Genomic DNA, 85,821 nt, shown 5'->3' with positions numbered 1-85,821 from the left:
AACGAAAGGTGTTTTTATTTGTCTCATTATTTTAGGTCAGTGCCCATATCGGCGAGGGCTTTTGATCGTTTAAAGTGTGTGCTGTTGGTAGCGAATGGCTGCGTTTAATAAAACTTCAGCCGCAACTTGCATGCCACGCTCATCAATATCAAACATCGGATGATGATGCGGTACATCATAGCCAGGGTGTGCGCCGGTATAGAAAAATGTTCCCGGCACATGTTGTAAATAGTAGGCGAAATCTTCGCCACCCATTGTCGGTGTCATTACAAACGCTTCGTCGACAAAGTCGAGCGTTTGAGCAATATCACGTATAAATAATGTTTCAGCCTCATGATTCACAACAGCTGGATACCCTTTAATAAAATCAATTGTATACTGGGCATCGGCTGTTGCCATTGTGCCATCAAGAACACGGTAAAACTCCGTTGTCATTTTATCGCGTACTTCCTCTGTGAATGTGCGAATGGTGCCGCTTAGTTTTGCGGTATCGGCAATCACATTTGAGGCGTTATCAGCAACGAATCCACCAATGCTTAAAACCGCTGAATCAATCGGTGAAATACGACGAGACACAAGCTGCTGTAAATTCATCACAAGCTGTGCACCGATAACGACCGCATCTTTTGTTTGGTCAGGATGTGCGCCGTGACCACCATGCCCTTGAATAATGATGTCAAAGCTATCGCACGCTGCCATCATCGGTCCAGGACGGTAGCCAACTTTGCCCACTTCGAAATTGGACGATAAATGCGTTCCAAAAATGACATCGACGCCATCTAAACAGCCGTCCTCAATCATTGCTTTTGCACCGCCTGGGTCAAGCTCCTCTGCATGTTGATGTATGAACACGTATGTGCCCGTTAATTCATCGCGCATCTCGTGTAAAATACGTGCAACGGTTAATAATGTCGCAGTATGTCCGTCGTGACCACATGCATGCATGACACCATCTACTGTCGATTTATACACGACATCTTTTTCGTCTTGAATGGGCAATGCATCAAAGTCGGCGCGCAGTGCTACTGTTTTTCCTGGATATTTGCCTTGAATTGTGGCGACCACACCGTTACCACCGACATTGGCACGGAATGGAATAGTTAAGCTAGCGTAAAACTGTTGAATATATTGTGCTGTTTTTGTTTCTTGAAACGATAATTCAGGGTGCATATGTAAGTGACGACGTATCGCCACCATGTCTTCGTAATAGGCGTTAATGCGCTCCGCAATATTCATACATTCTCCTCAAGTGGTTTTGCCGTATATTTCGTGACATATGGTTTAGACATAAATAAAATTTGTGTGTTCGCAATGCCAGTAGAACTTTCGCCACCGAATAATTGCGTATAGCTATCGGTTTGTTGCCAACGTTCATACGAAGCAGGACCCGCCCACTGTGTTAATAAAATATACGTTTCATGTTTAATTGGGCGTAAAAAGCGATAAGCGATTAATCCAGAAGCATCTTCAAATAAGGCTTGTTGTTTCATATAACGCTGCTCAAATAATAAACGACTTTCATCGCTTACTGGGACATTGTGAAGCGCAAAAAATCCTTTTTGCTCAAGCGTTCCGTTACTTTGAATCACTTCAAAATTGCGCGGCGTAGCGAACACGGACTTTTTATCACTTTCATGTAGTAAGAGTGTGTTGCCTTCGCCATGCATAATGAAAATTTCATGCTTTTTGTGCTTTTGTCGCACTGTTTCCATAAAGTCAGCAGTGCCCGATGTCATATACATCTTCATGCGGAATCCCTCCAATTTGTCAACTTGTCAAATACATTTACCCTTTCATTAAAGAATAAATGCAACAATGTTGTCAAAAAGATGGCGCCTGTGATGAACAATTTTATGACATTTCGAGCGGAAAACTATACAATATTATGGGGAACGTTTATATTGATGGAGGATATCATTATAAGCGGATTAACACTTTATTTTGGAAGGAAGCGTTCTAAAATGGGAACATTCAACGATACATTATTACGTGCTGCACGTGGTGAAGCAGTAGAGCATACACCAGTGTGGTATATGAGACAAGCAGGGCGCTCACAGCCTGAGTACCGTGAAATTAAACAAAAATATTCATTAGAAGAGATTACACAACAGCCAGAGCTATGCGCATATGTGACGCGTTTGCCGGTTGATAATTACAATGTCGATGCAGCGATTTTATACAAAGACATCGTTACGCCATTACCAGGCATCGGTATTGATGTGAAAATTCAAGCGGGTGTTGGTCCAGTGATTTCAAACCCAATCCGTACAGCTGCAGATGTTGAGCGATTAGGTGAGTTTGATGCACAAGAGCATACACCGTTCGTTTTAGAAACGATTAAGATGTTAACAGAAGAGCAATTAAACGTACCGTTAATCGGTTTCGGTGGCGCGCCATTTACATTAGCGAGCTATATGATTGAAGGCGGTCCGTCACGCAGCTATAACAAAACAAAATCATTTATGGTATCACAGCCACAAGTTTGGTTTATGTTAATGGATAAATTAGCAGACATGATTATCGCGGATATTACAGCACAAGTAAATGCAGGTGCAAAAGCGATTCAAATTTTCGATTCATGGGTTGGCGCATTAAACGTCGAAGATTACCGCGTATTTATTAAGCCGGTTATGACGCGCATTTTTGGCGAGCTACGTAAATTAAATGTACCACTTATTCAGTTTGGTGTCGGTGCATCACATTTAGCAAATGAATGGCATGATTTACCGATTGACGTTGTCGGCTTAGATTGGCGTTTACCGATTAAAGATGCTCTTGCACGTGGCATTACAAAGCCAGTACAAGGAAACCTAGACCCATCATTCTTATTAGCAGACTGGTCAGTAATTGAAAAACGTACGAAAGATATTATCGACCAAGGTGTACAAGCACAAGGTCACATTTTCAACTTAGGTCACGGTGTGTTCCCAGAAGTAGACCCAGATGTATTAAAACGTTTAACAGCATTTATTCATGAATATAGCGCTCAAGTACGCGCACAACAATAATAGAGGTGAAAAACATGAAACCAGTACGCGGTTTATTAGTAATGGCATATGGTACGCCATACAAAGAGGAAGACATTGAACGTTATTACACACATATTCGCCACGGACGCAGGCCATCACAAGAGCATTTAGATGACTTAACAGACCGTTACCGTGCAATCGGTGGAATTTCACCACTTGCGAAAATGACAGAAGCACAGGCGGAGAGCTTATGTGCACGTTTAAATGAAGTGCAAGACGAAGTGGAATACAAATTATTTATCGGTTTAAAACATATCGAGCCATTCGTAGAAGATGCAGTAGAAGCAATGGTGAACGAAGGTATTACAGAAGCGGTATCGATTGTATTAGCACCACACTTCTCAACATTCTCAATTAAATCGTACAACGGTCGCGCACAAGCACATATTGAAAAATTAGGTGCAGATTTAGCGCTAACTTCTGTTGAATCTTGGTATGCACAGCCGAAATTTATCGAGTTCTGGAAACAAGCAGTCAATGGTGAGCTTGCGAAAATGACAGAAGAGCAACGTCAAACAGCTTGCTTAGTCGTGTCAAACCACTCATTACCAGAGAAGATTAAATTAGCAGGTGACCCATATGAAGAACAATTAATCGAAACAGCTCGCTTAATTGAAGAAGCTTCGGATGCAACGAACGTTGAAGTTGGTTGGCAATCCGCTGGTCAAACGCCAGAACCTTGGTTAGGGCCAGATGTACAAGATTTAACACGTGAATTATTTGAACAAAAAGGCTATACATCATTTATTTATGCACCAGTTGGTTTCGTAACAGAGCACTTAGAAGTGTTATACGATAACGATATTGAGTGTAAAGTTGTTTGTGATGATATTGGCGCAGCATATTATCGTCCGACAATGCCAAATACACACCCACTATTTATTGATGCAATGGTGGATGCAATCCATGACAAATTAAACGCATAATCGTAATGACAGCATGCCAGTAAACGAGGAGTTACGCAGTTAGCTCCTTTGTTTCTGTGATTAGCTGAACACATTCGGCTGACGACAGAAGCAATAAAAATTACGAGCGTAAAAGAAAGTGATGATGAGATTGACGAATAAGCAGAGAAAGGTTGTCATTATTGGAGCAGGGATTACGGGCTTAACGACAGCATTTTATATGCAAAAACAAGCGCGTGACGAGAAGCTACCAATTGACGTGCTGTTAATAGATGCCTCATTACGTGCAGGTGGCAAAATTGAAACATTACGTCAGGATGGCTACATTATTGAACGTGGTCCTGAATCCTTTTATGACCAACATGGAGATATTGAACGTTTAGCACAGGACTTATATATTCGTTCGAAGTTGATTAATAATAATATTGGTACATCGTATATTGCATTAGATACAAAGCTATATGAAGTGCCGCGTCAGTTTTCGAAGGACCGAACAGCCCCTCATTTACCAACATTTGTATCGACGGAGTTATTATCTGTCGGTGGTAAAGTGCGCGCTTTAAAAGATATTGTAATGCCCCGCGGAGATCATCAATATGATGAGTCTGTGGCGAATTTTTTTAAACGACGCTTTGGTCAAGAAGTGCTTGAAAATGTTGTAGAACCTTTATTAGCGGGAACATTTGCTGGAGATATTGAACATTTAAGCATGAAGGCGATGTTCCCGGAGTTTTACGCATTAGAAGCCGAGTATCGTAGCTTATTGCGCGGTTTTTCAAAAGCCGGTGTCGCCTTTTTACCAAATGAAGTACGCCAGCATCGTGGTGTATACCAAACGTTTGAAAATGGCTTACAAACGCTTGTGGAGTCATTAGAAGAAAGTTTAGCCCCGCACACATTACGTAAAGGGCTACGTGTGTCAAATGTTGAGCAATTACCGGATGCAACTGCGCGCGTTCATTTTACAAATGGCGATAAAATTCATGCCGATGAAGTCATTGTTGCTACACCATTTGCGGTGACAAAAAATATATTATCAGCTGTAGAAAACTTACATTATGTCACACCTGTGAAAAGTGCCACAATCGCGACTGTCACAATGGCGTTTGATGCTGCGCAAATTACGAAGTATCAAGATGCACTTAATTTCTTTGTGTCACGCAACTCAAATTTTGCCATTACGTCATGTACATTTTCACATAATAAATGGGACCATGTTGCACCAGAAGGCAAAGCGTTATTGCGTATTTATTTAGGGCGTGTCGGTGATGAAACGATTGTAGAGTTATCCGATACAGAAATTGAGAAAATTGTATTGCGTGACTTAGAACAAGCAATCGGTGTGATCGGGCAGCCTGATTTTACGATTGTGTCGCGTTGGAAAGAAGCGATGCCGCAATATACAGTTGGGCATGATGAAGCGGTTGAAGAGTTACGTAAACGTATTAACCAGGCGATGCCAAGCGTATATATAACAGGCAGTTCATACGACGGGATGAGTTTGCCACGCTGTGTTGCGCAAGGCTATGATACAGCGAAGCGTTTAATTACGAAAATGACGCAGGCAGATTATACAGACGCATAAATCAAAACGTACGGCAAACGTGTCGTACGTTTTTACTATTGTCATAGTAAATTTGTCGAAAACCTCTTTAAGAAGTGTAATCTGCCATGAATCATCGTACACTAGAGCAAAGGGGATTTTTGCGAAGGGATGAGGGAGAGCATGAAAAAGCGATATGTATATAGCGGTCTGCTCATTGCATTATTAGTAAGTGGCTGTAGTGAGGAAACGTCACATTCATCACATACAGAAATGCAAGAGATGATAGAGCTTGAATATATGATGACAGAGCCACTGCAAGCGGGTGAACAAACGATAGCCATTCAATTAACGCAGCATGAAGAGGCAGTTAATGATGCTGACAGTGTGATTTTTGAAGTTTGGCAAGCAGGTCACAGTGACGCTGCGCAAAAAATAGAGGCAGTACATACAGAAAACGGCATATATGAAGCGGTATACACATTTGACGATAACACAGCGTACTACGTCATTGCGCATACGACTGCAAAGGGCATTCATTTAATGCCAAAAGAACAAATGATTATCGGAGAAGTAGATCGTATTCCAGCAGATGACTACCGAGGCTCAATGGATCATTCTTAAACGCTTGCAAGTTTGTAAAAAGAGGCGTAGAATAATGACCAGATTCAAAAAGTGGTCAGTTTTAAAGAAAACAACGGACAATAGGGAGGATTTGTATGGATCGCAAGCAAGAGATTTTGGAAGCGGCAGCAAAATCCTTTACGATGTTTGGTTACAAAGCAACGACAATGGAGCAAGTGTCGAAAATCGCGAATGTTGGTAAAGGAACTATTTATACATTTTTCAGTAATAAAGAAGAGCTATTAAAAGAAATTGTGTTAACATTAATTCGCGATATGACAAGACAAGCAGATGCAGTAATGGATCCGACAGTGTCTGTTATGGAAAATGCCCAAAAAGCGATGATGAAGCTACTGCAATTTAGAGAGCAACATTTACTATATGCCAAACTAATTGAAGAAGAAAAGGCGCTGCGTACGCCTGCTGTGAAGCAAATGTTATTAACGATTGAAGAAGAAATTATTGCCTATGTGACAAAACGCATTGAAAACGGCATTGCTAAAGGTGAAATTCGTCCGTGCGATGCGGAGATGGTGGCTTATTTATTATTAAAAGCATATTTTGCCTTTATTTTAGATTGGCAAGAATTACACGAAGAGCCGTTGCCAGAAGAAAAGATTTGGACATTATTTAAAGATACGATTTTTAGAGGGTTAGCTGTGAATGAATAACTTGTCTGTTGGCAAGTTTTCTTTTTTACGATAAATGACCAGATGACGATATTGGTCATTTATTATTTTGGTGAAAAATGACTGAAAAACAATTTTGGTCATAAATTCAGGAGGACGTTATGATTAAAGCAGAATGGCAGGAAATTATGAAAACGCCAAAAGGTATTGCTTCGATTTTGGCGATTATGATGATACCGATTTTATACACAGGCTTATTTTTATGGGCGTTTTGGGACCCCTATAATAATTTAGACGCGTTACCTGTAGCAATTGTCAATGAAGATGAAGCACATGAATTTGAAGGGGAGACGTTACAGCTTGGAGATGAGCTTGTCACGAACTTATTGGATAGTGGTACATTTCATTTTGAGGAGTTATCAAGAGCGCAAGCAGAGAAAGGCTTGGCAGATGGTGACTATTATTTAATTATTGAAATTCCACAGAACTTTTCACAGCATGCGACGACGTTACTAGATGACGAACCGGAAAAGCTGACGATTAATTATGTCGCAAATGAAGGGCAAAACTTTTTAGGTGGACAAATTGGTGAGACAGCCGTTAATAAAATTCGTGACGAAGTAAACGCACAAGTATCAAAAACATATGCAGAAATGTTGTTTACGGCAATTGATGAATTAACGACAGGCATTAGCGATGCATCAGAAGGTGCAATTACAATCCAAGACGGTGCAGTCGATGTTTCAGCAGGAGCGGATGAATTAAAAGGCTATTTAACAGAGCTAGCATCAAGTACGATTACCATTTCTGATGGTACAACGAGCCTACAAGACGGCGCTGAAAAAGCTGCAACCGGTGCAGTCAGCTTAGTCGACGGCTTAAAGGAACTGCAAAATGGTAGTACGCAGTTACAACAAGGGGCAACAGATGCTGCATCTGGTGCGACAACATTACAACAAGGGATTACGGATTATACAAATGGTGTGACAACTGTTGGGCAGGGTTACGCAACATTACAAGAGAAACAATTGCAGTTTGTCGAAGGTATGCAGCAACTTGCGACATCAACAAACGATTTACAACAAGGAACGAGCGATGTAGCAACAGGTGCAGCAGCATTACGTGAGGGAATTAGCGATCTAGCAAATGGTGCGACAAATATTTCGACTGGTGTAAGCAACATAGCAACTGGCGCAGCGGCATTACAAGGTGGCGCACAGCAACTTGCGTCCGGTACAACAGATGTAACGGCAGGCGCTGAACGTTTACAGGATGGTTTAGCGCAATTATCGATGCAGTTAGAAGGTTTACAGCAAGCTTTGCCGGCAGAACAATACGCGGTTCTTCAACAAACGGTCGCACAATTACAGGAGGGAAGCAGTGCTTTAGTAGAAGGTACAACATCGCTTGGAACAGGTGCAAATGAACTCGCGAACGGTGCAACGAATATAGCAGAAGGGGCGAACGACTTAGCAATCGGCAGTGAAGCATTAGCGGGTGGTGCAATGCAATTAGTAGAAGGTGCGACACAATTAACGAGTGGCACAGCAACCTTGCAACAAGGTACGAACGATTTACATGCAGGTGTGACAACATTAGCGGACGGTGCAACGCAATTAACAAATGGTTATACAGAAGCGTTTAATGGTGTAGAACAATTAGTCGCAAATGCACCGAGCTTACAAACTGGCGCAAGTAATTTAGCGACTGGGTTAACAACGCTTCAAACGAAAATGGGCGATATGACAGCGGGAATTGTGTCCGCTAAAGATGGTAGTGCGGAGCTTGCGAGTGGCTTAACCGATTTAGTAGGGGGTACAACGGAGCTTGCAGACGGTACAAAAACATTGGCGTCTAAATCAGATGAGTTAGCGACAGGTGGAGCCGATTTAGCAGCAGGTGCAACTGAATTAGCAGATGGTACAAAAACATATGCAACAGAGCTAGAGACAGCAACAGCGGAAACTGATGATATAACACCGACAGACGATACGTATGAGATGATGGCTTCTCCAGTAGAAGTATCCAAAACAGCTGTCAATGAAGTGCCGAACTATGGTACTGGATTTGCGCCGTACTTTATTTCACTCGGTTTAGCAGTAGGTGGTTTACTGATTGCACAAATTTATGATTATGTAACACCGTACCGCCGACCAACAAGTGGCACAGCATGGTTTTTCAGTAAAGTGAGCGTACTAGCATTAATTGGTTTAGCACAAGCTGCATTTGTGACGATAGTTGTGTTGATGATTGGTATAGAGGTTGAGCATCCGTGGTTATTACTCGCCATTGGTACGCTTGCAAGTATGACATATATTGCAATTGTCCAAGTGCTTGTCACATGGTTTGGCGATGTCGGTAAATTCTTTGCGCTCGTTATTTTAATTTTACAGCTTGTCTCAAGTGCAGGTACATTCCCGATTGAACTAATTCCTGATGCGTTACAAAATCTGTACGGACTATTCCCGATGACATACACAGTTGAAGCATTCCGTGCGGTTATTTCGACAGGGGATATGGCAATGATATTGCATAGCACCGTTATTATTGCGATTTTTGCCGTACCATGTATGTTATTAAGCTATCTGTACTTTTTTGTGAAATTCCGTCAACTACGTAAAGTGGAGACGGTTGCGGTAGTAGAAGAACATTCAAAACGAGACTAGGACAAAAAGAAATCTCCTTCAGCAACGACAACTGCTGAAGGAGATTTTTCTGCTGTGGGTGCTACTCCACATAGCGGACGCGTTTCGCAGGCATGGCTTGAGGCAAACACGATGTTTGTCACATCTGCCTTGCCACAGGACGTGGCGTTTTTGGCAGATGTTCCTCTTTTAAAAGCGCATGCTCCTGCGGTACCTCGTCGCAGAAAAACATTGCTTTTTCTGCTGAAGTCGCCGCTTGTGTCGGAACGCACCAGCGCATTTTTATCATCGCAATATACTCATTTTTATCAAAAATAGGGTTCTGTCTCAGTCTCGTTTTTAATTAAATAATTTATTCGAAAATGCATATACAACCGCTTGCGTACGATCTTGCACATCTAACTTACTTAAAATATTACTGACATGTGTTTTCACAGTTTTTAGTGCAATAAATAGCTCATCGGCAATTTCTTGATTTGTGCGCCCTTTACATAAAAGCTGTAACACCTCATATTCACGTTCCGTTAATTGGTCGTGTAATAAAGGGGTAGCACCTTGTCGCATTCGTTGCATTATCTTTTGGGTTACTTCAGGTTCAACGACGGATTGCCCGTTGACAGTTTGGCGAATCGCTTCTGCAATTTGTTTCGCATTGGATGTTTTTAAAATATAACTAATGACACCTGCTTCAAGTGCAGGGTATACTTTGTCATCGTCTAAAAAGCTCGTCACCATCATAATACGAGCAGTCGGCCAAGTTTGTAAAATTTCACTCGCCGCCTCTGCACCATTTAATTCGGGCATGACATAGTCCATTAATATACAATCTGGTCGGTGTGTGAGTGCGGCTGTTACAGCTTCGCGTCCGTTTGTTGCTTCTGCAATCACTTCCATATCTGGCTGCGCATTTAAATATGCACATACACCAATACGCACCATTTCATGATCGTCTGCTACGACGATTTTAATCATGTTTCATCACCTCAAGTGGAATTTGTACTTCTACAATTGTACCATCCCCTGGCACCGATACAATTTTACAAACACAGCCAATTTCAATGGCACGGTCGACCATATTTTGCAGTCCGTACGAAGTCGTTTTTTGCGCACGTTCCTCTGCTTTAAAACCAACACCATTATCTTGAATACGTAAAATAGCACGGTCGCTGCGCATAATAAATAACAGTTCAATTTCCGTTGCTTTCGCATGGCGCAATGTGTTCGAAATCGCCTCTTGTGCAATGCGGAATAAATGGTCTTCTTGCGCTTTACTTAACATAATTTCTTCTAGTTGGTAGCTAATTAGCACATTCACTTTTTGCTCTAATTCAATAATTAATTCGCGTAAGCCTTGTGCAAGTGTTTTATCGCGCAGTGCGACCGGACGTAAATGTAGCAGTAGTGCACGCATTTCCAGTTGCGCTTGTTGCACAATTTTTTCAATTTGCTCGACGGTTTTAGGCTGTGCGGTTTGCTGCTCACTCAGTGCTGATAACATCATGGAAGCGGCGAAAAGTTGCTGTGATACCGAATCATGTAGCTCGCGTGCAAGACGTTGGCGTTCCATAATAATTTTTTCTTGAATTTTTTCATCTTCTAGCTCAATGCGCTCATTTGTAATACGATGTAAGCTTTTGCGCTGTGTCGTTAATAATGCTTCTGCCTCAAGCAATGGCTTCCGAATGGATTTTGGTACACGCTTTGGCACGAGCGACTTTGTTGGATCTTGTAGCTTTTTAATATGACGTGCAGCCGAAGCATCACGCAGCTTTAATTGAATGGTCATCCAAAACGTGAGAAACAGAATAAAGCTAACGATAGCTATACCCATCATCAAGACGTATGAGGAATCCGTACGCCAACGTTCTTCAATTAATGGTAAAATGAACTGCCAATTTTGATGTTGTGTATCACCAAACAATAATATACCAATAAGTGCTAGTAAAAAAATCGTTAAAAAACTAATGATAATCAGTCGGTTGAAAAAGCCAATCATTGACGAATCACCTCGATTTCACCAGCAATGGATGAAAGGTGCAGCACGATAATTCTTTGTAAATGTAGACCTTCTTCGTACATCACAACTTCATTTAATGTACGACGTGGCTCGTCTAAAATCGTCGTTGAGCCAAGTAGTGTAGATGCTTGAATACGTAAACCGACCTCAAAAGGAACAGTCACTATGATTTTGCCGATACCATGGCGCACAGAAATAAATGATGTACCCGTCGGTAAAATCGTTTTCGTTGCATCAATATTGATAATACCAAAAGGACGTTGGACGATATAATCACGCCAAACATAATCTTCTTGTGGTGGCTGTGCAAGTGCTTGATGCGACGTATAATGCAGGCTCGTTAATTTTGTTTTTGCGTGTGCGCGGCTGTAAGTAAGTGCAGCATATACGCCAGCAATTAATAATAGAATCAATAAAATGCCGTGTAGAAAGGGCATTGTTAAAAGAGCGATTAGCAAGAAAAATAGAGCTGTATATAGCCATTGTTTACGTTGTGTGCGCTGCGCAAACATCCAACAAAGCAAGGCAAATAATAAAGTAGGATTGAAGCTATGCTGCGTCATCGCGCTATTAGCCGTTGTCAGCACAATCACAGCTGCAAACAGTATAAATAAAGGCTGCTGCCAAAAGTTTTGCATAAGAAAGCTCCTTTCGAAGAGGATGATAGAAAAAAGGTTGTCCGAGAATGACTTCTAGGACAACCGGTCTTGTGTTATTGTAGCATGTTTACTGTTTATCGAGTGTTGTTTCTGTTTGCTGGCGTCGGCTAATTTGTTCTAAGCGTTGTTCAAATGTTGTCACTGAATAATCAGCATCAATACGGTCGCTTAGCTGGTCAATATATTGCTCCATTTCAGCGAAGCTTTGGTCATTTGTTTCATGCGTTTTTAACACACCATCCATTTTATGATGTGCACGTACAACATTTTCTTTGCCCATTAATTGCAATTGACGCACTTTCATATCCTTTAGTTTATGCTTCATTTGTTCGTATTTTTGTTCAAGCGTAAAGTAATCATGCGTTACCTGTTCGAGTGATTGCTCCAACTGCATTTGGCGCTCTGTGTATGTGGCCACTTCTTGTTGTGCAAATGCCAATAAATCTTCTTCACCTGCGTATTGGACAAGCTCTAGCTGCTCACGACGTTTCATAAGCATTTTTTCATTTTCTTTTAACGCTTGTGCAAATTGTTCTTGTAATTGACGTTGGCGCTCTAAGCAAGAGGCTGTTTCTTTCGTCTGCACTTCAGCTTGTTTTAAATAATGATTTAATAAAGTAATTGGATTTTTGCGTTCTTTTTTATCGAGTATTTGTTGTACATCGGCTTCTATTGTATAGCGTAATCGTTTGAAAAAGTTCATTGGTCTATTCTCTCCATTTCAATTATAAAATTAGCGGTTCATTTTCGCCCATTCGCGTTCAAAATGATCAAACGGGTCATCTGTGCTTGTTGTTTTTTGGAATGTAGGCATGTCGCCATTTTTGTAAAAATAATAAACAACACCAGCAATCGCAAGGACAACTAAGCCAGGTACATTGCTTAATGCGGATAATACACCGACAGCGATTAGTGACCCCCAAATAATTTGCCCAGGTAAACTAGTTGATTTTGTGAAGTAGTGTAAGCCACCAGCAACAATTGCTGCAGAAATCAGTAACGCTACTAATGGTGGTCCAGCAATACCTAGTAGAACAACTGCTGCTACTGCCAATGCTGTAACTTTTAAAAATTTTGTCATATGTGATGCCCCTCTCTTGATTTGTTATATTCATCATACGTGGATAGAAGAGAAGCAGAAACGGGCGGAAACTGTAATTATATGTAGGTCTAGAGGCTGAGTGAGGCTAAGACTGTTTAGCAGTAGTACTAAAATAAAGAGAAAAGGTTCATCGCTAAAAAAGAAAAAGAGATACAGAGGAAACAATACGTAGCGTATTTTTGGATAAATAATGTAGAGTTTTTCGAAGTTGTACTAATACAGTTGGAGTGTGAATCTGTAGTAGTACAAGACAGAAAAAAGCACGTACCATGAGCAGTAGGTACGTGCTTTTTGTGTAAGGTATTTACGTATCGTTTCATTAGAAACAATGTGATACAAAATTTTTAAAGATTATAAAGTCATCGGACAGATAACAGTGCTAATACGCGTGGTAATTAGATGCAGTTGCATTTTTCACAAGTGTTGTGGTAGCACTCACTTTGTTCGTCGATTTTTTCACCGCACTCTGTACATACTTTTGCAGGTAAGTTTTTGAAGAATTCTACTACGTTTTCTAACATCTTGTTTGCCTCCTTTTAAGTACCAAACTGTACTATAAACTGTTTTTGTTGTTCTTAGTGTATTATAACAGTTTCGATTCGTCAACCGTAAAATCAAAAAAATATAAAAAAATTTCAGTTAATTTAAAAAAACGTCTTTTTAGTAGAGGGAAAAAGGAAAGTAGAGTAAGATTAAATTGTTTATAAAAGCCTTTAACAGAAAGGTTTTGACAAGCGTTAAAAAGAGCAATTGGTGAAGGGATGAATGCAACGTGTATTTTGTCGACAATAAAGGAATTACTGATCCACAAGTGAATTTAGCCATTGAAGAATATGTGTTACGCAATATGGACATTGAAAAAGATGATTTTTTATTGTTCTATATTAACGAACCATCTATTATTATTGGTAAAAATCAAAATACGATTGAAGAAATCAATACGGATTATGTGGAAGAGAACAATATTAAAGTCGTGCGTCGTCTGTCAGGTGGCGGCGCTGTTTATCATGATTTAAATAATTTAAATTTTAGCTTTTTAACAAAAGATGATGGCAATAGCTTCTCAAATTATAAAAAGTTTACACAGCCAGTTGTGGATGCGCTTGAAAAATTAGGGGTGCAGGCAGAGCTATCAGGACGTAATGATATTTTAGCTGAAGGTCGTAAAGTATCGGGGAACGCACAATATTCAACGCGTGGCCGTATGTTTAGCCATGGGACATTAATGTTTAACTTAGATATTGATGCAGTTGTCAATTCATTAAAAGTAAAACAAGACAAGATTGAGTCAAAAGGGATTAAATCTGTGCGCTCACGTGTGGCGAATATTTTAGATTTATTACCAGAAGACAAAAAAATAACAGTAGAAGAATTCCGTTTAGAAATTTTACGCTCAATTTTTGGCGGCGAAGAAAATATTCAATACTATGAATTAACGGAGGAAGACTGGACGAAGATTCATGAAATTTCAAAAGAGCGTTACCAAACGTGGGAATGGAATTATGGTAAGTCTCCTCGCTTTAACATTCAAAAAACGCATCGCTTCCCATCAGGTGGCATCGATGTTCGTTTAGAGGTTTCTAAAGGAATGGTTATTGAAGAAGCAACAATTTTCGGGGATTTCTTCGGTGTTGGCGATGTAGCAGAACTTGCGGAAGCATTAAAAGGTGTTAAATATAATCGTGAGGCCATGGCAGAAGCTTTACGTCCATACGATATTCCAACATATTTAGGTGGCATAACAGTCGACGACTTCTTAAAAGTGATTTATTAAGGACGATGCAAAGTGTTACGTGTATTTTACAAACACGTAACATTTTGCTTTTTTTGTTTTAGCAGCGTGCATTCAGTGGTACGAGACGACAAAAGGAGTGTGAAGAAACATGCAATGGAAACGGATTGCTTTATTAACTCTTTGTATCGTCAGTTTAGGGACGATGCCTACAAATGCCGCGACATTTAAAGATGTGAACACACAACATTGGTATTATTCGTCTGTCGAGCGATTAGTAAAGCATAATATACTTTCAGGATACGAAGACGGTACATTTAAACCACAACAGCCCGTTACACGCGCACAAGCTGCTACAATTATTGCCAATGCTTTACGTGTAAATAAAGAGGCTATCGTACCTCCTCGTTTTACAGATGTTGCAAAAACGAATACACATTATGAAGCGATCGCAGCTTTAACAAAATTAGGGGTTTTCCAAAATAGTGAGCAGTTTTTTCCGCAACAAAGTTTAACACGTAAGCAAATGGCTAAAATTTTAGTTGAAGCATTTAAGTTGAAAAGTAGCGGCATCGTTACGTATGCAGATGTGCCACCAAAAAGCTGGGCGTATGAATATATCGGTATTTTAGGTGCTTTAGGCATTACGACGAATCAAGGCGACTTTTATCCGAATCAAGCAGTGACCCGTGCACAATTAGCTGCATTTATAGAGCGAACAATTGACATGAAGCGTAAAGATAATGACAATGATATTTGGGATACGTGGAAAAATTGGTAGTAAATAGGTGTTGTTAAGGCGTTTAAGAGCAAGTTCTTAAGTGCCTTTTTTCTTGTCACACCGATTTATGGACCCTTTCTTTTCTCGAACGAGGCTCGTATAATGAGGACAGAACATCTTCAGAATGAAGCGAGCGCAATTTTTAACGCTAAAGTGAGATGATAGGATGGGACAGACAAAAGAAAAGTCGAAAAAAGAAGAGTCGAAAAAAGAAGAGTCTAAAGGCAAGGGAGGTAGTGTAGTGGGGAAGTTTGTTATCTACTTTTTATTCATCATCTGTGCCATTACGATTGGTGATCTTGTGCAAAAGCCATTTGCGGAGTTTATTCGTATGATTATTGGAGAAGGTCGTCAGCTACCGCAATCATTTGGTACAATTGTAACGGCATTAGTTGTCGCATTAATGTTAGTCGGTTTAGAAAAGCTAAAGAAATAATAGACGGGCGAAAAGAACCTTTTTTCATACATACGCGTCTATATGAGTGGTTGGCCATAGTTTTGGCTTATGAGAGCATCTGTAAAAGAAGGAGCACGTCTTCTTCTACAGATGCTTTTTTATGTGAATGTCCCTTAAATAGTTCATACATACAGTGAAACGACATCATAGTGTACAATAAAAAGAGAAAAAGGAGTGTGAAGGCATGGAACAGCATCGGATTTTCATTGTGGAAGATGATCATAAAATTGCCTCGCTATTAGCCGATACACTACGTAAGTATCAGTATCAAGTAGAGGTTGTACAAAATTTTGATTTATTAGTGGAAGAAGCGGTGGCATTTCAGCCCCATTTAATTTTATTAGATATTAATTTACCTGCATATGATGGCTATTACTGGTGTCGTCAATTGCGTCAGCAGACGACATGCCCTATTATTTTTATTTCTGCGCGTTCAGGTGAAATGGACCAAATTTTTGCGTTAGAAAATGGCGGTGACGACTTTATTACAAAGCCGTTCCACTATGAAATCGTACTAGCAAAAATTCGTAGCCATCTTCGTCGAACGTATGGTGAATATGCACCGAAGCAAGAGGAGCGTACAGTTCGTGCAGGGCAATTACAGCTTTTACTAGAGCGTATGGAATTGCATAAAGGCGAATTGATTGTGCCGCTGCAAAAGAAAGAATGTATTATTTTAAGCTTATTAATGAGTAATGCACAAAAGGTTGTATCGCGTGAGCAATTATTAGAGGAGCTATGGGATGACCAGTCGTTTGTGGATGAAAATACACTGAATGTCAATATGACGCGTGTGCGCAAAAAATTAACGGATTATGATGTGTTATCAAGCATTGAAACGGTTCGTGGTGCGGGGTATCGCTTCATCTTACATGAGGATGAACTATAATGGGCTTACGTTTATTTATACGTGAATATGGCAGCTTTATTATTTTACAGCTGATTATTACGATTTTTTTATTGGCGGTATATTGGTTAGAAGGCTTTCGTGATTTGGCGACAGCCTTTTATGCGTTAAGTATCGTACTTTTATTAACGATGTCATTTTTAGTCGTACGCTATATGTTACGCCAGTCGTATTATGATAAAGTGACGGCAACACCGGTCAAGATGGAAGATGCGCTACATAAGAGCGCACGTACACCTGAGTCGAAATCTGTTGAACAATATATGCACCACCTGTATCGCATTTATCAGTTTGAAGTACAGGCACTGCATGTGACGAAGGACCGTCATGACCAGTTTATGAATCAATGGGTACATCAAATGAAAACACCGATTTCGGTTATTGAGCTGCTGTTACAAGAGGAAGAGTTAGATGGGCAATCGATGAAAGAAGAAGTCGAGCGTTTAAAAAATGGCTTAGAAATGGTGTTAATGAATGCGCGTTTAGAAAAATTTGAAGAAGATTTGCATGTTGAGACGATCGATGTGAAACAGCTTGTTAGCCAAGTAGTCAATGAAAATAAACGTCTCTTTATTACAAAGCGCGTTTTCCCGCAGCTTGATATTGAAGATGGGGTAACCGTGACATCAGATTCAAAGTGGTTAAAATTTGTGATTGGTCAGTTTATTACGAATGCAGTGAAATACACATTTGAACCACAAAAAAAGGTGTACATTACTGTTGACCAGCAACAAGGAGATGTACTATTAATTGTACGAGATGAAGGGATTGGCATTCCAAAGTCTGATTTATCCCGTGTGACAAAAGCTTTTTTCACAGGCGAAAATGGGCGGAAAACAGGTGAATCAACAGGGATGGGCTTATATTTAGCACAGGAAGTAAGCACAAAACTTGGACATGAATTACTCATTACATCGGAAGTAGGCGTTGGGACGACGGTGACACTTCGATTTGGTCAATAAGGAGGAGAGTATGGAGGCGCTACAAATTGAGGAATGGTCTTTACTCATAGATGAACAGACGACGAAGCAAATTTATGAGGATTTACCCGCTACATCTTCGAAAATGCATCAAAATTTTCGACAAGTTATGCGTTATTATACCGCAGATATGCATATGTTTTTAGAACGATTAGGCGTAGATTATACGAAGCCCTTTTCATTGCAGGCATTACCGGTAGATCAAGGGGAAAAGGTGATGTATAGCGGTGTATTTTATGCATACGGAGCGGTGATGACAGGTGATTTTGAAGCGTGGGACGTGATGTTAGATATGTTTTGCTTATCGTTAACAGCACAGTTTGACAGCGTGCCATTACAAATGGGAGAGGCAGCTATTGAAATTAGTTTTGAAGCCGTACTCCCTTGGATTCTAAAGGAAAGTATGTGAACAGAGTGCCAATTTTAGAAGTGAAAGATGTCACAAAAGTGTATGAGGGCAAAGTGACGCATCGTGCCATTAGCCAGTTAAGCTTAGATGTGGAAAAAGGTGAGTTTTTAGCGATTATGGGACCTTCCGGCAGTGGTAAAACAACGCTGCTCAATATGATTTCAACGATTGATGCACCGACAGCAGGCGAAATTATGATTGAAGGTATTCGTCCAGCAACGCTAACGAAAATGGAGCTTGCGCATTTACGTCGACGCAAGCTCGGCTTCATCTTTCAAGATTTCCATTTATTACAAATGTTGACGTTGGAAGAAAACATTATTGTACCTTTAACATTGGACCATTATGATGTGGATGAAATGCAAAAACGTGTCACGGCTTTAGCGAATAGCTTAGGGCTAACGGATTTACTAACAAAGCGTCCAAATGAAATTTCAGGGGGACAGGCACAGCGAACAGCGATTGCGCGCGCGCTTATTCATCGTCCGTCGATTATATTAGCCGATGAACCTACTGGAAACTTGGATTCTCATATGTCGCGCGAAGTGCTAGAGTTACTAAGCAATATTAATCAAACACAGCAAGCGACGATTATTATGGTAACTCATGACCCAATTGCTGCGAGTTATTGTGACCGTGTGTTATTTATTAAAGACGGGCAGTTTTTTAATGAAATTTATAAGGATGAGCGTAGACAAACGTTTTTCCAACGAATTTTAAACGTCTTAAGCTTACTCGGAGGTGGCGTTGGTGACCTTTCGTCAATTCGCTTATCGTAACGTAATTCGTAATAGCCGAATTTATGCGGCATTTTTTATGGCGAGCTGCTTTTCTGTGCTCGTTTTCTTTATTTACTCGATGTTATTGTTTCATCCAAATATTGATGAAAGTGTACTAGGGGTCATGTCGCTCCTCGGTATGGTTGTCGCTGAAATCATTTTAGCATTGTTTAGTTTATTCTTTCTGTATTATTCAATGAACGCATTTTTAGAGGCACGAGCAAAGGAATTTGGTGTATTGTTCCATCTCGGGATGGATGAGCGCCAATTTGGACGTTTAATCTTTTTAGAAACGATGCTCATTGGCTTTACGTCTATTATTGTTGGCATTGCGTTCGGCTTTGCATTTACGCGCTTCTTCTTTATGATTGTGCGAGAAATTTTACATTTAGATGAGTTGCACATGTATGTTGCATGGGAACCGTTTTTACTGACGGTCGGGGTATTTACAAGTGCGTTTATGGTCATTGCTTATGCCAGTATTGTTACGCAAAAAGAGCGTAGGACGATTCATTTACTGCGCGGACATGATGAACATAAACAACGACCTGTAACAGTTCGTCGTGCGGTATTAGGCTTAAGCTTTATTATTTGTTCCTATATCGGCATGTTTATCGGAGTGAAACTAGAAAATTTAGCATTTATTATTATTGTGCCACTGTTTGGTATCGTCGGCACGTATTATTTATTTAGCGATACATTGCCATATCTACTCGAACGTTTTCGTTTACAGAAAAAATATTATTGGCGCAGTTATTCAGTGATTTCCTTATCTGAAACGATTCAAACGATTCGTGCCAATGTCAAAATGTTTTTTGTCATTACATTAGTATCGACGCTTACCTTTTTAACGATAGGTGTACTGGCCTCTGTATCGTCTTATACAACGCAGTATGAGCGCTTAAATCCGCTCGGCATGGTGTATAAAAGTACAATTGATAACCCGTATGAACAGCAACATATTGCCTCGCTACGGAATCAATTAGAGTTAGATCGCTTATCGTATAATTTATCGCGTTTTACAGTCATTCAACAAACCTCTTCTTACACAAAATATGAAGTGGAAGTATTCCGAGAGTCTGAAATTAACCATTTGCTGTTTTCGCTAGGGTATCCACTTGTTACGTTATCACAAGGGGAAGCGATGTTTATTCCATATTCAGAAGATGCTATTTCCGATTTGCAAAATTATACGGTGCGTACGGTGTTGAAGGAAAATAGTATCCCGCTAGTCATTGATAGTGTGTATCCAGAATTTATTTTTCCAGGCAATTTTGTAAGTAGTAACTCCATCATTATTAGTGACGAAGACTTTATAAAAATTGAACAACCGCTGATTGGCACAACATTTGAGCAATCTGCGTATCGCCTATACACATTTGATGTGCCTCAGTGGATGGAGCTCGAACATATTGGTGTTGCGATTGATGCGATGGTCGAGCAAGAATCAGCGAATTCGCTTGGGTATGATTTACCGTTTTATTTTGAGAATGCAGGGCTTAACTATTCATTTGTACTCGCTACGTACTCGTTGTTTACGTTGATTGTGTTATTGGTCGCTGCTGTCTTTTTACTCGCTGCCGGAAGCTTTGTGTATTTTAAAATGTACGCGGATTTAGAGCGTATTCAAAAGCATTTTGATGTGTTGCGCCGCATGGGCTTAACGGATGGTGAGCTCCATCGTTTAGTTGATCGACATTTAATGCCACAGTTTTTCCTACCGTGGCTCGTCGCACTTGTTCACAGCACGATCGTATTAATCAGTTTTAATGTGCTGTTAGAGCATCTTGTGAACATTACGATTGTCGATGAAGTAATTATCGGCTTTGTTGTACTGATTACCATTCAAATTTTTTACTATTATTTAATTCGCTGGCGTTATATCGCGCATATTAAAAGTAATTAACAAGAAAAGTTACGTAAAGTAGAAATATTTGTTGTTATCGATGGTTAATTATTTTATAATAGCAAATAAGAATGAATCGTCATTCATAAAAACAAAGGGGTGTTTGTTTTGACATTAGTGCAGACCGTTCACGAGCAAGCGAAAAAAACGCCAACAAAAACTGCGTATCACTTTCAAGGACAAGATGTAAGCTATGAAATTTTAGAACAATCCATTAGCCGTTTTGCACAAGGTTTAGTAGATGCAGGCATTGAAAAAGGGGACAATGTTGCATTATTACTAGGGAATACACCACATTTTATTATATCGCTATATGCGATTATGCGAATTGGTGCAACGGCAGTGCCGGTGAACCCAACGTATACGAAAGATGAAATTAGCTATATTTTAAAAGATGGCAATGTGAAAGGAATCATTGCACTTGATATGTTAGTACCACTTGTAGAAGTAGCGGCACAGCTATTTCCAGCGATTCGAACGTACATTATTTGTGAAACGACGACAGAGGCGAGTGCACAAGTGGCCACATTGTCAGCACAAGCACAGCAAAAAACGAAGCTATTTCAAGCAGTTTTAGCGGACGTAAAGCACGCTGCGCCGATTCAACAAGTAGATGAGCAAGATACAGCTGTTATTTTATATACATCTGGCACAACAGGGCATCCAAAAGGTGCGATGCTAACTCATCAAAACTTATACAGCAATGCGCGCGATGTAGGGCAATATTTAGCGATGACAGAAAACGATCGTGTCATTGCGACATTGCCAGTGTTCCATGTGTTCGCGTTAACCGTTGTTGTGAATGCACCATTAATGAAAGGTGCCACGGTTTTATTAGCACCACGTTTTAGCCCGGCAGAGATTTTTACATTAGCCAAACAACAGCGAGCAACCGTTTTTGCAGGTGTACCAACAATGTTTAACTTCTTATATCAATATGAATCAGGTGATGCGAAGGACTTCGAGCATTTACGTTTGGCGATTTCAGGGGGAGCTTCATTACCAGTCGCGTTATTACATGCATTTGAGGCACGCTTCAATGTGCGCATTTCTGAAGGGTATGGTTTATCAGAGGCGTCACCTGTTACGTGCTTTAACCCGTTAGATCGCGAACGAAAAGCAGGTTCTATCGGTACGACCATTCCAAATGTTGAAAATAAAGTGGTCGATGAATACGGTGATGAGCTACCGGTTGGAGAAGTCGGGGAACTTATTGTACGCGGACCGAATATTATGAAAGGTTATTACAATATGCCCGAAGAAACAGCGCGTGCCATTCGTGATGGCTGGTTATATACAGGTGACTTAGCGCGTATGGATGAAGAGGGTTATTTTTATATTGTAGACCGTAAGAAAGATTTAATTATTGTTGGAGGCTTTAATGTGTATCCACGTGAAGTCGAGGAAGTGCTTTATACACATCCTAATATTGTCGAAGCGGCCGTTGTCGGCTTCCCAGACGAAAACTTTGGGGAAGCGGTGCATGCATTTATTGTCTTAAAAGAACAAACAACTTCTACTGAGGATATACGCGCATTTTGTGAGGAACGTTTAGTGAAATACAAAGTGCCAACGACGATTGAGCTGATTGATGAATTACCGAAAAACTCTACCGGTAAAATCTTGCGTCGTTCCTTTAAAGAGCGCATCCAAAAATAATGGAAAAAACGTCATCCAACAACAAATGGATGGCGTTTTTATATGTGTATTTTTAGAAGGGGCGGCGCGGTAATAATCGTTTTTGTGCACAGGTTGGGCAAAGTGTAGGCAGTACTTGCTTCATTATTTTTTCGAGTGGATGCTCGTGAACTTTTCGAGTGGGACGTTGACGAAATGAACGTCCACAGCGAATACATGTAACGATACGGAATGATCTACGCACATGTAACACCTCCTTTTGTTGTAGTATCGCAAAAATGGATATGTTTTTATAGTTACGTGCTTGTATTCAGTGGTACAATTATTACGAAAATCGAAGTAATTAGGAGTGGACATATGAAACGACCAATCGAAATTGCAGACCTATACACATTACAATCTATTACAAATCCAGTATTTGCACCAGATGAACAGCAAGCGGTATTTATTCGTACGCAAATGAATGCGACTGAAAATGATTACGAGGCGCATTTATTCCATATTGATTTACAATCTCATGAAGTGACGCAGTGGACATATGGCTTTAGTAAAGTGTCATCCCCCCAGTGGAGTCCAGATGGTAACTATGTGGCATTTTTAGCGAAGCGTGGCGACTCGCAACAAGTCCATCTTTTACATGCACGTGGTGGCGAAGCGCAGCCGGTAACAACTGTTCCAAATGGTGTAACAAGCTTTTTATGGTCACCTTGTGGGCAAGCACTTTACGTGACAGCAACAGCGCTTGATGATGTACCAATAACAGAAAAGCCAGAAGAAAAAAAGACAAAACATATTGCACCGTATAAAGTTGACGGCATGAAATACAAAATGGACGGTGTCGGTGGTGACGGTTTACGTGCCCAAAATCGTACACAACATATTGCGCGTGTCACGTTACAAGGTGAAGTGACAGTAATAGCGGACGGAAAATATCCATATCAATTACAGGCAATTAACGGTGCAGGGACAAAACTTGTGTATAGCGTGAATCGTGCAGAGGTGAAGGATTGGAATTTTGCATCACCGATATATATATTAGATTTACAAACAAAGGAAGAGCGAGCGATTGAAACGCGTGATGGCTATTTTGGGGGCGCAGCATTTTCAGTTGACGACGCGTATATTGCATATGTGGGGAGCGACCAGACATATAAAAATGCAACACATGCGAATGTATTCGTCTATGAGCTAGCGACGCAGCAAACGACAAACATTACAGAGTTTATCGACGCACCTGTTGGCGATTATGTAGTGGCAGACCATCAGCAAGGTGTGCATGCACCTGCTGTTGTTTGGACAGAAACAAATGCATTATACTTCCAACTATCTGTAATGGGCGATGTTCGTTTATATTACGCTACACTTGATGGCGCTATTTATCCAGCATCACCGGAAGATGAGCATATTTACGATTATGCTGTCAAGAAATCGGGCAATGAAGCGTTAATTGCTGTGACAAATCGTATTTTCCCAGGTGAACTATTTATGTATGACATTACGATGGGGACGCGTGTCCAATTAACACATTTTAATGATGCATGGCTAGAGCAGGTAGCACTTGTAGATGCAGAGCCAATCGTGTATCATTCAATAGATGGGCAATATGATGTGCATGGATGGCTAATGAAGCCCGTTCATTATGAAAAAGGTAGAAAGTACCCATTAATTGTTGAAATTCATGGTGGTCCACATACGATGTATGGCAACTCATTTTTCCATGAAATGCAGCTACTAGCAGCGCAAGGATACGGCGTGTTATATACAAACCCGCGCGGTAGTCATGGCTATAGCCAAGCGTTTGTTGATGCGTGTCGCGGTGATTACGGTGGCGGTGACTACGAGGATATTATGGCAGGGCTTGATGCGGTACTTGCACAGTATGATTGGATTGATGAAGGACGTCTAGGTGTTACAGGTGGTAGCTATGGTGGCTTTATGACAAACTGGATTGTTGGACACACAGACCGCTTTAAAGCAGCGGTGACACAGCGTTCGATTTCAAATTGGATTAGCTTTTATGGTGTGTCAGACATTGGTTATTACTTTACAGATTGGCAAATTGGTGCCGACATGACGGACATTGACAAACTGTGGCATCATTCGCCATTAAAATATGCACAAAATGTTACGACGCCACTGCTTATTTTACACAGTGAAAAAGATTTCCGTTGTCCAATTGAACAGGCGGAGCAATTATATATTACGTTAAAGGCACAAGGGAAAGAAACGGCGTTCGTACGTTTCCCAGATAGTAGCCATGGCTTATCACGAGATGGGATTCCTTCATTACGTGAAGCGAGATTAGCAGAAATCATTGAATGGTTTAACAAATATTTATAAAAAGTTAGGAAAAACTGTTCGTGACAGTTACGGTGAAAAAACGTAAAATGAACGGATGAAACTATAAATAGAAAGTAACGAGGAAACATATGGATATCGTGATGGCGCTAGTCGATTTTATTTTGCACATTGACGAACATCTCGTCGACATTATTCAAGATTTCGGTGCATGGGCATACGGTATTGTTTTTGGTATTGTATTTGTAGAGACGGGGCTTGTTATTTTTCCGTTTTTACCAGGAGATTCTTTATTATTTGCCAGTGGTGCATTAGCGGCACAAGGAGCATTCGTACTTCCGATTTTACTCATTGGTTACTTTGTCGCAGCGGTTATCGGTGACACGGTAAACTATCATATTGGTAAAAAGGTCGGAACATCGATTCCACCGAATAGCTTTTTAGGGCGTGTTGTTAGTCAAGAACGTATGGACGCAGCGCAAGCATTCTTTAATAAGCATGGCGGTAAAACGATTGTCATTGCCCGCTTTATGCCGTTTATTCGAACATTTATCCCGTTCGTTGCTGGTGCAAGTCGTATGAATTACGGCTATTTCTTACTCTACAATGTAGTGGGAGCCTTTGCATGGGTGTTTAGCTGTACGTTGCTAGGCTACTTCTTCGGCAATATTCCAGTAATTAAAGATAATTTCTCAACAGTACTGATTTTAATTATTATTATTTCTGTGTTGCCAGCAGTTGTAGGATTTGCAAAACAACGACTAGTAAAAAACTAATGAAAAGAGTTGTTTGTGCCGAGCATAGACAGCTCTTTTTGTGATTACATTACACTACTAATCCGTAAGAGAGGAAGGAGGTTTTTATGGAGGTTTTTGTTGGGCGCCAACCGATTTTTGATGCACAGGAGCACATAGTTGGTTATGAGCTACTTTATCGTAATAAGCAAGTGCGAACGCATAGTGCCGCGAACGATGATGATGCGACAATGCAAGTATTGACAAACGCATTGCTGTCAATTGGCATGGATGAAGTGGCGAAAGGGAAATTATGCTTTGTGAATTTTACTGAAAATTTATTGATGGGACCGTTGCTTGACCATTTAGAGGCGAAGCAAATTGGCATTGAAATATTGGAAGATGTGCCGATTACCGAGCGATTAGTAAAGCGTTTAGCGGTGTTAAAGAGACGTGGTTTTAAAATCGCGATGGATGACTTCGTACTATATGAAAATCAATTATATAAAGAGTTGTTCCAATATATTGATTATGTGAAGGTCGATTTCTTAAGTGCAACGCCTAACGAACGTTTTGAGATTGAAACGTTAATTCAAACAACGTATCCACATGTATTACTTGTTGCGGAACGTGTAGAAACGCGTGGTCAATTTAATGAAGCGTGTCAGGCAGGTTATCAATTGTTTCAAGGTTTTTTCTTTGAGCAACCGCAGTTAGTGAAATCATATGAAATTCCAATAAATACACTACAATATTTACAAGTGTTAGCGATGTTAAAAAATCAAGATTTAGATATGAATGAATTAGCGACACAAATTGAACGTGATGTAGCGCTTTCTTATAAATTAATGCAGTTTATTCGCGTAGTTGACCCACGTTTACGTCGTAAAGTTAGCTCGATTAAGCAAGCGGTTGTCATGTTAGGGATTACCGAATTGCGTAAGTGGATGTATTTGCTCGCGATTCGAGAAATGAAAAATGCGAACGAGTCGGGCGCATTTAAGCAATTAATGATTATGTCTTTATTCCGCGCACGTGTATGTGAGCAGCTTGCACGTCGCAAACATTTTAAAAATCCATCTGAATATTTTTTAGTCGGTATGTTTTCATTAATTGATTCGCTGCTACAACGACCATTACAGCATATTTTAGGGCAGATGCCGCTCAATGATGAGATTATTGATACATTAATTGGCAAGGATACGAAATACGCCCCGTATTTAAAATTCAGCATCGCGCTTGGAAAAATGCGTTGGGATGATGTGGAAACGTATTGCGCATCATTACACATTCAACCGAGCTTTGCACAACAAATATACGACGAATCAATGGCGTGGGCGGAAAGTGCCGTCTATCATTCAATGAAGCCAGACATGAAAAGCTAGTGGCAAAAAGCTCACTAGCTTTTTTTCATGGCGTCCTTCATCGTGATGAAGTTCCATTCAGCAGACGCGTTTGATATAATTTTGTCGATAATGACTGAAAAATGAAGTGAGGAAAAAATATGGGGAAAACAACGTACGAATTTAAAGATACGTTTCTGGAATATGTGTATGTCATTGCTGGAGCAATCGTCATTGCATTAGGATTTAATTTATTTTTATTACCGAACCAAGTCGCTTCAGGTGGCGTAAGTGGTATTAGTACGATTTTAAATGGCTTGTTTGGCTGGAATGCAGGGCTTGTGCAATATGCATTTAACATTCCATTATTTATTGCAGGCGTTGTAATTTTAGGGAAAAACTTCGGGTTGAAATCATTGGTTGGTACATTAACGCTGCCACTCGTTGTTATTTTAACGCAAAATATTGAAGCGGTAACGATGAACCCGTTACTTGGTGCCATTTTTGGTGGTATCGTTATCGGGGCAGGTATTGGTCTTGTATTCAAAGGGAAAGCATCAACGGGCGGTACAGATTTATTGGCACAAATTATTACGAAGTATACAGGGTTAACATTAGGAACGAGTGTACTTTTAATTGATGGCATTATTGCAGTAAGTGCGGCTGTTGTATTTGATATTGAAAAAGGTTTATATGCGATTATTGGGTTGTATGTGACGACGAAAACGATTGATATTATTCAGCTTGGATTTAGCGGATCGAAAATGGTCTATATCATTTCAGAAAAAGAAGACCAAATTCGTGAAACGATTTATGCGGAAATTGACCGTGGTGTGACAAAAGTGCCTGCGATTGGCGGGTACACACAAAAAGAGCGCTCGATGCTAATGGTAGTCGTGTATCAAACAGAGTTCACACGTTTGAAACAAGTTGTACAAACCATTGACCCAAAAGCATTTGTCATTGTTTCTGACGCATATGAAGTACTAGGCGAGGGTTTTAAGAAAGCATAAGCTTGGTATATAATGTAGATAGTATGTGACGATGAGGGAGAGAATGGGATGAAAAAACGTTTATTAGCAGCATTATTTAGTTCAGCACTATTATTAGCGGCGTGTAGCGGCGATGACGAAGCAACGCAAAGTACAGATGGCGTAGTAGATGGTGAGAACGTTGTGAAATCATCATGTGCGACATGCCACGGTGGAAACTTAGAAGGTAAAGGGAATACACCTGCATTAAACGATGTTGGTGCTCGTTTATCAGAAGCGGAAATTTTAGACATCATTGAAAATGGGAAAAATGGTATGCCACCTGGTTTAATTAAAGGTGAACAAGCAGAAGCAGCTGCAGCATGGTTAGCCGAGCAAAAATAAAATATTGATACCATCCTAGCTGGAGAGAAGGATGGTAGGCGAAGCACACGTAACGAGTTTGTTATGTGTGCTTTTATTTTTGCATATAGTTTAGATGACTCGCTCAAACCCCTGTTTACCAAATGAGCTGTGTGTGTAATACCTTTTCATATCATATCATGCTAAAATAATGAAAGATTGCGAGAATTGAGGTGTCAGTATGCAAGTTACAACAAGAGATGTGATGGAAGAGTTTAACTTAACACTTGTTGGTGGTGAAGAAGGAATTGGGCGCGCCATTACAACAAGTGATATTTCGCGTCCAGGGCTCGAGATGGCAGGGTATTTTACACACTATCCAGCTAATCGTGTGCAGCTATTAGGGATGACGGAATTATCGTTTTTTGAAATGTTACCAGATGGTGTAAAGGTGGAACGTATGCGTAAATTATGTTCACCGACGACGCCAGCTGTTATTATTTCACGCGATAATATTGTACCGCAGGAATTAATTGATGCCTCAAATGAGTATCAAGTACCGGTGTTATCGACATCGATGACGACGACACGTTTTTCAAGTCGTTTAACGAACTATTTAGAAAGTCGCTTAGCGCCGATGACAGCAGTCCATGGTGTACTTGTCGATGTGTACGGTATTGGTGTGCTATTAACAGGGAAAAGCGGAGTTGGTAAAAGTGAGACGGCACTGGAGCTTGTAAAAAAGGGTCACCGTTTAGTAGCAGATGACTGTGTGGAAATTCGCCAAGAAGCAGAAAATTTACTTATTGGGAATCCGCCACCACTGCTTGAACATTTACTTGAAATTCGTGGTATCGGTATTATCGATGTGATGACATTATTCGGAGCAAGTGCGGTGCGTAATAATAAGCGAATTTCACTTGTGATTGACCTTGAAATTTGGGACCCCAATAAAATGTATGACCGTCTTGGCTTAGATGAGCAAAAGATGAAAATTATTGATACGGAGCTCACGAAGCTTGTTATTCCGGTGCAACCTGGGCGAAACTTAGCCGTTATTATTGAAGTAGCTGCAATGAATTACCGCCTAAAACGTATGGGGGTTAATGCAGCAGAAGAGTTTTCACGTCGTTTAGACGCAATGATTGCAGATGAAGATTTTGAAGGATAAGAAAGGACGGTAATGATGGATTTTTTACTAGGGCTTGACCCGATTGCCTTTCAATTAGGGCCGTTTACAGTACGTTGGTACGGACTACTAATTGTGTCAGGTATTATTTTAGCGTATTTATTTGCGCAACGAGAAGCGGTAAAGCGTGGCTTACCGGAAGATTTTTTAGCCGATTTACTTATTTGGGCTGTACCGATTGCAATTATTAGCGCGCGTATATATTATGTAGCGATGAAGTGGGATTATTACGGAGAGAACCCCGCGAAAATTATTGAAATTTGGAACGGCGGTATTGCCATTCACGGTGCGTTAATTGGTGCATTTATTACGGCCTATATTTTCTGCCGTATAAAGGGTGTGAGCTTCTTAAAAGTAGCAGATATTACCGCACCAAGTATTTTAATTGGTCAAATTATCGGACGTTGGGGCAATTTTATGAACCAAGAAGCGTTTGGTGGGCCAGTATCCCGTGAGTTTTTAGAAGGTTTATTTATTCCAAATTGGATTATTGACCATATGTATGTTGAGTTAAACGGTGTGATGACATACGTACATCCGACATTTTTATATGAATCACTTTGGAATGTGATCGGTTTAATTATTTTAGTCTTACTGCGTAATGTAAACTTACGCCGTGGTGAAATTTTCTTCGGTTATTTAATTTGGTACTCAATTGGTCGATTCTTTATCGAAGGTTTACGTACCGACAGCTTATATTTAATTGGCGATTTACGCTCAGCACAGGTCGTATCAATCATTGCGATTGTTTTTGGGATTGCAGGTATCATTTATGGTCGTATGAAAAAAGACGGCGCACGTTACGCAGATTAGGAGCTGACAATGATGGTCAAAGCATTGCTATTTGATTTTGATGGTACGCTACTGAATACGAATACATTAATCATTGAAACATTTCGTCATGTGCTCGAAGAATATGCACCAGGGAAATATACGGACGAAGATTATGTACGCTTTATCGGGCCATCGCTTGAACAGACGTTTTTGGCAGAATGTCCAGATTGTACGGCGGAGATGGTACACAAGTATCGTATGTGGAATCAAGCGCATCATGATACGCTGGTGTCGGAATATCCAAATGTGAAAGAAACATTAGAAGCGCTTCATGCACAAGGGATTAAGCTAGCGATTGTAACGACGAAAATTCGTACAACGATGGAACGTGGTTTGCAGTTGATGGGTGTCGCTCATTTATTTGATGTGACGATTACGCTTGACGATGTAGACCATCCAAAGCCACATGCAGAACCGATTGAAAAGGCACTTGCACAGTTAGGCGTTTGTCGTGAAGAAGCGCTCATGATTGGTGATAATTCGCATGATATTGAAGGTGGCAAAAATGCTGGCGTGAAAACGGCTGGTGTTGCATGGTCGATTAAAGGGGAAGCATTTTTACGCAGCTTACATCCTGATTATATACTGCACGACATGTTGGATTTACTCGACATCGTAAAGGAGTGAAAACATGCGGAAAACAGAGCGTTATCGTGTAAGAGAAGGCGCAAATTCCTTGTGGCATGTGTATGACACCGTATCCTTTTGGAAGATTATGAAGTGCTTTATTTTTATTCAAATTGGTCGCATTACGCCGTGGATGCGTGTGAAAAATTGGTTGTACCGAACGTTTTTGAAGATGGAGATTGGCGAACGTGTATCACTAGCGTTAATGGTCATGCCTGATTCCATGTTTCCAGAACGTATTTCCGTTGGCGATAATTCGATTATTGGTTTTAACACAACAATTTTAGCCCATGAGTATTTAATTGATGAATATCGTTTAGGGGATGTCAAAATTGGCAAAAATGTGATGGTCGGTGCTAACACAACAATTTTACCAGGTGTCACAATTGGCGATGGAGCTATTGTGTCCGCGATGACATTGGTCCATAAAGACGTACCAGCAGGAAGTATGGTCGGTGGTAATCCGATGCAAATTATTTATACAGCAGAACAAATGGCGGCACGGAAAGCGCAGGATATGCCGGTGTGGAGTGAACGACGTCATTAAAAAAGCGTGTGTACGAGTTTTTCGTACACACGCTTTTTATATAAGAAGAGCGCATTTTCTTTGTTACGCGATGAAGTTGCTCATCCTTGTGTATCAACGAAAATAAGGTAGGTTTATCGTGCAATTTCATATATAATTGACAGAATAATCATTTTTAAAAGATAAGTCTTAAAAATGAATGTATTGTTAATTTTTCGTGAAGGCGTTGACGTTACGCTGATTTTTCGATACAATACTTTCATATTCTACTACTCTAACACTCTAGTGTACTAAAGTGAAAATAGGAAGTGACGAACTGATATGTCGATGATTCAAATGTTTGAGAAACCACTAGGCATGCGCGATACATTCCCTGCCATTTATGAAAAATTAGAAAACGTGCGTCAAACAGGGCGCCAATATTTACGTACAAACGGATATGATTTTATTAAGACACCGACAGTTGAGTATTACGATACGGTCGGAAAAGCATCTGCGATTTATGATGCATCTTTATTTAAATTAGTCGATAGCCAAGGCAATACCCTTGTGCTACGTCCAGATATGACAACGCCGATTGTGCGTGTCGCAACATCAAAACTATTAAAAGAAAAAATTCCATTGCGCTTAGCGTATTTTGCAAATGTATTCCGTGCGCAAGAAACGGAGGGCGGTCGTCCAGCAGAGTTTGACCAAATGGGCGTAGAGTTAATTGGTGATGCTAGTGTGTATGCGGACGTAGAAGTTATTTCATTAGCAGCGGGCTTAATGAAGGAATTTGGCATTACATCGTATCAATTAACAATTGGACATGCAGGAATTTTACAGTCCATTTTAACGAGCTATACAGATACAAATGAACAAGCGGAAGAGTTACGTGTACTGCTTGTCCAAAAAAACTTCGTTGGTTTTGAGGAAGCTGTATTAGCATTTGGTTTACCGACAATGAAAACACAATCGCTCTTACAATTTATCGAGGAAGCATCGAATTTAACGTCATTGGCACAAATTGAAAAATACGTGACGAAAAACGATGCACTTGTGTATATGAAAGAATTAGAAGAACTATTGAAAATTGCGGGATTAGCAGAAGAGTTTGCGTTTGATTTTACACTAGCTAGCCATATGAATTACTACACAGGCATGCTATTTGAAGTGTTCGCTACAGGTTCAGGTTTCCCAATTGGTAATGGTGGTCGTTATGACGGTTTATTGCATAATTTCGGACAACCCGTAGGTGCAACAGGCTTCGGTTTACGTGTAGACCGTTTGCTGGAAGTGTTACCAAAACAAACAATTACACAGCAAACAGCCGTTGTGTTATTTGAAAAAGGCTGTTACGAGCAAGCGGTAGTACGTGCAGCAACGTTACGTGAGCAAGGCAAGCATGTCACAATGCAAGCGCGCGAAGCTGTAGTGAATGAAGCGATGTTTATTGAGCCATTTGGCGAAGTCATTACAATTACAGCGGGAGGAACGAAGCAATGAGTGAATTAACGATTGCGATGCCAAAAGGGCGCATTTTTGAAGAAGCATACGAGCTACTAATTCAAGCAGGCTTCAATTTGCCTGCAGAGATGGAAATGTCTCGTAAGTTAATGATTGAAATTCCAGAAGAAAATATTCGTTTTATTTTAGCAAAGCCAATGGATGTACCAGTGTATGTCGAGCATGGGGTAGCGGACATTGGCATTGCGGGCAAAGATGTATTGCTTGAGCAAGGACGTACAGTGCACGAGTTATTAGATTTGAAAATTAGCGAATGCTATATTGCTTCAGCTGGTTTACCGAACACAACGATGGACGAAATTGCGCCGCGCATTGCGACGAAATATCCTGAAATCGCAACGAAATACTATAAAGGCATTGGCGAACAAGTCGAAATTATTGAGTTAAACGGTTCGATTGAGCTAGCACCGATGATTGGATTAGCAGACCGCATTGTAGATATTGTATCAACAGGTCGTACGTTAAAGGAAAATGGGCTTGTTGAATATGAGCATATTACAGACGTATCATCACGCTTAATTGCGAATCCTGTAAGCTATCGTTTAAAAGGCGCACGTATTACAGATTTAGTACGTCGCTTAAAGAAAATTGTGAATGAGCAGGTGAAGGATGCATGAACATCGTCAATCTAAGTGAAGCTGTTTCATTGAAGCGTCCATTAGAAAGCGGCAATGAACAGCAATTACAAACGGTACGTGACGTGCTACAACAAGTACGTACACGCGGTGATGAAGCGGTAAAAGAATATACCGAAAAATGGGACGGCATTGTGCTAGACGATTTACGTGTTACGCCAGAAGAAATTGCAGAGGCAGTTGCGAGTTTTGACCCACAGCTATACCGTGATTTAGAAGAGGCAGCGGCAAATATTCGTTTTTACCATGAAGCACAGCGCAGAGAAGGGTATACATTGCCACTTCAAGATGGTTCGTATTTAGGACAGCGTATTACACCACTTGATGCAGTAGGTTTATACGTACCAGGTGGCACAGCTGCTTATCCTTCATCAGTACTGATGAATGTGATTCCAGCGCAAGTGGCAGGTGTTGAACGTATTGTGTTTGTATCGCCAGTAAGTAAAGATGGTAAACAACCAGCAGCTGTACTTGTCGCGGCACATATTTTAGGGGTGACGGAGATTTATAAAATCGGTGGTGCGCAAGCGATTGCGGCACTTGCTTACGGTACAGAAACGATTGCACCGGTAGATAAAATTACAGGACCAGGCAATATTTTCGTGGCACTTGCAAAGCGTGAAGTATTTGGCGAAGTCGATATTGATATGATTGCTGGACCTTCTGAAATTTGCGTCTTAGCAGATGAAACAGCGTATGCAGATGAAATTGCCGCAGACTTATTATCACAAGCAGAGCACGATACATTAGCGTGTGCGGTACTGATTACAACAAGTGACGATTTAGCAGATGCGGTTGCATCGGAAGTCGAAAAGCAGCTACAAAAGTTACCGCGCGAAGCAATTGCACGTAAAGCGATTGAAACGTTCGGTACAATTTACGTAGCGGAGTCGATGGATGAAGCGATTAAAGCGGTGAATACATTAGCGCCTGAGCATTTAGAAATTATGACAGCCAATGCAGAAGCAGATTCACAAAAGATTCGTCATGCAGGTGCAATTTTCTTAGGACGTTATAGTTCAGAGCCTGTAGGAGATTATTTTGCTGGGACGAATCACGTACTTCCAACAAATTCAACAGCTCGCTTTGCAAGTGGTCTAAACGTAGACGACTTTGTAAAGAAGACGAGTATTGTATATTATACGAAAGAAACATGGGCACAAAATGCACCGAAAATTGCGCGTTTAGCCCGTTTAGAAGGATTAGAAGGACATGCTCGTGCAGTAGAAGCGCGCGGCTGGAAAAAGGGAGAGTAAAATTCAATGACAGAACGTATTGCAACAATCGAACGTAAAACGAATGAAACACAAATTGCTGTGTCGTTAAATTTAGATGGCTCAGGTCAAGCGAATATTCAAACAGGTGTTGGGTTTATGGACCATATGCTTGATTTATTTGTGAAACACGGTTTATTTGATGGGACGATTACAGCGAATGGTGATACATGGATTGATGACCACCACACGACAGAGGATGTCGGTATTGTGTTAGGTCAAGCATTCCGTCAAGCGCTTGGTGATAAAAAGGGCATTAAACGTTATGGCAATGCGTTCGTGCCAATGGATGAATCGTTAGCACAAGTTGTCGTTGATTTATCAGACCGTCCTGCTTTTGTGTATCGTGTAGAGCCACCGTTAAATGAAAAGGTCGGCACATTTGATACAGAGCTTGTGTATGAGTTTTTCTGGAAGTTTGCATTAGAGGCGCGTATTAATTTACATATTATTGTGCCGTATGGTCAAAATACACATCACATTATTGAAGCCATTTTTAAAGCGGTAGCGCGTGCACTAGACGCAGCGATTCAAATTGACCCGCGTGTGAAAGGTGTGCCGTCAACGAAGGGGCTGTTAGGCTAATGAAAATCGGTGTTATTGATTATGGAATGGGAAATTTATTTAGTGTCGAGCAAGCATTAAAACGTTTAGGTGTTGAAGTGCTTGTCACAGCTGACCAACAGCAACTAGCAGCAGCAGACGCTGTTGTATTGCCAGGTGTTGGTGCATTTCCTGATGCGATGAAGCGTTTAGAGGAAACGAAGCTAGTCGATTTTATTTACGCACAAAAAGAAGCGAATAAGCCATTATTAGGCATTTGTTTAGGGATGCAATTATTGTTTGAGCATAGTGTTGAAGTTGCACCAACAAAAGGCTTGGGCATTTTCACAGGAACCATTGAACGCTTTAACGGCGTGTCACGTATTCCGCATATGGGTTGGAATGATGTGGCGTTACAAAATGAGCCACAGTGGTTACAAAACGCTACGTTACCGGAAGCGCGCCATGTGTATTTTGTACATTCATTTTATGCGACAAATATTGACGAGCAGCAATTAGTCGCGTATGCCGATTATGAAGGTGTGCGTGTGCCAGGTATCGTGTCAAATGGAAGCTTTACAGGGATGCAATTCCACCCTGAAAAATCAGGGGAGTTAGGCGTTGCTTTATTACAGTCTTGGCTTGAAGGAGTGAAACGTACATGTTAACAAAACGCATTATTCCATGCCTGGATGTAAAAGAAGGGCGCGTTGTCAAAGGCATTCAATTTGTCGAGCTACGCGACGCAGGGGACCCAGTAGAACTTGCGAAGTTTTACGATACACAAGGGGCAGATGAGCTTGTGTTTTTAGATATTTCAGCGTCGCATGAAGGACGCGAGACGATGGTCGATGTTGTACGTCAAACAGCAGCAAGCTTAGCCATTCCATTTACAGTTGGTGGTGGTATCCGCACACTTGACGATATGAAGCGTATTTTACGTGCAGGCGCCGATAAAGTATCGGTCAATACATCAGCACTTGAGCGTCCAGAGCTGATTAAAGAAGGCTCGGATTATTTTGGCGCACAGTGCATTGTCGTTGCGATTGATGCGCGTTATTCAGAAGAAGACGGCACGTGGATGGTATACACGCACGGCGGTCGCAACAAAACAACGTGGACAGCTGTCGAGTGGGCAAAAGAAGCGGTACGTTTAGGGGCGGGCGAGATTTTATTAACGAGCATGAACCAAGACGGAGAAAAATCAGGCTTTGATGTGAAGCTGACAAAAGCGGTGCGTGATGCTGTCACAGTACCGGTAATTGCCAGTGGCGGTGCAGGCAATGCTGAACATTTCCGCGAAGTTTTACAAGACGTCGATACAGACGCCGCATTAGCAGCAAGTATATTCCACTACAAAGAAACGAGCGTAGCTGAAGTGAAAAGCTATCTACGTGACAAAGGAGTTTGTGTACGATGATTGAAGGATTAAAATTTAACGAACAAGGGCTCATTACAGCAGTTGTACAAGATGCCCAATCGAAAGAAGTATTAACAGTTGCTTATATGAACGAAGAGTCTTTACAAAAAACGATTGAGACGAACGAAACATGGTTCTTCTCACGTTCACGTAATGAGCTATGGCATAAAGGCGCAACAAGTGGCAACACACAGCGCGTTATTTCAATAAAAGCAGACTGTGACAAAGATGCACTCGTTGTGGAAGTTGTACCAGCAGGACCTGCTTGTCATAACGGCACAACATCATGCTTTACAGAAACAATCGTACAAAATGAAGCGGTTGGCTCAGTAGGCATTTTACCACAGTTAAAAGAAGTGATTGCACAGCGTGAAATCGATATGCCAGAAGGTGCGTATACAACGTATTTATTTGAAAAAGGTATCGATAAAATTTGTAAGAAGGTCGGCGAAGAAGCGACTGAAGTTGTTATCGGTGCGAAAAACCGTGACGCAGAAGAAGTGAAATGGGAAGCAGCCGATTTACTGTATCACCTACTTGTATTATTACAAGAGCAAAAGGTTGACGCGTATGATGTACTAGGTGTTTTAGAAGCGCGTCACAATCGTAAAAAAGCAGAATAATATTTCAGCGTAGAAAACGAATCTATCCTATTCGGTAAAAGAGCTAGCCGTGCAGTTTGAGCGGCTAGCTCTTTTTTGTTGTGATTCGGCATTTTAAAATAACTGCATTTTTGAAGGCATATGCTATAATAAGCGGAAGTGATTAAAGGAAGAAGATTTTCCTTTTATGTCTGGAATTTAAGTGTCGGAGGAATACAATTTGGAAAAAAACGAGCAACTTATCGGGCATTCAAATATCGTATCGTTTATCCCAAGCGCTACTTATTATAATGAACGTGCAACGAAAGCATTTATGGCGAATAATTTAGTACGCGCGCGCCATTATTTGCGACGAGCACTTGATTTTAGCCCGCACTCAGTTGAATATTTAATGAGCTATGCGAATGTAGAAGCAGAATTAGGGAATTATTTAGAAGCACAAGAAACGTATACACGTGCGCTACAGTATGCACCTGATGATGAAGAGATTATTATTTCGTTAACGGAAATGGCGATTATGTTAGAGCAATACGATACCGCCATTCATTATGCCTCGATTTATCTACAAAAACATCCACACGGTATGTATGTGACGGATGCTTCAGCAGTCATTGATATGTATGGTATCGGTGAAGAGGAAGCGTTGCAAGTACGTCATTTACCGGAAGAGTTAATTGCAGCCGCAAAACTACTGGAGCAACAGCAGTTTGTCGAAGCACGTGATTATTTAGAACATTTAATTGAGGAAAAGCCGACTGTCGAAGCGTATAATTTTTTAGCGGTAACATATACGTATTTGCAAGAGTATGAAGAAGCACGTGCGATTTTACATGAGCTTGTACGAGATGAACGCGCTAATTTAGAAACGTACTGTCAATTGACGATGATTGCGTTACAAGAAGGTGACCGTGAAGCGTTGAATCATTATATACCGATGCTTGAAGATGTGTATCCACTACATGTTGAAACGATTATTAAGCTTGGTACAACACTCGCTGTTGTCGGTAAATACGAGCAAGCCTATCATTGCTTTAAACGTTTAGCAGGCAATGAAATTGGCTCAGAACGTGTATATTATTACTGGCTTGCACAGTGTGCGTATTACACAGGTGATTTTCATGTTGCAGCGCAAGCATGGCGTAATTTACTAATTTTCTTCCCAGAGATGGAAGGTTATGAACCGTGGCAAGATGGCATTGAAGAATTAGATGTGCATGATTGCACGCAAAATCGTGAGCACATTATGCGTTTATTGTTAAGCCCGCTTGAGCATGAGCGTGTGTGTGGTATTCATTTTTTAGGTTTATCACCATTCCGCCAGCATATACTTGCAGAACCGTATGTAATTCAAGTAGAGCATTGCACGGTGCTTGAAAAACTGTATTTAGGCAAAATGCTTGGACATTCATTTAATGGTGCATCTCAAGCTGAGCAAATTTTCATCCGTTACGGACAAGTAGCAGATGCGCTTCATGAAAGTGTGGAAGAGATTACAACTGATAATCGTGCGCTGTTTTTATTTTGGTTTGCACTTGGGAATGCAGGGCTTGACCAACAATACGAGTTCAAACATGTTGATGCGATTGCAGCAGCTGTCCACTATTTATATGAACAACTACTCGGTGAAGGTGCATCAAAGACAGCGATGGCGAAACGTTATAGCACAACACCAGCCACATTAACGAAGTATTTAAACGATATTGAGCAGTTTTTACAGTCTTCTGAGCAGAACAGTTGAGAAAACAACTTAAATCGTATACGATATAATTAATTTAGAAGTTAGTAGTCGAAGGGAGACAATTTCATGTCAGCAGTAGAAGAAAAAATTTATGATGTTGTAATTATTGGAGCAGGACCAGCCGGAATGACAGCAGCTGTATATACATCACGTGGCAATCTTTCAACTTTAATGATTGAACGTGGTATTCCAGGTGGACAAATGGCAAGCACAGAGGAAGTTGAAAACTACCCAGGCTTTGAAACAATCTTAGGCCCTGAGCTGTCGACAAAAATGTTTGACCATGCGAAAAAATTTGGCGCAGAATACGCATACGGTGATGTAACAGAAATCATCGACGGTGAAGAATATAAAACAATCGTTGCTGGTAAAAAGCAATATAAAACACGCACAATTATTTTAGCAACAGGTGCAGAGTATAAAAAAATGGGAATCCCAGGTGAAGCGGAGCTTGGTGGCCGTGGCGTAAGTTACTGTGCTGTATGTGATGGCGCATTCTTCCGCAACAAAAACTTAATCGTTGTTGGTGGCGGTGACTCAGCAGTAGAAGAAGGTATTTACTTAACACGCTTTGCAGAGAAAGTAACAATCGTTCACCGTCGTGACGAGCTACGCGCACAAAAAATTATTCAAGACCGCGCGTTTGCGAACGACAAAATTGATTTCATTTGGAATAATACCGTAAAAGAAATTAACGATGCAGGCGGTAAAGTTGGTAGCGTAACACTTGTGAATACACAAGACGGTTCAGAATCAACAGTAGAAGCAGACGGTGTATTCATTTACATTGGTACTGTGCCACTAACAAAACCGTTTGAATCATTAGGTATTTTAAATGAAGCGGGCTATATTTTAACAAATGACAATATGGAAACAGCCGTACCTGGTATTTATGCAGCAGGTGACGTTCGTGAAAAAACATTACGTCAAATCGTTACAGCAACAGGTGACGGTTCAATTGCAGCACAAGCAGCACAACATTATATTGAAGAATTAAAAGAGAAATTAAGCATTTAATATTTGTTACACAACGTTTATGGCGCTGTAATGTATTTGTTATGACAGCGTAATATCGGTGCGTTATAGTGAAGGAGTAGTAAACAAACTCCTTAATACAGAAGAGTGCTGTTGTCCAACCCCAATGAGGACAGCAGCACTCTTTCTGTGTGTTCAATTATAAAGAGGTATGGTAAGATAAGATGCTTCAATGAAATTACGATACTATCGCACAAAACAAAATTAGCAACTCTTTTTGGCACAAAGATAGCAATGCATATATAATAGAAATAGAATGCTTTTTAAAGTGGAGGTGTACGTCATGCAACGTATTGCGAATTTAATTGTAAAAAAAGACGACCAAGTATTATTACTCAAAAAACCTCGTCGCGGATGGTATGTAGCACCGGGTGGGAAAATGGAGCCAGGCGAATCGATTTTTGAAGCGGCTACGCGTGAATTTTCCGAAGAAACGGAAGCGATACCAGTAGATACGCATTTAAAAGGCGTTTATACAATGGTCATTAAAGAAGATAATCAAGTTGTCGATGAATGGATGTTATATACATTTTTAGCCAAAGATTATACAGGCGTACCGTTAAAGGAAAATCGTGAAGGTATTTTAGAATGGCATCCAATTAGTGCATTAGCACATTTACCAATGGCTGAAGGAGATCGCACAAACTTACTATTTGCTGTAAATGAGCGTGGCATACAATATGGCACGTTTGAATATACAACAGAATTTCAACTATTGAGTGAAAAAATTCAACAATCAAATGAATAGTGAGGAGAGGATAGCGATGGAGCAACAAATAGAAACACTAAATGAAATCGTCATTATTACGGGGATGTCAGGGGCAGGGAAAACAGTTGCCGTACAAAGTTTTGAAGATTTAGGGTACTACTGTATTGATAATTTACCTCCTGCCTTATTACCGACATTTATTAAGTTAATGCGCGATACAGGCCGCAATATGCAAAAGGTAGCAGTTGTTATGGATATGCGTGGCGGTGAATTTTTTGAAATGCTCATTGATGCTATTTATCAGCTGGAACAACAAAAAAGCATTGCGTTGCACATTTTATTTTTAGATGCAAACAACGAAACGCTTGTACGTCGCTATAAAGAATCACGTCGTTCTCATCCGCTTGCTAAAGAGGGCTTACCGTTAGAAGGCATTGCGCGTGAACGTAATTTATTAGCTGATGTGAAAATGCGTGCTCATACGGTGATTAATACATCGCTATTAAAACCTCGCGAACTTCGAGAAAAGCTTGTGAGTGATTTTTCCGGTCAAAAAAGCAGTATCTTTATGATTAATGTGATGTCATTTGGCTTTAAGCACGGCATGCCGATTGATGCGGATTTAGTATTTGATGTACGCTTTTTAACAAATCCTTACTACATAGAAGAGCTTCGTCCTAAAACAGGCTTGCAAACAGAAGTATCGTCTTATGTGATGGCATTACCAGAAGCTCAACAGCTCGCTGAAAAGCTAACGGATTTATTTGAATTTATGATTCCGCAATATAAAAAAGAAGGAAAGTCTCAGCTTGTTATCGCGTTCGGTTGTACAGGAGGGCAACATCGCTCTGTAACATTTGCAGAGTATTTTGGTGACCGTCTTTCAAAAATCGAACCGACACAAATTACACACCGAGATATTCATTTAAGAAAGGCGTGACCACATGAAAAAACGAAAGTTCCGAGTTGTTGTCATTGGTGGCGGTACAGGTCTTTCCACTGTATTACGAGGCTTGAAGGAAAGTGAGTATTTTGATCTGACTGCCATTGTTACAGTTGCAGATGATGGAGGCAGTTCGGGACTTTTACGCAAAGATTATGACATTCCACCGCCAGGAGATGTACGAAATGTCATTGCTGCACTTTCAGAAGTCGAGCCTTTAGTTGAAAAGATGTTCCAATATCGCTTCTCGCAATCGGAAACATTAGCAGGGCATTCACTAGGAAATTTAATGCTGACAGCGTTAACGGATATTACCGGTGATTTTAGCTATGCGATTGCAGAAATGAGTAAAGTATTTAATGTTCGTGGCAAGGTGTTGCCAGCTTCGAATGAGAAGGTAACACTTTATGCTGAATTAGAAGATAATTCATTTGTTGTCGGGGAATCGAATTTCCCGTTCGTTGATAGTAAAATTCGCCATGTTTATATGGAGCCACAACATGCACAAACATTACCTGAAACCGTTCGTGCGATTAGCCGAGCTGATGTTATTTTAGTAGGGCCAGGTAGTTTATATACAAGTATTATTCCGAACTTATTAGTACCTGAAATTCGCGATGCCGTTGTAAAAGCATCTGGTCATAAAATTTATATTAGTAATTTAATGACACAAAAGGGTGAGACAGTTGGTATGACTGCCAGTGATCACGTGGAGGCGTTGTATAAGCATGTGGGCGAACCGTTTCTTGACCGCATTTTATTAAATGATGTCGAATTACCGCCCGTTATACGTGCAGTCTATAAAGAGGAAAGTGCAGAGCCGATTAAATTTGATATTGAAAAGCTACGCGCGCTCGACCTTGCGATAGACCAAAGCCATGTCGCAACTTTTAAAAATGGCACAGTTCGTCATAAAGGGTACAATGTCCGTTGCTGGTTAGAAGATTTTTTACGTATTCATGGCTCAAAGCGCAAGCGCGTTTTGAAAACACTATAACACCATTTGGAAGGAGGCAATGAGCATGTCTTTTGCTTCAGAAACAAAAAAAGAATTGACGCATGTTGAAGCGGATGATCGTGCACTAAAAGCTGAAATCTCTGCCTTAATTCAAATGAACGGTTCGCTATCATTTGCGAATCGTCAGCTAAGTTTAGATGTTCAAACAGAAAACGCAGCGATTGCACGTCGTTTGTATACGAATTTAAAGAAATTGTATAATTACAATGTTGAACTCCTTGTACGTAAAAAAATGCGCTTAAAGAAAAATAATGTATACATTTGTCGTATTCGCGATGAGGCGAAAACATTATTAAAAGATTTGCATATTATTACGGATGATTTTCAGTTTCAGCACGAAATTTCAGAGGCGTTAATTCCACGTACAAATGAAAAACGTGCGTATTTACGAGGCTCATTTTTAGCAGGTGGCTCTGTTAACAACCCGGAAACCTCTGCGTATCACTTAGAGATTTCGACGCTGTATAAAGAGCACGGGGAATCAATTATGCATTTAATGAATGAATTTGGTTTAAATGCGAAAACGATTGAACGTAAAAAGGGCTTTGTTACCTATTTAAAAGAAGCGGAGAAAATTTCAGATTTCTTAAGTATTGTAGGTGCAACACAAGCGATGCTGAAATTTGAAGATGTTCGTATTGTCCGTGATGTACGTAACAGTGTAAACCGTATCGTCAATTGTGAAACAGCGAATTTAAATAAAACGATTGGTGCAGCACTGCGCCAAGTGGAAAACATTCGCTTTATTGATGCCACAATCGGTTTAGACCAACTGCCTGATAAATTACGAGAAATTGCCCGTTTACGTGTAGAATACCAAGATGTTACGCTAAAAGAGCTCGGCGAAATGGTATCAACAGGTGCTGTCAGCAAATCAGGTGTCAATCATCGCCTTCGTAAAATTGACGAGATTGCAGAATCATTACGCAGTAACCAAATTAGCTAACACAGAAAGCTTATCAACTTTTTTTGACACGATAAGCTTTTTTGTTCAACGAATAGTTGTTCTTTTGAAAGCGTTTCGATAAGATAGAACTAGTAACAGTGTATCGGAAGTAAAAGATGAGGTGAAAACAGTGGAAAGTCAAAAGGTCATTACATTAAAATCTGGTTTACAAGCACGTCAAGCGGCGTTATTTGTGCAAGAAGCAAATCGCCACGGTGCAGATATTTTCTTACAAAAAGATGAGAAGAAAGTAAATGCGAAATCTATTATGGGTGTTATGAGTTTAGCAATTGCAAAAGGCTCAGTCGTTACGTTAATTGCAGAAGGTGACGATGCAGAAAAAGCCGTAACAACATTAGCGAATTTAATCGGTGCGGAATAAATGAATGAAAAAAGTGGCAGGAGAAATCGTGAAATTTCTCCTGCCACTTTTGACGTGTGTGGATAAACGCCCTCGGAGGGAATCGAACCCCCAGCCTAAGAACCGGAATCTTATGTTTTATCCATTAAACTACGAGGGCAATACGTTCTTTATTATACCGCAACAGCTTTGGATTTCAAGAGCATTTCTGGAAAACATTTCTCAGTAAAAGGCGTTTATTGAAAATCATTTTAAGGGTACAATAGATTTATGTAATACATAATGCAGAGGAACGATAAATTGGTGAGTATATTATTTGACCATTCTTGACTAAAGCGTGTATGATAAGTACAACGCTAGTGAAGCTAGCAAATAGGTACTGACAATAAGGAGGAACTTTCAATGAACTTAATTCCTACAGTTATTGAACAAACAAACCGCGGTGAGCGTGCATATGACATTTATTCACGTCTATTAAAAGACCGTATTATTTTATTAGGAAGCGGCATTGATGATAATGTAGCAAACTCAATCGTTGCACAATTATTATTTTTAGCGGCTGAAGATGATGAAAAAGACATCTACTTATATATCAACTCTCCAGGTGGTTCAATTACAGCTGGTATGGCGATTTATGACACGATGCAATTCATCAAGCCAAAGGTACATACAATTTGTATCGGTATGGCAGCATCAATGGGTGCGTTCTTATTAGCAGCAGGTGAAAAAGGTCATCGTTATGCGTTACCAAACGCTGAAGTAATGATTCACCAACCACTTGGTGGCGCGCAAGGACAAGCGACTGAAATTGAAATCGCTGCAAAACGTATTTTATTCTTACGTGAAAAATTAAACAATATTTTAGCAGAGCGTACTGGTCAAACATATGAAACGTTAGCACGTGATACAGACCGTGATAACTTCATGACAGCAGAGCAAGCAAAAGAGTACGGTTTAATTGACCACATTATGACAAACAGCACGGAGCTGTAAGATTTAAAACGCTTTTTACATGTGAGCGACGATAAATATAAAATAGTGGCAGGAGAAATAATAAAATTTCTTCTGCCACTTTTTGTCGTCTTAAACGGTTTTATAGACACAACGCATAACAAGCATTTATGTGTGATTAGCGAGCGTATTTATTGATAAACATACCGGACAAATTGACGCCATGTTGAACCGGTTACATAATGGGATGAAAATGTGTCGAAAGCGAGAACGAATGTCACGAAAAGAATGGAATAAGTGAAGAGAAAATAGTAGCTTATTATGTTACTTTCGTGTAAAGTTGTCATTGTTCATAATAATTTTATTATGAATAACCATTTTACTGTTTCAATTATATATATTTTTTTATAGAGAAAAAGCATCATCCGGTAGTTTTAGCAGCCTGCTGGCAGGTGCTTTTTCTCATGTACCTTAAAAGCACCCTAACGTCGAGGGTGCTTTTTTCTATTTTGTGGTACATCATAAGGATATGTCACTAAAATATTTTCAGATAATTTAGTGTATTTAATTTGAATAATTATTTATGTATATGCAAAGAAATAATTGTCGAAATAGCTTTACAACAACATTATTGATGAATAATTATTAGTTAATGCATACAATTAGTTAATAAAAATCTATAAATATGCATAAAAATTAAATTTTCTATTGTCTTCTTCTGAAAACAGTATTATAATCAATACATCAAATATACAATTAATTATCAGATAACTGATTACAATAGACGGGGGCACTCATTATGAAAAAGAAAACTTGGTTTGCTGCACCATTACTAGCAGCAACATTATTACTAGCAGCATGTGGTGGAGATGATTCGTCAAGTACAGACGGCGAAGGCATTACAAAAGTAGTTGCAGGTACAGAAGCAACATACGCACCATTTGAATATATGGATGATAGCGGTGAAATCCAAGGATATGATAAAGAAATTTTAGAAGCAATTGGTGAAGAGATGGGCTTCGAGTTAGAAATGCGTAACGTAGGTTGGGAGCCAACATTTAGCTTAGTAACAACAGGAGAAATTGACCTAGGTGCTGCGGCTATTACGATTACAGATGAGCGTAAAGAAAACTATGACTTTACAGATCCATACTACGAAGCGAAATTATTAATGGTTGTGAAAGAAGATTCACCAATCACGTCATTTGAAGAATTAAAAGATAAAAAAGTATCGGTACAAATTACAACAACGGGTCACTTAGCAATGCAAGAGCTACAAGGCCAAACAAGCTCAAATATTTTAGCCTATGAAAATTTACCAATCGCGATTCAAGAAGTAGTTAATGGTACAACAGAGGCAGCTATCGGTGATAACGCGGTAGTACTTGAGTACATTAAAAATAACCCAGATAAAGGCTTAAAAGTCATTGAAGATGATTCATTTGACGTTGACTACTTAGGCTTCATGGTGAAAAAAGGTAATGACGAATTATTAGACGTGTTAAACGAAGGTTTACAAAAAATTAAAGACAACGGCAAGTTAGCTGAAATTACAGGAACTGAGCTAGAGTAATTTGATTAGCGTCTGCCACTCGTTCGTCTAGAGCGAGTGGTTTTCGTCTGTCATGAAGAAGGAGGAACAATTATGCTAGATTTTATCCAATGGGAAATGATCTGGAATTACCGCGAAATGTACTTAAAAGGTATTTGGGTAACGATTAGCTTAACGGTTTGTGGTTATCTTGGCGGTGTGATTCTAGGGTTATTTTTAGGACTAGGACAAATTTCAACAAAAAAATGGCTATACTGGCCATGTAAAATTTATGTCGATGTGTTCCGTGGCACACCGATGCTTGTACAAATTTTCATCATTCACTTAGCATTATTACCATCAATTTTCGGACAGTCATTTGGCTGGTTCGTGTCAGGGGTTATTGCATTAGTATTAAATAGTGCAGCGTACAATGCGGAAATTTTCCGTGCAGGGATTCAGTCTGTACCAAAAGGACAAATGGAAGCAGCACGTTCGCTGGGCTTAACGCATTCAGAAGCGATGCGTAAAGTTGTATTACCACAAGCATTCCGTCGTATGATTCCACCACTTGGAAATGAATTTATCGCGTTACTGAAAGATTCATCATTAGTGATGGTTATCGCAGCTCCGGATATTTTATATGTAAGTAAAATTGTCGCTGGTACGTACCAACGTTTCTGGGAGCCATACATTTTTGCGGCACTTATTTATTTAGTGTTAACATATGCGGTGACAAAGCTTGTTGCGTATATTGAAAAGCGTACAAATAACACGATTAATCCACGTAAGCAAGGAGGGCGCGCTTAATGATTAAAGTAGAAAATTTACAAAAATCGTACGGTGACCTTCATGTATTAAAAGGCATTGATTACGAAATTCATGAAGGACAAGTTGTTTGTGTCATTGGTCCTTCAGGTTCAGGGAAAAGTACATTTTTACGTTGCTTAAACTTATTAGAAGAAGTATCAGGTGGCGCAGTATATATTGAAGGTAAGAAAATTAACGACCCAAGCAGTGATATTAACACGATTCGTGCAGATGTTGGCATGGTATTCCAGCAGTTTAATTTATTCCCGCATATGTCGGTATTAGAAAACATTGTGATGGCACCGATGCAAGTTCGTAAAATGTCAAAAGCAGACGCTGAAAAACGCGCAATGACATTATTGGAGAAGGTAGGGCTTGCTGAAAAGGCACATAACTTCCCAGAACAATTATCAGGTGGGCAGCAGCAACGTGTTGCCATTGCTCGTGCACTAGCGATGCAGCCAAAAGTATTATTATTTGATGAACCAACGTCAGCGCTTGACCCAGAAATGGTCAAAGAAGTACTTGCCGTTATGAAAGATTTAGCGGAAGAAGGTATGACGATGGTCGTTGTCACACATGAAATGGGCTTCGCACGAGAAATGGGTGACCGCGTTATCTTTATGGACGGTGGTTACATCGTCGAAGAAGGACACCCAGAAGATGTATTTGGGAATCCGCAAAACGAACGTACACAATTATTTTTAAGTAAAGTACTATAATGAGAAAGTTGCTGATGAATTGCATCGGCAACTTTCTTTTTTTATACTTTTATAGAAAAGGAGCTGAAACGATATGCAACTTCAATTGTATTCGCGTCCGGGCTGCAGCTTATGTGACGACGCGCGCCGCACATTACAGATGGTCCAACAAGATATTTCATTTACATACGAAGAGATTAATATAGAACAATACCCTGTACTGCACGAGCGTTTTTGTCTCATGATTCCGGTTGTCGAAAAAGATGGACACATTTTACAATATGGGCACATCGATTATGTAACGATACTTGAAGCATTAGAAGATAACTGATACAGTGTAATAACAGTTATCTTCTTTTTAATTGTTTTATAGTACAGTCGAACAAAAAAATGTTTTATCGTAGCAAATTGTTGCAAAAGCATGGTTGTTAGATTACAATAGCAATAGAAAGTTTATTTTTTTTGCTTCTAGTGGGACTTAATATGTTATAATGGGTTAAAAAGCGTCCCTAATTAAAAGGAAGTGGAGAAAATGTTAGAAAAAGAAGCACAATTAAAGTTATTACCAGAGTTACAATCTTTACTACAAGTACGTTATCGCATTTTACAAATGATTCAACTGTCAGCACCAATTGGCAGACGCCCGTTGTCGGAGCTACTGAATTTACCGGAGCGTGAAGTACGCACAGAAACAGAGCGTTTACGTAAGCAAGGGTTAGTAATTGCCGAGACAAAGGGTATGTATGTTACAGAAGTGGGTATGGAAGTATTAGAAACACTTCGTCCACTCTATTACGAATGGTCGGGGATTTCGGAGCTAGAAGAAATGCTACGTCACCGTTTTGGTATTGCGCGTGTTATTATCGTGCCAGGTGATACTGATGAAGACCAACATGCACGTATGTTAATGGGGCAACAAGCTGCAAATGAATTAATGAATACGATGCAACCACACGACACAATCGCTGTTACAGGCGGTAGTTCAATCGAAGCGATGGAAAACTTCCTCGTTGAAAGTGATGTTGCGAAAGATGTTCAGTTTATTGCTGCTCGTGGTAGTATCGGTCATGAAATGCGTAGACAAGCGAATACACTTGCTGCGAGCTTTGCAGCAAAAACAAACAGTGCTTATAAAACATTGTATTTACCAGAAAACTTAAGTGAACACATTTACTTAGCGTTAAAAGAAGAGCCAATGGTCAAGGAAATGCTGACGCTTTACGAAGAAACAGCAATCGTCGTTCATGGTATTGGCCGTGCTGATACGATGGCACAACGTCGACAAGTAAGCGATATTGAAATGCGCTACTTAGAAGAAGTTGGCGCAGTCGGCGAAGCTTTTGGTTATTATTTCAACGAGAAGGGTAATACAGTTCATAAAGTACGTGCAATCGGCATTGCCGAACATCACGTGAAGAAAAGTAGAAACGTCTTAGCAGTAGCGGGCGGTAAAAATAAAGCAGCTGCCATTCGTGCCTATTTTTTAAGTGCACCGAAGCAAACAACATTTATTACAGATGAGGCAGCCGCAAAAGAAATTTTAGACGCATTCAAGAAAAATTAATTATATTATTGGAGGAATTCACAATGGCATTAAAATTAGCAATTAACGGTTTTGGACGTATCGGACGATTAGTATTTCGTGAAGCAATGAAGCATGATGAGTTTGAAGTAGTAGCGGTAAACGACTTAACAGATGCAGGTCAATTAGCGCATTTATTAAAATTTGACTCAATTCATGGTGTGTATGATGCAGATGTACAAGCGGAATCAGATGCTTTCATTGTTAATGGTCAACGTGTACAAGTGTTATCTGAAAAAGACCCAGCGAACTTACCTTGGGGCGAATTAGGTGTAGACGTAGTGCTAGAATGTACAGGACGATTCCGTTCAATGGAAGATGTATCAAAACACGTAGAAGCGGGCGCGAAAAAAGCGATCCTTTCTGCACCAGCAAAAGGCGATATGCCAACATTCGTAATGGGTGTAAACCACGAAGAGTATGACCCATCAATGAAAGTATTCTCAAACGCTTCATGTACGACAAACTGTTTAGCACCAATGGCGAAAGTAATTGACGAAGCATTCGGTATTAAACGTGGCATGATGACAACAATTCACTCATACACAAATGACCAACGTATTTTAGACTTCCCGCATGAAGATCCACGTCGTGCGCGTGCAGGTGCGGTGTCAATGATTCCAACAACAACAGGTGCAGCAGTAGCAGTATCAAAAGTATTACCACAATTAAAAGGGAAATTAGATGGCTTCTCAATGCGTGTACCAACACCAAACGTGTCATGTGTTGACTTAGTTGTTGAATTAGAAAAAGACGTAACAATTGAATCGTTAAACGCTGCATTAAAAGAAGCAGCAGAAGGTCCGTTAAAAGGTATTTTAGCGTACAACGAGCTACCACTTGTTTCAATCGACTATAATGGTAACCCAGCGTCTTCAACAATTGATGGTTTATCGACAATGGTGATGGAAGGTCGCATGGCGAAAGTGGTATCTTGGTACGATAACGAAATTGGTTACTCAACTCGCTTAATGGATTTAGCATTATACGTGGCATCAAAAGGACTAGAATAAAAACTGAATAACACATTTTCGTAATAAAAGGAAAAAGTGTAACATATTTATCATATTAGCACTTAAAAAGTATAGCCTTTTTTGGACAATTGCTCATATAATAGATAGGGACATAAAACAACCCAGTTTTATGTCCCATGTTACATAACTTTACGAAAACAACTTCATAGACTTTTGCGGTATGCGAAAGTCTATTTTTATGCAAGTCGATAGATGAAAGAAATCGTACGATGTAAAACTATGGTGTTTACTCTACAAATAGCACAAAGTCTGCTAAAATCGCTTGTAGAAGCTAGTTTATGAATAATGAGGAGGACCTAACTAATGTTAGCAAAGAAATCAATTCAAGATGTAGAACTTCAAGGAAAGCGCGTATTTGTGCGCGTAGACTTTAACGTACCAATGGAAGATGGGCAAATTACAGATGATACGCGTATTCGTGCAGCAATTCCAACAATCCAAGCACTAGTGGATCAAGGTGCTAAAGTGATTCTTGCATCACACTTAGGTCGACCAAAAGGCGAAGTAAACGAAGATATGCGCTTAACAGCAGCAGGTGAGCGTTTAGCAGAACTAATGAATAAACCCGTAAACAAATTAGATGAGTCAATCGGTGAAGTAGTAGAAACTGCTATCGCGGAAATGAAGGAAGGCGACATCGTATTACTTGAAAACGTACGCTTCCACGAAGGCGAAGAGAAAAATGATGAAGCATTAGCCCAAGCATTTGCGAACTTAGCAGATGTGTATGTAAATGATGCATTTGGCGCAGCGCATCGTGCACACGCGTCAACAGAAGGTATCGCAAAATTCATCCCAGCAGTATCAGGCTTCTTAATGCAAAAAGAATTAGATGTACTTGGTAAAGCATTATCAGCACCTGAAAAACCATTTACAGCTATTATTGGTGGCTCGAAAGTAAAAGATAAAATTGGCGTTATCGAAAACTTATTAAACCAAGTAGACCATTTATTAATTGGTGGCGGTTTATCGTTTACATTCGTGAAAGCATTAGGCTACGAGATTGGTAACTCTTTATTAGAAGAAGATAAAATTGAATTAGCAAAATCATTTATTGAAAAAGCAAAAGAAAAAGGCGTAGAGCTACACTTACCAATTGATGCAGTTGTAGCGAACGAATTTTCAAAAGATGCTGACACACAAGTTGTCGATATTGATGCGATTCCAGAAGGTTGGATGGGCTTAGATATCGGACCGAAAACAGTTAAAAAATATGCACAAGTCATTCAAGATTCTAAATTAATCATTTGGAACGGACCTATGGGTGTATTCGAAATGGAAAAATTCGCAAACGGTACACAATCAGTAGCAAATGCAATGGCTGAAACAGCAGGCTACACAATTATTGGTGGCGGTGACTCAGCAGCAGCAGTTGAGAAGTTTAACGTAGCAGACAAAATGGATCACATCTCTACAGGTGGCGGTGCATCACTTGAATTAATGGAAGGTAAAGAACTTCCAGGTATCGTCGCATTAAACGATAAATAATGAACATCAATAGAAAGCGTCGCACCAAGTATTACATCACAGTATGCTTTCTTAGAATATAAAGGAGGTTCTATCATGCGTAAACCAATTATCGCAGGGAACTGGAAAATGTATAAATCATTTGAAGAGGCAGCAGACTTTGTTGACGAAGTAACATCACTTATTCCATCAAATGAGGCAGTAGATGCGGTTATCTGTGCACCAGCAATTTATTTAGCAACATTAGTTGAAATTGCAGATGAAACAGATTTAGCAATCGGCGCACAAAACATGCACTACGAAACAGAAGGTGCATTTACAGGTGAAGTAAGCCCAACACAATTAGCAAGCATCGGTGTTGATTACGTTGTGCTTGGTCACTCAGAGCGTCGTGAATATTTTGCAGAAACAGATGAAGCCATCAACAAAAAAGTACGTGCGGCATTAAATGTGGACATCGTGCCAATCATTTGCTGTGGCGAAACAGATGCAGAGCGTGAAGCGGGACAAACAGAAGCGAAAGTAGAAGCGCAAATTACAGCAGCACTACAAGGCTTCTCAGCAGAAGAAGTTCAGCATATGGTCATTGCATATGAGCCTATTTGGGCAATCGGTACAGGTAAAACAGCAACAGCAGACGATGCAAACGCAGTATGTGGTGCAATCCGTCAAGTCGTTGCAAACCTATTTGATGATGCAACAGCACAAGCAATCCGTATTCAGTACGGTGGCTCAGTAAAACCAGAAAATATTGAAGAACTATTATCAAAAGAGCATATCGACGGCGCATTAGTTGGCGGTGCAAGCTTACAAGTCGAGTCATATGTGAAATTAGTGGAGGCCGGCGCAAATGCCTAAACAACCAGTAGCTTTAATTATTTTAGATGGCTTCGCATTCCGTGACGAAACATTCGGGAATGCCGTTGCACAAGCGAAGAAGCCAAACTTCGACCGTTATTGGAATCACTTCCCACACGCGACATTAACAGCGAGTGGCGAAGCAGTAGGACTTCCAGACGGTCAAATGGGGAACTCTGAAGTAGGTCACTTAAACATTGGTGCAGGTCGCATCGTTTATCAAAGTTTAACGCGTATTCATAAATCAATTCGCGATAAAGAGTTTTTCGACATTCTAGCCTTTTTAGACGCAATTGCTCATGTGAAGCGTCATGGCGGTAAGCTTCATTTAATGGGCTTATTATCAGATGGTGGCGTACATAGTCACTATGAGCATTTATTTGCCCTATTACAATTAGCGAAACAACAAGGGCTAGAAGATGTATTCGTACATGGCTTCTTAGATGGTCGTGACGTTGCACCTGATACAGCGCTTCGTTATATTGCAGATACAGAAAAGCAAATGGCTGATATTGGTGTTGGCCAGTTTGCATCGATTCATGGACGCTACTATGCAATGGACCGCGATAAACGCTGGGACCGTGTAAACTTAGCGTACGAAGCAATTGTTGATGGAGTAGGTCCGATTTTTGAATCTGCACAAGCAGGTGTTCAAGCATCATATGACCAAGATATATTAGATGAATTTGTTGTACCATTTGTTGTGACAAAAGATGCTGTACCAGTGGCGACTGTCGACTCAAATGATGCCATCATTTTCTTTAACTTCCGTCCTGACCGTGCGATTCAGTTATCCGCAGTATTTACAAACCCAGAATATCAAGGTTTTGTAGAATCTGAGAAGGAACTCACAAATGTGAAGTTTGTGTCGTTCACACATTATAGTGATGATGTAACAGCACAAGTTGCATTTGAAAGTGATAACTTGAAAAATACAGTTGGTGAAGTGATTGCTGCAAACGGCTTAACGCAATTACGTATCGCAGAAACAGAAAAGTATCCGCACGTAACGTTCTTTATGAGCGGTGGTCGTGAGGAAACATTTGCTGGTGAAGAGCGTATTTTAATCGCCTCTCCAAAAGTTGCAACATATGACTTGAAACCAGAAATGAGCGCATATGAAGTGACGGATGCATTAGTAAATGCGATTGAAGCAGACCGCTTTGATGCCATTTTATTAAACTTTGCAAATCCAGATATGGTTGGTCACTCAGGCATGCTTGAGCCAACGATTAAAGCGATTGAAGCGGTTGATGAGTGCTTAGGTCGTGTAGTGGATGCGATTTTAGCAAAAGGTGGTCACGCTATCATTACAGCAGACCACGGTAACTCGGATGAAGTGGTAACTGTTGAAGGGCAACCGATGACAGCACATACAACAAATCCAGTGCCGGTTATTGTAACAAAGGAAAATATTACACTTTCTGAAGGTATTTTAGCGGACTTAGCGCCAACAATGTTAAAATTATTAGGTGTTGAACAACCAGCCGAAATGACGGGGAAAGCTTTATTTTAAATAGCTAAGCACATTGCTTTTCTATATATAAACTTTTAAAAACAAGGAGATTAACTATTATGCCATTTATTACACAAGTTTACGCACGTGAAGTTTTAGACTCTCGCGGTAACCCAACAGTAGAAGTAGAAGTATTCACAGAATCAGGTGCTTTCGGGCGCGCAATCGTACCATCTGGCGCATCAACAGGTGAATATGAAGCAGTTGAGTTACGTGACGGCGACAAAGACCGCTACTTAGGTAAAGGTGTCTTAAAAGCTGTAGAAAACGTAAACACAATCATTGCTGAAGAATTAGAAGGTCAATATTCAGTTTTAGACCAAGTTGTAATTGATGAAGCATTAATCGCTCTTGACGGTACAGAAAACAAAGGTAAATTAGGGGCTAACGCCATTTTAGGTGTATCTATGGCTGTTGCACATGCTGCTGCTGATTATTTAGATGTACCACTTTACCAATACTTAGGTGGTTTCAACTCGAAGCAATTACCAGTACCAATGATGAACATCATCAACGGTGGTGCACACGCAGATAACAACGTTGATATTCAAGAATTCATGGTTATGCCTGTAGGTGCTGCAAGTTTTAAAGAAGCAGTACGTATCGGTGCAGAAATCTTCCATAACTTAAAAGCAGTATTAAAAGATAAAGGCTACAACACAGCTGTAGGTGACGAAGGTGGTTTCGCACCAAACCTTGGTTCAAATGAAGAAGCAATTACAGTTATTATCGAAGCAGTTGAAAAAGCAGGCTACAAAATGGGTGAAGAAGTACGCATCGCACTTGATGTTGCATCTTCAGAGCTTTACAACAAAGAAACTGGTAAGTATGTATTAGCTGGTGAAGGCGTAGAAAAAACGTCTGAAGAAATGGTTGCTTGGTACGAAGAGTTAACAACAAAATACCCAATTATCTCTATCGAAGACGGCTTAGACGAAAACGACTGGGCTGGTCATAAATTATTAACAGAGCGCATTGGTAACCGCGTACAATTAGTAGGAGACGATTTATTCGTAACAAACACGAAAAAATTATCTCGTGGTATTGAAGAAGGCGTTGGTAACTCAATCTTAGTAAAAGTAAACCAAATCGGTACATTAACAGAAACATTTGATGCAATCGAAATGGCGCAACGTGCAGGCTACACAGCAGTAATCTCTCACCGTTCTGGTGAATCAGAAGACTCAACAATTGCAGACATCGCACTTGCAACAAACGCTGGTCAAATTAAAACGGGTGCACCATCTCGTACAGACCGCGTAGCGAAATACAACCAATTATTACGCATTGAAGACCAATTAGGTGCAACAGCTCGTTACAACGGTCTTAAATCTTTCTACAACTTAAATAAATAAGTAAAACTTCCAACGAAAAAGAGATTGGAACAAAAGGAAATATCCTTCAGCAATGACAACTGCTGAAGGATATTTTTTTGCTTTGGGTGCTACGCCACATCGCGGACGTGTTTCGTAGGCAGATGTTCCGCTTTTTATCAGAAATAGGGTTCTGTCCCAGCCGCTTCGTTTTCTTCGATTGAATCGGATTAGTTAATGAAGTTTACCACTTCATCTGAAATATAGAAATGCTGGTCGTTATAGAAGTGCACGCTGTTGAATTTTTTCGTTAATGATAACACGCGTCCATTTTTAGAAATACGGTCTTTTTGCACGGTGTTTTTATTTTCATGTAGTGTGTATACGACATTCGCTTTTTTGGCAACAAGTGTTGGATTTGCTTTGTCAGATGTATCCACTGTAACATCGAAACCTTTCGCTTGTAGTGTAGCGACACCGTCATTAAATAAAATATCCGTTGTTTGTGCTAAATCAACATTCATTGTTTCAGCCATCACTTTCGCTAAATCTGTATTGTCGATTAAGCCTGTTGGGCGATTTGGTCCGTAGCTATATAAAAATACATCATCACCTGTATGTCCACCCGTTGTGAAACCGATGTTTGCACGTGTTGACAATAACTGAACGAACGTTTGATTTAAGTTTTTGCTGTTTTGAAGTGCTGTACGTTCAGCCGCTGTTAAATCTTTTAAGCCGTACAGTGCTGCTACTTCTTCTAAGTTAGAGCGATCTTCTTTTAATTGTGATAATGCACCTTCAAGTGTCATTGTCGCTTCTTTTAATGGATTGATATACTCTGTAATGTCCATTTTATCGTAACCACTATTTGTATTTGTGTTCCCGATTGTAATACCAGAGTTTGCATGGTCTGTTACAGCAATCACAAGCGTGTTACCATCTTCTTTTGCGAAGTCTAAAGCTTCACCAACAGCTGCGTCAAATGATAAAAAGTCTGTCACCATACCGATTGGGTCGTTAGCGTGTGCTGCCCAGTCAATTTTACTACCTTCTACCATTAAGAAGAAGCCATCTTTATCTTCATTTAATGTGTCAATTGCTTTTGATGTCATCTCTGCAAGAGTGGGTTGCTCCGGATTTGTTTTTTCACGGTCAAAATCATACGCTAAAGCGCTCGGTGCAAATGCGCCCCAGATTTTATCGCCGTCTGCTGCTAATAATGCTTCGCGTGTTTGTACGAAATCATAGTTTTTTTCCACGACTGGTAATAAGTTTTCACCGTCTTTACGTGTTTGCTGTAACGATGCTAAACCACCACCTAATACAACATCCATATTGCGGTATACTTGTTGCTCTGCAATATCATCGTAATTGCTACGGCTTGTTGCATGTGCAGAGAAACCAGCAGGCGTTGCATGTTGAATTTCAGATGTCGATACGATACCTGTAGCCATGCCCTTTAACTGTGCGCCTTCCAGAACATTCGCTACTGGCTTGAAGGCATCTTCTTCTGAGCCTTCAACACCCGGCATTGTAATGTTAGACGGTAAAACGCCAACGTAACCAGAATTTGATTTATGACCTGTGGCTAATGCGGTAGCAGCAGGTGCAGAGTCAGAAATAGCGGATTCTGCTGAATATGTGCGAACAGCGCCTGTTAAAATTTCATCAACATTATTCGGTTGACCTGTGTACCAACGAGCTAATGTTGAGACATTATCACTTGAACCATCCATAATTAACATAATGACATTTGTCGGCTCTTCTTTCTGTGGTGCTGGTGTTTCTGCTTGAGATGGTGTGCTAAAAGCAGTTACTGCTAATGTGCTTGCAACCGCAAAAGCACCAAATTGTTTACTCCATTTACGCATAATGTGTCATTCCTCCAATGTATGTATAAAGTACTTCCTCAATTACTTTACTAAAATACTATTAATACGCTATGCAGAAAATGTAGTAAATATGTAAAGGGATGTGAAGTTCTGTCGTAAATTGTTAAATTTTATGCTACAATAGCGAACGTGTATGAAAGGAGCGAAACCGTGGAACAACATTTTAATGAACAATTATATGCAAAACGTACAAAAATTATTGCGGCATTTTTAGTTGCTGCTTTTATTGGGCTTTTTAATGAAACAGCGCTAAATATGGCATTTGTTGAATTAAGTCGAGATTTCGATGCCCCCACTTCAACGATACAATGGCTGACAACGGGCTACTTATTAACTTTAGGGGTACTCGTACCAATTTCTTCGTTATTTATGCAACGCTTTACAACTCGTCAATTATTTATTACATCATTACTCTTTTCAATCAGTGGCACAATTATTGCCGCATTGTCACCAACATTCGCCGTATTACTTATAGGGCGTGTCGTGCAGGCGATTGGAACAGCTATTATTTTACCGTTAATGACGCAAGTAGTTTTAATGGTATATCCAATTAGCAAACGCGGAGCTGCGATGGGGAAAATCGGGCTTGTTATCGTATTCGCCCCAGCAATTGGTCCAACTGTAGCAGGCTTTATTTTAGCCGATTTAACATGGCACTTTATCTTCTGGATTTGTGTACCGTTTTTACTCATTGCGCTTGCACTCGGTGTGAAGTTTATTGAAAATGTCAGCGAAACACGTCCAGTAAAATTTCATATTCCATCGATTGTATTATCAACAATTGCATTTGGTGGGATTGTGTACGGCTTTAGTATTTCAGGAGAGCTAGGTACATTCTTTAATATGGAGGTAATATTGGCAGTCGGTATCGGTGCGCTTGCATTAATTATGTTTAGTGTCATGCAGCTGAAAATGGCGCAGCCGATGTTAAATTTACGCGTCTTCCAATATCCGATGTACGTATTTGGTTTAATCATCGTAATGGCCGTGATGCTTGTTATTTTATCAACAATGGTCATGCTGCCGATTTATTTACAAAACATATTATTACTGACGCCCGTATTTGCAGGTCTTGTGCTATTACCAGGTGGTGTCATTAATGCATTTATGTCTGTCGTTGCGGGGAATTTATTTGATAAATTTGGCCCTCGTGTGATGGTACCAGGTGGTTTAGCATTAGCAGTCGCAGCATTATTTGTGCTACGTACAATTGATGCAAACACATCACCGTATTTAATTGTAGCGATGCACATCGTTTTATTTGTCGGCATTTCGTTAGTGATGATGCCTGCATCGACAAATGGTTTAAATCAATTACCGCCATCGCTGTATCCAGATGGTTCGGCTGTGATGAATACATTGCAGCAAGTAGCGGGTGCAGTCGGAACGGCTATTGCCGTAACGATTATGTCTATTACGATGGCGAATAATAGCAATGACCCATTAGCAGCGGTAAATGGCGTTCAAAACGCCATTACATTTGGTTTAGTACTAGCGATTATCGCATTTGTCGTATCGCTATTTTTAAAGAACGTTCGCAAAGAACAACAACAATAAAAAAGAGCGCTCACGTTTATTCATAACGTGGCGCTCTTTTTTGTGTTAAAAAATCAAATGACCGATACCAGCAGCAATTGGTAAGGCAATAATTGTGCGGATTAAAAAGATAACGATTAAGTCGAAGAAGCGAATTGGTAGTTTAGTTCCTAAAATTAAGCCACCAACTTCTGACATATAAATCAGCTGTGATACGGAGACAACAGCAATCACAAAGCGTGTTAACTCAGATTCAATGCCCGATGATAAAATGGCGGGCAGTAGCATATCGGCAAAACCAATGACCATCGTTTGAGCAGCCTCAGCCGCTTCTGGAATTTGTAGCAACATTAAGTACGGCTCAAATGGCTTTCCTAAAATGCTAAACACCGGTGTATACGTCGCTAAAATAAGGGCGATTGTCCCGAATGCCATGACAATCGGTGCAACACTAATCCACATATGCACAACATTTTTACAACCTTCTACGAGCATTTTGGCTAAGTTGCGATTTTGGTCTGCCTTTTCAATTGCATTTTTTAAACCGAATGATACTAAATTATGCTCTGCTGGCAATTCCTCACGACTATAATCAACAGGTGTTCCATCAATATACGTATCTTCCTTTTGGCGAAGCGGATAAATACGCGGCATAATAATCGCTAAAATAACACCACACACTACAACGGAACCATAAAATTGTGGGAAATAATTGGCTAAGCCGACTTCTTCAATAATTACTAATGAAAAGGTAATCGATACGACCGAAAACGTTGTCGCAATTGTTGCTGCCTCACGTTTTGTATAGTTTCCTTGCTCGTACTGTGCGTTTGTTAATAATACGCCAATCGTACCGTCACCAACCCATGAAGCAAGTGCATCAATTGACGCACGCCCAGGAATTTTGAATAATGGGCGAACAATTTTAACAAGTAGCGAACCGAAAAATTCAAGCAAACCGTAGTCTGTCAGTAGCGGTAAAATTAACCCAGCAAAGAAGAAAATAATAAATAGGAAAGTGACGAGACCACCATCACCGTTAAATAATAACGCGCCGGTATCACCACTTGTAATGATTTCAGGACCTTGCTGTGTGAACACCATCGCGGCGAAAATAAACGCCAGCACACGCACAATTGTCCAAAATAAATTGACTTGAAATAGGCTATGCACAAATGAGGTTTTTTTCGGCATAACGTAAAAGATAATAGAACCGATTGCTGCAATCGCAAAAAGAGCAAGCGCAAAAACTTCAATCCAAGAGCTGACGATACCTGCTGACCAACTAGAGAACATGGAGATCGGGACTTTCCAACCGTCATCAGCTTTAATCGGAAACATAAATAAAAAGGCACCAATAATGGACGGAATAATAAAGTATAAATAAGAAGAGAGTTTGTAATTATACATTTGGGCGATCCTTTCTGTTGTGCGTGATAGAGTATATTTATGTAAATACGCTTTAAAGAATGCATTTTAGAGAATTTTATAGTGTCGGACGTTGTTTTGTAAAGTGCGAAAAATTTTTTGTTTCCGTATATAAATGAATAAAAATTAATTTTTTGCATAAATAGAACGGTACTTTTATAGTGTGGATGAATAAATGGTTTATAAATATGTATAAAAATATTTTTAAAAGAAAGCGCTTTAATGTTTGTATATTGCGCTTTGTGCCGTTTTTTTGTTATGTTGTGAATAAGATAATTTTTAAAAAATATAAGTTCGTGCAATTTTGATTGTGCATATTGGTGGAGGGAGAACAAGTTGATGAAGAAAGTGTCATTATTAGGGGTACCAATGGATTTAGGGCAAGCGCGCCGCGGCGTAGATATGGGGCCGTCAGCAATGCGTTATGCTGGTGTCATCGAGCGTTTGGAGAAACTAGGCTATGATGTGCGTGATTACGGCAATGTTGTTGTGGATGAGCGTTCAATAGAGGAAGCATCGCATGAAAACTTAAAAAATTTATCAGCCGTTGTGAATACGAGCATTCGCATTCGTGAAACGGTACAGCAAATGATTGATGATGAAGCCTTTCCGCTACTATTAGGAGGCGACCATAGTATGTCGATTGGTACGCTTGCGGCCATTACAGCGCGTCATGAAAATTTAGGGGTGATTTGGTATGACGCGCACGGCGACTTAAATATTCCGAGCACATCACCGACCGGCAACATTCACGGTATGCCACTAGCAGTAAACTTAGGGTTAGGTCATGAGTTATTAACAAATATCGGTGCGAAAAAATTAAAGCCTGAAAATATTGTGTTAATTGGTTCACGTGATTTAGATGAAGGGGAGCGTGTGCTAATTAAGGAGCTAGGCATTAAAGTATTTACGATGCATGAAGTCGATATGCTTGGCATGGCTACAGTAATGGAACAAACATTACAGCATTTAGCACATACAGACGGCATTCATTTGTCATTAGACTTAGATGGGCTTGACCCGATGGAATGCCCAGGTGTTGGTACGCCAGTATTAGGTGGTTTAACATATCGTGAAAGTCATTTAGCAATGGAGCTACTTGCCGCATCTGGTCGCGTCACGTCTGCCGAATTTGTGGAAGTAAATCCGATTTTAGATGAGCGCAACAAAACGGCACAAGTAGCAGTCGCATTAATTGCATCATTATTTGGTGACCAGTTGTTATAAGCGATGGAGAAGAAAGTGTTCGAGACAGAGTGCTAAAATTTAAAACATCCTATTTGTCACAAGCTATGCTTACGAAACGTGTCCGTTATGTGGCGTAGCACGTAGCGCAAAAAAACCTTCAGCAAGGATGATTGCTGAAGGTTTTTTACTTCTGTCTCATATTTATTTTGTTGTGTCTGCCTCTCTTTGTGTACGGCTATAGAGCAGACGTATCGTTTGAGGGAGCGTTATTTTATGTGGCTGGCTTTTTTTGTGTAATTAGTCCAGATCTTTTTCTACATCAATAACATCGCCTGTAACAGCATCAATATCAACTTCATATTCTGTTTGACCATCTGCAAACTCGATCGTGTAAATTGCTTTATTGTTGTCATTGTCTAGGTCGATGTCAGTCACGGACCCTGCTGCATGTTTTTTCGCAATGTCGACAGCTTGCTCAGCTGTTAAAATATTTGTTGGAATTTCACGGAAATCATCATCAATATCAACAAAGCCTACAGATGTTTCGATTGGTGCGTGGTCTACGTCGTCATCATCTGAAAAACGTGTTGGGTCAATGCCGACAGTTGCTAGTGTATTTGAGACCTTTTGTTCCACAGAACGTTCGATTGTATCCACTTGTTGTTCAACACGGTCTTCTGCTTGTGGGAATAGCGTTGTACCGGCAAAAATGCCACCTGCTGCGATTGTTAAAGCTGCGATTGGTGCTACGATAAATACTTTTTTCATGATGTTGTTCCTCCTAATGGGTTGCTGTTATTTGTTAACTCTAGAATAGCAAAGCAATATGAGAGGACGCTGAGAGAAACATTAGAATTTCATGAGAAAACATTAATCATCATAAACAATCGACAAAACTTCACCAGTGATCGCATGTACTTCGACCTCAGCTTCAGCTTCCGTTGTGTCATTTTCAAGTTCAATTAAAAAATAACCACCTGCATTATTTTCAATAAACGCCACTTGTTCCACTGTACCTGGAAAGGCAGCAATGGCTTGCGTAACCGCTTCGTCCTTCGTTAATAAAGTAGGCGGTTGCTCAGTAGGAGGTTGTTCAACAGCGGGTGGTACAAATTGTGTTAGTTGCTCAACGCTCACAATTTGGCCTTCATCTGTTAACGATGCTTGATATTCACCGAGCGTCGTTTCAAATGTAATGGTTGTGCCTTGTTGGTCGATTAACGTACCGTTATAAACCGTACGTATTTTTTCAGCTAACTGTTCATCACTAATGGGCTGTTGCTGTGGGAGAAGTTGTAGCGCGACAAACATGACAACAGCAATGGCGAGTAGCACAACGATCAGTTTTTTCATGCAACATCCCTCCAACGTAAAATAATAGTCGTACCTTGACCAACTGTACTAGCCACTTCAAGATGGATATTAAGTTGGTCTGCTAATTGTTTGGCGATTGCCATACCTAAACCAGTGCCACCTGTAGAACGATTTCGAGCTTCATCGACACGATAGAAGCGATCAAATAAATGAGGGATATGCTCGGCTGCGATACCTGCACCAAAATCTTGAATCCGAATTTCTGACGGTGCATGCAATGTCACAATGATGTGTTTATCGCTATATTTTATCGCGTTCTCTAAAAAAATTAAGAGTAATTGCTGAAATGGCGCAACGGCAATTGTACGGGTATACGGCGTACCTTCAATACGGATTTCACGACTATATGCTTGCTGAAGTGGTGCTACAAATTGTGGAAGCCACGTACCAAGCTCAATTTGTTCGATTTCTCCGTGAAGCTCTTCATTGCGGGCCAGTGCTAACATTTGCTCAATCATTTGTTTCATATTGGCAGTTTGATTCGTAATGGCATCGAGTGCTTCGCCTGTCATTGCCGCGTCTTGCGTACCACGACGTTGCAATAATTTTGCGTAGCTTTCAATAACCGTTAGCGGTGTTTTTAGCTCATGTGACGCATTGCCAATAAACTGCTGCTGCAAATGATGGTTTTGTTGAAGACGCGACATTAAATCATTATACGTTGCACTTAATTGCGAAATTTCATCGCGCTTTACCTTGCCTTCTAATTGAGCGAACGAGCCGTTCAAAATATTTTGTTGCATCGTTGTATTTAAGCGTTCAATCGGTTTGCGGATTGTGCGGCTAAGTGCGACACTCGCTACATAAATGGGCATGAGCGATAAAAAGGCAATGCCGATTAAAATTAGTCGCAGTAAATGTAAATTGTCCTCAATATCCATAAGTGGTTGCGCAAGCTCCAATGTAACGACTTCACCGGTCGCCCACAGTGCAGGGATGGACGCTTGTAAAATAGGGTGCTGCTCCCACGTTTCTACATGATGTCCCGTCAGTGTAGTCGTCGGTAAACGTTCATCAAATGTGCTGCCTTTCACAAAAAGGACCGTTTCATTTTGTGTATTCGTAACACGAATATCGCCATTGGGTGGTAAATACGTGCGTAAAATGGCGGTCGTTTGTTGTTCAGTTGTCGCTTCTTGTAGCAGAGGCAATGCTTGCTCAGTGCGATTGATTAATTGTTCATATTCGGTTTTATAGGCCATTTGTTCATACACAATATAAATGGCGCTGAAGCTTAACACGACAATAAAAAATGTAACTGCGGTAGAATATAAATGAATTTTCGTTGAAAGCTTCACTACGCATCATCCTTTACGATGTATCCGACACCACGAACCGTTTGAATGACATGGTTGTCGAGCTTTTGGCGTAAATAGCGAATATAGACATCAACAATATTTGTGTCGCCGTAGTAATCAAACCCCCATACGGCATTTAGCAATTGCTCGCGCGACTGCACGCTGTTTTTATGGCGCACTAGATGCAATAGTAAATCAAATTCACGTTGCGTAAAATCAATTGTTTGCCCGTTATAAGAAACGGTGCGCGCATCTGCATTTACGTGAATCGCACCTGCTGTAACGATATTACTACGTTGCAGCGGACGGCTAAAGCGTAGCGCACTGCGAATTCGTGCAAGCAGTTCCTCAAATTCAAATGGTTTTGTAATATAATCGTTTGCCCCTAAATCAAGCCCGGCAACTTTATCGTGTGTATCTCCTTTAGCCGTTAATAAAATAACCGGTGTCATCCGTTCATCAGTACGAATGCGCTTTAGCACGTCTAAACCGTTCATACCAGGGAGCATAATATCTAAAAGAACAAGGTCGAAGGATTGCTCTCGGTAAGCAATTAATCCATCTGTTCCAGTATGGGCAATGGTAACTTCATAGCCTTCAAATTGTAGTTCAAGCTGTAAAACGCGCGCAATTTGTGGTTCATCTTCTACGACTAAAATCCGTTGTGTCATCGTTATTCCTCCTGTCTCTTTTTATCGTAATCGAAATAGTACGTAGGTTGCAAATAAAGGGGAAGAGGTTTCATTTATTTTTAAGACGGGGAAATCAGTAACAGGAGGGGAGGGGAATCAAGATGAAGAAATGGTGGATGCTTTTAGCGACGGCACTTTTAACATTGACACTCGCTGCATGTAATGATGACAATAATAATAACGATAACGACGATAATAATAACGATATCATTGAAAACGACAATAACGACAATAACAACGATGATGACAATGATAACGACGATGATGATGACGATAACGACGATGACGATAACGACGACGATTAAAAAAAAGAGGCTTCCGCGTGTATTGTGCGGAAGCCTCAATGTTTTTATTTCGTTGCGTTTTCTAAAAATGATAGATTTACTAAACCTTCGATATCATCAGAAGTACTGTAGCCAGCTTCTTTAGAAATAGATGCCATCTCTTGGATTACTTCTTCATTTACTTCTGTTGTCGCTGTTAAGCGGTCAAATGCTTTTGTTACTTCTTCTTCAGAAAGCTCTTTACCTGTAATTTCTTTAATGTGTGTTAAGAATACTTGAATCGCTTCTTCAGGATTTTCTTGAATGAACGTTACGGCTTTTGCATGTGCACGTAATGCCGCTTCTGTAATTTCTGGGTTTTCACCTGAGAAATCTTTCGTTGCAACAACAACTGTATTTGTTGATTCATTGCCCCATGCAAATTCATCTGGACCTTCAAGTAAAATCGCGCCTGCATTTGTTTCGATATTTACACCCCAAGGCTCTTGTGTTGCAGCTGCATCCACTTCACCTTGTAGGAATAATGAAGCTGTATCCGCTGGTGCTTGTTTTAATAATTCGACATCGTCACCTGTTAAACCAGCTTTTTCAAGAGATTTGCGTAAACCAACGTCCTGTGTTGAACCGAATGTTGGAATGGCGATTTTCTTTCCTTTTAAATCCTCTAATGTTTCGATACCTGCATCTGCACGAACAACTAATACCGCACCACCGTTAACCGCACCTGCAACAATTTCATGCTGTGGATTTTTTAAGTATGTGTTTAATGCTGGTGTCGGACCAACTGTACCAATATCAATATTGTCTGTAGACATGGCTTCCATAAAGCTTGAACCGTCAGAGAAAGTTGATGTTGTAATTTCAATATCGCTGCCTAATTCTTCTGCGTAGAAGCCTTCTTCAAGCGCAACGATTGTTGAAATGTGTGTCATATTCGGGAAGTAGCCGATGCGAATTTCTTCTGCGTCGTTTGTTGCTGTTGGTGTTTCCTCTTCGCCACCACATGCGGCAAGTGTAAGTGCTGATAATAGTGCTGCTGATAATAACCAATGTTTTTTCATAATACGAAATCCTCCTAGTTTGTCGCGCGTGGTGTGATGCCCCATTTGCGTAATACTTTTTTCTCGATTGCTACGAATACGAAGTTATCGATAAGTGAACCGATAATCGCAATAATGATCATAATGCTAAAGACTAAGTCCATTGATTGTAATGAACGTCCAAGGTCAAGTAATGTACCTAAACCACCGCTACCGCCTAATAACTCACCGGCAAGAACTGCGCGCCATGCGAGTGCCCATGCCACGCGGAAACCTGAAATGAGCTGAGGGATCGTTGCAGGGAAAATGATTGTACGGAATAAATGGAAGCCTGTTGAGCCCATTGTGCGCGCAACACGTAAATGAAGCGGTGGCACACTTTTAAAGGCTGTGCTCGCGGCAATTGTAATGGACAATGTTGCACCAAGTACAACGATGAAAATAACAGACGATACGCCTAACCCGAACCATAAAATCGCTAGTGGGAACCAGACGATATTTGGAATCGATTGTAATGTTGTAACGAAAAAGCCAAGTGTATCATCGACTAATTTATATTTGTAAATTAAAAAGCCGAGCAGTAAACCGAGTACAACAGCAATTAAGAAGCCAATTAATAAGCGACTTAATGACACCCATGTTGCATCTAATAATTGACCAGACATAATACCGTCAATAAAGGTTTTAATAATAGTTGTACCACCTGGATCATTTGGAATGATAAATGGTGGCCACATAAAGGCTGGGAAAATAGCTGCTTTAGATATTGCTTCCCATATCGCGATCAGGATCACTATGAACCCGATTCGTTTTAAGGCTGTACTCACTGCCGAACTCCTCCTTCAATACTTTCTCCATCTCTTGCTGGAGTTCTTCTAAAATACGATTTTCTAAGTTAATCGTTAAACTATCCGCTGTACGTGGACGCGCTGCTTGAACGTCGTATACATTTTTCATGCCACCTGGACGCGTTTTCATTAGCACGATGCGATCTGATAATACGACAGCTTCACGAATGTTATGTGTCACGAAAATAATCGTTTTCTTCGTTTCACGCCATAAATTTTCAAGCTCTGTATGTAGCACCATACGTGTTTGTTCATCAAGTGCTGCGAATGGCTCATCCATCAATAAGATTTCTGGGTCCATTACGAGCGCACGTGCAATTGCAACACGTTGCTTCATACCGCCTGATAATTCATGTGGCTGGGCATTTGCGAATTTGGTTAAATGAACTTTTGATAACCATTCCATCGCTTTTGCATGCGCTTGCTTTTTTGGCATGCCTTTAATGAGTAAGCCGTACATCACGTTATCAATAACGCTCATCCACGGGAATAGCCCAGACTCTTGGAACACAACAATGCGGTCATTGCCTGGGCCTTTTACTGGTTGGCCATTTACAAGTACATCACCCGAAGTTTGTTTTTCTAAGCCGGCAATAATATTTAAGAGGGTAGACTTTCCACAGCCGGACGGACCGAGCAGTGAAATGAATTCACCTTTTTGAATTGTAAAGTTTACGTTGTCGAGCGCGATAACAGGATCGCTTTTTTTTACGTCAAATGCTTTGTGCAAATTCCGTAATGTAATATGATTTTCGGTCATAGTATATATGATTCCTCCAAATTTCTTATAAAACATAGTTTATTACTATGAATTGATGATAGATTATTTGTCGTGGTACGTCAACTACTTTTGATTATTATGAAGAAATATTGAAACGAGTCATAAAAACATTTACGCGTACGGCAGGGAAACATTGTCATTAACACAGGGATTTGTTATAATGTAGAGTGTTGTGAAGTTTCAAATTGGGAGGTGCAAATATGCATGAAGTTTTAATGGCGCTATTGATTATTGTTTCTTTAGCCATTATCGTCGTAGTTTTATTACAATCAGGTAAAAGTACAGGTTTGTCAGGTGCCATCTCGGGTGGGGCTGAACAACTTTTCGGTAAACAGAAAGCACGTGGTATGGATTTAATTTTGCACCGAGTAACAATTGTGTTAGGTGTATGTTTCTTCGTATTAACGATTGCTATTACGAAAATTTAATCGATTGTTATACAACGCGCCTGACCCAGCCTTGTGGTTAGGTGCTTTCTTTTTACAACTCCGACGAACATTTCTACTCCAGCTCATATTAACCCTCAATTTTAATCGCTTGAAAAAAGGTTGAAAACCGTACAAAAGCGATCTTTCCGCTTATAATAGAAGTATTACTGCAAGTTGTTGGAGGGCTCCAATTATGAAAACAATCATACAACAACCATTTTTCTTTGAGGCAGGAGACCGTGCCGTGCTGTTATTGCATGGATTTACCGGTAGCTCGGCTGATGTGCGCATGCTTGGGCGCTTTTTAGAAAAGAAGGGCTATACAAGTTTAGCGCCGCATTATCGCGGACATGGCGTTGCGCCAGAACAATTAATTGAAACAAATCCATCACAATGGTGGGCAGATGTGTTAGCGGCCTACGAACAGTTACGTGATGCAGGCTACACACAAATTGCGGTATGCGGTTTGTCACTCGGTGGCGTAATGTCCTTAAAACTTGCTTTAAATAAGCCAGTAACGGGTATTGTGACGATGTGTGCGCCAATGTCAATGCGCACAACCGATATCATGTTTGAGGGTGTGCTCAAATATGCGTCAGAATACAAACGCTTTGAAGGCAAGGACGAAGCCGTAATCGACGACGAAGTAGCGATGATTCGTGAGCAAGGTATGCCATCACTATCACAATTACGTGATTTTGTGTACAGTGTGCGTGAAGAAGTTGATGAATTGTACACACCATTATTTGTTGTACAAGCACGACATGACGAAATTATTGATCCGAATTCTGCTACGTATATTTATGAAACAGCGGAATCGACATATAAAGAAATAAAGTGGTATGAAGAAGCGACGCATGTCATTACGTTAAGTAATGAGAAGGCGCAGCTACATGAAGATATATATGCCTTTTTAGAAACGCTAGATTGGCAAATTTAACATCCCTAAAAGGGGAGGGGAATTATTTAATGACAAATTTACAAGACCGCATTTTAGCGGTAATGAATGAAGAAGATTTTCAAGCGTCAACAGTAAATGAGCTTGAGGAATTATTACAATTAGAAGATGCAACAGAATTTAAAGAGTTAGTGAAAACACTTGTGCGTATGGAAGCGCAAGGTCATATTGTACGTTCACGCTCAAATCGTTACGGTTTACCAAAACAAATGAATTTCCTACGTGGTAAATTTATTGGTCACCAAAAGGGCTTCGGTTTCGTAGCACCAGAAGAACAAGGGATGGATGACATTTTTATTCCACCAACAGAAACAAATGGTGCGATGAATGGCGATATCGTTTTAGTACGTGTTCAAAAAGAAACATCGGGTGATCGTCGTGAAGGTAGCGTCACAAAAATTGTTGAGCGCGGACAATCAACGCTTGTCGGGACATTTGAAGCAAACCGTGGTTTTGGCTTCGTTGTGCCAGATGACAAAAAATTATCAATGGACATTTTTATTGCGAAAGAACATACACTTGGTGCGATTGAAGGACATAAAGTTGTCGTGGAAATTACGCAATGGCCAGAAGATAATAAATCGGCAACGGGAATGGTTACACAAATTTTAGGTCACCGAAATGACCCAGGTGTCGATATTTTATCGATTATTTATAAGCATGGGATTCCACCAGAGTTTCCACAAGAGGTTGTCGATGCAGCGGCAGAGGTACCAGAGGAAATTAGTGAAGCTGATTTAGTTGGACGTCGTGATTTACGTAACGAAACGATTGTTACGATTGATGGCGCGGACGCAAAAGACTTAGATGATGCGGTAACGGTAACGAAAAATGACGATGGTACGTATAAATTAGGCGTACACATTGCAGACGTTAGTTATTACGTAACAGAAAACTCTATTTTAGACAATGAAGCATATGAACGTGCGACATCTGTTTATTTAGCGGACCGCGTAATTCCGATGATTCCACATCGTTTATCAAATGGTATTTGTTCGTTAAACCCACAAGTGGACCGTTTAGTATTATCATGTGAAATGATTATTGATGAAGCTGGACAAGTTGTAAGCCACGAGATTTTCCAAAGTGTTATTAACACGACAGAGCGTATGACGTATACAGATGTGTATCATATTTTAGAAAACCGTGACGAGCATCCAGAGCTAGTAGAGCGTTATGAGCCATTGATTCCATTATTTGAACGAATGGCAGAGCTTGCACAAATTTTACGTAATCGCCGTATGACACGCGGTGCAATTGACTTTGACTTTAAAGAATCAAAAGTGTTAGTCGATGAAGATGGGTGGCCGTCAGAAATTGTGCTACGTGAACGTACGGTTGCTGAGCGTTTAATTGAAGAGTTTATGCTTGTTGCGAATGAAACGGTTGCTGAGCATTTCCACTGGATGAATGTGCCGTTTATTTACCGTATTCACGAAGACCCAAAACCAGAGAAGTTACAACGCTTCTTTGAATTTGTGACGAACTTCGGCTTAATTATTAAAGGCTCAGGTGCATCGGTGCATCCGAAAGCACTACAAGATATTATTAAAAAAATCGAAGGTATGCCGGAAGAGCCAGTTATTTCAACGATGCTACTTCGCTCGTTACAACAAGCGAAATACTCGCCGGATTCACTTGGACACTTCGGTTTATCAGCGGACTTCTATACGCACTTTACGTCACCAATTCGTCGTTACCCAGACTTAATTGTGCACCGTTTAATTCGCACATATTTAGTGAATGGTGATACATCAAGTGCAACGATTGAAAAATGGGATGCTGTCATGGATGAAATTGCTGACCATACGTCAAAACGTGAGCGTCGTGCAGTAGATGCAGAGCGTGATGTAGATGCGCTGAAGAAAGCACAGTTTATGGTTGATAAAGTGGGCGAGCACTTCAATGGTATCGTGTCTTCTGTCACAAACTTCGGTATGTTTATTGAGCTGGAAAATACGATTGAAGGCTTAGTGCATATGCGTGAAATGACGGATGATTACTACCGCTTTGATGAACGTTCGATGTCGTTAATTGGCGAGCGTCACCGCCGTCAATTCCGTATTGGTGATGAGGTGGAAATCGAAGTAACAGCGGTTAACTTAGATGAGTCGTCAATTGATTTCCATGTAGTTGGCATGGTCTCAAACCGTGAGCGCCGCCGCGTAGAAGCACCACGCGTTGTACAAGCAGGTCGTCCGAAAAAACGCCGTGATACAGAGCGTTCTGAACGTCGCCCGTCAAATACAGGTGGCGAGAAAAAGCGTCTAGGTAGCAGTAAGAGCCTACGCGAAGGTAAGCGCAAAGATAAACAAGACCCACGCGGACAGAAAACGTCAGACGGGCCAAAGTTTTATGAAGGTATCGCGAAGAAGAAGAAAAAGAAAAAATAATTGATGCAGGGGCAAGCTTGCTTGTCCCGATTGTAATGAGGTGTTTAGGATGGCAAAAGGAACTGGTAATGTGCTTGCACAAAATAAAAAAGCAAGCCACGACTATTTTATTGAAGACACATATGAAGCTGGTATGGTACTAACAGGAACAGAAATTAAGGCGGTTCGTGCGGCGCGTGTGCAGTTGAAAGAATCGTATATCCAAATTAAAGGCGGCGAAGCATGGGTACAAAACATGCATATTAGCCACTTTGAACAAGGAAATCGCTTTAACCATGACCCATTACGTCACCGTAAATTATTGTTACACCGCAAGCAAATTGATGATTTAATCGGCAAAGTAAAGCGCGATGGCTACACGCTTGTGCCATTAAAAATGTATATTAAAGATGGCTATGCGAAGCTATTAATTGGCTTAGGTAAAGGGAAGAAAGATTACGATAAGCGTAACGACTTGAAGAAAAAAGAAGCAAAACGTGATGTTGAACGTGCTTTCAAAGAGCGTCAACACTAGTAGGAGTAGACAATGAAAACAAGTACGATTAATAAAATTAGTTTCGTGTTAGCGATTATCTGTTTTTATTTTGGGATTACGTGGTTATTCCCACAATCACATATTTCGTTCTCACCGGTCATTACGTACCAAGCAGAGGCGCAACATGCAAAGGACTTTAAAGCGTTGGCGACATCATTAAAAGACAATGACAACGCCAACGAAGTGATTGCGGAAGGGTTAGGCGAAGCGTGGGGCGAGCAATCAACGCCAATCGCAATGAATGCGAAAAGCTTTAACTATATCGAAACGCAATTAAATGCAGCCTACGCTGAAACGACAGATGAAGCGGTGAAAAAGGAAATTGATGCAGCCCTTGCTGATTTAAAAACATTAACAGAGCGCAACTGGAAAACACGTTATGCTTTACAAGATGACATCGCCAAAGTACATGTCCATGTCATTGATGCCATGGCACAATACGAAGCGACGATTCAATAGTCAAATAAGCGCCTCATCCGCAAAAAACAGAAGCTTTTTCGCGGTATGAAGCGCTTTTTACTTGAAGTTTGACGTTCTTTGTCTTATACTAAATATACATTTAGCCAGCAGTATCTACTCATACGGTACTGATTTACAATAGTGCGTTGTTTCACTATTGCCGTCGCAGTTTCACGACTGCACCTCGATTTTATTCGGGGACGTTACGGATTCGACAGGGGTGGTTCAAGCTCTGGTCGCGCGTCGGAGGTCTCGTCTTCGTCATCAACGGAAGTTATATAATAACTGGCAAACAACAAAACTTAGCTTTCGCAGCGTAAGCTCGTAGGCGTTCGGCTTTTGCATCGCCCATGTGCAGAAATCCCGGACTCAACTTTAGTGGGATACGATTACTGGTGCCACCTGAGTCAGTAGTAAGAAGACAGTAGGTTAGCGCTCTGGACGCCTGTTTACCGGCATAAGGAAGCGCGAATTGTAAATAGGTAGACTACACGCGTAGAAGCCGGCGTATTGGAGCTTCTGGACGCGGGTTCGACTCCCGCCGTCTCCATTTTATGGAATCATACGATTTCAACAGATGTCAAAACCCTTGATAAATAAGGGTTTTGGCGTTTTTTATTTATCAAGCAATTTCAATGAATATCAAACGAACGTAGTCAAAAACGTAGTCAAAACGTAGTCGAAAATTACATTTCAAGATAGCTCGCAAACTTCATAATAGCCTCTTCTTTCGCCTTTTTCGTTACGTGTGCATAGATGTTCATTGTCGTTTGAACATCACTATGACCTAAACGATCCTGTACTTCTTTTAAACTAGCACCCGCTTCGAATAAGAGTGAACAATGTGTATGACGCAAGCCATGTGTTGTAATTGTGCCTAGCTTATATTTCTTTTGCACATGTAAAATCCACTTACGTGTTTTCGTAGGCTGTAAATATTCATTTACTTCATTACTGAATACAAGTTGTTTTGGCTGCATCGTATTAAAGCCAAGCACTAAGTAATCTTGCTTTTGACGCTTTTTCCATTCTTTCATAACAGCCATTGTTTTATCGTCCATTTTAATTGTACGAGCCACGCCAGTTTTAGTTGATTTTACATATAGTTGATTATCTTTCCCGCGTGATAAGGCTTTATTAATGCGCAGCTCGTTTGTAGTGAAGTTTAGATCATTCCATGTTAAAGCAAGTGCTTCACCTTTACGCATGCCGCTAAACGCTAATAATCGGAATAATGCATACGCTTTATAATTGCTTTCTTTCTCTAAACATGAAAGAAATTCAATGAGCTGCTCTTTTGTGTAGAAGTTTTCCGCTTCCTCATCATCTTTTACAATCGCTTTTTTCTTAATAGCCGTTTCAACATGCATGAAAGGGTTCGTTTGAAGGTAGCCACGCTTTACTGCAAAGTCTAATACCTTTGCTGCATATGACTTCACTGTACGGAACTTTTTTAGCTTTCCCGCCCACTCATTTACATGCTTTTGGCATATATCAATCGTAATCTTTTCAATCTTGTAAGCGCCCATTGAAGGGAGTATATGATTTCGAAATAGGCCTGTTGTTTTAACGAATGTACTTTCCTCTACAGTATTTTCATATTGAACCACCCAAAGGTCATAAAGCTCCTGATACGTTTCGACACGCTCTTGCTTATATGTTCCGCTCGCTACTTCTAGCTTAATACGGGCAAGCGCTAATTCAGCCTCTTTACGTGTTTTAAAGCCACGTTTCATTGTACGCTTTTGTTTACCTGTTAGTGGATCAACCCCTAAATATGCAGGGAATTCATATCGTGTTTCGCCGTTCTTTAGTTTGTAGGCTTTTATTGGTGATACTTTCTTTTTAGTCATGTCAGTATTTCCTCCTAAATCAGTTGCGGGGGCAAATGATAAAAGAGAGGATTTACCTCATGATTATTATAACGAATCATACGGTAAATCCCCACCATAAATTAAAAACTATGCTCTTGGAAGAAGCGGTCAATTTCCTTACGTGATATACGCTTTACACCATCAATTTCACATACTTGTAGTCCAAGTGTACGGTATTTCATTAGTGTGTTATAAGATACACCAGCGTACTTAGCACCTTCCTTTAATGACAGCCACCCACTATCAATAAATTCATGGTGGGCGGCTTGTATGGCCTTTTGAACGGCTTTCGTAATAATATCTTCTAATTCGTTTGTTGCTACTTCTACAGTCATAGTCATGCTCCTTTATAAATTACTCCCCGCCACAATATCATTAATTGCTGCTGATAATTTATACGATGTAGGTGCAGCACAGTTTAGGAATTGTATTAAAAAATTTTTATGTACTGCTAAATAATAGTAAGTGCAAGTTTTTAATGGAATATTACAATGTTATTGTTTAATCATTAATTCCCCGCCACTATAAATCAAAAAGCGCTCAAAAGGGGGGAGAATATTACAATGCCTAAACATGGTGAAGTACGTAAAATATATGAGCAGCAACAGTTAGTTATGAACAAACAGCTTATAGATGAAAGATCTAAGAGTAATAAATCTATTAAGAATGAAACGGTTATCGAACTTTCAAGACTAGAAACGTATATTATAAAAGAGGTTTATTGCGCCAAATGTGAGGCATGGCAAGAAACGGATAGTCGTTATGCTATTACGGATATAGTGTGCCCTAACTGTTGTGTTAGATGGTGAGGGAAATGCCGCCCACTTTAAATTAAAATGCACTCAAAATATAAATATGAGCTACTGACACATCAGGTGTTGGTAGCTTTTTTGTATTTTTTCAGTTGTAAAATACAAAACCTATAAAATTTTTTTAAAAAACTATTTAACTCTCCTAAATTGGCTGCGTATAAATTCTGTGAGGTCGGTATGACCGTTTATATAGCAAATATAATTCATAAAAATTTCTCAGTGTTTTGATAAGTTGAAAGCAAAGGTCATTAAAGTTACATTACTGACTTAAATATGCAGCTAATTAAAGGTTTGTAAGGTTGATAGGTTAAATGTAATGGTCAATGCTTTATTACGTTGTTCGGTAATAAAAGTAGAGGTTTTTCAATAATTGAATGAATCACCCCCCCAGTACCTTTTAAATCAATACTTAGCGGAACATTGCGCGGGTGCTTCATTACACCTACGAGAAATTTTTTATGAAAGGTGTTGCGGATTAAAAAAAGAGACATTTTCATAATATACATATATGTAAATGTCCCCTTTGGAGGCGAAAATAGTGCAAGTCGATGTAGAAAGTTTAGTGAAATTTATTGGATATGCTTATGAGGGATTATCCGAATATCCATTTCAAGCATTTGTAGATGATGAAGATAGTAAAGCTAAAGGCAATAGTTACTGGGAAACTAATAGATCCAACTTAGCTAAAGCATTGCCTGTATTTATTGAGCGTTGTGATTTAGATAAAAGATCTTTATGTTTTTACACAAACGGTTCAAAAAAGGTGCGTAATATTGAGCGTATTCGTTTTCATTTTATTGATATTGATAGTGACGGTCGTTCAAAGCAAGAGCAGTTGGAATGTATCATGAATGCTCCTTTAAAGCCTACGATAATATATGAAGGACGGGCGGGCTACAAAGCATTATATCAACTTACAGATGCGCATTGGGATGCAACAACTGAACAAACGTTAGATGAATCTATCTACATATTTGAAAAAATTCAATTTCAATTAATAGGGTATTTTAAAGCCGACAGAAGTAGAAGAAAACCTAATGACTGTTTTAGATTACCCTTTACTAATAACTACAAAGAGTGGAGTAGTAATGGAAAGGTTTATCAAGAAAAAATCATATATGAAAATTATAATAATGTTTACACCCAGCAACAGTTGGCAGAGGCTTTTCCTCCAGGGGAAGAGCCAAAAAAGGCAGGGAAAGTAAAGTTATATAATATTTCAGACGAAATGGTACGAGAAACTATAAAAGTTTTTACAGATAATTTAGATCTTAATGGTTTAGATTATGTGGATTATGGAAATAAAATTGCTTATCAATGTCCTGTACATGGTGACAGTAAACCTTCCGCATATATCTTTTTAGATAATTTAATTTGCCATTGTTCAAATGGAGAAAATGGTGAATGTGAAATAGGTAATGGTAAAACGCTGAGCTGGCTTGCAAAGCATCAAGGTTGGGACGATTTATTAAAGTTAGCACTAGAGCTTGAAGCAAAACCAGCAGAAAAATATGAAAAAATCACGTTGGATCAATTACAAGCGTGTGAGTTAACACCATTGCTACCCCAAAAAACAAATTCAGATTCAGCTATAAAAAATATCGTGGAAAATATTACGAATGTAATGAAGAGTCGTAATATAAAAGTTGATAGGAATAGCTATTCAATATATTCAAGTTTAGTAGCTACAATGCATAATACAAAATCTAGTATTACAGTTTGGCCTATAGAGCCAGGTGGGGGGAAGAGTACAACGTTAATTGCTTATTTGAAATACATGCTGGAACACCATATAGACCAAGCTGGTACAATTGTTGTTGTTGAAAGAAATGAGACTGCTGAAATATTAGCCAAGGAACTAGGGAAATATGAAGTTCATTTTGAAGCGACAGAGCACACAGCTTATGATGCCGACTATTGGAAGTATCATAAAGCAGCGTATGTTATGCAAAGTGCATATACATATAAAGAATGTAAAAAGGAGTTAACCGAATATGAATATAACATTTGTGGTCGCTGTAGCTTTAAAACGACATGTAAGTTACCCAAGAAATATGAGATACAAAAACGATTCCCTATTGTTATTATGACTCATGCGCGGCTACAAATGGAGGGGGAGCGATTAAATAGCTATGCTAAATGGACAGCACCAGATGGTAAAGAGTATGTACGTAGAAGGTTAATAATTGATGAAAAGCCTCCGATACTTGAACATATTCAAGTAAGTACAATGGATATTGAAAAGCTAATATACGAATTAAAAAGTATGGAGTTGGAAATTGGACCTGAAAATATAAGAGCAGCAATTCAAATAATCAATGAGTTGAAAATGAAAATGCTTTTCAATGAGCGGGGTGTCAAAGTTCCAGCATTAGATAAATCGTTCAAGTTTGGCTTTGAGTCCATTTGGTACAAATATTATGAAGGCTCAGATGTGTCTTTGTTAAAGAACGTTGCAGCAGCCATAGCTCAAGAGGGGGTTATTACTGAATACAATAAGAAAATTACATATGCAACCACTAAAAAAATAGCGTATGATTTTTCAAATTATAATGTAGTTATTTTAGATGGTACGGCTAAATATGATTTAGAATATGGGTATTTTAATGATCTCCAGATAATAGATATACCAATATTAAAAACATATAATCATTTAACCTTCTATTATGATTCCACAATTTCTTCAAGTAAAACACGTTTATTCGAGGACAGTGAGTTGAAGAATAAGCTGGTACAATTTGTTCAAGAAAAATCAGTAGATAAGCCTATATTAGTGTTATGTTATAAATTTTTGAAAGAGTCTTTTGAAAGTATGTTTGCTAAAGAAATTAAAGCGAATAAGATAGCTATTAATCATTTTGGTAATGTAAAGGGCTCTAATAATTACGCACAGTATTCTTGTTTAGTTATTATAGGGATTGTTAGTAAAGGCGATCCTTATTATTTATGTAATTCAGGTGCTGTATTTGAAGAAGAGGCAGACTTAAAGTTAACTACTATAAAAAATGTAAGACGCTTCAATAATACTGAAATTGAAAAGTATAAATTAAGCGATCAAGTTGTCAGCAGCATTCAAGATATTTTGCGAATAAACATAAGAAATAATAGTGAAGCTAAGCAGTCGGCTGAAGTTTATGTTTTTTCGAGAGATACGGTTTTCGTCAATTTGTTACTAACATATTTCAGTGAAAGTCAGGTTGAAAATTGGAACTTGTTAGATAGTAAGCCAAAATGGTTTGATAACGTAGATCAACTATTTGAGTCACTCGAACCTAATCAAAAAATCACAAAAGCCTCGATGCGTGAGATATTAGGTTTAGAAGGGGCGGCGGGGAAAAAACAGCTACAGCGTATAATGCAATCGGAGGAATTCGAAGAGCTATTAATACACCATAATTTAGTTAGAGTGAATGCAAGGCAGTTTATGAAACAAAAGAAATGGAATCACTATATTAAATTAGGTAGTTATTATATAGGTTTAGGAGCAGCAGAAGAGGTTCTTAATAATTAGTAATCATATTCATATAGGCACATGCATTTGTAACAAAATCAATGCATGTGCCTTTTTATTGTATACATCTATTGCTTATATAGTAGATTTCTACGATAAGTTTAGAGTATTTATCTAATAATGAAATAGAAATATAGCTTGTCAAAATCAATAGATTTTTAGTGAATTTAACTAGGTTTCTTTCTCTATAGTGCTGTGAAAAGTTGATGTGTGGTGCGCTTACTTTAATTTAAAGCAGCACCAAACTGCATCAAATTTCTAACAGCCGCGCATTGCTTTGCGAATACTACTCGTCTTTCCATTGAATAAGGGATTCAACAAGAGATAATATTTTTTGTTGATCCTTTTTAGGACGACCATCAAGTAAGGAGATTATTTGCGTAAGTTCAATACTGAGCATTTTAGACGTGGCGGCAGGTTCACTAAAAAATTCAGACAAGGTTATATCCAACGCAACACATACTTTAGCAAGGCTATCGAGTGTTACATTCTTTTCGCCACGCTCTAGCTGGCCTATATACGTAGTATGCAATGCGGCCCTATATGCTAGCTCTTCCTGACTTAGTTTACGTTCTTTTCTATAGTAACGAATTCTTTCTCCGATATGGTTTGTTAAATCAGACATTCTATCACCTCTATAGTAATAGGATTGAGGAAATAGTAGGTTTTATCCATATACTATAGATATTTAAATATATAAATAAATACTATTGATATCATTTGTGTGGAGGTTTATTATATTTATAGCCAGAATCTATATGAAGGAGGGATCTTATGACGGATGAAGAAAAATTACGTATACAGTTGATGGATTGTAATGATGATTGGTATTTATTGACTTGCTTATGGGAAATGGATTATAAAATTAAGCAATTGAAGGAAGGATATTACCAACGCTACTTTCCTAAGAATTTGAAACGTAATTGGGGATTTAATTGTTGTCAATGCGGTGAAAGAGTACAAAGTGATAAGGATGAATTTTATTATATCGTGACAATTAAATGGAAAGATCCTCATAAACCTGGTAAACGATTTTGTTCTAGCCAATGTGCCGATATCTTTGTTTCTGAATCTGAGGCATGGATACTTAGAATGAAAAAAGTATATCAAGATGCGCGGATGAATGTAAGGAACTAAATAGTAAAGTAAAAGCACGCAATGTCTTTTGATGTTGCGTGTTTTAATTTGTAGATGTATGACTAAAGGTTTTATTATTATAAATTTCTATACTCCAATCTAAATTAGTTGGCTATAATGAAGTTGTAAAGAATTGAATTAAGGTAAGGTGATTAAGTGAGCGAAGAATTAAAAAGCGCAAAAAGCTTCATGTCTTTAGTAAAAGAGATGGATGCAGATTATGTGACGCAGCGTGATAGAGGGACAATGTTTGAATTAATGTCACGTACATACTTTAAAAATGAGCCGATGTATAATCGTTTATTTGATGCAGTTTGGACTTTAAATGAAGTGCCAGCTGAATACAGTATTCCTAAATCAGATACAGGTGTAGATTTAGTTGCAAGAGAACGTGATACAGGTTCATTAGTTGCGATTCAGTGTAAATACTATGCAGAGGATAAAACGATCCAAAAGAGCGATATTGATTCGTTCTTTAACGAGGTTGGCAAGAAGTTTTACTCTAAGGGTATTATCATTACAACAACGGATAAATGGGGTAAAAATGCAGAGGATGCATTAGTAGGACGTGATAAAGAAATTACACGTATTTCCCTGACACAGTTAAAAGACAGCCAAATTGACTGGTCTGAGTTTTCATTTGATAAGCCTGAGTACGTAAAGGTGCAACAAAAGAAAACACCTAGAGATCATCAACTTCCTGCTATTGAAGCTGTAGTTAAAGGCTTTGAGACTGTTAACCGTGGAAAGCTGATTATGGCTCCAGGTACAGGTAAAACATATACGTCGATGGCGATTGCTGAGGAAATGGCGAAGAAAAAAGACGGTATATTTCGAGTTCTATATTTAGTACCGAGTATCCAATTACTTTCACAAACGCTGCGCGGCTGGACTGCTGATACGAACTATCAAATGGATGCCATTGCTGTGTGTTCAGACAAGAAAGTAACAAAGCAAGAAACAAAAGGTGAGTATGAAGATATTACAGTAGCGGATATCGGTTTCCCAGCTACAACTAATACTGAAAAGCTATTAGAGTACAAAGCTAGAATCGAGGCTAATGCTGCTAAAGGCGATTTCTTAACAGTATTTTCAACATATCAATCAATTGATGTAATTATCGAGGCTCAAAAACAAGGATTTTATGAGTTTGATTTAGTTGTTTGTGATGAGGCTCATCGTACTACTGGAGCTACAGAGGCAGGTAAAGAAGACAGTAGCTTCACAAAAGTGCACTATGATGAAAATATTAAAACAGCAAAGCGTTTATATCAAACAGCAACGCCACGTGTATATGGTGATGCAGCGAAACAAAAAGCAGATGAAATGTCAGTCGTTATTGCGGACATGGATAACCCAGATTTATACGGTGAAGAGTTTTATCGTATTGGCTTTGGTGATGCAATCAGTCAAGGCATTTTAACAGACTATAAAGTAATGGTATTGGCCGTGGATGAGGAAATGGTTGCTCGTCGTTTCCAACAAATGCTGGCGAATAAAGATTCGGAGTTAGAATTTGATGACGTAACAAAAATTGTAGGCTGCTGGAATGGTTTAGTACGTCGTCGTAGTGATTCAGATATTGCTTTAGGTGCGCCTATGAAACGTGCCATTGCCTTTACTGGTACAATTCGTGAATCTAAATTAATCACAGACATGTTTACGCATGTAGTAGATCAATACTTATACCAAAACACAGAAGAAGAGCATGAACATCAATATGAAATTGAAATTGACCATGCAGACGGTTCAATGAATGCTTTGGAGAAAAATAAGAAGATTTCATGGTTAAAAGATGAAGTACCTGATAATACATGCCGAATTCTTTCAAATGCACGTTTCCTTACAGAAGGGGTAGATGTGCCTGACTTAGACGCAATTATGTTCTTAAAGCCACGTAAATCAAAAATTGATATTGCACAGGCTGTAGGACGTGTCATGCGTAAATCTCCTGGTAAAGATTATGGATACGTGATTTTACCGATTGGTGTACCAGCTGGAGCAGATACGAATAGTGTATTAGACAACAATGAAAAATACCGTGTTGTTTGGGAAGTATTAAACGCTCTACGTTCATTAGACGAGCGCTTTGATGCTACTATTAATAAATTAGAATTGAATAAGAAAAAGCCAGATCAAATTCAAATTATTGGTGTAGGTGATGCTCCAGAGGGTGGGGAGCTGACACAACAAACAGAACAGTTATCTATGATGTTAACAGAGGAAGACTTATCAGACTTAGAGCGTGCAATCTACGGTAAAATTGTTCGTAAAGTAGGTAACGTACGTTATTGGGAAGATTGGTCAAAAGATGTAGCTGAGATTGCTCAACAGCATATGCTTCGTATTCGAGTGATGTTAGAGGATACAGAGAGTGAAGCGAATAAAGAGTTCCAAAAGTTCATTAAGAGCTTACGTTACAATATCAATGATTCAATTAGTGAAACACAAGCTATTGAAATGTTAGCGCAGCACTTAATTACAAAGCCAGTATTTGAAGCTTTATTTGATTCGTATAGTTTTGTAATGAATAATCCTGTATCAAAGTCCATGGATAAAATTTTAGAGATCCTTGATGAACAAGGGTTAATGAAAGAGCAAGAGAAACTGGAATCCTTCTATGAAAGTGTTCGAGTACGAGCACAAGGTGTAGATAATTTAAAAGCTAAGCAAGATATCATCATTCAATTGTATGATAAGTTCTTCAAGGTAGGATTTAAAGAAACGACAGAACGATTAGGCATTGTTTTCACACCTACAGAAGTAGTAGATTTTATTATTCATTCAGTTGATGATGTATTGAAAAAACACTTTGGTAAATCGCTAGCAAGTGAAGGCGTACATGTATTAGATCCTTTCACAGGAACAGGTACATTCGTTACTCGCTTATTACAAAGTGGGCTCATTCCTAAAGACGATTTATTACGTAAATACACGCAAGAAATTCATGCTAATGAGATTGTCCTTTTGAGCTACTATATCGCAGCAATTAACATTGAAGAGACATTTCATAGCTTATCTGGTGGAGATTACGTTCCATTCGAAGGTATCGTTTTAACAGATACATTTGAAAGTATGGAAAATAAAAATTCATTTATTGATGAGTTATTTGATGAAAATAACGCACGACTGAAGAAACAACAAGAAAATCCTATATTCGCCATTATTGGAAACCCTCCTTATTCTATTGGCCAAACAAGTGTTAATAATGATAATAAAAATATTAGTTATCCGAAGTTAGAAAATCGTATAGAAGACACTTATTCTAAATATTCTAAAGCTAAATTAAAGAAAAGTTTAAATGATTCCTATATAAAAGCTTTTAGATGGGCTAGTGATAGACTTCAAGGGAAAGGGATAATTGGCTTTATTACAAATGCTGGATTTATTGATTCGCAAAGTGCGGATGGATTAAGACGGTGTTGGAATCAAGAATTTAATTATGTATATATATTTAATCTTCGTGGAGATCAAAAACGAACACAAGGAGAACAATCTAAAAGAGAGGGAGGTAAAATCTTTGGCTCTGGTAGTAGAACTCCCGCCGCAATAACAATATTAGTTAAAGATGGTTCCGAAGTTCATGAGATTAAGTATTGTGATATAGGAGATTATTTAACTAGAGAGGAGAAATTATCTAAAATCGAGAGTTTTACATCGATAAAAAATGTTGAATGGACTTCTATAATTCCAGATGAAAATTTTGATTGGATAAATCAAAGGGATGCTGGGTATAACTCATATATATCATTATTTAATGAAAATGAGCCTAAACAATCAATTTATAATAGACAATTAACAGGAGTTTCTGCTGCTAGGGATGTTTGGGTAGTAGGTTTTGATAAAAATAAAGTTATTGAAAATGCAAAGCAATTTATCGATAACTATAATAGTGAATTATTAAGATTATCAGATGTTTCAAATCCAGAAGAAAAACTGAGTTTAGCAAATAAGGCTGAGACATTTTTAAAATGGTCAGCTAAATTAAATGATCTATTTAAGAAAAATAAAGAGCTTTCTTTGACAGGGAAATTAGTTTTAACGTTGTATAGACCTTTCGTAAAAAAATGGATTTATTGGGATAATTATTTGAATGAAAGACCAAGTAGTTATCGTGGAATCACAGATTTCATGGGAGATGTAATTTATATGCAAGGAGCGGGTTCTAAAAAAGATTATTCTTGTATAGTTACAGATATCTTACCAAACTTCCAATTAATTCATAATGGGAAAGGATTCCCACGATATGCATCTAAGGATGTTTTTGGTCCTGTTTCGAATTTGAATGCAAATATTTTAAAAACATTTAATTTAGATGAGAACGAGTTAATTTGTTATATGTATGCTATTTTACATTCACCTGAGTATAAGCGGAGATATGGAAATGATCTCTCTAAAGATTATCCGAAAATCCCTATAGTAAAGGATATAAAAGGCTACGTTGCTATTGGTAAAAGATTAATGGATTTACATGTGAATTATGAATCCGTAGATATTTATACTGGGGTAGAAATTGTTTCAAATCAAAATCCAAGTTTTAAGGTTTTAAAGATGAAACATCCTAAAAAAGGAGTTTTAGATACTATTATTTTTAATAATGATATTACAATTAGAAATATTCCTTTAGATGCTTATGATTATATTGTTAATGGTAAACCTGCTATTCAGTGGATTATGGAACAGTATCAGTATAAAATTGATAAGGCATCGGGTATCGTTGACGATCCAAATCTATATTCTGATGATGAAAAATATATTTTCAATTTATTGCTACGAGTAATAAATGTATCAGTTCAAACTAAAGATTTAATAAATAGTTTGCCACCGTTAGAAATTGTTGAGTGATTAATAAAGATGTGTTAAAAATAAGCGTAGTCAAAAACGTAGTCAAAAAAATCAATTACCCCCGCAAGCATTGATATATCAGTACTTTGAGACGTTGGGTTCGACTCCCGCCGTCTCCATACATAGGAATCAACAGATTTCAAAAAAGACCGAAACCCTTGGTAAATAAGGGTTTCGGTCTTTTTGTGTTTTTAGCCGATATTGTGCTGTGGCATTCAATTTGGGAGTCAACTTATGAGTGAAAATCATTCATATTTCATTTTTTTAGTAACATGAGCATAAATGTTCATCGTGGTCTGCACATCGCCATAACCTAGCCGATCTTGTACTTCTTTAATCGTTGAATATTGCGAACAAAAAAGACCACTAGTGCGGAACATTAAGC

82 protein-coding genes, 1 tRNA gene and 1 other RNA gene are annotated in these 85,821 nt (G+C 39.5%); 63 read left to right on the top strand and 21 right to left on the bottom strand.

Annotated features, from left to right (window positions below):
• Positions 1–69: 69 nt before the first annotated feature.
• On the bottom strand, positions 70–1,236 hold the full coding sequence (locus tag A6M13_RS06040; protein ID WP_066543864.1) for an amidohydrolase: 1,167 nt from the start codon (positions 1,234–1,236) through the stop codon (positions 70–72).
• Positions 1,233–1,748 (bottom strand): antibiotic biosynthesis monooxygenase family protein, encoded by a 516-nt coding sequence (locus tag A6M13_RS06035; RefSeq protein ID WP_066543859.1) that lies wholly within the window; start codon positions 1,746–1,748, stop codon positions 1,233–1,235. The genes A6M13_RS06040 and A6M13_RS06035 overlap by 4 nt, the downstream gene beginning before the upstream one ends.
• Before the next feature lie 213 nt (positions 1,749–1,961).
• Here A6M13_RS06035 and hemE point away from each other — a divergent pair, with 213 nt between their 5' ends.
• The 7 genes from hemE to A6M13_RS06000 all read left to right on the top strand — a co-directional run bounded on the left by hemE (position 1,962) and on the right by A6M13_RS06000 (position 9,693).
• Entirely contained in the window at positions 1,962–3,008 is a 1,047-nt protein-coding gene (gene hemE / locus A6M13_RS06030) for a uroporphyrinogen decarboxylase (protein ID WP_066543858.1), read from the top strand.
• Between the two features lie 14 nt (positions 3,009–3,022).
• Positions 3,023–3,955 (top strand): ferrochelatase, encoded by a 933-nt coding sequence (gene hemH / locus A6M13_RS06025; RefSeq protein ID WP_066543857.1) that lies wholly within the window; start codon positions 3,023–3,025, stop codon positions 3,953–3,955.
• Between the two features lie 124 nt (positions 3,956–4,079).
• Positions 4,080–5,519: a protoporphyrinogen oxidase gene (hemG, locus tag A6M13_RS06020; protein WP_245669242.1), complete on the top strand. Its 1,440-nt coding sequence runs from the start codon at positions 4,080–4,082 to the stop codon at positions 5,517–5,519.
• A 141-nt stretch (positions 5,520–5,660) separates the two neighbouring features.
• Positions 5,661–6,101, top strand: coding sequence for a FixH family protein (locus A6M13_RS06015; protein ID WP_066543853.1), 441 nt, complete (start codon positions 5,661–5,663; stop codon positions 6,099–6,101).
• Between the two features lie 95 nt (positions 6,102–6,196).
• Positions 6,197–6,772 (top strand): TetR/AcrR family transcriptional regulator, encoded by a 576-nt coding sequence (locus tag A6M13_RS06010; RefSeq protein ID WP_066543851.1) that lies wholly within the window; start codon positions 6,197–6,199, stop codon positions 6,770–6,772.
• Positions 6,773–6,891: 119 nt separating this feature from the next.
• Positions 6,892–9,396, top strand: a complete 2,505-nt coding sequence (locus tag A6M13_RS06005) for a YhgE/Pip family protein (protein ID WP_066543850.1) — start codon at positions 6,892–6,894, stop codon at positions 9,394–9,396.
• Between the two features lie 54 nt (positions 9,397–9,450).
• Positions 9,451–9,693, top strand: coding sequence for a hypothetical protein (locus tag A6M13_RS06000; RefSeq protein ID WP_066543848.1), 243 nt, complete (start codon positions 9,451–9,453; stop codon positions 9,691–9,693).
• A gap of 21 nt (positions 9,694–9,714) precedes the next feature.
• Here the strand turns inward: A6M13_RS06000 and A6M13_RS05995 are convergent, their stop codons facing one another.
• From A6M13_RS05995 to yhfH, 6 genes are all read right to left on the bottom strand, one after another.
• Entirely contained in the window at positions 9,715–10,347 is a 633-nt protein-coding gene (locus tag A6M13_RS05995; RefSeq protein ID WP_066543846.1) for a response regulator transcription factor, read from the bottom strand.
• The gene (locus A6M13_RS05990; protein ID WP_066543842.1) at positions 10,340–11,371 is read right to left on the bottom strand and encodes a sensor histidine kinase; all 1,032 of its coding nucleotides are present in this window, start codon (positions 11,369–11,371) and stop codon (positions 10,340–10,342) included. The genes A6M13_RS05995 and A6M13_RS05990 overlap by 8 nt, the downstream gene beginning before the upstream one ends.
• On the bottom strand, positions 11,368–12,030 hold the full coding sequence (liaF, locus tag A6M13_RS05985) for a cell wall-active antibiotics response protein LiaF (RefSeq protein ID WP_066543840.1): 663 nt from the start codon (positions 12,028–12,030) through the stop codon (positions 11,368–11,370). The genes A6M13_RS05990 and liaF overlap by 4 nt, the downstream gene beginning before the upstream one ends.
• 88 nt (positions 12,031–12,118) lie before the next feature.
• Positions 12,119–12,754: a PspA/IM30 family protein gene (locus A6M13_RS05980; protein WP_066543838.1), complete on the bottom strand. Its 636-nt coding sequence runs from the start codon at positions 12,752–12,754 to the stop codon at positions 12,119–12,121.
• Between the two features lie 30 nt (positions 12,755–12,784).
• Positions 12,785–13,132 (bottom strand): lmo0954 family membrane protein, encoded by a 348-nt coding sequence (locus A6M13_RS05975; protein WP_066543836.1) that lies wholly within the window; start codon positions 13,130–13,132, stop codon positions 12,785–12,787.
• Positions 13,133–13,548: 416 nt separating this feature from the next.
• On the bottom strand, positions 13,549–13,674 hold the full coding sequence (yhfH, locus tag A6M13_RS05970) for a protein YhfH (protein ID WP_066543834.1): 126 nt from the start codon (positions 13,672–13,674) through the stop codon (positions 13,549–13,551).
• A gap of 251 nt (positions 13,675–13,925) precedes the next feature.
• On the opposite strand from yhfH, the gene lplA reads away from it, so the two are divergent.
• From lplA to A6M13_RS05810, 32 genes are all read left to right on the top strand, one after another.
• Positions 13,926–14,927 (top strand): lipoate--protein ligase, encoded by a 1,002-nt coding sequence (lplA, locus tag A6M13_RS05965; protein ID WP_066543833.1) that lies wholly within the window; start codon positions 13,926–13,928, stop codon positions 14,925–14,927.
• Between the two features lie 109 nt (positions 14,928–15,036).
• Entirely contained in the window at positions 15,037–15,666 is a 630-nt protein-coding gene (locus A6M13_RS05960; protein ID WP_066543831.1) for an S-layer homology domain-containing protein, read from the top strand.
• Between the two features lie 241 nt (positions 15,667–15,907).
• The gene (locus A6M13_RS05955) at positions 15,908–16,102 is read left to right on the top strand and encodes a hypothetical protein (RefSeq protein ID WP_141680903.1); all 195 of its coding nucleotides are present in this window, start codon (positions 15,908–15,910) and stop codon (positions 16,100–16,102) included.
• Between the two features lie 205 nt (positions 16,103–16,307).
• On the top strand, positions 16,308–17,012 hold the full coding sequence (locus tag A6M13_RS05950; RefSeq protein ID WP_066543826.1) for a response regulator transcription factor: 705 nt from the start codon (positions 16,308–16,310) through the stop codon (positions 17,010–17,012).
• The gene (locus A6M13_RS05945) at positions 17,012–17,992 is read left to right on the top strand and encodes a sensor histidine kinase (RefSeq protein ID WP_066543823.1); all 981 of its coding nucleotides are present in this window, start codon (positions 17,012–17,014) and stop codon (positions 17,990–17,992) included. The genes A6M13_RS05950 and A6M13_RS05945 overlap by 1 nt, the downstream gene beginning before the upstream one ends.
• A gap of 10 nt (positions 17,993–18,002) precedes the next feature.
• Positions 18,003–18,419 (top strand): hypothetical protein, encoded by a 417-nt coding sequence (locus A6M13_RS05940; RefSeq protein ID WP_066543822.1) that lies wholly within the window; start codon positions 18,003–18,005, stop codon positions 18,417–18,419.
• 5 nt (positions 18,420–18,424) lie between these two features.
• A complete protein-coding gene (locus tag A6M13_RS05935) occupies positions 18,425–19,198 on the top strand; it encodes an ABC transporter ATP-binding protein (protein WP_066543821.1) in 774 nt (257 codons plus the stop codon).
• Positions 19,170–21,104 (top strand): FtsX-like permease family protein, encoded by a 1,935-nt coding sequence (locus A6M13_RS05930; RefSeq protein WP_066543818.1) that lies wholly within the window; start codon positions 19,170–19,172, stop codon positions 21,102–21,104. Before A6M13_RS05935 ends, A6M13_RS05930 begins: the two co-directional genes overlap by 29 nt.
• A gap of 108 nt (positions 21,105–21,212) precedes the next feature.
• Positions 21,213–22,763, top strand: a complete 1,551-nt coding sequence (locus A6M13_RS05925) for a fatty acid--CoA ligase family protein (RefSeq protein WP_066543815.1) — start codon at positions 21,213–21,215, stop codon at positions 22,761–22,763.
• Between the two features lie 336 nt (positions 22,764–23,099).
• Complete coding sequence (locus tag A6M13_RS05920) at positions 23,100–25,082, top strand: S9 family peptidase (protein WP_066543814.1); 1,983 nt, start codon at positions 23,100–23,102, stop codon at positions 25,080–25,082.
• Positions 25,083–25,171: 89 nt separating this feature from the next.
• Positions 25,172–25,816 (top strand): VTT domain-containing protein, encoded by a 645-nt coding sequence (locus A6M13_RS05915; protein WP_066543813.1) that lies wholly within the window; start codon positions 25,172–25,174, stop codon positions 25,814–25,816.
• Positions 25,817–25,902: 86 nt separating this feature from the next.
• Complete coding sequence (locus A6M13_RS05910) at positions 25,903–27,159, top strand: EAL and HDOD domain-containing protein (RefSeq protein ID WP_066543809.1); 1,257 nt, start codon at positions 25,903–25,905, stop codon at positions 27,157–27,159.
• A 119-nt stretch (positions 27,160–27,278) separates the two neighbouring features.
• Complete coding sequence (locus A6M13_RS05905; protein ID WP_066543808.1) at positions 27,279–28,130, top strand: YitT family protein; 852 nt, start codon at positions 27,279–27,281, stop codon at positions 28,128–28,130.
• A 48-nt stretch (positions 28,131–28,178) separates the two neighbouring features.
• On the top strand, positions 28,179–28,493 hold the full coding sequence (gene cccB, locus A6M13_RS05900) for a cytochrome c551 (RefSeq protein ID WP_066543807.1): 315 nt from the start codon (positions 28,179–28,181) through the stop codon (positions 28,491–28,493).
• A 199-nt stretch (positions 28,494–28,692) separates the two neighbouring features.
• Positions 28,693–29,622 (top strand): HPr(Ser) kinase/phosphatase, encoded by a 930-nt coding sequence (hprK, locus tag A6M13_RS05895; protein ID WP_066543806.1) that lies wholly within the window; start codon positions 28,693–28,695, stop codon positions 29,620–29,622.
• Positions 29,623–29,634: 12 nt separating this feature from the next.
• On the top strand, positions 29,635–30,453 hold the full coding sequence (gene lgt / locus A6M13_RS05890; protein WP_066543803.1) for a prolipoprotein diacylglyceryl transferase: 819 nt from the start codon (positions 29,635–29,637) through the stop codon (positions 30,451–30,453).
• Positions 30,454–30,462: 9 nt separating this feature from the next.
• On the top strand, positions 30,463–31,101 hold the full coding sequence (gene ppaX / locus A6M13_RS05885; RefSeq protein WP_066543802.1) for a pyrophosphatase PpaX: 639 nt from the start codon (positions 30,463–30,465) through the stop codon (positions 31,099–31,101).
• Positions 31,102–31,105: 4 nt separating this feature from the next.
• Positions 31,106–31,648 carry an acyltransferase gene (locus tag A6M13_RS05880; RefSeq protein ID WP_066543797.1) on the top strand — a complete coding sequence of 181 codons (543 nt, stop codon included), beginning with the start codon at positions 31,106–31,108 and terminating at the stop codon, positions 31,646–31,648.
• Between the two features lie 300 nt (positions 31,649–31,948).
• Entirely contained in the window at positions 31,949–33,115 is a 1,167-nt protein-coding gene (locus tag A6M13_RS05875; RefSeq protein ID WP_066543796.1) for an ATP phosphoribosyltransferase regulatory subunit, read from the top strand.
• A complete protein-coding gene (gene hisG / locus A6M13_RS05870) occupies positions 33,112–33,753 on the top strand; it encodes an ATP phosphoribosyltransferase (protein WP_066543793.1) in 642 nt (213 codons plus the stop codon). Before A6M13_RS05875 ends, hisG begins: the two co-directional genes overlap by 4 nt.
• A complete protein-coding gene (gene hisD / locus A6M13_RS05865) occupies positions 33,750–35,027 on the top strand; it encodes a histidinol dehydrogenase (RefSeq protein WP_066543791.1) in 1,278 nt (425 codons plus the stop codon). The genes hisG and hisD overlap by 4 nt, the downstream gene beginning before the upstream one ends.
• Positions 35,028–35,033: 6 nt before the next feature.
• Complete coding sequence (gene hisB / locus A6M13_RS05860) at positions 35,034–35,630, top strand: imidazoleglycerol-phosphate dehydratase HisB (protein WP_066543789.1); 597 nt, start codon at positions 35,034–35,036, stop codon at positions 35,628–35,630.
• Entirely contained in the window at positions 35,630–36,256 is a 627-nt protein-coding gene (gene hisH, locus A6M13_RS05855) for an imidazole glycerol phosphate synthase subunit HisH (protein WP_066543787.1), read from the top strand. The genes hisB and hisH overlap by 1 nt, the downstream gene beginning before the upstream one ends.
• Positions 36,250–37,008, top strand: a complete 759-nt coding sequence (hisF, locus tag A6M13_RS05850; RefSeq protein WP_066543786.1) for an imidazole glycerol phosphate synthase subunit HisF — start codon at positions 36,250–36,252, stop codon at positions 37,006–37,008. Before hisH ends, hisF begins: the two co-directional genes overlap by 7 nt.
• A complete protein-coding gene (hisIE, locus tag A6M13_RS05845; RefSeq protein ID WP_066543785.1) occupies positions 37,005–37,631 on the top strand; it encodes a bifunctional phosphoribosyl-AMP cyclohydrolase/phosphoribosyl-ATP diphosphatase HisIE in 627 nt (208 codons plus the stop codon). The genes hisF and hisIE overlap by 4 nt, the downstream gene beginning before the upstream one ends.
• A 199-nt stretch (positions 37,632–37,830) precedes the next feature.
• Complete coding sequence (locus tag A6M13_RS05840; protein WP_066543784.1) at positions 37,831–39,348, top strand: tetratricopeptide repeat protein; 1,518 nt, start codon at positions 37,831–37,833, stop codon at positions 39,346–39,348.
• A gap of 66 nt (positions 39,349–39,414) precedes the next feature.
• A complete protein-coding gene (trxB, locus tag A6M13_RS05835) occupies positions 39,415–40,365 on the top strand; it encodes a thioredoxin-disulfide reductase (protein WP_066543783.1) in 951 nt (316 codons plus the stop codon).
• 301 nt (positions 40,366–40,666) lie between these two features.
• A complete protein-coding gene (locus A6M13_RS05830) occupies positions 40,667–41,131 on the top strand; it encodes an NUDIX domain-containing protein (RefSeq protein ID WP_066543782.1) in 465 nt (154 codons plus the stop codon).
• A 16-nt stretch (positions 41,132–41,147) separates the two neighbouring features.
• Positions 41,148–42,032, top strand: coding sequence for an RNase adapter RapZ (gene rapZ / locus A6M13_RS05825; protein ID WP_066543779.1), 885 nt, complete (start codon positions 41,148–41,150; stop codon positions 42,030–42,032).
• 4 nt (positions 42,033–42,036) lie between these two features.
• Positions 42,037–43,032, top strand: a complete 996-nt coding sequence (locus A6M13_RS05820; RefSeq protein ID WP_066543770.1) for a gluconeogenesis factor YvcK family protein — start codon at positions 42,037–42,039, stop codon at positions 43,030–43,032.
• 25 nt (positions 43,033–43,057) lie between these two features.
• Positions 43,058–43,999, top strand: a complete 942-nt coding sequence (whiA, locus tag A6M13_RS05815) for a DNA-binding protein WhiA (protein ID WP_066543768.1) — start codon at positions 43,058–43,060, stop codon at positions 43,997–43,999.
• 130 nt (positions 44,000–44,129) lie between these two features.
• Positions 44,130–44,381: an HPr family phosphocarrier protein gene (locus A6M13_RS05810; RefSeq protein WP_066543766.1), complete on the top strand. Its 252-nt coding sequence runs from the start codon at positions 44,130–44,132 to the stop codon at positions 44,379–44,381.
• Between the two features lie 67 nt (positions 44,382–44,448).
• Here the strand turns inward: A6M13_RS05810 and A6M13_RS05805 are convergent.
• Positions 44,449–44,520, bottom strand: a tRNA-Arg gene (locus A6M13_RS05805).
• 212 nt (positions 44,521–44,732) lie between these two features.
• Between A6M13_RS05805 and clpP the strand changes: the two genes are divergently transcribed.
• The 11 genes from clpP to eno all read left to right on the top strand — a co-directional run bounded on the left by clpP (position 44,733) and on the right by eno (position 56,165).
• The gene (gene clpP, locus A6M13_RS05800; RefSeq protein ID WP_281181710.1) at positions 44,733–45,353 is read left to right on the top strand and encodes an ATP-dependent Clp endopeptidase proteolytic subunit ClpP; all 621 of its coding nucleotides are present in this window, start codon (positions 44,733–44,735) and stop codon (positions 45,351–45,353) included.
• 757 nt (positions 45,354–46,110) lie between these two features.
• A complete protein-coding gene (locus A6M13_RS05795; RefSeq protein ID WP_066543763.1) occupies positions 46,111–46,884 on the top strand; it encodes a basic amino acid ABC transporter substrate-binding protein in 774 nt (257 codons plus the stop codon).
• Positions 46,885–46,956: 72 nt separating this feature from the next.
• Positions 46,957–47,652 (top strand): amino acid ABC transporter permease, encoded by a 696-nt coding sequence (locus A6M13_RS05790; RefSeq protein ID WP_066543762.1) that lies wholly within the window; start codon positions 46,957–46,959, stop codon positions 47,650–47,652.
• On the top strand, positions 47,652–48,374 hold the full coding sequence (locus A6M13_RS05785) for an amino acid ABC transporter ATP-binding protein (RefSeq protein ID WP_066543760.1): 723 nt from the start codon (positions 47,652–47,654) through the stop codon (positions 48,372–48,374). The genes A6M13_RS05790 and A6M13_RS05785 overlap by 1 nt, the downstream gene beginning before the upstream one ends.
• Before the next feature lie 73 nt (positions 48,375–48,447).
• Positions 48,448–48,684 carry a glutaredoxin family protein gene (locus A6M13_RS05780; RefSeq protein WP_066543758.1) on the top strand — a complete coding sequence of 79 codons (237 nt, stop codon included), beginning with the start codon at positions 48,448–48,450 and terminating at the stop codon, positions 48,682–48,684.
• A 201-nt stretch (positions 48,685–48,885) separates the two neighbouring features.
• On the top strand, positions 48,886–49,917 hold the full coding sequence (locus tag A6M13_RS05775; RefSeq protein WP_066543757.1) for a sugar-binding transcriptional regulator: 1,032 nt from the start codon (positions 48,886–48,888) through the stop codon (positions 49,915–49,917).
• Between the two features lie 23 nt (positions 49,918–49,940).
• On the top strand, positions 49,941–50,948 hold the full coding sequence (gene gap / locus A6M13_RS05770; RefSeq protein WP_066543755.1) for a type I glyceraldehyde-3-phosphate dehydrogenase: 1,008 nt from the start codon (positions 49,941–49,943) through the stop codon (positions 50,946–50,948).
• A 324-nt stretch (positions 50,949–51,272) separates the two neighbouring features.
• A complete protein-coding gene (locus A6M13_RS05765) occupies positions 51,273–52,457 on the top strand; it encodes a phosphoglycerate kinase (protein ID WP_066543753.1) in 1,185 nt (394 codons plus the stop codon).
• A gap of 75 nt (positions 52,458–52,532) precedes the next feature.
• Positions 52,533–53,294, top strand: a complete 762-nt coding sequence (tpiA, locus tag A6M13_RS05760) for a triose-phosphate isomerase (protein ID WP_066543749.1) — start codon at positions 52,533–52,535, stop codon at positions 53,292–53,294.
• Positions 53,287–54,810 (top strand): 2,3-bisphosphoglycerate-independent phosphoglycerate mutase, encoded by a 1,524-nt coding sequence (gene gpmI, locus A6M13_RS05755; protein ID WP_066543746.1) that lies wholly within the window; start codon positions 53,287–53,289, stop codon positions 54,808–54,810. Before tpiA ends, gpmI begins: the two co-directional genes overlap by 8 nt.
• A gap of 59 nt (positions 54,811–54,869) precedes the next feature.
• Positions 54,870–56,165 (top strand): phosphopyruvate hydratase, encoded by a 1,296-nt coding sequence (gene eno, locus A6M13_RS05750; protein ID WP_066543745.1) that lies wholly within the window; start codon positions 54,870–54,872, stop codon positions 56,163–56,165.
• Between the two features lie 188 nt (positions 56,166–56,353).
• On the opposite strand, the gene A6M13_RS05745 is transcribed toward eno, so the two are convergent.
• Entirely contained in the window at positions 56,354–57,994 is a 1,641-nt protein-coding gene (locus A6M13_RS05745; RefSeq protein ID WP_066543744.1) for an alkaline phosphatase, read from the bottom strand.
• A 171-nt stretch (positions 57,995–58,165) separates the two neighbouring features.
• On the opposite strand from A6M13_RS05745, the gene A6M13_RS05740 reads away from it, so the two are divergent.
• A complete protein-coding gene (locus A6M13_RS05740; RefSeq protein WP_066543742.1) occupies positions 58,166–59,572 on the top strand; it encodes an MDR family MFS transporter in 1,407 nt (468 codons plus the stop codon).
• A gap of 45 nt (positions 59,573–59,617) precedes the next feature.
• Here the strand turns inward: A6M13_RS05740 and A6M13_RS05735 are convergent, their stop codons facing one another.
• Positions 59,618–60,961 (bottom strand): YjiH family protein, encoded by a 1,344-nt coding sequence (locus tag A6M13_RS05735; RefSeq protein ID WP_066543740.1) that lies wholly within the window; start codon positions 60,959–60,961, stop codon positions 59,618–59,620.
• 357 nt (positions 60,962–61,318) lie between these two features.
• Here A6M13_RS05735 and rocF point away from each other — a divergent pair, with 357 nt between their 5' ends.
• Complete coding sequence (gene rocF / locus A6M13_RS05730; RefSeq protein WP_083998238.1) at positions 61,319–62,206, top strand: arginase; 888 nt, start codon at positions 61,319–61,321, stop codon at positions 62,204–62,206.
• A gap of 258 nt (positions 62,207–62,464) precedes the next feature.
• Here the strand turns inward: rocF and A6M13_RS05725 are convergent, their stop codons facing one another.
• The 4 genes from A6M13_RS05725 to A6M13_RS05710 all read right to left on the bottom strand — a co-directional run bounded on the left by A6M13_RS05725 (position 62,465) and on the right by A6M13_RS05710 (position 65,510).
• Positions 62,465–62,935 (bottom strand): PepSY domain-containing protein, encoded by a 471-nt coding sequence (locus A6M13_RS05725; protein WP_066543736.1) that lies wholly within the window; start codon positions 62,933–62,935, stop codon positions 62,465–62,467.
• Positions 62,936–63,037: 102 nt separating this feature from the next.
• Positions 63,038–63,520 (bottom strand): PepSY domain-containing protein, encoded by a 483-nt coding sequence (locus tag A6M13_RS05720; RefSeq protein ID WP_066543734.1) that lies wholly within the window; start codon positions 63,518–63,520, stop codon positions 63,038–63,040.
• Positions 63,517–64,839, bottom strand: coding sequence for a sensor histidine kinase (locus A6M13_RS05715; RefSeq protein ID WP_066543732.1), 1,323 nt, complete (start codon positions 64,837–64,839; stop codon positions 63,517–63,519). Before A6M13_RS05715 ends, A6M13_RS05720 begins: the two co-directional genes overlap by 4 nt.
• Complete coding sequence (locus A6M13_RS05710) at positions 64,839–65,510, bottom strand: response regulator transcription factor (RefSeq protein WP_066543731.1); 672 nt, start codon at positions 65,508–65,510, stop codon at positions 64,839–64,841. Before A6M13_RS05710 ends, A6M13_RS05715 begins: the two co-directional genes overlap by 1 nt.
• A gap of 122 nt (positions 65,511–65,632) precedes the next feature.
• Between A6M13_RS05710 and A6M13_RS05705 the strand changes: the two genes are divergently transcribed.
• Complete coding sequence (locus A6M13_RS05705) at positions 65,633–65,836, top strand: hypothetical protein (protein ID WP_066543727.1); 204 nt, start codon at positions 65,633–65,635, stop codon at positions 65,834–65,836.
• Positions 65,837–65,880: 44 nt separating this feature from the next.
• On the opposite strand, the gene A6M13_RS05700 is transcribed toward A6M13_RS05705, so the two are convergent.
• Genes A6M13_RS05700 through A6M13_RS05690 form a run of 3 tightly spaced genes read right to left on the bottom strand, consistent with a single transcriptional unit; the run spans position 65,881 to position 68,463 of the window.
• On the bottom strand, positions 65,881–66,876 hold the full coding sequence (locus A6M13_RS05700; RefSeq protein ID WP_141680902.1) for an aliphatic sulfonate ABC transporter substrate-binding protein: 996 nt from the start codon (positions 66,874–66,876) through the stop codon (positions 65,881–65,883).
• 14 nt (positions 66,877–66,890) lie between these two features.
• The gene (locus A6M13_RS05695; RefSeq protein WP_066543725.1) at positions 66,891–67,682 is read right to left on the bottom strand and encodes an ABC transporter permease; all 792 of its coding nucleotides are present in this window, start codon (positions 67,680–67,682) and stop codon (positions 66,891–66,893) included.
• Entirely contained in the window at positions 67,615–68,463 is an 849-nt protein-coding gene (locus tag A6M13_RS05690) for an ABC transporter ATP-binding protein (protein WP_066543723.1), read from the bottom strand. The genes A6M13_RS05695 and A6M13_RS05690 overlap by 68 nt, the downstream gene beginning before the upstream one ends.
• Before the next feature lie 221 nt (positions 68,464–68,684).
• Here A6M13_RS05690 and secG point away from each other — a divergent pair, with 221 nt between their 5' ends.
• The 6 genes from secG to ssrA all read left to right on the top strand — a co-directional run bounded on the left by secG (position 68,685) and on the right by ssrA (position 73,810).
• Entirely contained in the window at positions 68,685–68,912 is a 228-nt protein-coding gene (secG, locus tag A6M13_RS05685; protein ID WP_066543721.1) for a preprotein translocase subunit SecG, read from the top strand.
• 193 nt (positions 68,913–69,105) lie between these two features.
• The gene (locus tag A6M13_RS05680; protein ID WP_066543718.1) at positions 69,106–69,852 is read left to right on the top strand and encodes an alpha/beta hydrolase; all 747 of its coding nucleotides are present in this window, start codon (positions 69,106–69,108) and stop codon (positions 69,850–69,852) included.
• 29 nt (positions 69,853–69,881) lie between these two features.
• Positions 69,882–72,263 carry a ribonuclease R gene (rnr, locus tag A6M13_RS05675; RefSeq protein WP_066543716.1) on the top strand — a complete coding sequence of 794 codons (2,382 nt, stop codon included), beginning with the start codon at positions 69,882–69,884 and terminating at the stop codon, positions 72,261–72,263.
• 49 nt (positions 72,264–72,312) lie between these two features.
• Complete coding sequence (gene smpB / locus A6M13_RS05670; RefSeq protein WP_066543714.1) at positions 72,313–72,777, top strand: SsrA-binding protein SmpB; 465 nt, start codon at positions 72,313–72,315, stop codon at positions 72,775–72,777.
• 12 nt (positions 72,778–72,789) lie between these two features.
• Complete coding sequence (locus tag A6M13_RS05665) at positions 72,790–73,257, top strand: hypothetical protein (protein WP_066543712.1); 468 nt, start codon at positions 72,790–72,792, stop codon at positions 73,255–73,257.
• Between the two features lie 196 nt (positions 73,258–73,453).
• Positions 73,454–73,810, top strand: a transfer-messenger RNA (tmRNA) gene (gene ssrA, locus A6M13_RS05660).
• A gap of 133 nt (positions 73,811–73,943) precedes the next feature.
• On the opposite strand, the gene A6M13_RS05655 is transcribed toward ssrA, so the two are convergent.
• A complete protein-coding gene (locus tag A6M13_RS05655) occupies positions 73,944–75,110 on the bottom strand; it encodes a site-specific integrase (RefSeq protein ID WP_066543709.1) in 1,167 nt (388 codons plus the stop codon).
• A 101-nt stretch (positions 75,111–75,211) separates the two neighbouring features.
• On the bottom strand, positions 75,212–75,466 hold the full coding sequence (locus A6M13_RS05650; RefSeq protein ID WP_066543706.1) for a helix-turn-helix domain-containing protein: 255 nt from the start codon (positions 75,464–75,466) through the stop codon (positions 75,212–75,214).
• A gap of 228 nt (positions 75,467–75,694) precedes the next feature.
• Here A6M13_RS05650 and A6M13_RS05645 point away from each other — a divergent pair, with 228 nt between their 5' ends.
• Both A6M13_RS05645 and A6M13_RS05635 read left to right on the top strand, forming a co-directional pair.
• Positions 75,695–75,940: a hypothetical protein gene (locus A6M13_RS05645; protein WP_066543705.1), complete on the top strand. Its 246-nt coding sequence runs from the start codon at positions 75,695–75,697 to the stop codon at positions 75,938–75,940.
• Positions 75,941–76,481: 541 nt separating this feature from the next.
• Positions 76,482–79,454, top strand: a complete 2,973-nt coding sequence (locus A6M13_RS05635) for a hypothetical protein (protein ID WP_066543703.1) — start codon at positions 76,482–76,484, stop codon at positions 79,452–79,454.
• A 286-nt stretch (positions 79,455–79,740) separates the two neighbouring features.
• Here the strand turns inward: A6M13_RS05635 and A6M13_RS05630 are convergent, their stop codons facing one another.
• Positions 79,741–80,079, bottom strand: a complete 339-nt coding sequence (locus A6M13_RS05630; RefSeq protein WP_066543701.1) for a helix-turn-helix domain-containing protein — start codon at positions 80,077–80,079, stop codon at positions 79,741–79,743.
• A 149-nt stretch (positions 80,080–80,228) separates the two neighbouring features.
• Between A6M13_RS05630 and A6M13_RS05625 the strand changes: the two genes are divergently transcribed.
• Together A6M13_RS05625 and A6M13_RS05620 are read left to right on the top strand one after the other, a co-directional pair.
• Positions 80,229–80,591 carry a hypothetical protein gene (locus A6M13_RS05625; protein ID WP_066543699.1) on the top strand — a complete coding sequence of 121 codons (363 nt, stop codon included), beginning with the start codon at positions 80,229–80,231 and terminating at the stop codon, positions 80,589–80,591.
• 156 nt (positions 80,592–80,747) lie between these two features.
• Complete coding sequence (locus A6M13_RS05620; protein WP_066543695.1) at positions 80,748–85,436, top strand: DEAD/DEAH box helicase; 4,689 nt, start codon at positions 80,748–80,750, stop codon at positions 85,434–85,436.
• Positions 85,437–85,821: the final 385 nt, after the last annotated feature.

This window comes from Caryophanon tenue, from assembly GCF_001700315.1.
Lineage (GTDB): Bacteria > Bacillota > Bacilli > Bacillales_A > Planococcaceae > Caryophanon > Caryophanon tenue.
The sequence above is the reverse complement of the archived record's forward strand: the minus strand, read 5'-3'. Positions and strand labels throughout refer to the sequence as shown.

Bases quoted from the DNA above. Each gene is read 5' to 3' on its own strand.
- A6M13_RS05905 (WP_066543808.1), top strand. From the start codon at position 27,279: ATGGGGAAAACAACGTACGAATTTAAAGATACGTTTCTGGAATATGTG.
- liaF (WP_066543840.1), bottom strand. From the start codon at position 12,030: ATGCAAAACTTTTGGCAGCAGCCTTTATTTATACTGTTTGCAGCTGTG.
- A6M13_RS05950 (WP_066543826.1), top strand. From the start codon at position 16,308: ATGGAACAGCATCGGATTTTCATTGTGGAAGATGATCATAAAATTGCC.
- hemE (WP_066543858.1), top strand. From the start codon at position 1,962: ATGGGAACATTCAACGATACATTATTACGTGCTGCACGTGGTGAAGCA.
- rocF (WP_083998238.1), top strand. From the start codon at position 61,319: ATGAAGAAAGTGTCATTATTAGGGGTACCAATGGATTTAGGGCAAGCG.
- A6M13_RS05875 (WP_066543796.1), top strand. From the start codon at position 31,949: ATGTCGATGATTCAAATGTTTGAGAAACCACTAGGCATGCGCGATACA.
- hemH (WP_066543857.1), top strand. From the start codon at position 3,023: ATGAAACCAGTACGCGGTTTATTAGTAATGGCATATGGTACGCCATAC.
- hemG (WP_245669242.1), top strand. From the start codon at position 4,080: ATGAGATTGACGAATAAGCAGAGAAAGGTTGTCATTATTGGAGCAGGG.
- A6M13_RS05880 (WP_066543797.1), top strand. From the start codon at position 31,106: ATGCGGAAAACAGAGCGTTATCGTGTAAGAGAAGGCGCAAATTCCTTG.
- rnr (WP_066543716.1), top strand. From the start codon at position 69,882: ATGACAAATTTACAAGACCGCATTTTAGCGGTAATGAATGAAGAAGAT.
- A6M13_RS05630 (WP_066543701.1), bottom strand. From the start codon at position 80,079: ATGTCTGATTTAACAAACCATATCGGAGAAAGAATTCGTTACTATAGA.
- smpB (WP_066543714.1), top strand. From the start codon at position 72,313: ATGGCAAAAGGAACTGGTAATGTGCTTGCACAAAATAAAAAAGCAAGC.
- hisF (WP_066543786.1), top strand. From the start codon at position 36,250: ATGTTAACAAAACGCATTATTCCATGCCTGGATGTAAAAGAAGGGCGC.
- A6M13_RS05765 (WP_066543753.1), top strand. From the start codon at position 51,273: ATGTTAGCAAAGAAATCAATTCAAGATGTAGAACTTCAAGGAAAGCGC.
- A6M13_RS05910 (WP_066543809.1), top strand. From the start codon at position 25,903: ATGGAGGTTTTTGTTGGGCGCCAACCGATTTTTGATGCACAGGAGCAC.
- A6M13_RS05745 (WP_066543744.1), bottom strand. From the start codon at position 57,994: ATGCGTAAATGGAGTAAACAATTTGGTGCTTTTGCGGTTGCAAGCACA.
- A6M13_RS05705 (WP_066543727.1), top strand. From the start codon at position 65,633: ATGAAGAAATGGTGGATGCTTTTAGCGACGGCACTTTTAACATTGACA.
- hprK (WP_066543806.1), top strand. From the start codon at position 28,693: ATGCAAGTTACAACAAGAGATGTGATGGAAGAGTTTAACTTAACACTT.
- lgt (WP_066543803.1), top strand. From the start codon at position 29,635: ATGATGGATTTTTTACTAGGGCTTGACCCGATTGCCTTTCAATTAGGG.
- A6M13_RS05995 (WP_066543846.1), bottom strand. From the start codon at position 10,347: ATGATTAAAATCGTCGTAGCAGACGATCATGAAATGGTGCGTATTGGT.
- hisH (WP_066543787.1), top strand. From the start codon at position 35,630: ATGAAAATCGGTGTTATTGATTATGGAATGGGAAATTTATTTAGTGTC.
- A6M13_RS05775 (WP_066543757.1), top strand. From the start codon at position 48,886: ATGTTAGAAAAAGAAGCACAATTAAAGTTATTACCAGAGTTACAATCT.
- cccB (WP_066543807.1), top strand. From the start codon at position 28,179: ATGAAAAAACGTTTATTAGCAGCATTATTTAGTTCAGCACTATTATTA.
- hisB (WP_066543789.1), top strand. From the start codon at position 35,034: ATGACAGAACGTATTGCAACAATCGAACGTAAAACGAATGAAACACAA.
- A6M13_RS05945 (WP_066543823.1), top strand. From the start codon at position 17,012: ATGGGCTTACGTTTATTTATACGTGAATATGGCAGCTTTATTATTTTA.
- A6M13_RS05980 (WP_066543838.1), bottom strand. From the start codon at position 12,754: ATGAACTTTTTCAAACGATTACGCTATACAATAGAAGCCGATGTACAA.
- trxB (WP_066543783.1), top strand. From the start codon at position 39,415: ATGTCAGCAGTAGAAGAAAAAATTTATGATGTTGTAATTATTGGAGCA.
- A6M13_RS05665 (WP_066543712.1), top strand. From the start codon at position 72,790: ATGAAAACAAGTACGATTAATAAAATTAGTTTCGTGTTAGCGATTATC.
- eno (WP_066543745.1), top strand. From the start codon at position 54,870: ATGCCATTTATTACACAAGTTTACGCACGTGAAGTTTTAGACTCTCGC.
- A6M13_RS05700 (WP_141680902.1), bottom strand. From the start codon at position 66,876: ATGAAAAAACATTGGTTATTATCAGCAGCACTATTATCAGCACTTACA.
- A6M13_RS05650 (WP_066543706.1), bottom strand. From the start codon at position 75,466: ATGACTGTAGAAGTAGCAACAAACGAATTAGAAGATATTATTACGAAA.
- A6M13_RS06010 (WP_066543851.1), top strand. From the start codon at position 6,197: ATGGATCGCAAGCAAGAGATTTTGGAAGCGGCAGCAAAATCCTTTACG.
- A6M13_RS05990 (WP_066543842.1), bottom strand. From the start codon at position 11,371: ATGATTGGCTTTTTCAACCGACTGATTATCATTAGTTTTTTAACGATT.
- A6M13_RS05720 (WP_066543734.1), bottom strand. From the start codon at position 63,520: ATGAAAAAACTGATCGTTGTGCTACTCGCCATTGCTGTTGTCATGTTT.
- gap (WP_066543755.1), top strand. From the start codon at position 49,941: ATGGCATTAAAATTAGCAATTAACGGTTTTGGACGTATCGGACGATTA.
- A6M13_RS05680 (WP_066543718.1), top strand. From the start codon at position 69,106: ATGAAAACAATCATACAACAACCATTTTTCTTTGAGGCAGGAGACCGT.
- A6M13_RS05690 (WP_066543723.1), bottom strand. From the start codon at position 68,463: ATGACCGAAAATCATATTACATTACGGAATTTGCACAAAGCATTTGAC.
- whiA (WP_066543768.1), top strand. From the start codon at position 43,058: ATGTCTTTTGCTTCAGAAACAAAAAAAGAATTGACGCATGTTGAAGCG.
- A6M13_RS06035 (WP_066543859.1), bottom strand. From the start codon at position 1,748: ATGAAGATGTATATGACATCGGGCACTGCTGACTTTATGGAAACAGTG.
- gpmI (WP_066543746.1), top strand. From the start codon at position 53,287: ATGCCTAAACAACCAGTAGCTTTAATTATTTTAGATGGCTTCGCATTC.
- A6M13_RS06015 (WP_066543853.1), top strand. From the start codon at position 5,661: ATGAAAAAGCGATATGTATATAGCGGTCTGCTCATTGCATTATTAGTA.
- A6M13_RS05960 (WP_066543831.1), top strand. From the start codon at position 15,037: ATGCAATGGAAACGGATTGCTTTATTAACTCTTTGTATCGTCAGTTTA.
- A6M13_RS06040 (WP_066543864.1), bottom strand. From the start codon at position 1,236: ATGAATATTGCGGAGCGCATTAACGCCTATTACGAAGACATGGTGGCG.
- A6M13_RS05725 (WP_066543736.1), bottom strand. From the start codon at position 62,935: ATGAAAAAAGTATTTATCGTAGCACCAATCGCAGCTTTAACAATCGCA.
- hisG (WP_066543793.1), top strand. From the start codon at position 33,112: ATGAGTGAATTAACGATTGCGATGCCAAAAGGGCGCATTTTTGAAGAA.
- A6M13_RS05780 (WP_066543758.1), top strand. From the start codon at position 48,448: ATGCAACTTCAATTGTATTCGCGTCCGGGCTGCAGCTTATGTGACGAC.
- A6M13_RS05785 (WP_066543760.1), top strand. From the start codon at position 47,652: ATGATTAAAGTAGAAAATTTACAAAAATCGTACGGTGACCTTCATGTA.
- ppaX (WP_066543802.1), top strand. From the start codon at position 30,463: ATGATGGTCAAAGCATTGCTATTTGATTTTGATGGTACGCTACTGAAT.
- tpiA (WP_066543749.1), top strand. From the start codon at position 52,533: ATGCGTAAACCAATTATCGCAGGGAACTGGAAAATGTATAAATCATTT.
- A6M13_RS05710 (WP_066543731.1), bottom strand. From the start codon at position 65,510: ATGACACAACGGATTTTAGTCGTAGAAGATGAACCACAAATTGCGCGC.
- A6M13_RS05735 (WP_066543740.1), bottom strand. From the start codon at position 60,961: ATGTATAATTACAAACTCTCTTCTTATTTATACTTTATTATTCCGTCC.
- A6M13_RS05790 (WP_066543762.1), top strand. From the start codon at position 46,957: ATGCTAGATTTTATCCAATGGGAAATGATCTGGAATTACCGCGAAATG.
- A6M13_RS05625 (WP_066543699.1), top strand. From the start codon at position 80,229: ATGACGGATGAAGAAAAATTACGTATACAGTTGATGGATTGTAATGAT.
- A6M13_RS05915 (WP_066543813.1), top strand. From the start codon at position 25,172: ATGGATATCGTGATGGCGCTAGTCGATTTTATTTTGCACATTGACGAA.
- A6M13_RS05795 (WP_066543763.1), top strand. From the start codon at position 46,111: ATGAAAAAGAAAACTTGGTTTGCTGCACCATTACTAGCAGCAACATTA.
- hisIE (WP_066543785.1), top strand. From the start codon at position 37,005: ATGATTGAAGGATTAAAATTTAACGAACAAGGGCTCATTACAGCAGTT.
- A6M13_RS05655 (WP_066543709.1), bottom strand. From the start codon at position 75,110: ATGACTAAAAAGAAAGTATCACCAATAAAAGCCTACAAACTAAAGAAC.
- rapZ (WP_066543779.1), top strand. From the start codon at position 41,148: ATGGAGCAACAAATAGAAACACTAAATGAAATCGTCATTATTACGGGG.
- secG (WP_066543721.1), top strand. From the start codon at position 68,685: ATGCATGAAGTTTTAATGGCGCTATTGATTATTGTTTCTTTAGCCATT.
- A6M13_RS05920 (WP_066543814.1), top strand. From the start codon at position 23,100: ATGAAACGACCAATCGAAATTGCAGACCTATACACATTACAATCTATT.
- A6M13_RS05645 (WP_066543705.1), top strand. From the start codon at position 75,695: ATGCCTAAACATGGTGAAGTACGTAAAATATATGAGCAGCAACAGTTA.
- A6M13_RS05820 (WP_066543770.1), top strand. From the start codon at position 42,037: ATGAAAAAACGAAAGTTCCGAGTTGTTGTCATTGGTGGCGGTACAGGT.
- A6M13_RS05830 (WP_066543782.1), top strand. From the start codon at position 40,667: ATGCAACGTATTGCGAATTTAATTGTAAAAAAAGACGACCAAGTATTA.
- A6M13_RS06005 (WP_066543850.1), top strand. From the start codon at position 6,892: ATGATTAAAGCAGAATGGCAGGAAATTATGAAAACGCCAAAAGGTATT.
- hisD (WP_066543791.1), top strand. From the start codon at position 33,750: ATGAACATCGTCAATCTAAGTGAAGCTGTTTCATTGAAGCGTCCATTA.
- A6M13_RS05940 (WP_066543822.1), top strand. From the start codon at position 18,003: ATGGAGGCGCTACAAATTGAGGAATGGTCTTTACTCATAGATGAACAG.
- yhfH (WP_066543834.1), bottom strand. From the start codon at position 13,674: ATGTTAGAAAACGTAGTAGAATTCTTCAAAAACTTACCTGCAAAAGTA.
- A6M13_RS05975 (WP_066543836.1), bottom strand. From the start codon at position 13,132: ATGACAAAATTTTTAAAAGTTACAGCATTGGCAGTAGCAGCAGTTGTT.